This is a genomic window from Corynebacterium testudinoris, assembly GCF_001021045.1.
GTDB lineage: Bacteria > Actinomycetota > Actinomycetes > Mycobacteriales > Mycobacteriaceae > Corynebacterium > Corynebacterium testudinoris.
This window is the reverse complement of the sequence record NZ_CP011545.1, coordinates 1,373,000-1,488,342: the sequence shown is the minus strand read 5'-3', so window position 1 is coordinate 1,488,342 and position 115,343 is coordinate 1,373,000. Positions and strand designations below refer to the sequence as shown.

Sequence of the window (115,343 nt, the reverse complement as noted above, 5' to 3'; positions counted from 1 at the left end):
GCTCGCCGAGGTCAACGCGCAGCCGTCCATGAAGGGCGCCGACCTCTCCGCCGAAGTCTCCACCGGTGAGGTCTACGAGGTCCCAGCCATCGGGGACACCGCGTTCACCGTCGTCGCCTACGACCTTGGCATCAAGTCCGCCACCCCCGGCCACTTTGCCAAGCGCGGCATCCGCACCATCATCGTGCCGGCCAACACCCCGTTCGCCGAGATCCAGCAGTTTCACCCGGACGGGGTCTTCCTGTCCAACGGCCCCGGCGACCCCGCGACCGCCGATGAGATGGTGGACATCACCCGCGACGTCATCTCCGCCGGTATCCCGCTGTTCGGCATTTGCTTCGGCAACCAGATCCTCGGCCGCGCCTTCGGGTTGGACACCTACAAGCTCAAGTTCGGGCACCGCGGCATTAACGTCCCGGTCATCAACACAGTGACCTCGAAGATTGATATCACCTCCCAGAACCACGGCTTCGCGCTCAAGGCCCCGGAGGGGGAGACCTTCGACACTGACTTTGGTCCCGCCCGCGTCACGCACCTCTGCCTCAACGACCAGACCGTTGAGGGCGTTGCGCTCGTAGACGGGCGTGCCTTCTCGGTTCAGTACCACCCCGAGTCCGCCGCCGGACCCAACGACGCCAATCCGCTGTTTGACCAGTTCATTGAGCTGATGTCCGCGCACGCCAGCGCCGCAGCCAAGTAAGTACCAGGAAGAAGACTTAAGGAAAACACATGCCTAAGCGCACAGATCTCAAGCACGTCCTGGTCATTGGTTCCGGACCCATCGTCATCGGCCAGGCCTGCGAATTCGACTATTCCGGCACCCAGGCCTGCCGCGTTCTCCGCGAGGAGGGCCTGCGCGTCACCCTCATCAACTCCAACCCGGCCACGATCATGACCGACCCGGAGTTCGCCGACCACACCTACGTCGAGCCGATCCAGCCCGAGTACATCGAGAAGATTTTTGAAAAGGAAATCGAGCAGGGTCACCCCATCGATGCCGTGCTGGCTACCTTGGGCGGCCAGACTGCCCTCAACGCCGCTATTCAGCTTGATCGCCGTGGCACGTTGGACAAGTTCGGCGCGGAGCTCATCGGCGCCGACATCGACGCCATCGAACGCGGCGAGGACCGCCAGAAGTTCAAGGACATCGTCGCGTCCATCGGTGGCGAGTCCGCCCGCTCTGCCGTGTGTCACAACATGGATGAGGTGCACGCGGCCGTCGAGCAGCTCGGTTTGCCCGTCGTCGTGCGCCCCTCCTTCACCATGGGTGGCCTTGGCTCCGGCCTGGCGTACAACAACGATGACCTCGAGCGCATTGCCGGTGGCGGTCTCGCGGCATCCCCGGAAGCCAACGTCCTCATCGAGGAATCGATCCTCGGGTGGAAGGAGTTCGAGCTCGAGCTCATGCGTGACGGCGACGACAACGTCGTGGTCATTGCGTCCATTGAAAACGTTGATGCTCTCGGCGTCCACACCGGCGACTCCGTCACGGTTGCCCCGGCCCTCACCCTCACCGACCGTGAGTTCCAGAAAATGCGCGACCAGGGCATCGCCATCATCCGCGAGGTCGGCGTCGACACCGGCGGCTGCAACATCCAGTTCGCGATCAACCCTGACGATGGCCGCATCATCACCATCGAGATGAATCCGCGGGTGTCCCGTTCCTCGGCGCTGGCCTCCAAGGCGACGGGTTTCCCCATCGCGAAAATCGCCGCCAAGCTGGCCATCGGCTACACCCTCGATGAGATCACCAATGACATCACCGGGGTCACTCCGGCTGCCTTCGAGCCGACGTTGGACTACGTCATCGTCAAGGCCCCCCGCTTCGCCTTTGAGAAGTTCCCGGGTGCCGATGACACGCTGACCACCACAATGAAGTCCGTCGGTGAGGCCATGGGCATCGGCCGCAACTACATCGCTGGCCTAAACAAGGTCATGCGCTCCCTGGAGCAGAAGCAAGCCGGTTTCTGGACCAAGCCGGACGAGTACTTCGCCGGTGAGCGCGCCACGGACCTCGCCGCTGTTCTCAAGGACCTCAAGCGGCCCACCGATGGGCGGATGTACGACATCGAATTGGCGCTTCGCCTGGGAGCCAGCATCGAAGATCTCTACGCCGCCTCCGACGTTGATCCCTGGTTCCTCGCCGAGCTGCAGGCACTGGTGGACTTCCGTCAAACTCTTATCGACGCCCCGGTGCTCGACGCCGATCTCCTCCGCGAGGCGAAGGTCTTCGGCCTCTCCGATGCCCAGATCGCTGTCCTGCGCCCCGAGTTCGCTGGTGAGGAGGGAGTGCGTCGCCTGCGCTGGTCACTGGGAATCCGCCCCGTCTTCAAGACGGTGGATACCTGTGCCGCCGAGTTTGAAGCCCAAACCCCGTATCACTACTCCGCTTATGAGCTGGACCCAGACGCGGAGACCGAGGTGGAGCCGCAGACGGAAAAGGACAAGGTCATCATCTTGGGCTCGGGTCCGAACCGCATCGGCCAGGGCATCGAGTTTGACTACTCGTGTGTTCACGCCGCGCTGGAGCTCTCCCGCATCGGCTATGAGACCGTCATGGTCAACTGCAACCCGGAGACCGTGTCCACCGACTACGACACGGCTGATCGCCTGTACTTCGAGCCTCTGACGTTCGAGGACGTCATGGAGGTCTACCACGCTGAGGCCAATTCCGGCACCGTCGCCGGCGTTATCGTCCAGCTTGGCGGACAGACCCCGCTCGGGCTGGCTCAGCAGCTAGCCGACGCCGGAGTCCCCGTCGTCGGTACCACGCCCGAGGCCATCAACCTGGCCGAGGACCGCGGTGAATTCGGCGAGGTCCTCAAGGCCGCTGCCCTTCCCGCCCCAGCATTCGGTACTGCCACCTCCTTCGATGAGGCCCGCCAGGTCGCCGATGAGATCGGCTACCCCGTGCTGGTGCGTCCTTCCTATGTCCTTGGCGGTCGCGGCATGGAGATCGTCTACGACGAGGCGTCCCTGTCTGATTACATCGAGCGCGCCACCGAGCTCAATCCGGCCCACCCGGTGCTCGTCGACCGCTTCCTCGACTCGGCCATCGAAATTGACGTCGATGCCCTGTGCGATGGCGAAGATGTCTACCTCGCCGGAGTCATGGAGCACATCGAGGAAGCAGGCATCCACTCCGGTGACTCCGCCTGCGCCCTGCCGCCGATGACCTTGGGGGCGGAGGACATTGAGAAGGTTCGTCAGTCCACCATCGCGCTGGCCCACGGCATCGGAGTCAAGGGCCTGACGAACGTCCAGTTCGCGCTCAAGGACGACACCCTGTACGTCATCGAGGCCAACCCTCGGGCGTCCCGCACGGTGCCGTTTGTGTCCAAGGCGACGGGCGTGCACCTGGCGAAGGCCGCCTCCCGCATCATGCTCGGGGCCACTCTCGCGGAGCTGAAGGCGGAGGGCATGATCCCCACCGACTACGACGGAGGATCTCTTCCCCTCGAGCACCCCATTGCCGTCAAGGAAGCCGTGCTCCCGTTCAACCGGTTCCGCCGGCCCGATGGCAAGATGCTCGATACCCTGTTGTCCCCGGAGATGAAGTCCACCGGCGAGGTCATGGGCCTGGCGGACAACTTCGGCGCCGCGTATGCCAAGGCCGAGGCCGCTGCCTTCGGCGAGTTGCCCACCACCGGCAACGTCTTCGTCTCGGTGGCGAACCGCGACAAGCGCACGCTCATTTTCCCCATCCAGCGTCTGTCGTCGCTGGGGTTCACCCTCTTCGCCACCGCCGGTACGGCTGCGATGCTGCGCCGCAACGGCATCGAGTGCGAGACGGTGCTCAAGGCTTCCGATATTCGGGATGCGGGCGAGGGCAAGTCCATCGTGGATCTCATCCTGGCCGGGGACATTGACCTCATCCTCAACACCCCCGCTGGCTCGGCTGGGGCCCGGCACGATGGCTATGACATCCGCGCCGCAGCTGTCTCCGTCGGCGTGCCGCTGGTGACCACTGTTCAGGGCGTCACCGCGGCGGTGCAGGGTATCGAGGCGCTGCGGGCCGGTGACCTCGAGGTCCGCGCGCTCCAGGAGCTCGATCACACGGCGGGTAACTAATATGACCTTCGGCGAGAAGCTTCTCCACGCCGCCGCCACCCGCGGGCGACTGTGCGTCGGCATCGACCCCCACGCCGCACTGCTTCGCTCCTGGGGCTTAGGCGACGATGCGGCGGGGTTGGCCGAGTTCAGCCGCCGCTGCGTGGAGGCTTTCGCCGAGACAGCCGCAGTGGTCAAACCACAGGTCGCTTTCTACGAGCGCTTCGGCTCCGCTGGCTTCGCAGTTCTCGAGGAGACCCTCGGCGCGTTGCGGGAGGTTGGTTGCCTCGTTATTGCTGATGCCAAGCGGGGTGACATTGGCTCCACCATGGCCGGTTACGCGCAGGCGTGGCTGGGGGAGGGCTCGCCCCTGCAGACTGATGCCGTCACCGTGTCCCCCTACCTGGGAGTCGGGTCGCTTCGTCCGGTCTTTGATCTGGCGGAAGAGACCGGCCGGGGAGTGTTCGTGTTGGCGGCGACCTCGAATCCCGAGGCCGTCGACCTGCAAAACCACGTGGGTAGTGATGGGCGCACCATCGCTCAGCAGGTGGTGGATGAATGCGCCGCACTCAATGCTCGTCACGCTGGCGCCGGGAACATTGGCGTCGTTGTGGGGGCCACGTTGGCCAGTCCGCCGGACCTCTCGCGACTCAATGGGCCGGTGCTCCTGCCGGGAGTGGGCGCACAGGGAGGATCTGCCGAGGACGTGGCGAGAATCGCAACTGGCGTCACGCAGTTGGCGTTTCCGAACATCTCCCGTGCCATTCTCTCCGCCGGGCCACAGGTATCTGACCTGCGGAAAGCTGTAGTGGCGGCGGCGGAAGAATTCCCAGGTCACTGATGGTAGATACTGGGGCCGTTGTCCTGGTATTTTATGAAAAGCGACGCGTTGACGTGCCCAAATGGGCGGGTTAATCTCCACGCTGTCGGCCCGGTGCTAAACTAGTCGGAGTTCAGTGAGTTGCACGCCTGGAATTCGCAGGTAAATCGCTGAAGTCTGGTGCTGAAGTTGAGTACCAAAACTAACCAAACTATCCCCTTTTGAATCGGAGGAACCCCGTGGCCCTTCCCAAGTTGACCGATGAGCAGCGCAAGGAAGCCCTCGCTAAGGCTGCTGAGGCTCGTAAGGCTCGTGCAGAGCTGAAGGCAGAGCTCAAGCGCGGCAGCACCAACCTCAAGGAGGTTCTGGCAAAGGCTCAGACCGATGAGATCATTGGCAAGACCAAGGTCTCCGCACTGCTCGAGGCACTCCCGAAGGTCGGCAAGGTCAAGGCTAAGGAGATCATGGAGGAGCTCGAGATTGCCCAGACCCGTCGTCTGCGTGGTCTTGGTGACCGCCAGCGTCGCGCCCTGCTCGAGCGCTTCGGCTTCTCCGAGGACTAGAGCATGCCCGGCGAGAACCCCCAGGGTCGGCTGATTGTTTTGGCCGGTCCTTCCGCAGTGGGAAAGTCCACCGTGGTTCATCGCCTGCGCAGTGACGTCAAAGATCTTTACTTCAGCGTCTCCATGACTACCCGGGCACCGCGTCCCGGCGAAGTCGATGGGGTGGACTATTTTTACGTCACCGCTGATCAGTTTCAGGACAACATCGACCGTGGGCGGATGCTCGAATGGGCAGAAATCCACGGTGGCCTGCAACGCTCTGGCACTCCCGCCGAACCGGTGGAGGAAGCCCTTGCGCAAGGCCGTCCAGTTCTCGTTGAGGTTGACCTCGAGGGAGCGCGCAACGTCAAGGCTAAGAAACCCGAAGCCGAGACGGTGTTCCTCGCCCCGCCGTCGTGGGAGGTCCTGGTGGACCGCCTGACTGGGCGTGGCACGGAGCCGGACGATGTCATTGCTCGCCGTTTGGAAACCGCTCGGGAAGAGCTGGCCTGCCAGGGCGAGTTCGATCACGTAGTGGTCAATGACAACGTCGATGATGCTGTGGCTGCGATTAGTGCTATCCTGCAGGGCGCATCCCGCTAAAATCTTCACAACCCCAATGAAAAGGTGCAAGTGACCAACGTGAGCAACGAGAAGTCCACGTCCGCCGCCGCCGTGTTCGATCCGCCGGAGGGCATTACCTCCCCGCCGATCGACGTGCTGCTCGACACGGTCTCCTCCAAGTACGCCCTGGTGATCTTCGCGGCCAAGCGCGCGCGACAGATCAACAGCTACTACCAGCAGCACGACGAGGGCGTCTTTGAGTTTGTCGGACCCCTAGTGACCCCTGAGCCCGGTGAGAAGCCGCTGTCTATCGCCCTGCGCGAGATCGAGGCCGGCTTGCTCGACCACGAAGAAGGCAACTAGCCCTCAGGCGCTTCATCTGCCCCCTGACCCCGTTACGCGGGTCAGGGGGCCGTTGTCGTTTTACTCGGTAGAGTGTGCAGCATGAGCGAGCTGAATCCTCCCCGCAAGATTGTCGTCGGTGTTTCTGGTGGCATTGCCGCCTATAAGGCCTGTCACGTCATCCGGGATCTCAAGGAGGCGGGGGATGATGTCCGCGTCGTGCCCACCCCGAATGCCCTGAACTTTGTTGGCGCCGTCACCTTCGAGGCCCTCAGTGGGCATCGCGTATCGACGTCCGTGTTCGACGCCGTCGATGAAGTCCAGCACGTTCGCATCGGTCAGGAGGCGCAGGCGTTGGTCATTGCGCCGGCCACCGCCGACGTCATCGCCCGGCTCGCCGCCGGGCGAGCCGACGATCTGCTCACCTCGACGGTGTTGGTGGCCACGTGCCCCATTGTTGTGGCCCCGGCGATGCACACCGAAATGTGGCTGAATGCGGCGACCCGCGCGAACGTCGCCACGCTGAGGGAGCGCGGGATGATCGTTATGGAACCTGCCCACGGGCGTCTCACCGGCAAAGATACGGGGCCGGGACGCCTGCCGGAGCCGAACCAGATCGCCGATCTCGTGCGCCTGGCTTTGGATGGGCACGCGCCGCGATTTGATTGGTCGGGCACAAAGGTCCTCATTACGGCCGGGGGGACGCAGGAGGCGCTCGATCCGGTGCGATTTTTGGGCAATCGTTCCTCTGGCCGCCAGGGCTATGCGCTGGCGGAGGTCGCGGTGCAGCGAGGCGCGGAGGTCACGATCGTGGCTGGCGCGACCGACAAGTTGCCCGTCCCCTCCGGTGCGACGGTGATAAAGGTCGTGTCGACGCGTGACATGGCGGACGCGGTGGCCAGGCTCGCGCCGGAATCCGATGTCATCGTCATGGCCGCAGCGGTGGCGGACTTCCGGCCGGCCACGCAGGCTGGTTCGAAGCTGAAGAAGGGTGCGGATGATCAGTCCCTCGCCCGCATTGAGTTGATCGAAAACCCCGACATCCTGGCCACCACCGTGCAGCGCCGACGTGATGGACAGATTCCTGCGGGCACCGTCATCGTCGGGTTTGCCGCTGAGACCGGCGATGCCACGCATTCGGCACTGGAGCATGCTCAGGCCAAGTTGCAGCGGAAGGGCTGCGACCTCATGATGGCCAATGAGGTCGGGGAGGGCAAGGTATTCGGCGAGGCACGCAATCGCGGGTGGTTGCTGGGGGCTGATGGCTCGGTTACTGAGGTCAGCGATGCTTCGAAGCTTGCCGTCGCGGCCCACATCCTTGAGGCGGTTGACGGGGTGGGCCTGCCCAATTGACGTTGGTAGACAGCTTAGTCTACAGTGGGCAGGGCAATAAGTACTGAAACTGAAAGAAGCACTCTTTTGTCTACAGACTCCTCCACTGTCCGCTTGTTCACCAGCGAGTCCGTGACAGAAGGGCATCCCGATAAAATCTGCGATGCTATCTCGGATGCCGTGCTCGACGCACTCCTGAAGGCCGACCCGAATGCCCGCGTGGCTGTTGAGACCCTCGTGACCACCGGCCAGGTCCACGTCGTCGGCGAGGTTCGCACCACCGGTTACGTCGAGATCCCGCAGATCGTGCGCGAAACTCTCCGGGGGATCGGCTTTACGTCCTCCGACGTCGGCTTTGATGGCAACACTTGTGGTGTGAGCGTCGCGATAGGGGAGCAGTCCCCGGAGATTGGGCATGGCGTGGATAACTCGCACGAGGTCCGCCAGGGCGGATCCGTCGAGGACGATGACTACGCGGGCGCGGGCGACCAGGGCCTCATGTTTGGCTACGCCACCGATGAGACCGAAGAGTTCATGCCGCTGCCGATCGCCATGGCCCACCGCCTGGCGCGTCGCCTGACCCAGGTGCGTAAGGAGGGAATCGTCCCGCACCTGCGCCCCGACGGCAAAACCCAGGTCACCTTCGCCTATGACGCCGATGATCAGCCTGTTCGCCTGGACACCGTGGTGGTGTCCACGCAGCATGACCCGGAGGTGACCCAGGAGTGGTTGGAAGGCCAGATCCGCGAGCACGTGGTGGACTGGGTGGTCGGCGATGCCGGAATCGGGGACATGGTCGATGATGGCCTCACCCTGCTGGTGAACCCCTCGGGCTCGTTCATCCTCGGCGGGCCCATGGGCGATGCCGGTCTGACGGGGCGCAAGATCATCGTCGACACCTACGGCGGCATGGCTCGGCATGGCGGCGGTGCGTTCTCCGGCAAGGACCCGTCGAAGGTTGACCGCTCCGGTGCCTACGCCATGCGCTGGGTGGCCAAGAATATCGTCGCCGCGGGTCTGGCCAAGCGGGCCGAGGTTCAGGTGGCCTACGCCATTGGTCGCGCGAAGCCGGTCGGCCTCTACGTCGAGACCTTTGGCACCGCCCGCCCGGGGCTGAACGATGAGGACATCCAGGCGGCCGTGGAAAAGGTCTTTGACCTGCGCCCCGCTGCCATCATCCGGCAGCTGGAGCTGCTGCGCCCGATCTACCGGCAGACTGCAGCCTACGGACACTTTGGTCGTCTTGATTTGGAACTGCCGTGGGAGCGAACCGACCGGGTCGAACAGCTGCAGGCAGCCCTGTAGAATCTCCGGCTATGGCCACCCCCCGCGTCCCCGCGCAACACCAGCCGGTGGCGCGGGTTCTGCCTTTGTTGGGGCTAGCGCACCTTGACCGCCCCTTCGACTACCTCGTTGCCGCTGATGATGATGACGCCGTTCAGCCGGGAGTGCGGGTGCGAGTGCGCTTCGCCGGCCGGCTCGTCGACGCCCTCGTCCTCGATCGCCTCAGCTCCTCCGACCACGACGGCGAACTGCGCTATCTCGAAAGGTCAGTGTCCGACGATGTCGTTTATCCCCCTCGGATAGCACAGCTTATCGACGCCCTGGCCGACCGCTACGGCGGCGTCCGGTCCGACATCATTCGTTCGGCCATTCCCTCCCGCCATGCGCGGGCGGAAGAGTCCGATGTCTCCACCCCGTGGGAGGACTTAGGGGAGGCCAGCGAACCAGACCTTTCCGCCTGGTCATCCTATGAATTCGGAGAGTCCTTCGTCGACGCGGTGCTCACTGCCGGAACGGCGCGGGCAGCGTGGCAAGTAAGACCAGGCGATGACTGGGACACCACCCTCGCCGCCTTGGCGGTGAAGGTGGTCAAGGACGGCGGCGGTGCGCTGCTCATCGTGCCGGACCAGCGGGACGTCGATAAGCTTGAAGCCGCCTTAAAGGAGTTCGTGTCCGCCCGGCAGATCACGGTGCTCACCGCCGGACTTGGGCCGCAGGCGCGCTACCGGCGCTATCTGTCCGTCCTGCACGGGCAAGGCAGGCTCGTCGTAGGCACCCGCTCCGCCGCCTTCGCTCCCGTGGACAACCTCCAACTCGCGGTGGTCATGGACGATGGCGACGACAGCCTCGTCGACCCGCGCGCGCCTTATGTGCACGCCCGCGAGGTGCTGACCACTCGCAGCACCATCGAGGGCTGCTCGCTCATCATCGGCGGCTACACCCGGACCGCCGAGGCGCAATTGCTCGTCGAATCAGGATGGGCGCACAACCTCGTGGCGCCCCGCGAGGTCATTCGCGGGGGGATGCCGCTCATCCGAGCCGCCGCGGACTCAGAGTTCGAAATGATCCGCGACCCCCGTGCCGCCCAGTCGCGCATTCCCTTGCTGGCCTTCGACGCCGTCCGCCGCAGCCTCGAACGCGGCAAGCCCGCGCTCATCCAGGTCCCGCGCAAGGGATACGTGCCCACCCTGGCGTGCGGCAACTGCCGGGCGCCCGCCCGTTGCCGCACCTGCAACGGCCCCCTGGGCCTGCCTGCCGACGACGGAACCGGGGCGGGAGTGCCCACCTGTCGCTGGTGCGGACGACCCGACGCCCGCCACCGCTGCGGAACTTGCGGCTCCGTCAAACTGCGGGCCGTGGTGCTCGGAGCGGAACGCACGGCCGAGGAATTAGGGCTCGCGTTCCCCTCGGTCCGGGTCATCACCTCCGGTGGATCGAAAATCGTGACAGAGGTGGAGAACGACGCCGCACTCGTGGTGTCCACGCCCGGCGCGGAACCCTGGGGAGACTACGGGGCAGCGATCCTGCTTGACACGTGGGCTCTACTCGGCCGACAAGACCTCCGCGCCACGGAAGACACGCTGGCCACATGGGCCCTGGCCGCCTCTTTAGTGCAACCCCACGGGGAGGGCGGGGAAGTCGTCGTCATGGCTGATCCGGGCCTGCCGGTGGTGCAGTTCTTCATCCGCTGGGACATGGTCGGCGCTGCCGCGTTAGAACTTCAGCAGCGCCGGGAGGTGGGCTTCCCACCCGCGGTGCACATGGCGGCCATCGACGGCGCCAACGCCAGCCTCGACGTCTTCCGCGAGGTGGTCACCCTCCCGGACGGTGCCGAACTGCTTGGCCCCGTGGACTTACCCCCCGGTGTCACCCTGCCAGGGGAATACGACGAGCACCGCTTCGGGCCCGCCCAGCGCTTGCTCGTGCGCGCGCCCCTGGGACCACGAGCGGAGGTGGGCCGCGCACTGCGCGCGGCGATGGTCTCACGGGCGGGCCGCAAAGACGACCTGCCATTGCGGGTGCAGGTTGATCCACTGCACATTGGCTAGCCCACAATCGCTGTGGGCTTGCCGCGTGGCAGCGAGATGACTGTGGCGGTGGCCTGCGGAAAGCAGCTGACCCAGCGAGATAGGTGGGGAGAGCGCTGTCGCCGGATCTCCGGTGTCGGGGTGGGGCAGTACACTGTGGAGTCTGTACGAAGCACCAGCATAAACATCAGGCGCGATTCAAGGAGCCAGCACGCCCCATGACAGTTCGTGAGATCCGATTCTTCGGCGATCCCGTCCTCACCACCCGTTCCGAGGAAATCACCACCTTCGACCATTCCCTCGAGGTCTTGGTCGAGGACATGCTTGAGACCATGGACGCGGCCGGGGGAGTGGGCCTGGCAGCCAACCAAGTGGGAGTAGCCCGCCGCGTCTTCGTCTACGACTGCAGCCACATTGAGGATGGCCTGCGCGGCCACATCATCAACCCCGTGTGGGAACCCATCGGTGAAGAGACACAGCTGGGCACCGAAGGCTGCCTCTCCATCCCCGATATTTCCGCGGACACCGAACGTTTTGAGACAGTCCGCGTGTCCGGCCACGACATCAACGGCCACGCAATCGCGATGGTCGCCTCCGGGCTGATGTCCCGCTGCATCCAGCACGAAACCGACCACCTCGACGGGGTGCTCTTTCTTAAGCGTTTGACCCCCGAGCGGCGCAAAGCTGCGATGGCCGCCATCCGTACGTCCACCTGGTTCGACGCCTAACCCCTTAAGGAACCCATGCGCTTGATTTTCGCCGGAACCCCGGAACCCGCGGTTGTGGCTCTTCGCCGACTTCTGGACACCGATCATGAGATCGTCGCCGTGATCACCCGACCCGATGCGCGCCGGGGACGCGGACGCACCCTCCATCCGTCTCCGGTTTCTGCTCTGGCGCAGGAACACGGCATCGAGGTGCTCACGCCGACGACGTTGAAGCCCGGGACGGAGGACGGCGAGGCCCTTCGTGCGCGGCTGGCGGAGTTGGCGCCGGAGGCGATACCGGTGGTGGCCTACGGCAATCTCATCACCAAGGACCTCCTTGATGTAGCACCGCACGGGTGGGTCAACCTTCACTTTTCTCTCCTCCCGGCCTGGCGGGGCGCGGCACCTGTGCAGGCCGCCATCAACGCCGGCGATGACATCACCGGCGCGTCGACCTTCCGCATCGAGGAGGGGCTGGACACCGGGCCGGTGCTGGGAACCGTCACGGAAACGATCCGGGACACCGACACCGCCGACGACCTCCTCACCCGCCTGGCCTATTCCGGAGCCGAGCTTTTAGCGGCCACGATGGATGGCCTAGAAGCGGGCGCGATCGTGCCCCACGAGCAAGCGGGCGAGCCGACCTATGCCCACAAGATCAGCACGGAGGACGCCCGGATTAACTGGGACGCACCAGCGACAGCGGTCGATCGCCACATTCGGGCCCACACCCCGGCACCGGGAGCGTGGACTGTCCTGGGGGAGGACCGCCTCAAGGTCGGTCCAGTCACGGAAGCCCCGGACGCGGAAGCGCTGGACGCTGGCGAACTGCGGGTCATCAAAAGTGAGGTCCAGGTGGGAACCGGCTCCGGGGTCGTGACCTTGGGCCACGTCCAGCCTCCGGGGAAGAAGATGATGGATGCTGCGGCCTGGGCGCGCGGCAATGCAACAATTCACGGTCAACAGAAGGTGAGCTTTTCATGAGCGGCGGAGGTTTTCGTTCCCGGTCCAAGGGCGGCGATAAGGGTGGCGATAAGAATTCGGCCAACAAAAGTGCGGTGAGGAACCCGAAAAAGTCCCCCGCGCCGAAAAAGTCCGCTGGCCGAAACGTCCCGGGGCTGGATGCCCCGCGTCTGTTGGCGCACGAGGTATTAGGCCGGGTGCGGGCCGATGAGGCCTACGCCAACCTCATCCTGCCCAAGGCCTTGAAGCAGTGGAACATCACCGAGCGCGACGCCGCCTTCACCACCGAGATCACCTACGGCACCTTGCGCGCCCAGGGGGTCCTCGACGCGGTGATCGCTCAGTGCTCGAGCCGGCCCCTGGAACAGATCGCCCCGGAGGTACTGGATGGCCTACGGCTAGGCACCTATCAGCTGCTGTACACGCGAGTGGAGCCGCACGCGGCGGTTGACACGACCGTTCGCCTCGTCGAGGCTTCCGGCAATGGGCAGGCCAAGGGCTTTGCCAACGCCATCATGCGGACGGTGTCGCGCGCATCGGCGGAGAAGTGGATTGACAAGCTCACGCCGCCGGGTGAAATCGCCGCCGCTGCCTTCCGCAACGCGCATCCGACATGGATCGCGGAGTCCTTCTCCCGGGTCCTCGGGCTCGGCGAACTGGATGAGGCGTTGGCCGCGGATTCCCAGCGCCCTTCCGTGCATTTGGTCGCACGTCCCGGTGAGATTTCCGCCGAGGAGCTGGCCTTGATCACCGGCGGCGAGCCGGGGGACTACTCTCCCTATGCCGTCCGGCTGGAGTCGGGCGATCCGGGCGATGCGGAGCCCGTCCGTCAGGGTCTGGCCGCGGTCCAGGACGAGGGGTCACAGCTCATTGCGCGTGCCGTGGTGGAGGCGCCGGTGGAGGGCCCCGATCAGGGTCGCTGGCTCGACCTGTGCGCTGGTCCCGGCGGCAAGGCCGCCCTCATGGGGGCTTTGGCTCGCATTGATGGGGCGCACGTCGATGCGGTGGAGGTGTCGCCGCATCGGGCGACCCTCGTCAAGAAGACCGTCGGCGATCTGCCTGTCACGGTGCACGTGGCTGATGGCCGTGATCCCGGGCTGGAGCCCGGCTTCGATCGTGTGCTTGTCGACGCCCCGTGCACCGGCCTGGGCGCCCTCCGTCGCCGTCCGGAGGCCCGCTGGCGCAAGTCGGAGTCCGATATCGCCCAGCTCAGCCCGTTGCAATTCGAGCTATTGGCCTCGGCGCTCACGCTGGTTCGCCCTGGCGGCGTCGTGGTGTATTCGACCTGCTCGCCGGACCTGCGGGAGACTCGGTCGGTAGTGGATCGCGCTGTCAAGGAACTCGGCGCCGTGGAGGTGGATGCGCACGAGCTGGTGGCCCCGATGGACAACGTGGGCGATCAGGCGAGTGTGCAGATGTGGCCCCACCGCCACGGCACGGACGCGATGTTCTTCGCCGTCCTGCGCCGCGCCGACTAATTGCCAGTAAACCGCGGCGGGCGTTTCTCTGCTCGCGCGGCGCGGGATTCGGCGGCATCGGCAGACTCCCACGCAGCTCGCGCCGCCTGGGCTCGGGTGGCCGCATCGTAGGGGCGATGTGAGGTCCGGGCGAACTCGTACTTGAGGTGTCGCACAGTCAGCGGCGCTTTAGCGGCGAGGAGCTCGGCGAGGGAGATCGCTGCGGTGATGTCTCCCGCGGACGTCGCAAAGCCGGTTTCCAGCGCATCGGCGCTGGAGAGCGCCGCACCCGTGAACAACATGATGCGGGCCCGGGAGCCGCCAACCAGGTTTTCCAGAGTTGCGATGGTCCCCTCGTCGAGGGCGATGGCAACATCGACGATGGGGACGCGGAACAGCGCTGTCTCATCGACCACCCGCAGGTCGCAGGCCATAGCGAGCTGGGTGCCGGCACCAATGGCGGGGCCGTTAACCCACGCGATGACCGGGATGGGCAGTGTTTGAATGGTGCCGAGCATCCGAAGCAGCGCCTCATAGAACCCGCCCGCGTACACCCCGCCGGAAAGATCAGCCCCGGAAGAAAACACCGTCCCCTCGCCGTGGAGGATGACCACCCGCGCACCATCATCGATGGCCGATACCATCGCCTCCTCGATCGCCTCGCACATGGGAATGTTGAGGGCATTGCGGTTGCTGTGCCGGTTGAGCGTGATCGTGCGAATCAACCCTTCCGCGAGGGTGGATGTGAGAACGAGGGGGTGTGTCACTGGGGTGGGTCCTTTCGCCACGACATGCGTCAAAACCTTTCGGCCTTTAAGCATTCTGCCTGAGAATAAGCCCGCTCACACGCCGCGTACACTGTGAGCCATGGCTACCCCGATTATTGCTCCGTCCATTTTGGCTGCCGATTTCTCTCAATTGGGCGAGGAGGTGCGCGCCGTCGATAATGCGGATTGGATCCACGTTGACATCATGGATGGCCACTTTGTCCCTAATCTTTCTTTCGGCCCGGACATCACCATGACTGTCAATAACATCACTGACCAGCACTTGGACGTCCACCTCATGATTGAGAATCCGGAGGAGTGGGTGGACAAGTACATCGAGGCGGGCGCCGATTGCGTCATCTTCCACGTGGAGGCAACCCCGGACCACGTCGCCTTGGCCAAGCATCTGCGCTCGAAGGGAGTTAAGGCCGGTTTCTCCCTCAAGCCGGGCACCCCCATCGAGCCCTACCTCGCTGATCTTCGCTTTTTCGATCTGGTGTTGGTCATGAGCGTCGAGCCGGGTTTCGGCGGACAGTCCTTCATGCCGGATCAGCTGGACAAGGTGCGAACTCTGCGTGAGGCGATCGACAACAACAACCTCACCACCCTCATTGAGATCGATGGGGGAATCTCCGAGCACACCATCGCGCAGGCTGCCGAGGCGGGATGCGATGCCTATGTGGCCGGTTCCGCCATCTATGGCAAGGACGATCGGGCAGCCGCGGTGGACAACCTCCGTCGGCTCGCCACCGTCTAATGCCGCCACTGCCCGTCGAGGTGGCTCTCCGGGCCGCTCTGCAGGCCGGGGCGGCTGTGCACGGAACGACGAGCCCTAACCCGCCCGTCGGGGCCGCCATCCTCTCCGCCGATGGCCAGCTGGTCGGGGTCGGGGGCACTCAACCGGCTGGCGGCCCGCACGCCGAGGTCATGGCCCTGCGCGCGGCGGGGGACCAGGCCCGCGGGGGCATGGCTGTGGTGACGCTGGAGCCCTGCAACCACACTGGCCGCACCGGCCCTTGTTCGCAGGCGCTCGTCGAGGCGGGCGTGGCCTACGTCCGCTATCTCCATTCCGATCCCAACGCCGCCGCGTCCGGCGGGGCGGACTACTTGCGGGCCCACGGCGTGGACGTGCAGCAGTTGCCGGATGAAGCGCCGGATTTGGCGCCGTGGCTGGCGGCCGTGCGCATGTCCCGCCCGCACGTCACCTTGAAGTTCGCGCAAACCCTCGACGGGTTTACCGCCGCCGAGGATGGCTCCAGCCAGTGGATCACGGGTGAGGAAGCGCGGCGTCACGTGCATGCGGACCGGCGGCGTCGAGACGCCATCATCATCGGCACGGGCACAGCAGTGGCGGACAATCCTTCCCTGACCGCACGCCTCGATGATGGCTTGACCCACCAACCCCGCCGCGTCATCATTGGCACCCGTGACCTGCAGCGCCCCGGGTTTGAGCAGTACCCGGGCATAACGCAGGCACTGGCAGCGTTGTGGGAGACAGGCGCCCGCGACATCCTCGTCGAGGGCGGGGCATCGCTGGCCTCCAGCTTCCTCGAAGCAGGAGTCGTCGATGCCGTCCAGGCCTACCTCGCACCGACGTTGCTTGGCGACGGCCGCGGGGTCCTCGCCCGCGCCGTCGGCCCGACGTTGGCCGACGCGATAGCTTTTGACCTGGATAACGTCATCCGCTTGGGTGATGATGTCCTCTTAGAAATGACCAGAAGGGACTGAGCAGAAGTGTTCACCGGACTTGTGGAAGAAATCGGCACCGTGGCCAAGCTAGAACCCCAAGACGATGCCCTGCGGGTAACGATCGCCGCCAGCACCGTTCTGTCGGATGCCGCGCTCGGCGCCTCCATCGCCGTCAATGGGGTGTGCCTTACCGTCGCCGAGCTGGGGGACCGCACCTTTACCGCCGATGTCATGCAAGAGTCCCTCAACCGCACGAGTCTGGGCGGGCTGGGGGAAGGATCGCGGGTCAACCTCGAACGCGCCCTCGCCGCCGGGGCCCGGTTGGGCGGGCACATCATGCAGGGCCACGTGGATGGCACGGCAACGCTGCTGGACCGGACGTCCTCGGAGAACTGGGATGTCCTGCGGTTTAGCCTTCCGCCCGAACTGTCGCACTACGTGGTGGAGAAGGGCTCCATCGCCGTCAACGGCACGTCCTTGACCGTTTCGGCGGTCGGCGACGACTGGTTCGAGGTCTCCCTCATCCCGACCACCCTGGCGGAGACGACCCACGGCGAACTCGCCGCCGGCGACACCGTCAACCTCGAAGTGGATGTGCTGGCTAAGTACGTGGAGCGGATGCTCGCGGGTCGGGCCGATGGTCAATCCTCGCCTTCCCACGGCTAAGGTTGAGCAGCGTGAGTGATCAATCAGAAGACCACCGTGCCAGCATCCGACTCGACACCGTTGAGCAGGCCATTGCCGATATCGCGGCCGGTAAAGCAGTCGTGGTTGTCGACGATGAAGGGCGGGAGAATGAAGGCGATCTCATCTTCGCCGCCGAGCTGGCTACCCCCGAGCTCGTGGCGTTCATGGTGCGCTACAGCTCGGGCTACATCTGCGCCCCACTGACCGGTGAGGACTGCGATCGCCTCGACCTGCCCCCCATGGTGGCCCTCAACGAGGATGCCCGCCACACTGCCTATACGGTGACTGTCGACGCCGCGACGGGCACCACCGGCATTTCCGCCACTTCCCGCTGCGAGACCATCCGCCGACTGGCGGATCCGTCGACGGATCGCCACGACTTCACCCGGCCCGGCCACGTCGTGCCACTGCGGGCGGTCAGCGGGGGAGTCCTCGCCCGCGATGGGCACACCGAGGCCGCCGTGGACCTGGCGCGACTGGCCGGGTTGCGCCCGGCTGGCGTGCTCTGCGAGATCGTCTCTGAATCCGATCCGACGGACATGGCCCGCGGGCCCGAGCTGCGGGAATTTTCCGATGAGCACGGCCTGACGATGATCTCCATCGAGCAGCTCATTGACTATCGACGTCGCACTGAGTCCCAGGTTGAGCGCGTCGTGGAGACGCACTTGCCCACCGAATACGGTGAGTTCACCATCGTCGGCTACCGCCACCTCATCGATGGCACGGAGTTCGTCGCCCTGGTCACCGGAGACGTGCAGGCCCCGGGTGAGGTGCCTGTTCGGGTCCACTCCGAATGCCTCACCGGCGATGTTTTTGGTTCCCGTCGCTGCGATTGCGGTCCCCAGCTGCATGAATCCATGCGGATGGTCCAGGACAACGGCCGCGGAGTCATCATCTATCTGCGTGGTCACGAAGGCCGAGGCATTGGGCTCATGTCCAAGCTGCGGGCCTATCAGCTCCAGGACTTGGGCCTGGACACCGTCGACGCCAACCTCGAGCAGGGACTGCCCGCGGATGCCCGCGAGTATTCCGCCGCCGGACAGATCCTCCGCGATCTTGGCATCGATTCCGTTTCTTTGTTGACGAATAACCCCACCAAGTGTTCGGCCATGGCCGGATTCGGGGTCGATATTGTCGGACGCATCTCCGTCCCCGTCGAGCCCAACGAGGACAACATCCGCTACCTGCGCACGAAGCGCGACCGCATGGGCCACGACCTCCCGTACGTGGACGTCTGGGACAAAGCACACCCCCACGAGGAGAACTCATGAGCAAGGAAGGCCTGCCCATCGTCGACGCCCTCGACGCCACCGGCCTCAAGGTCGGCATAGTGACCGCCCGCTGGAACACTGAGATCTGTGAACAGATGCGCACCAGCGCCTTGTCCGCCGCCCGTGACGCCGGGGTGAAAGACATCACCGACGTGCACGTCATGGGGGCCTTGGAGTTGCCCGTGCTGGTCCAGGAACTGGCGCGCACCCACGACGCGGTGGTGGCCCTCGGCTGCGTCATCCGGGGCGGCACGCCGCACTTCGACTACGTCTGTGATTCCGTCACCGCTGGTCTCACCCGCATTGCCCTCGACGAATCGACGCCCATCGGCAATGGGGTGCTCACCACCAATGACCAGCAGCAGGCCCGCGATCGCGCCGGTTTTCCCGACTCCATCGAAGACAAGGGAGCGGAAGCGATGACGGCGGCGCTGGACGCGGCATTAACCCTCGCCAACCTGCGCCGCTAGACTGCTAGCCAGACTCAAGTACTTTCGCCCGGAACCAGGAAGACCCCAGACGTGGACGCCGAGAAGACCACCCGCACACCGCTCACCGACGAAGACAAGGCCCTGTATAACGCCCTTGATCCGCACGCGGTGACCACCACCAAGCCGTGGGAATTGGAGGTCCGCTCCCGCCGCCTCAAGCTCCTTGCCTGGGTCGTCGTCGCCGTCGTCATGGCCGTCCACATCTTCATGGGCGCGGTCCTGGACGTCAGTTTCACCGGGGCGACCGTCTCGTTCATCGATATGTTTGCGTTCCCCATCGTCGGCGTCGTCATCTCTATCCTCGGTTTCCTCGCCTTCACCCGTCCCCGGTTGCGCGCCAACGAAGACGGCGTGGAAGTGCGCAACATCGTGGGCACCCGCTTCTACCCCTGGGTTGTCATCTACGGGCTGTCCTTCCCCGAGGGCTCCCGCATGGCCCGTCTGGAACTGCCCGAGTTCGAATACGTTCCCATCTGGGCGATGCAAGCTGGTGATGGACCCAGCGTGGTCGCCGCCGTCAGTGACTTCCGGGAACTCGAAGCCAAGTACATGCCGCAGGACTAGCGGAAGGCTGTCGTGGCAGATCCAACAACCTACCGCCCGGCTACGGGTTCCATCCCGACCGAGCCGGGCGTATATAAATTCCGCGACGATCACGGCCGCGTCGTCTACGTCGGCAAAGCAAAAAACTTACGCTCCCGACTGTCCAACTACTTCCAGGACGTCACCGCGCTTCACCCGCGCACCCGGCAAATGGTCTTCGCGGCCTCGTCGGTGGAGTGGACGGTCGTCGCCAGCGAGGTGGAGGCCCTCCAGCTCGAGTACACGTGGATCAAGAAGTTCGATCCGCGCTTCAACGTCAAATACCGGGACGATAAGACCTACCCCATGCTGGCGATCTCCACCGGGGAGACCGTCCCGCGCGCCTTCTTCTACCGTGGCCCACGCCGCCGGGGTGTCCGCTACTTTGGCCCCTACGCCCATGCGTGGGCGGTGCGCGAAACCCTCGACCTGCTCACGCGGGTGTTCCCCATGCGGACCTGCTCCAAGGGAGTATTCAACCGCCACGAGAAGCTCGGACGCCCGTGCCTCCTGGGTTATATTGACAAGTGTGCGGCGCCGTGCGTGGGGCGAGTAAGCGTGGAAGAACACCGCGACATCGTGGACGGCTTCATCACCTTCATGGCCGGCCAGACCGCACCCGTCGTCCGGCAATTGACCCGTGACATGGAAAACGCCGCCGCCGACCTCGACTTCGAGCGGGCAGCGCGGCTGCGCGACGACCTGGGAGCCATCAATAAGGTCATGGAGCAGCAGGCAGTCGTCTTCGGCGATGGCACAGACGCCGACCTCGTGGCCTTCCACGTCGATGAGTTGGAAGCCTCCGTCCAAATCTTCCACGTCCGCAGCGGCCGCATCCGTGGGCAGCGCGGTTGGGTGGTAGAAACGGCCGAAGATTCCACCCTCCCGCAGCTCATGCGCGATTTCCTTGTGCAGTTCTACGGCGATGCCGTGGACCGGGCGCGCGTGGAAGCGGTGGAGGATGAGCGGACGGTGCGCAGGCGGGGCGTCGATAAGCTCTCTCATGCACCGGCGAAAGCCGGGGCGGTGGTGCCCCGGGAGATCCTCGTCCAGGAGCTGCCGGAAGAGTGTGCAGACGTCACGCACCTCCTGGAAGAATTGCGTGGCGCGGGAGTGGACTTGCGGGTTCCGCAGCGCGGCGACAAGCGGGCGCTGATGGAAACCGTAGAGAAGAATGCCACGGAAGCCCTGCGCCAGCACAAGCTCAAACGCGTGGGTGACCTCACCGCTCGATCCGCCGCGCTGCAGGACATCCAAGAGGCGCTGGGGCTGGAAGAAGCGCCCCTGCGCATCGAATGTACAGATATTTCCCACATCCAAGGCACGGATGTCGTCGCGTCCCTCGTTGTTTTCGAAGACGGGCTACCCCGCAAGTCTGACTACCGCCGCTACCGGGTGAAAGAAGCCGCGGGCGACGGACATTCCGACGATGTGGCCTCCATCGCCGAGATCACGCGGCGGCGATTCCTGCGACACAACCAGGACAAACGTGCCGTGCCCGACGAGACGGAGTTCCCCGACGACACGGTCGAGGAAATGAGCACCGACCAGCGGAAGTTTGCCTACCCGCCCAACCTGTTCATCGTCGATGGTGGACTGCCACAAGTCAACGCCGCGCAACAGGTCTTCGATGAGCTGGGGATCAACGATGTCGTGCTCGTCGGCCTGGCCAAGCGGCTTGAAGAACTGTGGATCCCGGGAGACGAGGAACCCGTCATCCTGCCCCGCAATTCACAGGGCCTGTTCTTGCTGCAGCAGATTCGCGATGAAGCCCACCGCTTCGCCATCACCTATCACCGCCAGCAGAGATCGAAACGCATGCGGGTCTCCGAGCTCGACGGCATCCCTGGGCTGGGGGCGACACGCCGCACCGAACTCGTGCGCCACTTTGGCTCCGTCAAGAAGCTCAAAGAAGCCAGCGTGGAGGAGATCTCGCAGGTCAAGGGATTTGGGCCCAAGCTCGCGGAGACGGTTCACGAGGGCCTGCGCCGCCCCCAATGAGCACTATAGGATGGGTCGCATGACTGATCCTGTCTCTTCCTTGTCGGCACCGCCTGTCCTCATCACCGGCATGTCGGGTGGTGGTCTGAGCTCGGCAGCTCGGGTCCTAGAAGACAAGGGCTTTTACGTGGCGCATAACCTCCCGCCCCAGCTGCTCGTGGACTTCCTAGAACTGTGCGCGCGGCAGGATTCCCCGGTGGACAAGGTCGCCGTGGTGACGGATGTGCGATCCCGGATGTTCAGCGGGGGACTGCTCGACATCCTCAGCCAGCTGGAGAAACGCGGGCTGCGCCCCACCGTGCTGTTTATGGATGCCCGCAATGACATTCTCATTCGGCGCTTCGACAGCGTCCGTCGCACCCATCCGCTGCAAGAGGGCGACACGCTCCAGGTGGGGATCGAGCGCGAACGGGCGATTACGTCGGACATCAAAGAAAACGCCGACATCGTCATCGATACCTCCAACTTGTCCGTCCACGACTTGCGGCGGGCAATCGAAGCGTCCTTCGGCACGATGGCCCAAAACCGCCAGCACGTCACCGTCGAGTCCTTCGGCTTCAAACACGGCGCCCCCCGCGACGCCGACCTCATGGTGGACGTGCGATTCTTGCCCAACCCCTATTGGGTGCCAGAACTGCGGGCCTTCCGCGGCGTGGACGCCCCCGTGTCCGACTACGTGCTGGGTCAACCTGGGGCCGAGGAGTTCATCGACAATTTCGTCAACATGTTTGACTCGATGTTGGAAGGCTACCGCCACGAGGGCAAACACTTCATCACGATTGCCGTCGGTTGTACGGGCGGGCACCATCGATCGGTCGCGGTCTCCGAAGAGATTGGCCGGCGCCTCGGTGAGCGCGAGGAGATTGACGTCAACGTCATCCACCGCGATATTGAGCGCGACTAGGGGAGCTAACGATGAAGATTACCTCGCTCGGTGGCGGCCATGGCCTGTACCAAACTCTCGTGGCAGCCAGGTTGTGCGCTGCCGACCACATCAGCGCGATCGTCACCGTCGCCGACGATGGTGGCTCTTCCGGACGCATCCGCCGCGAGTTGGGAATCATCCCGCCGGGGGACCTGCGCATGGCGCTCTCCGCGCTCGCCCGGGACGACGAGCACGGGCAAATGTGGGCCACCACGCTCCAACATCGCTTCGGAGGAAGCGGCGCATTGGCCGGCCACGCCGTGGGCAACCTGCTCATCGCGGGTTTGACCAGCGTGTTGGGGAGTGAGCAGGCGGCGCTCGATGCTGTCGCCGAGCTCACCTCCTCCCACGGCCGCGTTATTCCCATGTGTGATCAGCCGCTAGAAATCGAGGCTGATGTCGCCGGGCTTGACGACGACCCGCGGATCATGCGGACCGTCCGCGGCCAGGTGGCCGTGGCCACCACCCCCGGCACCGTCCGGCGCGTGCGGCTCATTCCAGAAAAGTCCACGGCCAGCCCGGCCGCTGTCGCGGCCATCCACGACGCCGACCTGGTGACCCTAGGCCCGGGTTCGTGGTTTTCCTCCGTCATTCCGCATCTACTGCTGCCGGGAATTGTGGATGCCCTCAACGAGACCTCCGCCCTCAAGGTCGTGGTGCTCAACCTCTCGGCCGAGCCGGGGGAGACGCAGGGATTTTCCTCCGAGCGTCACCTGCACATGCTCAGCCAGCATGCGCCGACGCTGCGGATTGACCAGATTCTGGTCGATGAAGACAGCATTACCACGACCTCGGAGCGGGGCTATGTGGAGCGGGCAGCAAGAGCCCTGGGTGCCGTTGTTGTATACGCGGACCTGCGGGAAGCCGATGAGACGGGGTCGATGACGAACCGTCACGAGCCGTCCAAGATGGGTGCGGCGATGATGGCGATGTACCAGTCACCCCGCCCCGAGCAGTAGACTTCACTCCCATTGCTCACCAGTTGTCCATTGATGTACGTGTGACGTACGTGCCGGAAGAAAGGCAGTGTCCCCGCGATGGCGTTGACGGCGAAAGTTAAAGAAGAACTCGCAACCGTGTCGGTTCCGCGCCAGTCTGAGCGCGCCGCTGAAACAGCCGCGCTCCTGCGGTTCGCTGGTGATATGCAGGTGATCACCGGAGGCCGGCTGGTCATCGAAGTCGAACTCGATTCCGCTGCGGTGGCCGAACGGCTGAGCCACACTCTGGCCGATCTCTACGGCATCGAAGTCCATGCTCACACGATCGGTCCGGGCGGTGCGTCCAAGTCGACTCGGCATCTGCTGCGCATTACCCAGGGTGCGGAGGATCTCACCCGCCGCCTCGGACTGGTGACCCGGTCCGGGCATCCAGTGATCGGGCTACCCCCGCAGGTCATCAGCGGCACCGTGGCCGACAGCGAAGCCGCCTGGCGTGGGGCATTTCTCGCGCACGGTTTCCTCACCGAACCCGGTCGTTCTTCCGCCCTCGAGGTGGAATGCCCCTGCCAGGAGGCAGCGCTGGCGCTCGTCGGGTGTGCTCGTCGATTGGGCATCACGGCGAAGACGAAGGAAACGCGCGGCTCGGACCGGGTGGTGATCCGCGATGGGGACGCCATCGGAGCGTTGCTCACCCGCATGGGTGCCCAGCAGGTTCGCCTCCAATGGGAGGAGAAGCGTCAGCGCCGGGAGAGCCGTACTCAAGGCAACCGCTTGGCCAATTTTGACGATGCCAACCTGCGGCGCTCCGCCCGGGCTGCCGTGACGGCGGCGGCACGGGTGAACCGCGCGATGCACATTCTTGGTGATGACGTGCCCGAGCATCTCGCCGAGGCCGGACAATTGCGAGTCAAGCACAGCCAGGCGTCGTTGGAGGAGCTGGGGCGCTATGCGGACCCGCAGATGACCAAGGACGCGGTAGCCGGTCGCATCCGTCGTTTGCTGTCCATGGCGGATAAGCGCGCGGAGGAACTAGGCATCCCGGATACCAGTGAAGCGATCACAGACGACCTTCTGGATGACGCCTAACCCGATTTCCGGTCGGGCGTGGCGCACACCACACGGCGGTAGGTTCACACCATTCGGGGGTAAAGAAATGGTGCTGCTCTCACTATTTCCTGCGTCGAGCTATCCGAGAAACACGCTGATCACCGAGAAGGGCACCTAGATTGTGGTGGTTTTTAGGGCAAAGCCGTGTTCTAGGCGGCCAAGGCAAAAATAGCCAAAAACAACCGGAAATCAATTGTGGGAAAAATCCTCACTGCGCGGACGCGAATTCGTCGCTAAACTGAGTGGAAGATCGGCCGTGAACGAATGTCCCACGATGGGAACCATGGCCGTATCCGGACACAGGTATTCGACACCGAGGAGAAAATTGTGACCACTCGCGTTGGCATTAACGGCTTCGGCCGCATCGGCCGTAACTTCTACCGTGCAGTGCTTGAGCGCAGCGATGACATCGAGATCGTTGCGGTCAACGACCTGACCGACAACAAGACTCTGGCAAACCTGCTGAAGTACGACTCCATCATGGGCAAGATCAAGGGCGACGTCGAATACGACGACGAGTCCATCACTGTCGGTGGCAAGCGCATCGCTGTCTCTGCAGAGCGCGACCCGAAGAACCTCGACTGGGCTGCTCATGACGTCGACATCGTCATCGAGTCCACCGGTTTCTTCACCGACGCTGAGGCTGCCAAGGCTCACCTCGAGGCCGGCGCCAAGAAGGTCATCATTTCCGCTCCGGCAAAGAATGAGGACGCCACCTTCGTCTTCGGTGTCAACCACACCGACTACGACCCGGAGAAGCACACCATCATCTCCGGCGCATCCTGCACCACCAACTGCCTGGCTCCGATGGCCAAGGTTCTGGATGAGAAGCTCGGCATCGAGCGCGGTCTCATGACCACCGTCCACGCCTACACCGGTGACCAGCGCCTGCACGACGCTCCGCACCCGGACCTGCGTCGCGCCCGCGCTGCCGCTGTCAACATCGTCCCGACCTCCACGGGTGCAGCCAAGGCTGTCTCCCTGGTCCTCCCGCAGCTCAAGGGCAAGCTGGATGGCTACGCACTCCGCGTCCCCGTCATCACCGGCTCCGCCACTGACCTCACCTTCACCGCTTCCCGCGAGACCACCGTGGATGAGGTCAACGCCATCATCAAGGAAGCTGCTGTTGGCGCCTTCGGTGACACCCTGGCCTACACCGAGGATCCGATTGTCTCCACCGACATCATCGGTGATGACCACGGTTCGATCTTCGACGCTGGCCTGACCAAGGTCATCGGCGACCAGGTCAAGGTTGTGTCCTGGTACGACAACGAGTGGGGCTACACCTGCCAGCTGCTGCGTCTGACCGAGTACGTCGCCAGCAAGCTCTAAGAAGATATAGCCGCACCCCCTGAGCAACTCAGATGTCGGGGGAGTGCGACCCCTGCGGCCCGGGGTGTGCCTCGGCACACTGCCCGGGCCGCATCTTTTTGTCTAGTACCAAAACGTCACCCCACTGACCCACCCCAAATAACCCAGGAGATTTTCATGACCGTAAAGACCCTGCAGGACCTCCTCGACGAAGGCGTCGAAGGCCGCCACATCCTCGTTCGCTCTGACTTCAACGTTCCGCTCAATGATGCCGGCGAGATCACCGACCCGGGCCGCATCACCGCATCCCTGCCCACCCTCAAGGCACTCGTTGATGGTGGCGCCAAGGTTATCGTCATGGCTCACCTGGGCCGTCCGAAGGGCGAAGTCAACCCCAAGTACTCCCTCGCCCCGGTCGCTGAGGCTCTCTCCGAGGCTCTCGGACAGTACGTCGTCCTCGCCGCCGATGTTGTCGGTGAGGACGCGCATGAGCGCGCCAACGGTCTCACCGATGGCGATGTTCTTCTGCTGGAAAACGTGCGTTTCGACGCCCGCGAGACCTCCAAGGATGAGGCTGAGCGCGGCGAGTTCGCCGACCTGCTCGTCGACCTCGCGGCCGACAATGGTGCCTTCGTGTCCGATGGTTTCGGTGTTGTCCACCGCGCACAGGCCTCCGTCTACGACGTCGCCAAGCGACTGCCCGCTTACGCCGGCACCCTCGTGGACAAGGAAATCTCTGTCCTGGAGAAGACCGCCACGTCCCCCGAACACCCCTACGTCGTCGTCCTCGGCGGTTCGAAGGTCTCGGACAAGCTCGGTGTCATTGAGGCCCTCGCTGGCAAGGCCGATCACATCATCATCGGTGGTGGCATGTGCTACACCTTCCTCGCGGGCGAAGGCTACAACGTCCAGAAGTCGCTGCTGCAGGAAGAGATGATTGATACCTGCAAGAGCCTCCTCGAGCGCTTCGGCGACAAGATCGTCCTCCCGGTGGACCTCGTCGCCGCCTCGGAGTTCTCAGCCGATGCCGAGCACAAGGTTGTCGGGCTCGACGGCATCCCGGAGGGGTGGATGTCCCTCGATATCGGCCCGGAATCCGTGAAGAAGTTCGCCGACGTGCTGGCTACCTCGAAGACCGTGTTCTGGAATGGCCCCATGGGCGTGTTTGAGATGGAGCCCTTCTCCAAGGGCACCGCTGGTGTGGCACAGGCCATCATCGACGCGACCGCCAACAATGGCTCCTTCTCTGTCGTCGGCGGTGGCGACTCCGCTGCCTCCGTCCGCGTTCTCGGCCTGGATGAGGATGGTTTCTCCCACATCTCCACCGGTGGCGGCGCCTCCCTCGAGTTCCTTGAGGGTAAGGAACTGCCCGGCGTTTCCGTCCTCGACCGCTAGTACTCACCTCTATTGAAAGGAGTGCCACCACCATGGCACGTACCCCCCTCATCGCCGGCAACTGGAAGATGAACCTCGATCACCAGCAGGCCATCGGGACCGTTCAGAAGCTCGACTTCGCCCTGCCGAAGGAGTACTACGAGAAGGTCGATGTCGCATTGACCGTGCCCTTCACCGACATTCGCTCCGTCCAGACCCTGGTGGATGCGGAGAAGATGAAGATCACCTACGGTGCCCAGGACGTCTCCCAGCACGAGTCAGGTGCCTACACCGGTGAGGTCAGCGCTCACATGCTGGCCAAGCTGGGCTGCACGTGGGTCGTCGTTGGCCACTCCGAGCGTCGTGAGTTCCACAACGAGTCAGATGAGCTCGTCGCCGCCAAGGCCGCTGCGGCCCTGAAGCACGGCATGAGCCCCATCGTCTGCGTGGGCGAGCCGCTGGAGATCCGCGAGGCCGGCACCCACGTCGACTACGTCGTGGAGCAAACCCGCGCCTCCCTCGCTGGTCTGTCTGCTGAGGACCTCACCAACACCGTCATCGCCTATGAGCCCGTGTGGGCCATCGGAACCGGCAAGGTTGCCTCCGCAGCCGACGCCCAGGAAGTGTGTGCCGCCATTCGTGGATTGGTCCGCGAGCTCGCCGGCGATGAGGTGGCCGATGGCATCCGCATCCTCTACGGCGGTTCCGTGAAGTCGGACTCGGTCGGCGAGATCGTCGGCCAGCCGGACGTCGACGGCGGTCTCGTCGGTGGCGCGTCGCTGGATGGCGAGGACTTTGCCAAGTTGGCAGCCAACGCCGCCTCGGCCGTCTAAGTTCACACCAGCACCATCACGACTACCAGGGAGATGATGCGCGTGACTGCACGCAATCACCTACAGGAAGATATTAGATACCTGGGCCGTATTCTCGGCCAGGTGATTGCGGAGCAGGAAGGCGACGAGGTTTTCAACCTGGTCGAACTAGCCCGCCAACAGGCCTTCGAGGTGGCAAAGGGAAATGCCGACCTCGAGGTCTTGGTGGAGCTGTTCCGCAATATCGAACCCACGCAAGCGACGCGCGTCATCCGTGCGTTTTCCCACTTCGCGCTCATGGCGAATCTCGCGGAGGACATCCACGATGATGTCAACCGGGAACGCCAACTCGATGCGGGAGGCCCCGCTCTCGACTCCACGTTGGACGCGACCTGGGACAAGCTCGCCTCGGCCGAGCTCGAGTCCGCCGACATCGCCCGCATCCTCGACGGGGCTCTCGTCGCACCCGTCCTCACAGCTCACCCGACGGAAACCCGCCGTCGCACCGTGTTCGACGCCCAGAAGCACATCACCGAGTTGTTGATTCAACGCAACGCTGTCCTCGAAGCCGAGCTCAATGCTCGAACTGAGGCGCGCTTGGCGTCCATCGATAACGACATTCGTCGACGCATGACCATTCTCTGGCAAACGGCACTTATCCGGGTGGCTCGCCCCCGGATTGAAGACGAAATCGAAGTTGGCCTGCGCTACTACAAGCTCTCTTTGCTCAAAGAGATCCCGGCTCTTAACCGAGCCGTCAACCAGCGGCTCAAGGCAGACTTCGGCGACGTCACCCCTGCCCGACCCATTCTTCGTCCCGGTTCGTGGATCGGCGGCGACCACGACGGTAACCCCTATGTCACCGCCGAGACCTTGGATTACGCCTCCCGCCGCGCCGCGCAGACTGTACTGAAGTACTACGCCGCCCAGCTGCATGCGTTGGAGCATGAGCTCAGCCTGTCGGACCGGATGACCGGTGTGACAGTCGAGCTCGTCGCACTGGCTAAGGAAGGCAATAACGAGGTTCCCAGCCGAGTTGATGAACCGTATCGGCGCGCCGTCCATGGCGTGCGGGGTCGGATCTTGGCCACCACGGCGACACTGGTGGGCGAGGATGCTGTCGAAGGCGTGTGGCACCGCCAATACGCGCCCTACACCTCGGCGGAGGAGTTCGACGCCGACCTTGCCACCATCGATGTGTCGCTGCGTAGTTCGCAGGACGACATCATTGCCGACGACCGCCTGGCCTCCATCCGCTCGGCCATCGCCAGCTTCGGGTTCCACCTGTATTCCATCGATTTGCGGCAGAACTCGGAGAGCTTTGAGAATGTCCTCACCGAGGTGTTTGCCACCGCGCACGTCACTGAGGACTACGCGGCCCTGTCAGAGGACGCCAAGGTCGAACTGCTGACCACGGAGCTGCGGACCCCGCGCCCATTGGTTCCCCGCGGATACCGTGGATTTAGCGAACCGACGCAACGGGAGCTGGATCTCATCGCCCAGGCGTCCGACTCCGTCGAGCGCTTCGGCGAGAAGATGGTTCCGCACCAGATCATCTCCATGGCGACGTCGGTCAGTGACATTCTCGAGCCGATGGTGCTGCTGAAAGAAGCCGGTCTCATCCGGGCCGATGGGGATACCCCAACGGGCAGCATTGACATCATCCCATTGTTCGAGACCATCGATGACCTCGAAGCTGGTGCTGATATCCTGCGCCAGCTGTGGGACTTGCCTCTCTACCGCTCCTACCTCACCCAACGCGGCGGGATTCAGGAGATCATGCTCGGCTACTCCGACTCCAACAAGGATGGCGGCTATTTCGCCGCTAACTGGGCGCTCTACGCCGCCGAATTGGAGCTGGTGGAGATTTCCCGCGAGTACGGCATCCGCTTGCGTCTTTTCCATGGCCGCGGCGGAACCGTCGGCCGCGGTGGCGGACCCTCCTATGACGCCATCCTCGCGCAGCCAAAGGGCGCTGTTGATGGTTCGGTTCGGGTGACTGAACAGGGTGAGATCATCTCCGCGAAGTACGGCAGCCCCCGAGCTGCGCGGCGCAATTTGGAAGCTTTGGTCTCGGCGACTTTGGAGGCGAGCCTCTTGCCCGTGGATGAGCTCGAAGATCGCGAGCGGGCGATTGAGATCATGACGGAGATTTCCCGCTTGAGCCGCGACAAGTACGCCTCCCTCATCCACGAGGACCCTGGCTTCATTCCCTACTTCGTGCAGTCCACCCCATTGGCGGAGATCGGGGCTCTCAACATCGGTTCCCGCCCCACGGCACGCAAGCAAACCAAGGCCGTCGATGACCTGCGTGCCATCCCTTGGGTGCTTGCCTGGTCACAGTCTCGAGTCCTGCTGCCCGGTTGGTTTGGCGTGGGCACCGCTCTGGCGGAATGGATCGGGGAGGGTGAGGGCTCGGAGGAGCGCCGAGCCGAGCTGCGCCGTCTCTACGAGACGTGGCCATTTTTCACCTCCGTGATGTCCAACATGGCACAGGTGATGAGTAAGGCAGGCATGGAATTGGCTGAGCTCTACGCCCGGCTTGTCGACGACCGCGAGATCGCCTCCCGCGTCCACGCCGTCATCGTCGAGGAATTCGAACTCACTCGCCGCATGTTCAGCGAAGTAACCGGGAGCGACGATCTCTTGGCGGATAACCCGTCATTGGCTCGCTCGGTGCGTCGCCGCTTCCCCTACCTCTTGCCGCTGAACATCATCCAATTGGAGTTGCTGCGCAGGCACCGCGCCGGCGACGAACGTGACGCCGTGTCACGGGGAATCCAGTTGACCATGAACGGGCTCGCGACGGCGCTAAGGAATTCGGGCTAAACCCTGGTGTAGACTGATCGGAAGTTTCACCCCCTCAATTGTTAAAGGATCCGCATGCTCCTCGCTCTTCAGATCATCCTCGTGCTGTCAGCCACGCTCATGACGGTGTTTGTTTTGCTGCACAAGGGTAAGGGTGGCGGCCTGTCGAGCCTGTTCGGTGGAGGCGTGCAGTCGAACCTGTCCGGTTCGACGATCGTGGAAAAGAACCTCGATCGTTACACCATCCTCATGGCCGTCATGTGGATTGCCTGCATCGTCGCACTCAACCTCATGCAGGCCTACGCTGGCTAATAGTCCGACCAAGTAAAAAAGTACCTGCTTCCCAGATGGGGAAGCAGGTACTTTTTCGTCCAGTCAGCCGGGACTACTTATTGCGGCTGAACCGTGCCTTCAGGGCGTCAATGCGCTCCTCAATCTTCTCGTGGCGCTCTTGCTTGCGCTGTTCACGCAAGGCGTCACGAGCAGCATCGGCAGCGTCAGCGACAGCCTGCTGCTGTGCCTCAATCTCAGCGACGATCTCCGCGATCGGGCGGCGAACGATGGTACCGCCGGCGTCCTTCACCACTGCGTCGAGGGCGACAGTGCTGCTTTCCACAGTCTCAGCGATGATGGCGTTACGGCCAGCGGGCACGAGGCCAGCGAACTCGGTGATGGCATCGTCCGCAGTGTCCACGCGGGCGGCATCAAAGACAGCGCCACCAGCAGCACCCACTGAGGCTCCGAGGAGCATGCCGAGTGGGCCGCCGAGAACGCCGACCAACAGGCCGAGGAGGGAACCGCCGACGATGCCTTCGCCAGTGACGGTGTCATCGCCTTCGGTGACTCGGACAGCGCCCTGGTCATCGCGCTCGACGATGGCAGATGCGGAGACTCCGAGCTGGTCGTAGGAGTTCTTCATCGTTGAGTAGAACTGGTAAGTCGAAGCATTGTCGGGCAGGACAATTGCTACTGCGTAGTCGGTCATATGTTCTCCTCTCGACCGCGGCGGGGTGCCACGGAATGGTGGAAACCTTGTAGAAACGGTATCTAAAAGGTTGTAAAGCCCAGCCTAAGTCCGCTCAATGTGTGTGTACACCCCTGGTGTCCTAGGGATGAAACCCCTAGCTGTGCGGTGGAGGCAATGAAATGGTTTGTATTGAAATTCTGTTGAAAATACACTGCCGCGGACCCCGAATCTGCCCGTCCGTGAGCTGCCGTTATGACGGCTACTGCATACTTACTCAGGCCGCATTAAGGTAAGAAAACTGCCCTGACAGACCACTACTTTTGGGGGTAGGAAAAGGTACTTCCAAAGGTCCAACGTGCCCGTCGGCGGCCGCCTACACCTCTGCGGCGTCATCTGTCAGGTACAGGACGGTCTCCAGGCGACCGTGCGCACCCGCGGCAGGCCAGTCCACCGTGGGCGAACCCGCGATGACATGGCTGGCGGCTTCGGCCTTCTCAGCGCCAGAGACAAGCAGCCAGACGCGGTCAGCGGAGGCGACGGCGGGTAGCGTGAGGGTGACTCGCTCGGCGGGAGCCTTGGGGGAGTCATCGACAGCCACCACTAGTTTCTCCTCCTCCGAAACGGCCCGGGAGTGTGGAAAGAGAGAGTTGATGTGGCCCTCGTGGCCCATGCCGAGGAGGTGAAGGTCGAAGCCCTCCGGCGCGAAGGTAGAGAGCACCTCCGTGTAGGCAGCGACTGCCGGTTCCATGGCCGAGCCGTCGAGCCCATAGCCGTGGATGTTCTCGGCAGGGATGCCCACGTGGTCCAGGAGAGCCTCGCGGGCCTGCCGCTCGTTGGATTCCTCGTGGGTCAGCTCCACGTTGCGTTCGTCGCCGAAGAAGACGTGAATGCGAGACCAATCGAGCTCATCCGACAGCGTGCGCACGCGGCGCAGCAGGCCGATGCCAGCCCCACCACCCGTGAGGATAACGCGGGCAACCCCGCGCGACGCGATGGCCTCATTGACAACGGAGACGAAGTCGTCAGAGGCAGCGGAAATGAGGGCGTCGAGGTCGTGGACGCGGCGAACGGTGACCATGAAGTGAATCCTTAAATGACGTAGTTCACGCGGGTGAGCCCCCGGAGGGCATTGGCGTAGGTGAGATCGGGATCGAGGTGGCGCAGTTCCTCGGCGAGGCAATCGGCATCCGAACGGACGACCATGGACACCAGCGATTCTGGGCTGTCAGGCATGGCGACGCGGACGGTGCGATGGTCGAGGACGTCGACAGTGAGCGGGCCGGAGGCCCGGTCGAAGCGAAGTGTTTGGATGGGGAACAGGCGGGCGTCGATAAGCGGCTCGGTGATCTCCCGAATGATGGGCACTCCGAGTCGATCGGCGAGCCAGCCAGCTGCGATGTCGACCGCCGGGGTGTCAGGCGGGCCGGTTAGGGTGACCGCCTCAACGTCTTCATGGGGATAGCGGTCGAGGGAGGAAGCGACGATGCCGCGCCAACTGGTGATCGCCGACCACACCATGTCCGAATCGCCCGGCGCATAGGTCGCGCGAAGACGCTCGAGGATGCCCACCGTCGCGCAATGCGCCGAGTTGGTGATGCGGCGCTGAGCGAGCTGACCCAAGGGATGCTCCGACGGATCCTCCGGGGCGGCGGTCGGCCACCACGTCACCACCGGGGTATCCGGGAGCAGCAGGGGAGTGACCACCGACTCCAGGTGCTGGGTGAGTTCGCCGGTGATCTGCATGATGACCATCTCCGACGCGCCCGCGTGCCCCCCGACGCGGACCTCGGCGTTGAGGTGCGGCTCACCCTCCGTGACACCGGTGAGCAACACGATGACACGCGCGGGATGCTCGTGGGACGCATCGCGGGTGACGGAGATGATGTGATCGACATCGTCGTCCATCGCGGCGACGACGATGAGGGTCAGCACTCGGCCAGTCGTCTGCGAGTTGTTCTCCCGCGCGTCCAGGAGGCTGGCGGCGATCTTCCGGGTCGTGGTATCCGGCAGGGTGATGATCATGGGGGCCTTTCCGACTTCTATCTGCGCTTGTATCAGCGATGAGGTTAGGGGCGACGCCAGGTGCGGCCAGTGCGCTCAAGCATGCGGTCGGCGCTGGCAGGACCCCACGTGCCGGACCGGTACTGCTCAGGCTGGCCTTGGGACGCCCAGTATTCGAGGATCGGATCCAGAATTGCCCAAGATAGTTCGACCTCCTCATTGGTGGGGAAGAGGCTGGACTCATCGAGCAGGGCATCGAGGATGAGGCGCTCGTAAGCCTCGGGGGATTCCTCGGTGAAGGCTTCCGCGTAGGAGAAATCCATGTTGACGTCACGGACTTCCATGGCGGACCCCGGCACCTTGGAACCGAAGCGCATGAGCACGCCCTCGTCCGGCTGGATGCGAATGACCACGGCGTTGCGCCCGAGTGAGGCGGTCTGTCGCTCAGAGAACGGCTGGTGCGGGGCCTCCTTGAACACGACGGCGATCTCCGTGACGCGACGTCCCAACCGCTTGCCGGTGCGCAGGAAGAAGGGAACCCCCGCCCAACGCCGAGAGTTGATCTGGAGGGTGCAGGCGGCATAGGTCTCGGTCGTCGAATTGACGTCGAAGCCTTCCTCCTCGCGCAGGCCGATGACCTGCTCGGATCCCTGCCAGCCGGAGGCATACTGACCGCGGGCGGTGGTTTTGCTCAGCGGATACACCGGCGAGGTGGCCCGCAGGACCTTGACCTTTTCCGCCTGGAGCTCCGTCGGGTCGAAGGTGACGGGCTCCTCCATCGCGACGAGCGCGAGAAGCTGGATCAAGTGGTTCTGGATGACGTCGCGGGCGGCGCCGATTCCGTCGTAATATCCGGCGCGACCACCCAGTCCGATGTCTTCGGCCATGGTGATCTGGACGTGGTCAACGTAGTGGGAGTTCCACAGCGGATCGAAGAGCTGGTTGGCAAAGCGCAGCGCCAAAATGTTCTGGACGGTTTCCTTGCCCAGGTAGTGGTCGATGCGGAAGACGGATTCCTCCGGGAAAACCGCGTTCACCACCTGGTTCAGCTCGCGGGCACTCGCCTCATCGTGGCCGAAGGGCTTCTCAATGATCACCCGGCGCCAGGATTCGGCCGTTGCCTCCGCGAGCCCGGAACGCTCGAGCTGGTGGCACACCGTAGAGAAGTAGTCCGGCGGTACGGATAGGTAAAACGCCCAGTTTCCGGAGGTGCCGCGCGTGCGGTCCATGTCCCGCAACGTGGCGGCCAGCTGATCAAAACCAGCATCGTCGAAGTTGCCCTCCACGAAGTGGGCGCCTTCCGCCAGGCGTTCCCACACGTGCTCGCGGAACTTGGTGCGCGCCCCGGCCTCGACGGCCTCCCGGACATAAGCCTCGAAGTCGGCTTTGCTCCACTGGCGTCGACCGAATCCCACCAGCGTGAAGCCGGCGGGCAAAAGTCCACGATTGGCAAGGTCGTACACTGCCGGAAGCAGCTTCTTGCGTGCCAGGTCACCGGTCACGCCGAAGATCACCATGCCGGAGGGCCCGGCGATCCGCGGGAGCCGCTTGTCGTGGACATCGCGCAGCGGGTTGACCCACTGCTCAGTATCGGTCGAGGCCATGAAGCATCGTCCTTTCGTGAAATTACTGCAGTTGGGTTTCCATGGAGTCGAGCAGTTCCTGCCACGCCGACACAAACTTATCGACGCCCTCCTGCTCCAGCACTGCGAACACGTCCTCCATGTCGATGCCCACGGCCGACAACTGCTCGAACACCGTCAGCGCCTCGTCGGCGGCACCGTCAAGGGTGTCGCCGTGGAGGCCGCCGAGTTCGAGAACAGCGTCGATAGTTGCTTCCGGCATGGTGTTGACGGTGTCGGGTCCGGCCAGCTCAGTCACATAGAGGGTTGCCGGGTACTCCGGGTTCTTCACCCCGGTCGAGGCCCACAGTGGACGTTGCACATTAGCACCCAGCGGCAGGCCCTCACGGCCGAGTTCCTGGAACACCGCGTAAGCACGCTGAGCATTGGCAACGCCAGCCTTGCCGCGCAACGCCAGAGCCTCGTCGGTGCCGATGGCCTCGAGGCGAGAGTCGACCTCGGAATCCAGCCGGGACACGAAGAAGGACGCAACGGAGAAGATGTCGGACACGGCGTGGCCATTCTCGGCAGCGCGCTGAATGCCCTCGCGGTAAGCGATGATGACCTGGCGGTATCGGGCCACCGAGAAGATCAAGGTCACGTTGACGGAAATGCCAGCGGCCAGGGCGTCGGTGATAGCGGGAAGGGAGCCGTCCGTAGCCGGGATCTTGATCATCACGTTGGGGCGGTCCACCTTCTTCCACAGCTCCGTTGCCTGGGCGATGGTGGCGTCACGGTCATCAGAGATGCGCGGATCCACCTCGATGGATACGCGACCGTCGCGGCCCCCGGACTTTTCAAAAATGGGGAGGAAAACGTCGCAGGCATCCCGGACATCATCAATCGACATGGCGTAGACAGCCTCGTCGACAGCGGCCCCGGCGGCCTTGAGCTCCGCGATCTGCGCGTCGTAGGCGTTGCCCTTGCTCATGGCGGCGGCGAAAATGGCGGGGTTCGTGGTCACTCCCACAACCGACTTGGTCTCAATGACCTCCTCGAGGTTCCCGGAGGTGATGCGATCGCGAGAGAGGTCATCCAGCCAGGTGGACGTACCCAGCGAGGCTAGCTCGTCAATATAAGTCATGTGTCAATCCTTTACTGAAGGTGCAGGGGACGAGTTACTTGGAAGCGGCGAGGGATTCCTTGGCGGCAGCGGCGACGGCTGCGGCGGTGATGCCGAACTCCTCGAAGAGCGTTTCGTAGGCGGCGGAAGCACCGAAGTGCTCGAGCGAGACGTTGCGGCCATGCGTTCCGGTCCAGCGGTACCACGGCTGGGCAATGCCAGCTTCAACAGAGACTCGGGCCGGGACGGCAGCCGGGAGGACAGACTCGATGTACTCGGCGTCCTGCTCGGCGAACCACTCCATACACGGCACGGACACGACGCGAGCGGCAATGCCCTCCGACTCCAAGGCGGCAGCCGCCTCAACAGCCAGCTGCACCTCAGAGCCGGTACCCAGCAGAATGACGTCCGGGGTCTCCTTGGAGCCCTCGACGAGAACGTATGCGCCACGGCGCACACCCTCAGCGGCCTTCTCCTTCGTGCCTTCCAACACGGGCACGTTCTGACGGGTCAACGCCAGGCCCTTCGGGGACTCGCGGTACTCCAGCGCGGCCGCCCATGCCTGAGCGGTCTCGTTGGCGTCGGCCGGGCGGATGACGGACAGGCCCGGGATCGCACGAAGGGCGGCCAGCGTCTCCACCGGCTGGTGGGTGGGGCCGTCTTCGCCCAAACCAATAGAGTCGTGGGTCCACACATAGTAAGCGTCACACTTCATCAACGAACCCAGGCGAACCGCCGGGCGCATGTAGTCAGAGAAGATGAGGAAGGTGCCGCCGTAGGGGCGGGTGGGGCCGTGGAGGGAGATGCCGTTGAGGATGGCTCCCATGGCGTGCTCGCGGATACCAAAGTGCAGGTTGCGGCCATAGGGCTCCGCAGACCAGGTGTCGGTGGAAATCTTCTTCGGGCCGAACGAGGGGGAGCCCTTGATCACGGTGTTGTTCGAGCCGGCGAGGTCAGCAGAACCACCCCAGAGTTCCGGCATGACGGCGCCGAGGGCCTGCAGTGCGGCCTCGGAGGCCTTGCGGGTGGCCACACCCTTGGCGTCCGCATCCCAGGTGGGCAGGGACTCGTGGAAGCCGGCCGGCAGTTCGCGGGCGGTGAGGCGGTCAAACAGTTCCTTGTTCTCCGGGTGGGCCGCTGCCCAGGCGTCGAACTTCTTCTGCCACGCAGCATGCTTCTCGGCTCCACGCTTCGCCAGCTGGCGGGTGTGAGAAATCACCTCGTCGGACACGTCGAAGTTCTTAGCCGGATCGAAGCCCAGGATCTCCTTTGTTGCGGCCACTTCGGCGTCACCCAGCGCGGCACCGTGGGAGGCGCCGGTGTTCTGCAGGTTCGGAGCCGGGTAGCCGATGATGGTGCGCAGACGGATGAAAGTCGGGCGCGAGGTGTCTGCCTTGGCGGCGACGACGGCGGATTCGATGGCGGCCACGTTCTCGCCACCCTCGATCTCGATGGTCTGCCAACCGTAAGCCTGGTAGCGAGCCACCACGTCTTCGGTGAACGCAATCTGGGTGTCGTCCTCGATGGAAATGCGGTTGTCATCCCAGAAGACGATGAGGTTGCCCAGTTCCTGGGTGCCGGCGAGCGAGCAGGCCTCAGAGGTCACGCCCTCCTGCAGGTCACCGTCGGAGGCGATGACGTAGACGAAGTGGTCGAAGGGGGACTCACCGGCCGGGGTTTCCGGGTCGAAGAGGCCGCGCTCGCGGCGCGAGGCCATTGCCATGCCGACGGCCGATGCCAGGCCCTGGCCCAGCGGGCCGGTGGTGATCTCGACGCCGCGGGTGTGGTGGACCTCGGGGTGGCCCGGGGTCAGCGAACCCCAGGAGCGAAGGGCCTTGATGTCATCGAGCTCGAGCCCGAAGCCGCCCAGGTACAGCTGGATGTACTGGGTGAGGGAGGTGTGCCCACACGACAGGACGAAGCGATCGCGGCCGACCCACTCGGTGTCATTGGGGTCGTGGTTGATCACGCGCTGGTAGAGCGTGTACGCCAGGGGAGCGAGAGACATCGCGGTGCCCGGGTGACCGGATCCCACGTTCTGGACTGCATCAGCCGCCAGGACGCGGACGGTGTCGACCGCTCGGGTGTCGATCTCGGCCCAATCGGCGGGGTAACGGCGCTCGGTCAGAGCCTGCAGTTCGGGTGACAGGGTCACGGGGGAGTCCTCACTTCAGTAGATATTGGGTCAGAAGACACCGCCAACGTGACTGTCGGAGAAACGGTCCCGGCCGTGGTCGGGAGCGGTTTAGCCACCCGGCAGCACCGTCGGAGGTGTAGTTCACCGTCTACTTTAGTGCTCATCGACACTTCCATGTGATCAGATGTCCGCAATGCCAGGTGGCTCGAAGCTATGAGCGCCCTGATTCTCGCCCGCGATCGATCAACCGTTAGTATGACAGGGGCGCACGCGCCCCGAACCTCTCGCCGAGCCTGCCTAAGGTAGCGTCGGCGGGAACTTTTCGAGTCTCAGGTACGACAAGTCTGGAGGACGAGTCCGTGCCAGAGAAGAGTCGTCGAAAAGTCGTCGAAAACCATGTTGTTGGAGGAATCTCACTTGGAGACAATCAAGGCCTACATTGCGCTGACGAAGCCGAGGGTCATTGAACTACTCCTCGTTGCTACGATTCCGGCGATGCTGCAGGCCGAGCGCGGCGAGAATAATATCCTGCTCATCCTCCTCACCGTCGTCGGTGGCTGGATGGGTGCGGCGGCCGCCAATACCTTCAATATGGTCGAAGATTCAGACATCGATCAGAAGATGGGGCGCACGCGTGCTCGTCCCTTGGTGCGGAAGAAAGTTTCCAACCGTGAGGCGTCGATCTTCGCCTGGGCGCTGCTCATAACCTCGGTGTTGTGGCTTGGTCTGCTGTGTAACTCCTGGTTGGCTGCGCTGTTTATCGTGCTCACCAACTGGTTCTACGTCTTCGTTTACACCAAGTGGCTCAAGCGCCGGACCTGGCAAAACGTCATCTGGGGTGGGGCGGCAGGGTGCATGCCCGTCCTCGTTGGCTGGGCCGTGATCACCGATAACCTGCCGGACGGCGTCCCCCATCAGTGGTGGCAGGCGATTGTCCTCTTCATGATCATTTTCTTCTGGACTCCGCCGCATACGTGGGCGCTGGCCATGAAGTACAAGGATGATTACCAAAAGGCCGGGGTGCCCATGCTCCCGGTCGTGCGCGAGCCCGTCGAGGTCACCCGCCAAATCGTGTGGTACACGTGGGCCACCGTGATTACCACGTTGCTGCTGGTTCCGGCGGCTTCCTGGATCTACCTCATTGGTGCCCTCGCCGGCGGCGCCTACTTCCTCGTCATGGCGCACGTCCTGCACAACGGCGTGGTCAAGGGCGCCAACGTTAAGCCGCTCAAGTTGTTCATCCTCTCGAACAACTACCTCGCGCTCGTCTTTGTCGCCCTCTCCATCGACGCCGTCCTGGGGTGGCAAACCATCGGCGAGATGCTCGGCTGGACCACCACCTTCTTCTAATCCCTGCGCGTTAGTCCTGCACCTGGAGCACGATTGATCCGGTGGTCTTGCGGGCGTGGAGATCCCGGTGGGCTTGGGCTGCCTCGGCCAGCGGGTAGGAGCTGGACACGCGGAACTTCAGGGTGCCGTCCACCACGGCCTGGGTGACCGCCTGGGCCCGCATCCGGAACTCTCCCTCACCGGCAGTCCACGCACCGATGGAGGGGCGAGTGAGGAAGATGGAGCCGTGGGTGTTTAGCAGCTGCGGATCGAAGGGTTCTACCAGACCTGAGGCGGCGCCGAACAGGCACACGGTTCCGCGGGGGCGGACAGCTTCGAGCGACTCGAGGAAGGTGTCCTTGCCGACGCCGTCGTAGACCACATCCACGCCAACTCCATCATTGCGGCGGCGAACCACCTCGGCGAGGTTGTCGGAGTAGCGGAAGACCTCGGTCGCTCCTGCTTCCAGCGCCAGCTTCTCTTTCTCATCAGAGGAGACGACGGAGAACACGCGCGCTCCCTTGGCGGCCGCCATTTGGGTGACTAGCAGGCCGACGCCGCCGGCACCCGCGGTGATGAGGCAGGAGTCGCCCTCCTTGAGGTCGTAGACGCCGTTGGTGAGGTACTGGGCGGTAATGCCCTGGAGGAGCATGGAGGCGGCGACGTCGGGGCTCACGCCTTCGGGCACCGCGACGAGGCGATCACGTGGCACGCACACCTGCTCGGCGTAGGACCCAAAGGCGTCACACCACGCCACGACGGTGCCTTCGGCGATCTCGCCGCGGGGGTCGTAGGCCACCCGGCCGGTGCCCTCCAAGCCGGGGACGAAGGGGAGTGCGGCGTGGTAGACGCCTTCCCGGTAGTACGTGTCGATGTAGTTGACGCCTGCCACCTGGACGTCGACAAGCACCTCGTCCTCGGAGGGGACGGGTGCATCGATGTCGCGCAGGTGTAGGACCTCTGGTCCGCCGGTCTGGGTTATCTGGATTGCCTTCATGGCATCCAGGCTAGCGACCTCTAGAGAGAAACGGGTGCGTTTTCCGGCTCAGAGCCGATTCGGCGTCGGCCGTGGGCGTAGAGGAACGCGGAGAAAGCGACCACAACGGAGGACATCGCGATGTGAGCCGGGATGGTCCAGCGCGGGATGCCCAGGTTGAATTGAATGATGCCGATGGCCCATTGGACCATGATCATCGCGACAAGTACCCACGCGGTGCGCTTGGCGGCCACCGATGCTTTGCCGGAATACAGCAGCCACACGATGATCAACGTCGCCGCGAGATAGACGTACATCGACGCAGCGTGGATGTAGGCCATGAGCTCAATGTCGACGTCGAGGCGGCCTTCCATGCCCGCCCCGGCATCACCGGAGTGGACGCCCGCGCCCGTCACCATCGTGCCGGTGACGAGGACAAGGCTGAGGCACACCGCGGAGACAACGGTGAAGACCCGGATGATCGGGGAGAACAAGCGGACGGGCGCGGCGTCATCGGGCTCGGCTAGTCGCATGTACAACAGGGCGGCAATCCACACCAACACCATCGACGGCAGGAAGTGAATGGCCACCGCCCACCACTTGAGCTCCAGGTGGACGGAAATTCCGCCGATGACAGCTTGGAGGACGATGCCCAACCCGGAGATCACGGAGTAGACGATGATCTCGCGGCGCCGCTTCGCCCGGAGCACCGCCACGAACACCGCGATGGCGATCGCCGCGAGGACGAAAGTAAGCAGGCGGTTACCGAACTCGATCGCCTGGTGCAGCGCCGGTGCAGCACCTTGGACGGGGACGAGAGAACCCTCGTGGCAGTTGGGCCACGTATTACAGCCCAAGCCAGAACCAGTCACGCGGACGATCGAACCGGTGACAGTGATCGCCCCCTGCGATACGAGCAAAATCATGGCCAGGATTCGCTGGAGCTTGAGCGAAGGGACCATTGGTTCTTTGATAACGGGGGTCGAAGCTATCTGAGTCACGGCGTCCACCCTACCTGTTCGCGCAGCTGGGGGGCTAATTCTGCGGGCCTGTCGGACGTGGCGTATCCCACGTATGAACTAGGCGGAGAAGCGGAACCATTTGACGGCGACAGCCGACGCAGCCGCGGCCCAGCCAACGAGGACGAGGATCTCGCGCCAGGGGAAAGCGCCATCGAAAGCAAGGGTGAGGCCCGAAGCAAGCGCCACGGAGGGAATGAGGGTGTACCAGCCTGCGTCGTGCAACCCCTGGGAATAAAGGACCCAACCGACAATGCCGACGAGGATCACCCAGATGAGGTTGGCCAGCGCGAGGACGAGCTCGGAGCCGAAGGTGCCACCCATGAGCAGGCCGAGCGACGTGAAGGCGGCGACTCCGGCAAAAAGCACCACGAGACCGAGCAGCGCCCCGGTGAGGTCGGTGCGCCAGCCGAGCACGAAGGCGGTGCCGGCGAGCAGGACGGTCTGGAGCACGGCCATGACCGCGACAGCAATCACTTTGCCAGCGATGATGATGCTGGCCGAGACACCCGACGCCCCCGTTCGTTTGAGCGCCCCGTAGCGACGGTCAAAAGCCAGCGCAATGGCCTGCCCGGTGAAACCGGAGCTGGTTGTCGCGATGGCGAGCATCATCGGCAGAATCTCGGACACGCCGGTGTCCTCGCCCAGCAGGGGGATGCTGCCCGCGATGATGAGCATGCCGAGGGGAATGATGATGCTGAGCAGCTGTTGTTCGCCGTGGCGCAGGAACAGGATGGTTTCCATCCGTCCCTGCGCCTTGATCATTGCGCTTGTCGACGCCCGCCTGGGGGCAGGCACGAAGGTCCCAGGAGCAAAGCGGGAGGCATTGGTGGTGTCAGACATGTCAGCTCCTCAGGCTTCGGCCGGTGATGTCGAGGAAGACTTCCTCTAGGTTGCGATGATCGACGTCGAGACGGCGAATAAGCACGTTCTGCTTGGCCGCTTCGGCGGCCACCACGGACAGCATCTCCGGGGTGGGGACGCCGAGGACGCGGTAGTTGAGGGGACGGACGGCGTCGATAGTCAAGCCGCCAACGGCGGTGACATCGAAGGGGCGATCGGTCTCAAATTTCATGCGCGTCGCCCCGGCGCCGGCGGTGAGCTCAGCGGGGGAACCCTCGGCGACAATGCAGCCGCGGTCAATGATGACGATGTGATCAGCCAACGATTCGGCCTCATCCATGAGGTGTGTGGTCAAGATGACGGTCACCCCATCGGCCCGCAAGGCGCCAATGAGCTCCCACACGGCGAGGCGGGACTGGGTGTCCAACCCAGCGGTGGGCTCGTCGAGGAATACCAACTCGGGCCGACCGATGAGCGCCAGTGCCAGCGAGAGGCGTTGTTGCTGTCCGCCGGAGAGCCGCCGGTAGGTGGTGGTGCGAACCCCGCCCAGGCCTAGGATCTCGATGAGCCACTCCGGATCGTGCGGGTTCTCGTTGTAGGCCGCGGCCAGGCGCAACATCTCGGCGACGCGGATGCCCGAATAGGAGCCACCGCCTTGCAACATGATGCCGATGCGCTGGCGGACCTCGTCCGGGTGGCGGGTCGGATCAATGCCTAACACCCTGATTTCGCCGGACGTGGGAGAGGTGAAGCCTTCGCACATTTCGATGGTCGTGGTCTTGCCGGCACCATTGGGTCCCAACAGCGCGAGAACCTCCCCGCGGCGAGCGTTAAACGACAGCCCCTGGACTGCGGTGGTGGAGCCAAAAGTTTTGACCACGTCCCTGAGCTCTAAGGCCACCGGAGCCGTCTCCTTCGCCGAAGATCCATCAAAAGTTGCAGACACGGTGTATCAGTGTATGCCAAGCACTCCGCGGCGCCTCAACAGCCACCACCCGGCCGCAACAACAGCCGCGAACACCAGCACAGCACCCACATAGATGCTCAACACCGTCATGGGAGGAAGCGACAACCCACGGGGGAGAACGAAGACGCTAAAGGTGGCGGAATAGGCCATGACAGCGAAGCGGAAGAAGGAGCGGTTTGCCCATGCGGCCAGCGGCAAGATAGCCCACAGCATGTACCAGGGGTGAACGACGGGGAAGAGAATGACGAGCACGAAGGTGGCCACCCCGAGGCCGCCGACGGGATGGATCGTTCCCCGGAAGGTAGCGAAAAGCAGCCGGATGAGGAAGCTGGCGGCGACCACGATGCCAATGGCTTGGGAGACCCGGATCACCATCGCGGAATGGTCCCCGAGGCCCAGCAGCATGCCGAAGAAGCTCGAGGTGACCCCGATGGTGGTCGAAAGCGACATCCAACTGCGGATGGTGGCGGCTCCGCCTTGCCCGGTGACCCACCCCAGGCCGATGCCGGTGGAGAGGGTGACCACCGCGATCGTCGATAAGAGAAGGGCGACCTGGATGGCCCCGGCCACCACGACCGCAGCCACCGGATTGCGCCCGGCACGCAGGAAATAGCGTGCCAGGTTCATGCCGACGAAACCCAAGGCGAGGAAGCCCGTCACCTTCACCATGCCGGCGCACGCGATGAGGGCGGCGGACGCAGCGATAAACGCAGCGGCCTTTCCTCGATTCACCTTTTCGCCGTTGCGCCCATCAAGCATGTCCACGCCGCGCAGGCCCACGTGCAGGCCGACGAGCATGAGGCTGAGCAGCAGGGCCTCATTATGAATGCCGCCGATGAGGTGAAGAATCGTTAGCGGATTGAGCACGCCCAGCCACACCGCGGCGACAGGGCTCACCCCGCAGCGCGTGGCCAGGCGGCTGATCGCCCAGCCGGCGGCGACGAGGCCGATGAGCGAGAGAAGGCGATGGGAAAAGACCCCCAGGATGATGGAATCCGACGTCACCTGACTGATGGCGGAGGAAATCCACAGCGCAACCGGCCCATAGGGTGAGGGCGAATGCGACCAAATGAAGGGCACCGAACGGGCGAGGGGATCCTCGGGCCCGAGCAAGTCCACCGGGCCCGCCGAATAGGGATCCATGCCCCGGGCAACGATCGACCCTTGCGCCAAATACGAGTAAATGTCTTGGGTAAAGAGGGGAGCGGTAAACAGCAGTGGGAGGACCCAAGCGGCGAAGGTGCGCTTGAGCGCGGACATGGTCACCGTGGGTTGGCGGCCCGTGCTGCGGGATACGCCGACGAACGGCGCCATGAGCAGCCAGGCGAGGACCAACAGGCCAACGCCGACCATGACCATCACCGATGAGGTTTGCAACAACCGCGACAGAAGAAAGCCACCGGGGAAGGAGGAATAAGGATTATCCACCACCGGCAGTGCGCCCGCCCCGAGCGCGCCCATGCCGATGAGCAACGTTCCGGCCGTGCCGACGATGCGCAGGACCTGGAAGCGCGAGATTTCGCGAACGCTGAGCCGACCACCAGATGGGGTCGGCGCGGCATCGAGGTGCAGGGTCGCCGAACGGGAACCCGCGGTACCTAAGCGGGGGAGATTCGAGGCAAGATCGTCAAAAATGGCCGGGCGTCTGCGTTCCACAGGGATCATCCTAGCGGCCCGGCGAGACATTCTGAGTAGGCATCGACGACGGCCCTTAAGCGCCACGCCAACTTAGTCATACCTAAGAAGACCACGAGGTAGGCGCCTATTGGGCCCAAGTTGGACAAGGGGAATGAATTAAGGAACACTTGTGTTGTCGAATACATGCGGGACTGGGTAACTAGCCCGTTTATGTCAGACGAAGAAGACAATGAAGCATGAAGGTGACTGCGATGGCTGAGATCGAGGACGGCGACACCCGCCGCCAGATCACGCATACGTTGTTGAAACATGCGCCCATCACTGCCTCCGACCTTGCGAACCGCCTGAACATGTCCGCGGCGGGAATTCGTCGCCACCTCGATATTTTGGAAGCAGATGGCTTCATCGAGATCGATACCCGGCGGAGCGGTCGCTCCGCGACGAGAGGCCGGCCGGCCAAGGCCTTCCGGCTCACCGACCGAGGACATCTCCAATTCGGGCATTCCTACGATCAATTGGCTGCCGATGCCATCGAGACCCTGCGGGCCACCGGTGGAGAAGAAGCAGTCAGAGACTTTGCTCGTCGCCGGATCGAGCGCATCGTCGAGGGAGTCACTCCCGCCGGCGATACGCCCGAATCGGTCGAGCGCACAGTGGAGGAACTGGCCGAGGCTTTTGATCGCCACGGCTACGCCGCCACCGTGCGGCAGGCTGGTCCCGGTATCCAGATTTGCCACCACCATTGTCCGGTGGCAAGCGTTGCAGCGGACCACCCGGAACTCTGCGAGGCGGAGCATGAGACAATTTCTCATTTGGTAGGCGTTCACGTCCAACCCTTGGCTACCGTCGCTGGTGGGCACGGTATTTGTACAACGAACATCCCCTTAACACCCGTGCAACACACCCCCGACATTCTCACCCCAGAAGAAAGGAGCGGATCATGACCCAGGCAACACAAAACCCCGGAGTCGATACCCCGATGAATGATGATCAGATCATCGAGTCGATCGGTCCGTACAACTACGGCTGGCACGATTCTGACGCGGCTGGCGCTTCCGCCCGCCGTGGCCTGAATGAAGACGTTGTCCGCGACATCTCCTCTAAGAAGGACGAGCCGCAGTGGATGCTTGATCAGCGCCTCAAGGCTTTGAGCATTTTTGATCGCAAGCCGATGCCCACCTGGGGTGCAGATCTGTCGGATATTAACTTTGACACGATTAAGTACTTCGTCCGGTCCACCGAAGGACAGGCTCAGTCCTGGGAGGATCTGCCCGAGGACATTAAGAACACCTATGACCGGTTGGGCATCCCGGAGGCGGAGAAGCAGCGCCTCGTCGCTGGTGTCGCCGCGCAGTACGAGTCGGAGGTCGTTTACCACCAGATCCGCGAGGACCTGGAGGAAAAGGGCGTTATCTTCCTCGACACCGATTCCGCTCTCAAGGAGCAGCCGGAGCTGTTCCAGGAGTACTTCGGCACCGTCATCCCGGCCGGTGACAACAAGTTCTCCGCCCTAAACACCGCCGTGTGGTCGGGTGGCTCCTTTATTTACGTGCCCAAGGGTGTCCACGTGGACATTCCGCTGCAGGCATACTTCCGTATTAACACGGAGAACATGGGCCAGTTTGAGCGCACGCTCATCATCGTCGACGAGGATGCCTACGTGCACTACGTCGAGGGTTGTACCGCCCCGATTTACAAGTCCGATTCGCTGCACTCCGCGGTCGTGGAAATTGTGGTGAAAAAGGGTGGCCGTTGCCGCTACACCACGATCCAGAACTGGTCGAACAACGTCTACAACCTGGTGACCAAGCGCGCCAAGGCTGAAGAGGGCGCGACCATGGAATGGGTCGACGGCAACATCGGTTCCAAGGTCACCATGAAGTACCCGGCCGTCTGGATGACCGGCCCCTACGCCAAGGGCGAGGTCCTGTCCGTCGCTTTTGCCGGTGAAGGTCAGTTCCAGGACACCGGTGCCAAGATGACGCATATGGCTCCGTACACCTCCTCCAACGTGGTGTCGAAGTCGGTGGCCCGTGGTGGCGGCCGTTCCGCTTACCGTGGCCTGGTGCAGATCAATGCCAATGCTCACCACTCGACGTCGAACATCGAATGCGATGCCTTGCTGGTGGACAACATTTCCCGCTCGGATACGTACCCCTATAACGACATCCGCAATGACCACGTGACCCTCGGGCACGAGGCGACGGTGTCCCGCGTCTCCGATGAGCAGCTGTTTTACCTGATGTCTCGCGGCATCGCGCAAGAGGAAGCCATGGCGATGATCGTGCGTGGATTCGTTGAGCCCATCGCCAAGGAGCTGCCGATGGAGTACGCCCTGGAGCTCAACCGACTGATCGAACTGCAGATGGAAGGGTCGGTGGGTTAGACCGATGCAAGCAAGCACAATCGAGACTGAAGCGGTCCGCAACGCGACCCCGCACAACAACAAGGGTGATTTGTTCACCTCGTTTAACGTCGATGATTTCCCCATCCCGGGCGGTCGCGACGAGGTGTGGCGGTTTATTGCTTTGCGACGCATCCGTGGCCTCCACAACGGCACCTTCGCCGAGTCGGTAGAGCAGGACGTGCGTGTCGACGCCCCTGCGGGCGTCACCGTCGAGACGCTCACTCCGGGCGATGCGCGCCTCGGGCGCGCTGGCGCGCCCGTCGATCGCGTGGCCGCGCAGGCGTGGACGTCCATGGCCTCTGCCCAGTACGTCGGCTTTCCGAAGGATTCCGTCACCACTGAGCCTGTCTCCATCACCATCACTGGTCGCGGCGAGGGAGTGACCTCTTTCGGCGCCACCGTCATTGAGGTTGAGGCCGGGGCCCAGGCCACCGTTTCTCTCAACTACCGTGGCTCCGGCACTCACGCGGACAACATTGAAATGATCGTGGGTGACAACGCCAACCTCACAGTCATCGTCGATGCCGATTGGGACAACGACGCCGTGCACCTGTCCGGGCAGATCGCCGAGCTTGGTCGGGATGCCGTGCTGCGCCACAACGTCGCCACCTTCGGCGGCGAGATCGTCCGCATCGTGCCCCGGGTCAAGTTCACTGCCCCCGGCGCCGATGCAGAGATGCTGGGAGTCTACTTCGCCGACGACGGCCAGTACTTTGAGAACCGCCTCCTCGTGGATCACTCGGTCCCGAATTGCCGTTCCAACGTCATGTACAAGGGCGCCCTGCAGGCCGATCCGACCTCCGACAAGCCCGAAGCCCGCACCTGCTGGGTCGGTGACGTGCTCATCCGCGCCGACGCCCAAGGCACTGACACCTACGAGGTCAACCGCAACCTGTTGCTGACCGAGGGTGCGCGGGCCGACGCGATCCCGAACCTGGAGATTGAAACCGGCGAGATCGCCGGCGCCGGACACGCCGCCACCGTCGGACGCTTCGACGATGATCAGGTTTTCTACCTCATGGCTCGTGGCATCCCCGAGTCCCAGGCCCGCCGCCTCATCATCCGAGGCTTCTTCTCCGAGGTCATCAACCGCATTCCGGTTGAGTCGATCCGCGAAGATCTCGAAGCGCGCGTCGCCTCTGAGCTTGAGTCCGTCCACGCCTAAGACACATTTGACACACGTAGAACTGAAAGAGACTGCCACGATGTCCACTCTGGAAATCAAAAACCTTCACGCCCAGGTGCTGCCCTCGGATGATTCCTCCGAGCCGAAGCCCATCCTCAAGGGTGTCAACCTGACCATCAACTCGGGCGAGACCCACGCTGTCATGGGCCCCAACGGCTCCGGCAAGTCCACCCTGGCCTACACCATTGCTGGTCACCCGCGCTATGAAATCACCGAGGGCGAGGTACTGCTCGATGGCGTGAACATCCTCGACCTCGAGGTCGACGAGCGTGCCCGTGCTGGCCTGTTCCTGGCCATGCAGTACCCGACGGAAATCCCGGGCGTGTCTTCCTCCAACTTCATGCGCACCGCCGTGTCGGCTGTTCGCGGCGAGGCCCCCAAGCTGCGTGAATGGGTCAAGGAGCTCAACACCGCCCGCGACTTCCTTCACATTGACAAGTCCTTCGGCGAGCGCTCCGTCAACGAGGGTTTCTCCGGTGGTGAGAAGAAGCGCCACGAGGTGCTGCAGCTGGACCTGCTCAAGCCCAAGTTCGCCATCATGGATGAGACGGACTCCGGTCTCGACGTTGATGCCCTGCGCATCGTCTCCGATGGCATCAACCGCTACCAGGAGGAGACCAACGGCGGCATCCTCATGATCACGCACTACAAGCGCATTCTTAACTATGTTCAGCCCGACTTCGTGCACGTTTTCGCTGACGGCAAGATTGTTGCAACCGGTGGGTCCGAGTTCGCCGACAAGCTTGAGGCCGGCGGCTACGACCAGTTCCTGCAATGAGCAACCACCTCGACGTCGAGAAGCTGCGTTCGCAGTTTCCCATCCTGCAGCGGACGGTCCGCGATGGACGTCCGCTGGTCTACCTGGACTCCGGTGCGACGTCGCAACGCCCGGAGAGGGTGTGGAAGGCCGAAGAGCACTTCGTCATGCACACCAACGCTCCGGTTCACCGTGGCGCCTACCAGCTAGCGGAAGAGGCGACGGACGCCTACGAGTCGGCCCGCGAGAAGATCGCAGCCTTCGTCGGCGCGGATGGCCACGAGATTGCGTTTGTGAAAAACGCGACCGAGGGCCTCAACCTCGTGTCCTATGTGCTTGGCGACGACCGTGCGGGTCAATGGCGGATCACCGCCGACGACACCGTCGTGGTCACCGAGTTGGAGCATCATGCCAACCTGGTGCCCTGGCAAGAGTTGTGCCGCCGGACCGGCGCCACCCTCAAGTGGTACTCAATGACCGATGATGGTCGGATCGACCTCGATTCCCTCGAGCTCGACGACACCGTCAAGGTGGTGGCGTTTACCCATCAGTCAAACGTCACCGGTGCGGTGGCCGATGTCGCCGAGATCGTCCGTCGGGCCAAAGCCGTCGGCGCGCTCACCGTGCTTGATGCCTGCCAGTCGGTTCCGCACATGCCCGTGGATTTCCACGCCCTCGACGTTGACTTCGCGGCCTTCTCTGGGCACAAGATGTGTGGGCCGACCGGCGTAGGAGTCGTTTACGCCAAGGCTCCGCTCCTCGACGAACTGCCGCCTTTCCTCACCGGCGGCTCGATGATCGAGGTCGTCCACATGGATCACTCCACCTACGCCCCCGCCCCCCAGCGATTCGAGGCCGGAACCCAGATGACCAGCCAGGTCGTCGCCCTGGGCGAAGCAGTTGACTTCCTCACCGAGGTGGGAATGGACAACATTCACGCCCACGAACAGGAGCTCACCGCCTACGCCTTGGAACGTCTTAAGACGGTTCCCGGACTGAGGATCGCTGGCCCCCTGACCACCGAGAATCGCGGTGGGGCAGTGTCCTTCGACGTGGAGGGCATCCACCCCCACGACCTCGGCCAGGTACTCGATGACCAAGGGGTGTGCATCCGCGTCGGGCATCACTGCGCGTGGCCAGCTCACCGCGCTCTCTCGGCGCAATCCACCGCCCGCGCCAGCTTCTACCTGTACAACACGCGTGAAGAGATCGACGCCCTCGTGGACGCCATCAACCATGCTCGAGACTTCTTCGGAGTGAGCTAAATGAACTTGGAATCGATGTACCAGGAGGTGATCCTGGACCACTACAAAAACCCGCAACACGCCGGCCTGCGTGAGCCATATGAGGCCGAGGTTCACCACGTCAACCCCTCCTGCGGCGACGAGCTGACCCTGAGGGTTCACCTCTCTGAGGATGGGACGAACGTCGAAGACGTCTCCTACCACGCTCAGGGCTGCTCGATTTCCCAGGCCTCCACCTCGGTCATGGCCGAAGAGGTCATCGGCCTTCCGATCGATGAGGCGATGGCAAAGCTCGCCGAGTTTGAAAAGATGATCACCTCCCGCGGCACTGACACCGGCGACGAGGAGATCATCGGCGACGGCATTGCCTTCTCCGGGGTCGCCAAGTACCCAGCCCGCGTGAAATGTGCCTTGTTGGGTTGGAAAGCCTTCCAGGCCGCCACCGCTGACGCCCTCAATGAAAGGGGTTAAGAAATGTCCGAAGATAACACCAATTCCGCCTCGAACTTCGATGGCGCCCGTGAGCGCCCAGAGCAAACCCCCGAGCAGGAAGCGCTCACCTTCGACGTCGAGGAGTACATGCGCGACGTCATCGACCCAGAGCTGGGCATCAACGTCGTCGACCTCGGCCTGGTCTATGACATCTGGATCGAAGAGGAAGGCGAGGAGAAGACAGCAGTAGTCAACATGACCCTGACCTCCCCAGCTTGCCCGTTGACCGATGTTATCGAGGACCAGACGCAGTCCGCAGTGGTGGGCAACGGGATCGTCGATAAGCTTGAACTGAACTGGGTATGGATGCCGCCGTGGGGCGCCCACATGATCACCGAGGACGGCCGCGAGCAACTCCGCGCACTCGGTTTTGCGGTGTAATCCGATTCTAGAACGCCGACCTGACACTCCCGTTGGAAAATGCCAACGGGGCATGGGCCAGTTTGACCGGGTTGTTAGAGTGGTTCCTTGTGATTGTCACTAATGACCTTGAAGTGCGCGTTGGCGCCCGTACCCTGCTGACCGCCCCCGGACAGCACCTGCGGGTCCAGCCCGGCGACCGTATTGGTCTCGTCGGGCGCAATGGTGCGGGCAAGACGACGTCGATGCGCATCTTGGCGGGGGAGACCCAGCCGTACGGTGGCACCGTCGTTTCTTCCGGGTCGATTGGCTATCTTCCGCAGGATTCCCGCGAGGGCAACATCGACCAGACCGCTCGTGACCGAGTGCTCTCAGCCCGTGGGCTCGACCAGATCCGCAGCTCCATGGAACGCCAGCAAGAAGTCATGGAGACGACGACGGATGACCGCAAGCGTGATGCCGCGATCCGCAAATATTCTCGCCTCGAGGAGCAGTACCACACGCTCGGCGGCTACGAGGCGGACTCCGAGGCTGCACAGATCTGCGTGAACCTGGGGCTCCCCGAGCGCATCCTTGACCAGCCGCTCAAGACCTTGTCCGGCGGCCAGCGCCGTCGTGTGGAGCTCGCCCAGATCCTTTTCGCCGCGACCAACGGTTCGGGTAAGTCACAGACCACCTTGCTTCTTGACGAGCCCACCAACCACCTCGACGCCGATTCCATCACCTGGCTGCGCGGATTCCTGTCCAAGCACGAGGGTGGCCTCATCATGATCTCCCACGATGTTGAGCTTCTCGACGCCGTCTGCAACAAGATCTGGTTCCTCGACGCCGTCCGTGCCGAAGCCGATGTCTACAACATGGGCTTTTCCAAGTACAAGGACGCTCGCGCGCTCGACGAAGCACGTCGCCGCCGCGAACGCGCCAATGCAGAGAAGAAGGCATCGGCACTACATAAGCAGGCCGCCAAGCTTGGCGCCAAAGCCACAAAGGCTGCCGCCGCTAAGCAGATGCTCGCCCGCGCCGAGCGCATGGTCGATTCGCTTGACGACGTCCGCGTCGCCGATCGCGTCGCCCACATCTCCTTCCCGGAGCCCGCTCCCTGCGGCAAAACCCCGCTCTTCGCCAAGGGCCTGACCAAAATGTACGGCTCTCTCGAAGTCTTTGCGGGCGTCGACTTGGCCATCGATAAGGGCTCGCGCGTCGTCGTCCTTGGCTTCAACGGCGCCGGAAAAACGACCCTGCTCAAGCTCCTGGCCGGGGTGGAAAGGACCGACGGCGAGGGCGGCATCGTCTCCGGGCACGGCCTCAAGATCGGCTACTTCGCCCAGGAACACGACACGATCGATCCAGAGAAATCCGTCTGGCAAAACACTATCGACGCCTGCCCCGAGGCAGGTGAGCAGGACCTGCGAGGTCTGCTCGGCGCCTTCATGTTCTCCGGCCCCCAGCTCGACCAGCCGGCCGGCACCCTCTCCGGTGGTGAAAAGACGCGCCTCGCCTTGGCTGCCTTGGTGTCCTCCCGGTCCAATGTTTTGCTTCTCGACGAGCCCACCAACAACCTGGATCCCCAGTCCCGCGAACAGGTCCTCGATGCCCTGCGCACCTACACCGGCGCCGTCGTCCTGGTCACCCACGACCCCGGGGCCGTCAAGGCCCTGGAACCGGAACGCGTCATCGTCCTTCCCGATGGTGATGAGGACCTCTGGTCGGATGAATACATGGAAATCGTCGAGCTAGCGTAAGGATTTGCAGAAAAACCCCAGTTCACACTGACCTGAGAGGCCTATCCCCGTCGCCCGATCCCTCAAAAATCCCGCACGCCTCGACCGCCCCGAAAATAGCAGCCCGAGATACCTCATCATCCGACGGCCAACATGGAAATCGTCGAGCTAGCTTAGCTCTTCACGGCATAGTGCTCTAGCGATCGACTTGATCCGACGCATGATCGAGTCTGGTCCTCACTCCGGGTGGCTAGAATGGTGGTGGTTCAGGTTCTGGTTCTGGTGGGGGCGGTGGTCTTTCCCAGTCGAGCTCTTCGCGTTTTTGGGCTTGAGACTGCGACCTGATCCTCGCCCTACGTTTGGCTATCCGCTGGGACACGGTCTGCATCCACCGGCGCTCACTTGCCGCTAGTGGCCGTCTCCTTCTGACTCGGTCCACGTGCCATCAGCAAACATGAAATACTTCCGCCTCGTGATGGGGTCCATGACGTAGAAGACCCGACGATCCGTTTTCATCGCATGATGTCTGACACATAATGCTGCGAGGTTGGCTGCCGTGGTGGGCCCACCATCAGCGTGATTAATCCGGTGATCCATCTGTGCTTTATGGGCTGGCGCATCACACCCGCCCATCGCACAGGTCCCATCCAATCCAACTACGAGGGAGCGGATATCAGCGGGGGTGGCATACGCTGAGGAGACTTTCGTCCCGATCGCATCCATTTCAACCTGACTGTCCGCCCGGTCGAGGAGGTGCTGGGTTTTAGAGCGGGGCAGGTATCCTAGTCCGCTGACCCACGCAGGAGCGTTCGGGATATCACAGGCTTGGTAGAGATTGATCGTGACGGTGGTAGTGCCGTCTCCTTTGATCAGTGCTACTAGTGCTTGGGCCTGACTGATCCCGTGGGTGGTGGCGTAGTTGCGGACTCGTTGGTCAATCTCGTGGGCGGTGAGGTCATCAACATCAGCTCTGATCATCCCTCTACCGTCGGTGAAGGTGATGGAGAGGCTATCGGCTGGGGCTGGGGCAGGATCGTCGGCGGAGATGGATTCGTCGAGCATGATGATGATCGCGTTGAGGCGTTTTTTGATTGCTCCTACGGTGGGGAGGGCTTGGTTGGTTCGGGTGGGGGTGAGGAATTCTGCGAGTTCGGTGTCGATGAGGTCGAGGTGTTTGTCGATGGTGGTGTCTGCTTTGCATAGGACACTGTCGATGGCTTTTAGGCGGGGGAGATCGAGGTGGTAGTAGTGTTCCTGGATGTCTTTGAGGGCGGGGAGTTCCTGCAGTCGTTGGTGGGCGCTAATTGCGGACATGAGGTAGCCATCGCCGCGGCCTAATGACCGGCGTAGTCGAGCAAGGACGAGGTCGATGTCGTCGTTGCTATCGGGGAGGATGGATTGCCAGAGGTGGTGGTCGTCTCGTCGTAGTTGTGTTCCCCGGCGGGCTATGGGGTCGTGGGGTGAGCTGACGGTGTAGTAGTACTTCAGACGGTCTAGATAGCGTTGGAGTGCTGCTTCTATGGGTGAGTGGTAGGTGTTGGTGGTGGTCACGGGTGCTCACCCCCCTTGTGGTGTCGCTTGCGTGTTCTAACCACAATGTTAGAACAGACCAGCGAACCCCGCAAGAGGGAGAGCCGACTTTCTCAAAAGTTTTTCCGCCAGGAGGTCGCGCCCATTCAAATTTATGCCGACCGGGTTTTCATTGCCCTACGCGTATTTCAGGCCAATGGTGGGCATATGAAGCTGTTAGTGGTGGCCCCTTACTGTGGGTTCACAGTTTAGCGGGCGTAGCGGCGGGCGAAGTTCAGGAGGATCCGGTCGTCGATGGTGAGGTTGACGCCGCGGGTGGTGTCGAGGATGTCCTGGAGTTCTTGAGGCTCATAGTATCCGGCGTTGGCGTAGATACGGAGGCGTTGTTCGAAGGCGTCGGGGGCCAATTCGGGGTGGAACTGGGTGGCGTAGATGTTGTCTTGCACGCGGAACATTTGGGTGGGGCAGTCGGCGCCGGTGGCAAGGAGATCGGCAACCTCCGGGAGTAGCGTGATGGCTTCTTTGTGTCCGACGATGGAGGCGAACCGCTGGGGCAGACCTTCGAGGAGCCGGTCTTCTTTGACGAGGGTGATGTCGACGACCTTGGGCTTTTCGCCGTAGGTGTCGTCGATGGTGGCTCCGATGGCAGTACCGATGGACCCGACTCCGTAGCAGGCGCCGAAGAGGGGAAAGTCTCGATCGAGGACCTCATCGAGCATGAGGGCGATGTCGGATTCGACGCGACGCTGAAGGTCGGACTTGTGCTGGTCTGAGGAGTTGAAGGGGCTGCCGCCCAGGATGATGCCTGAGTAGTCGCGGAGGTCGAGCCTGCCGAGGGGGCGTTCTTCCAGGCGGATTTGGATGATGCCGTCGCTAGCTAGCCCCATTTTGCTGCGGAAACTGACGAATTCTGCTGCGGCTGCCTCGTCCTCGGGACGGGTGCTCAGCAGCACAAATGGCTTGCGCGGGGTGATGAGCGAGTCGACCATACCAAGCAGTCTAGAGTGGTGGGTCTCAAACTCCGATTCCGGGGGCCTTGCTGGGGGAATCTGCGTCGTGGTGATGCCGTATGAACTTGTCTATTTCGACGGCGCAGAACACGATAATTCCGGGCACGAGCGGGATTGCCCACCCGCGCCACCCCAGCGAGGTGGTGTCGAATGCGGCCTGCATGAAGGGCAGGTAGACGAAGGCGGCTTGGAGTACGAGCATGATGACCACGCACAGCCACGAGACGGGGTTGGTGGTAAACAGTTCGCGTCGGAGGGCGGAGACGCGGGAGAAGCGCGCGGTGAAGAGGTAGAAGATCTGGCTGATCACGAGGGTGTTCACGGCGACTGTTCGGGCCATGTCCAGGTCCATGCCGCGGTTGTAGAAGTAATTGAATACGGCGATGGCTGATCCGCCGATGAGGACGGATACGTAGACGATGCGGATGGTGGATTCGGAATCGAGCAGGCTGGCCCGGGGGTCTCGGGGCGGGCGATCCATGATTCCGGGTTCGGCCGGTTCGAAGGACAGTGCCAGCGACAAGGTGACGGCGGTGATGAGGTTGACCCAGAGGACTTGGAGTGCGGTGATGGGCAGCGTCATTCCGACGAGCATGGCGATGAGGATAACCAGTCCCTGTGCGCCGTTGGTGGGCAGCATGAAGATGATCGCCTTTTTGAGGTTGTCGTAAATCGTGCGTCCCATCTTCATGGCGGAGGCGATGGTGGCGAAGTTGTCGTCGGCCAGGACGATGTCGGCTGCGTCCTTCGTTGCTTCGGTGCCCTTGATTCCCATGGCGATTCCGACGTCGGCTTGTTTGAGGGAGGGGGCATCGTTGACGCCGTCGCCGGTCATGGCTACGACCTCGCCGTTGGCCTGCAGTGCTCGGACGAGTCGGAGTTTGTGCTCTGGGGAGGTTCGCGCGTAGACGTCGTGATCGCGCACGATGTTCCGCAGTTGCTCGTCGGTGGCCTGTTCGAGCTCGGCGCCGGTGATGGCGCGGGCGTCGATAAGCCCGATGTCGCGGGCGATGGCGGTGGCGGTGGAGGCGTGGTCCCCGGTGATCATGCGGACCCGGACGCCGGCGCGCTGGACGGTGCCGACGGCGGCGATGACTTCGTCGCGGGGTGGATCAATGATGCCGTAGAGTCCGAGGAAGATGAACCCGCCGGCATCGATGTCGTCGGTGCTGAGGGCGTCGGTGTCTGCCTGCCGCCAGGCGGCGGCGAGGACGCGGAGACCGCGGCTACCGAGGTCGTCGATACGCTTTTCCCACCATTGTCGGTCCAGTGGCTCCGTGCCGCCATCCGGGCCGGATTGCCGGTCACAACGGTCGAGGAGTCGATCCGGGGCGCCCTTGAGGTGAATGATGTGGCCATCGTCGAGGGTGGCCATGTACTTGACATCAGAATCGAAAGGAACCGTCGCCACCGGCGCCGTGTCGCGGGCTATGCCCGCCTTCAACGCGAAGGTGAGTATGCCGCCATCAGTCGGCTCACCGGTGAGCGCCCAGGTACCGTCGTCGTGCTTATCGACGCTCGCCTCGTTCGCATACGCCGCCACCTCCGCCATTCGCCGCAGGTCAGGATGCTCCTTCAACGTGGCAGGAGTGTCCGTGCCAGCCAGCAGGATCTCTCCGATGGGGGCGTATCCGGTGCCGGTGATGTCGTATTCGCCTTGGCGGCTGAGGACCGAGCGGACCGTCATCTCGTTGCGGGTGAGCGTGCCCGTCTTATCCGTACAGATGGCGGTGACCGACCCGAGTGTTTCCACGGAATTCAGGCGCCGGGTGATCGCGTTGCGCGCAGCCATCTTCTGCACTCCCAGCGCCAGGGTGATTGCCATGACCGCTGGCAGGCCCTCAGGGATAGCGGCGACGGCGAAACCAATCGCGGAGATGATCGCCTCGGACCAGTCGGTGCGGTAAATGAGCACCGACACGACAACCATGAGAACGGCGAGGATCACGGCGCCGATGGCCAAGACCGAAGAGAATCGGCTCATGGACCGGGTGAGCGGGGTCTCCACCTGCTCCACGTTCCCGAGGAGGGACGTGATGTGTCCGATTTGGGTGTCTGCCCCGGTGGCCGTGACCACGCCCAAGCCGGAACCGGCGGCGACCGTGGTGCCGGAGAAAGCCATCGATGTGCGGTCACCCAGCTGCGCGTCCTCTGCCACGGGATCGGTGTTCTTGCTGGACGGTACTGATTCCCCGGTGAGGGCCGATTCCTCAATGCGGAGGCTGTTGGCATCGACCAGCCGCACATCCGCCGGCACCTTATCCCCAGGACGCAGGCGGATGACATCGCCGGGGACGAGTTCCACCGAATCGATCGTTTGCCACTGCCCGCCGCGAATGACCTCCGAACTGGGGGAGAGCATGTCACGGATCGCGGCGAGGGCGTTGGCGGCCTTGCCCTCCTGGAAGAAGCCGACGAGGGCATTGATAAGGACGACAGCCACGATGACGATCGTGTCCGGGACGTGCCCTAGGAAAGCCGTGAACACCGCCGCCCCGATGAGGACGTAGATCATCGGGTCGTGGAATTGGCGTAGCAGGCGTTGCCAGGTTGTCTCCTGTGCGGCAACCGGCAAGGCGTTCTCGCCGTAGCGTTCCACGGCGGCACTGAGTTCGTCAGGATTCAATCCCTCTGGGCGGGTGCCGAATTCGGTGAAGACGTCAGGGGCCGGGAGTGCGTGGGGAGCAGTCATAACGATTCCCACCGTACTCCCGGCGGAAACTAGTTGCGCATGCCATGAACCGGCGCGGGGATGAACCCACCCCGGCGAATGAACTCGGCGTTGCCCACCTGATTGACGGGGATCACTGGCGCGTATCCCAGCAAACCGCCGAAGCTGACCTCGTCACCAGGCTTCGTCCCAGGGACGGGAATGACGCGGACCGCGGTGGTCTTATGATTCATGACACCGATGGCGGCCTCGTCGGCGATCATGCCCGAAATGGTCTCAGCAGAGGTATCACCGGGGATGGCGATCATGTCGAAGCCCACCGAACAGATCGCCGTCATGGCCTCGAGCTTGTCCATGGAGATGGACCCCGCGCGGACGGCGTCGATCATGCCCTTATCCTCCGAGACGGGGATGAAGGACCCGGACAAACCGCCGACCCGGGAGCAGGCCATCATGCCGCCCTTCTTCACGGCATCATTGAGCAGTGCCAACGCGGCGGTCGTGCCGTGGGTTCCCACCTGATCCAAGCCCATATGCTCGAGGATGTGGGCGACCGAATCGCCCTGCTCCGCCGTCGGTGCGAGAGACAAATCGACGATACCGAAGGGGACCCCGAGTCGCTCCGAGGCCATGTTGCCGACCAGCTGGCCGGCGCGGGTGATCTTGAACGCGGCCTTCTTGATCTCCTCCGCCACCTGATCCAGGCTGGCACCGGAGAGATTGCCCAGTGCTCGATCGACGACACCGGGGCCAGAGACACCGACGGAGACGACGCAATCCGGCTCCTCGACACCGTGATATGCCCCAGCCATGAAGGGATTGTCACCGACGGAATTAGCGAAAACGACGAGCTTAGCGCAGGCGATCGCAGAACGATCCTTCGTCAGCTCGGCGGCTTCCTTGATGACCTGGCCCATGGTGGCCACGGCATTCATGTTGATGCCGGCCCGGGAGGTCGCGATATTGACCGAGGAACACACAACATCGGTCTCCGAGAGCGCCTCAGGGATGGAGCGGATGAGGGCCTCTTCCGAGGTGGTCGCGCCTTTGGCCACGAGGGCGGAGTACCCGCCAATGAAGTTGACGCCGACCTCGCGGCCAGCTTTGTCCAGCGCGCGGGCCACATCCGCCGGATTGCCCTGCACCCCGGCGGTGATGAGGGACACCGGCGTGACAGAAATACGCTTATTGACGATCGGGATGCCCAGCTCCTGCTCAATGCCTTCGCACACCTCGACGAGGCGGGAAGCTTGAGTGGTCACGTGATCGTAGACGGCCTGGCAGGTTTCCTCCATGGTGGAACGCGCGCAGGTCAGCAGGGAGATCCCCATGGTGACGGTACGAATATCGAGGCGGTAATCCTCGATCATCTCGATGGTATCGAGGATGTTGTGGGAGTTGAGGTGAAAGCTCATGGGGTGCCTAGATCTCGTTGACTGCGGTGAACAAGGCTTCAGCCTGGATACGGATGACCAAGCCCTGGGCCTGGCCGACCGCCTCCATCTGCCGGTCGATCGTGGCGATGTCGGTGTGATTCTCATCGAATTCCACGCGCAGGATCATCGTGAAGTACTTGTCCATGATCGTTTGAGAAACGTCGAGGATATTGACTTCCTGGGCAGCCAGTTCGGAGGTGACGGCGGCGATGATTCCGGTGTGATCGGCGCCCGTGACAGTCATGATGGCAAACATGGACCCATCCTAAACCGACGGGCCTACAATCGGTCTCATGAGTACCAGCAGCAAGAAGTTCGCGGAGCTGTCCACCCGAGCCCAGGTCGGGATTGTCATCGGAGCACTCGTGGAAATCACCGCCAAGGTAGGCACCTGGGTGGACCTTTCCCGGCGCCCCGCCGATCAGGTCCGTGGACCAAAATGGGCGTGGGTGGCCGCATCCTTCATCAACGGATTCGGCCCGGCGGCCTATTGGTCATTCGGACGCAAGTGAGCTCCGTGACCTACCCTGATCACTTGCACTTGGCGACGTTAGCGCTCGCCGAGGGCTCGTCAGCTGGCATCGACGATTCTTGGCACCTGACCGACCACAGCGCAGTGCTGGGGATGGGGGAGGAGGTGTTTGCGGCGGCGTCGATACGCATGCTGACCTGGCGGGCGCATGCCCACGCCGGAGTGACCGTCCACCAAGAAGGCCGCCTCGTGCGGCTGAGCTTTGGACCCACGCTGTCGCCGTGCCTCATCCTCCATGAGGAACGCACCCCCACCCGGACAGCCCTCGTCTACGGCACGCTTCCCGGACACATCGAACGTGGGGAAGAGGCCTTCATAGTGGAGATGGCGGAAGACGGCACGGTGCGTGGCCGGTGCGTGGCCTTTTCCCAGCATTCCTGGTGGCTTGCCCGCCTCGGAGCGCCAATAGCGCGAGCCGTGCAGCGATGGGTGACAGCCCGCTATGTTGACGGCATGCGCCCCTGACAATACGTAGGGTGGGGCCATGACACACTCGGCACAGAAAATCTTGCTCATCGGCGGACACGGCCGCGTGGCCCAGCTAGCCACCTCCCGACTCGTCTCCGCTGGACTCGACGTCACCTCGCTGATCCGCAAACCGGAACAGGTCTCCGACATCGAAGCCCTCGGGGCGACGCCACTCGTCCGTGACCTCACAGCCCTCAGCGTCGATGACTGGGCAGACATCCTCGGCGACTACGACATCGCCGTGTGGTCAGCCGGCAACGGCGGACGCGGCGGCGAGGCTGACACCTACGCCATCGACCGGGACGGAGCACTGGCCTGCATCGACGCCCTGGAACAGTTGGCCAACCCACCGAAGTTCCTCATGGTCTCCTACCTTGGTTCCCTCGACCACGGCATTGACCCCGAAGACTCCTTCTACCCCTACGCCGATTCCAAGGAGACCGTGGACCGCCGACTTCTCGCCTCCGAGCTCGATTACGTCATCCTCGCACCAGCCACGTTGACCATGGAGGAAGCCGGGGGAGTAGACATCGTGGCCAACCAACCAACGGGAAGCTACACCACGTCCAGGGCGCTTGTCGCCGATGTCATTACTGCTTTGGCACAGCGACCGAAATTGCCCGAAGAAAAGATCGTCGCGTTCGTCGACGGCTCCGGGACACTAGCTCAGTTCGCTGAGTTGCCCCCGCAGTAGCGGACAAAATTCTCCACCAGTCGATTCGACCAGGTGGTGTCGATCTCCGGCAGGGTGGCCACGATGGCGTCGTAGTCTTCGGGTGAGAAATACCCGTAGTCATAAAAGAAATCCATGCGAGCTTTCATGGCCACCGCATCCATATCGGAGTGGAACTGGGTCGCCCAGACGTGGTCGCCAAAGCGGATGAACTGCACGGGGCACGTAGGCCCGGTGGCCAAAGTGACCACGCCCGGGCCCACCTCCTCCACGTTCTCCGTATGGCCGGTCAGCGACGTAAAAGTCTGCGGTAGCCCCTGGGTGAGGGGATCCTTCTGGCCCTCACTGGTCAGCTCCACGATGGTCGATCCAGTCTTCTCGGCGTGCCCGTGACCAATCCGGCCACCCAGCTCATGGACCAGCCAACTGGTGCCGTAGCAGACGAAAAAAGCGGGAATGCCAGCATCAATGATCGTGCGCAGCTGCGCGTGCACGTGATGCTGCCACTCACCCCATTGCTCGTTGGTGATGTTGAGCGAACTCCCGCCGATGAGGACGCCGTCGAACCCGCTCAAGTCCCCGATGGCGGCCTCCGGGGAATCAAGAACCACCAGGGGCATATCTTCCGGTTGCATCCTCGTCGCCTCGAGGAAATCGCGGTGCTCAGCTGCCGCAACAAGGGCACTGGTCACGCCGGACCGGAGGGAGACGAGGAGAACTCTAGGCATAGGGGATCATTCTATACGCGCGGATTCTGTCGCACCCCGCCGGACGGTACCTTCGACGAGGTTCAAGACTTCCTCGAGCCCATCCGTCGAACGACCCGAGGCCAAGCGCGCAATGAAACCGTCGAGGACGGTCTCGAGATACGTGTGCAACACGTCCGGAGAAACATCCGTGCGCATGCGGCCATCGGCTGCCAACCGGGACAGACGCTCTTGGACTGCTTCATCCAGCACCGCCTGATGATCAAGCCACCGCGCGCGGAATGCGGCGTCGGTGCGCAGCATCTTGGTGATTTCCAGCCGGGTAGCCAGCCAATCATGCCGCTCGGGGTGGTGCAGCATATCCCGCATCACCTCGACGAGGCCCTCCTCAGCCACGACCTCGGCCTGACGAGCAGCATCTTCCCGGGCCAACGCGAGGAAAAGATTCTCCTTGTCACCGAAGTGGTGGAAGATGGCCCCGCGAGATTTACCCGTGGCCTTTTCCAACAGCCGCACGGTGGCACCTTCGTACCCGTGCTCGGCGAAGCAACGTCGTGCGCCCTCCAAGATCTCGGTACGGCGACGCGTCAATTCGACGTCACTGACGATGGGCATGCGATGGATCTCCTTTAGGCGAACACACAGCTAATAGGAAGAGGGGGCCACACGCTCTCCCGGCCAGTTAGAAACTACCGGGGAGGTGCAACCCCCTCACAGGGCAGCAAGATTGCCCGCTACGAGATGACCCTAGTTGTTGGCCATCTGACGCAGGACGAACTGCAGGATGCCGCCGTTGCGGTAGTAGTCAGCCTCACCAGGGGTGTCGATGCGGACGACTGCGTCGAAGGACACCACATCGCCGTTCTCCTTGGTGGCGGTGACCTTAACCGTCTCCGGGGTCACACCGTTGTTGAGCTCCTCGATGCCTTCGATGTCGAAGGTCTCGGTGCCATCCAGCCCCAGGGACTCGTGGGACTGGCCAGCGGGGAACTGCAGCGGGATAACGCCCATGCCGATGAGGTTCGAGCGGTGAATACGCTCGAAGGACTCGGTGATGACGGCCTTGACACCCAGCAAGTTGGTGCCCTTGGCAGCCCAGTCACGGGAAGAACCGGTGCCGTACTCCTTGCCGCCGAGGACGACCAGCGGGATACCGGCTGCCTCGTAGTTAACGGCGGCGTCATAAATAAACGCCTGCGGGCCACCCTCGAGGGTGAAGTCGCGGGTGTAGCCACCCGTGACGTCGACCAGCTGGTTGGCCAGGCGGATGTTGGCAAAGGTACCGCGGACCATGACCTCGTGGTTACCACGACGGGAACCGAGCGAGTTGTAGTCCTGACGCTCAACGCCCTTGGAATCCAGGTACAGAGCAGCCGGGGTGCCGGGCTTGATCGAGGAAGCAGGGGAGATGTGGTCGGTGGTGACCGAGTCGCCGAGCTTCGCCAGGACGCGGGCGCCCTTGATGTCGGTGACCGGCTGAGCTTCGGCGGGCATGCCGTCGAAGTAAGGAGCCTTGCGGATGTAGGTGGAATCCTCATCCCACTCGAAGGTCTTACCGGTCGGGATATCCAGGTCCTGCCACTGCTGATCGCCCTTGAACACATCGGCGTAGTCAGCTTCGTAGAGCTCGCGGGAGATAGCTCCCTCGATGGTGGACTCGATCTCCTCGGTGGAGGGCCAGATGTCCTTGAGGAAGACATCGTTGCCATCCTGATCCTGACCCAGCGGATCAGTCTCAAAGTCGAAGTCCATGGTGCCGGCGATGGCGTAGGCGATGACCAGCGGCGGGGAGGCCAGGTAGTTCATCTTCACGTCGGGGGAGATACGACCCTCGAAGTTACGGTTGCCGGACAGGACTGCGGTGGCAGCCAAGTCGTGCTCGTTGATGGCGGCGGACACCTCGGCCGGAAGCGGGCCGGAGTTACCGATGCAGGAGGTACAACCGAAACCGGAAAGGTAGAAGCCGAGGGCTTCCAGGTCCTTCCACAGATCGGCGCGCTTGAAGTAGCCATCGACGACCTGGGAGCCCGGGGCACAAATGGTCTTGATCCAGGGCTTCGACTTCAGGCCCAGCTCGTTGGCCTTACGGGCCAGCAGGCCAGCGGCGACGAGCACCGACGGGTTGGAGGTGTTGGTGCACGAAGTGATGGAGGCGATGGCCACCATGCCGTGGTCGAGGGTGTACTCGCCACCCTGCGGGGACTCCACAATGACCGGGCTCGATGCGCGGCCTTCCGCGGAGGCTGCAGCGGACTCGCCGTGGCCCGGGAAGGACTGGTTGTAGGAGTCGCCCTCCACCTTGGTGGCGCGGACGGCTTCCTTGGTCTCACCATCGGAGTAGGTCGGCAGGTCCTTGCGGAACGCAGACTTAGAGTTCGACAGGAGGATGCGGTCCTGCGGGCGCTTCGGGCCAGCGATGGAGGGCACCACGGTGGACAGATCCAGCTCGAGGTACTCGGAGTACTCTGCCTCCGGAGCATCCATTTCGAGCCACATGCCCTGGGCTTTGGCGTAAGCCTCGACGCGGGCGATGTCCTCGGCGGAGCGGCCGGTGAGCTCGAGGTACTTGATGGTCTCCTCGTCGATCGGGAACATGGCACAGGTGGAGCCGAACTCCGGGGACATGTTGCCGATGGTGGCGCGGTTAGCCAGCGGGACGGACTTAACGCCGTTGCCGTAGAACTCGACGAACTTCTGAACCACACCGTGTGCGCGGAGCATTTCGGTGATGGTGAGCACGACGTCGGTAGCAGTGACGCCGGCCGGGATTTCGCCGTTGAGCTTGAAGCCCACGACGCGGGGGATGAGCATGGAGACAGGCTGGCCCAGCATGGCTGCCTCTGCCTCGATACCGCCGACGCCCCAGCCAAGGATGCCCAAACCATTCTCCATGGTGGTGTGGGAGTCCGTGCCGATGCAGCTATCCGGGTACGCGACACCGTCGTTGTCGAAGACCACGCGGGACAAGTACTCGATGTTGACCTGGTGCACGATGCCGGTTCCGGGGGGAACGACGCGGAAGTTGGAGAAGTTCTCCGCACCCCAACGCAGGAACTGGTAGCGCTCCTCGTTGCGCTGGTACTCAATCGCGACGTTCTTATCAATCGCGTCAGAGGTACCGAATGCCTCAACGATGACCGAGTGGTCAATGACCATCTCGGCCGGGTTCAGCGGGTTGACCTTATCCGGGTCGCCGCCGAGGGTCTTCACGGCCTCGCGCATGGTGGCAAGGTCGACGACACAAGCAACACCGGTGAAGTCCTGCATGAGCACACGGGCCGGGGTGAACTGGATCTCGATGGAAGGCTCAGCCTTCGGATCCCAGTTGGCAATTGCCTCGATGTGCTCGGTGGTGATGTTGGCGCCGTCTTCGGTGCGCAGCAGATTCTCACCGAGAACCTTGAGGGAGTAAGGCAGTTTCTCCATACCTGGCACGGCATCGAGGGCGAAGTAGTCATAAGACTTGTCGCCGACCTCGAGGGTGCGCTTGGCGTTGAAGGAGTTCTTGCTTTCGGTCACAGGGAGCTCCATTTCCTCTTCATTGAACTGGATGTTCATTACCTTCTGCGGCTCTCCCCGGTGAGGGGCAAGCGGTAGTGGCTGAACGCGGTGGTCCACCCTTAAGTCTAGGGCGCGGGATCACCGACTGCCGATATTCTAACAGTACGGTCGTCCCGTTTATGACATTTCCCCTCGCCGTTCGGCGAGCCACCACCCCCGCCGTACCCCTAGCAGATAGAACTAACGGGGTAAAGGGGCCACAGGTCACGAGGTGTCATGTCCGAAAAGCCCACCTAAAGCAGTCAATGAGGAGTGCCGCGATGATCCCTGCCGACGTTGACATGGACGATCTCGCCCGCCAACTCAACGAGGACTCGGTGGCGTTTGCCGGACTGAATGCCCCCCAGATGGAGGTGGACCTCCAGCCGGCACTCCTGGAAGCGACCACTCGCGCTGCGGACGGGGATGCCGGCTCGGTGGGAGTGGTGGTCTTTGACTGGACTCCCGGGCAGGCGGCGGACCTCCGTGACGTTGCCCAGGACCTCATGGCTGCCACCGGGTTAGACACTGTCCTCGTGCGTGCTCCCGGGGGAGGTGCTGCGGTGAGCGATATCCATTCGCGGTCTGTGGTGGAGTCTGCCCAGGCGACGTTCCTGGCCAATTGGGACTACGTCGGTGCTACCCATGGTTTTGTCGACGATCTGGCAAGTTCCGGGCCTAATTGGATTGCCGTCGCTGTGGCGGTAGTGGCGTTCCTGGCCATCGTGTGTGCCGTTACTGCACTGTCCGTCCGCTCGGCACTGCGCGCACGCCTTACCTAAACGTCAAGCGCGTAGACCTGACTCGCCGCCGGGCGTGAAGAATGTCCAGTTTCTGGATAGGTGCGGCAGGACACGCCGCCCGGCTTACAATTGTGACTAACGTCACATCACCGTTATGTTCCCGTAATGGTGCAGGTCAGATAAAGCTTGGGGGTCATGGTGCCAAGCTTTACTTATGTGAAAGTTGATAAAGGTTGTGTCACAAGCTGCCTGCGTGAACTATGGTGCAGATATCGGCTCACGAGTCGATGGACATCTCTACCAAATCAGGAGCCACGGCTTGACAGCCGTCAAGGTCGACGCACGGGCATGTGGGGAAGCACGCCAAGAGCGACGAGGTAACAGAAGCGGTGGGTGAGGTCTAGATACTCGTGCGCCTCAATCGAGAGATGAACAAGTATCACCCACCCCACTCTCGAGTCAGGCTGTCACGCTTGACCTCGGGGGTCCGTGAGGAGTTTTCGTGGCCACCGCCCTCCGTCGTTCCCGCGCGCACATGCGCACGGTCTTAGCCGTCGCGCTCAGCGCGGCCACCTTGAGCAGTTTCACTCCCGCATTGGCACAGCCCGTTAACCCAGACGACGCCACCATCACCCGCGCGCAAGAAGCCGTGGGGGCTGGTGAAGCGTCAGTTTCCGAACTGGTGGGCACCCTGGCCTCAACCCAGTCAGAGTTGGACGGCCTCGAGTTGGAGCTCGGTGCCCTCCGAGAAGCTGTGAACAAGGCCCTCGTCGATTTGCACGATGCCCAGGCCTCCGCCGAACAGGCTCGCCAAGGTGTCATCGCCGCCCGCGCCGAACTAGAGGGCACGCAAAAGGCGTTGGAAGAGGCCCAGGCTGCCCTGGATGAAACGTCTCGCGCTGCCTACCGCCGCTCGACCACGCCGACGGCGATTGCCACCCTTGCGGGTGAGGAGGCGTCGACCAACTCTCTCGATCGCCAGACCTTCCTGCGCACCAATGCGGAAAAGCAGCGCGAAAAGGTTGAGGAATTGGACCGGCTTCGAACGGAGCAGGCCAACAAGGAGTCCCAGCTGCGTGCTGTCCGAAACTTGGCAGAGCAGCGTGAGGCCGCCGCCAAGGACCGGGAAGCCACCGCACGGGCAGCAATCGATGACAACTCGCGTCAGATCAGCGAGCGCACGGCGGAGCGCGACCGCCTCACCGCGACTCGCGATGAGGCCCAGAATCAGCTAAACGCCGCCCGCAACGACGCCGCCACTGTTAATTCCCAACGCCAGGACTACGAGGAGTATCGCGAGGCGGAGGCCGCCCGCAAGCGATCCGAGGATGAAGCAGCCCGTGCGGCAGCCGCCCGCGCCGAAGCAGATGCAGCGGCTCAGGCTGCGGCAGATGAGGCTGCTCGTCAGCGTGCAGCCGCCGAAGCCGCTCAATCCCAGGAGGCTCTCGACGCCGCTTCGCGGGCAGAGGCGGCAGCGGCCGAGGCAGCACAGGCGCAGCAGCAGGCTGCCGCCCAGGAACAGCAAGCTCAGTCCGTCACTGACCTCGCGGCGACGGCAGCTGCGGCGGCCGCGGCAGCGTTGATCGCTCAGTCGCAGCCAGATCACTCCAATCTCACCAATCCGTACCCCGCGGTCAGTGATGAGACTGCTGCCCCCGGCCCGATCGCGGCTGTCCAAGGACCCGAATCCGAGACTGTTCCGCAGACTCCGGACATCACCTCCGTTCCCGGCATCAGCACGGTCGATGATGTCTCCTCAGCCGTCAGCGATTCCCTCGGAGGCGCGCTCACCGGAGATCGCGCGGCCACCATTGAGGCCGTCATTGCTCGCGCCGAGTCCCAACTTGGCCAGCCCTACGCGTGGGGTGGTGGCAATGCGACCGGACCGACGCGCGGAATCCGGGATGGTGGAGTAGCGGATGCGAACGGTGACTTCAACAAGATCGGTTTCGACTGCTCTGGTCTTACCCTTTACGCTTTCGCCGGCGCTGGCATCGCCCTCCCGCACTACACGGGCTACCAGTACAACCATGGAACGAAGGTCAGTCCTAGCGAGATGCAGCGCGGCGACCTCATCTTCTACGGTCCGGGCGGCAACCAGCACGTGGCTATCTATCTTGGCGACGGCATGATGATCGAGGCCCCGAACTCTGGCTCCTACGTGCAGAAGTCCCCGGTCCGCTGGTCCGGAATGACGGAGTATGCGGTTCGCCTGGTGTAAACGTGGTTATCAACCGATTGGTTGATACGCTGGGGCGCATGCCTGAAGACACATCCTTTGATGCCCTCCTCGTCCTTTCTTTCGGTGGCCCCGAGTCGGACGAGGAGGTCGTTCCTTTTTTGGAGAACGTCACCCGCGGACGCGGCATCCCTCGTGAGCGTCTCGCCCAGGTGGGGGAGCATTACTTCCACTTCGGTGGCAAGAGCCCGCTCAATGATCTGAACAGGGAGATCATCGCCAATCTGGAGGCTGAGATCGCCCAGCGTGGCCTCAATTTGCCGGTCTATTTTGGCAACCGCAATTGGCACCCGTTTGGCAAGGAAACGGCGGAGCAGATGGCTCGTGATGGTGTTCGCCGGGCGCTTGTTTTTGCCACCAGTGCGTGGGGTGGGTACTCCGCGTGTTTGCAGTACAACGAGGACATTCGGGGCATCCGGGAGCACTTGGCCGACAAGGAACTCCCGGTCATCGACTTCACCAAACTTCGCCAGTTTTATGACCATCCGGCCTTCGTCGGCGAGATGGCCAGTGCGGTCCGCGAAGCCTACGATCGCATCCCGGAGGATCGTCTGGGCACCACCCGCATGCTCTTTACTGCGCATTCCGTTCCCACTGCCGCCGATAAGGCTGCCGGAGGAGAGTCGAATCCGCACCTGTATTCCCGCCAGGTGGCAGAAGCCTCGCGCCTGATCGCCGAGGCAGCGGGGGTTGCGGACTACGACCTCGTGTGGCAGTCCCGTTCTGGTAATCCGCGGACTCCGTGGTTGGAGCCGGATATCGTCGATCACACCACTGAGCTCGCTGGTCAAGGGACGACGGCCGTGGTCGTCTGCCCGGTCGGATTCATTTCGGACCACATGGAAGTGGTCTGGGATCTCGATACCGAGCTGGCCAATGCTGCCGAAGAGCTCGACGTTGTCGTGGAACGCACCCGCACGGTCGGCCCCACGGATACTTTCACCCACATGGTGCTCGATCTCGTGGCGGAAGTGATGAACGATGCCCCGCCGATCGGCCTTGGCAACGTCACTGTGTCGGGGTGCACGACCAACGGCGAGCCCTGCCGGCCGGGGTGCTGTCAGCTCAGCCGACCAAATTCGCCCACGGCATAGGCCACGCCGGCCATGCGCGCTTGGCGGATGTGTCGCCACAGTCCGAGTAGTTGCGGGTCCAGGCGGTGATCATTCATTCGAGTGGTTACCGTCTCAATGATGGCGGCGACATTGTCGGCTCTGGCAAACAGCCGTGCGGCGCGCGGTGGTACGGATTCGGGTAACCCTGGCGTGTCATAGAAGTCCGCGAGCGTCCCCACCGTCAGGCGAGGCGAACGAAGTGCGTCGGTGCGGTAGCCGGAGGTTTCGATGAGCCGAGTCGCCTCGTCGGTCGCCTGGGTGAGAAGGTGATCCGCCTCGCCGGGGCTCAGCCACGCTGGCGCGGGCAACGGCTGATCCTCCGTGAACCACTCCCAGTGTCCCGAGGAGTCAGGGACAAGAACGTGCGAGGTCAACGGGTCGCGATCCCGTACCACGATGGCGTTTCCTGTGCTTTTCGACGCCGCCGTGGCCGACGCACTACCCGCCCGCAGGGCGGGTGCGTCGCCCGGGCCCGACAACACCAACCGCAACAGCGGTTCCCCCGGTGCCACGTCCCGGGTGACGCGGCGAAGATCCCGGAGGGCGTCGATAAGCTCCTGTGAACCCAAGTCATTGAGCGCATCGATGAGGTGATCTGTCGAGGTCAACCCGTACAGCCACGCGCCGAGCCACACTGAGGTATTTTGCAGCGGCGACCAGACTTGCGAGCGGATATCCATGGCGGGGCAGTCTAGCCGATAGACTATCCCGCCATGAGCTTCAGTGATCCTTATGGTGGTGACATTTACTCCGGGCATCGACGCAACCAGCCGCGTTCCTACCCGTCCATTCCCGCCAAGCCTGGCCTGGTCGTGGAAATTAGGGGCGAGGATTTCGTCGGTGCCGTCGTCGGTTGGGAACGCACCTACGACGGAGAGTTCGTGCGCCTCGAGGATCGCCGTGGTATCCAACGACTGTTTCAGTTGACCCCCGGCGGGTTCCTCTATGAGGGGCAGCCGGTCTCGTTGACCCGCTACTTGCCGCCGAAGGACACCACTCCTCGGCACTCCAACTCCGGATCGCGGCGGGTGGAAAACGTGCAGGCCAAGGTCGCGGCCCCCTCGCGGATATGGGTGGAGGGCATTCATGATGCGGCGATCGTGGAGAAGGTGTGGGGCCACGACCTGCGCGTCGAAGGTGTCGTCGTCGAATATTTGGAAGGGCTGGACAACCTTGAAGCGCGGCTAGCTGAGTTCGGTCCCGGCCCTGGGCGGCGGGTCGGCGTCCTGGCCGATCACCTGGTCACCGGCTCCAAGGAGTCCCGGCTCACGGAATCGGTGGGGGAGCACGTGCTGGTTACCGGCCATCCGTTCATCGACATTTGGGCAGCGGTCAAGCCCGAGCGACTGCGCCTGACGGCCTGGCCCGACGTGCCCTACGGCGAGGACTGGAAAACTGGCGTATGCCGCCGGGTCGGATGGTCAGATCCCCAGGAAGGATGGCGCCGAGTGTCGTCGGCGGTGACCTCTTTCCGCGACCTCGATTCCACGCTCATTGGCGCGGTGGAGCGGCTCGTCGACTTCGTCACCACACCCGAGTTGAGCAAGTCCGACCTCATGTAGGTGCTCTCCGGTACCTTGGTCCTCGTGGGAGCAATAGTCTGGTTTATAGCATCGCTGGTACTAGCCGGCCTCGAATTGGCGGTCGGTGAATTCACCCTGCTCATGTTGGCCGGTGGCGCGCTGGTCGGCGGAGGTGTGGCCCTCACGGGCGCCCCGCTGTGGGCATCCGTCCTCGCGTTCGCCATCACCTCCATCGGGCTGTTGATGTTTCTGCGGCCTTTCCTCAAGCGCCGACTGCTTAAGCCCCAGGTGCTTGATACCTCCTTCAATGCGCTCGTCGGTTCCACCGCGCAGGTTATTGACTCGGTGGAGGAGCACGGGGGTCAGATCCGGCTCGATGGATCGGTGTGGTCCGCGCGTTCTTTGGATCCCTCACACACGTTCGCCGAAGGGGAACGTGTCACCGTCATCAGTATTGATGGCACTACCGCCGTTGTTTGGAAGGAAGATTAATTCGTGTTTGAACTCATATTTCTCGCAGTTCTCCTCATATTCATCGCCATTATCGTCATCAAATCCATTGCGCTTATTCCACAGGGTGAGGCCGCTGTTATTGAACGCCTGGGTAGCTACACCCGCACGGTTTCCGGCGGGCTAACGTTCCTTTTCCCGTTCATTGATCGAGTTCGTACCCGGATTGATACCCGTGAGCGCGTGGTTTCTTTCCCACCGCAGGCCGTTATTACCCAGGACAACCTGACGGTGGCCATCGATATCGTGGTCACGTTCCAGATCAATGATCCGGCGAAGGCCATCTACGGCGTTGACAACTACATCGTCGGCGTCGAGCAGATTTCCGTGGCAACGCTGCGTGACGTGGTCGGTGGCATGACCTTGGAGGAGACGCTCACCTCGCGCGACACGATCAACCGCCGTCTGCGCGGCGAGCTCGATGCCGCCACCGCCAAGTGGGGCCTGCGCATTAGCCGAGTTGAGCTCAAGGCCATTGACCCGCCGCCCTCCATCCAGCAGTCGATGGAGATGCAGATGAAGGCGGATCGTGAAAAGCGCGCCATGATTCTCACCGCAGAAGGTCGCCGCGAGTCCGACATCAAGACAGCCGAGGGTGAGAAGCAGGCCCGCATCCTCTCCGCCGAGGGTGACAAGCACGCCGCCATTCTCTCCGCTGAGGCTGAGCGCCAAGCCATGATCCTCCGCGCCGAGGGCGAACGCGCCTCACGTTACCTCCAGGCACAGGGTGAGGCCCGCGCAATCCAGAAGGTTAATGCCGCCATCAAGTCCTCGAAGCTCACGCCGGAGGTCTTGGCCTACCAGTACCTGGAAAAGCTTCCTCAGCTGGCCGAGGGCAAGGCCTCCACCATGTGGATGATTCCCTCTCAGTTCGGCGATTCCCTCGAACAGTTCGCCCGCACCTTTGCCAACAAGGACGACGAGGGCGTGTTCCGCTACGAACCCGCCCACGTTGACGATGAGACCCGCGAGATGGCCGAAGCCGAGAACACCGACGATTGGTTCTCTACGGCCTCTGATCCGGAGATCGCCGCCGCCGTGGCCGCGGCCAACGCCGTGGCTAATAAGCCGGTGGACCCGGAACTGCATGAGCTCAAGGGCCGCGCCAAGAAGTCAGATGGCCCCGCGGAGATCGAGTCCTCCATCCCGAGCCCCGAGGTCCCGCAGTTCGACTTCACCCGCCCGGAGGGCGAGGAAGCCTAGTTCTCCGCCTGGCTAAGCAGATTGACCGCCAGCTGCCAGCCGGCGGTTTCTGCCTGCCACCCCGCCGCCTGAAGGCGCTGCGACATCGCCTGTTTGGAGATGCCCAGCACTTCGGCGGCTTCGTTTTGGTTCAAGCCGGATCGCACCAATGACGTGGCCTCACGGCCCTCAATGGTTCGTTTCGACAACACATGCCCCAACAGGGCAAAGGTCGCAGCGATGTCATCCGCCAGCGTCCCCGACGCCTGCTGCTTCACGTACACCATTCCGGCGCGGGCGGTCCTGCTTATCGACGCCGTCGCCTCCCGCCTCGCCCCCTCCGTAGCGGGGGCGAGCCCCACTCCGATGGCCCAATTGCCATCGGAGAGCAGGGCCATGATGGTGTCGCACACCGCGCGCGGGGAGTCGACCACGGCGCGGATATCTTCGACGCCGAGCAACTCGAACTCGCCGACTCCGTCCAGAGTGGACAGTGCCTCGGCTGACCTTTTCACCAGGTCAGCTCGGCGGACCTCCCGACCCCGGTAGCGAGCGTGCACCGCAAACATGGGTGTGTGGCCTCCCTTGTGATCCTTAAATTTCTCTTAAGATCGAGTCTACGTCACAGGCTTGACCGGGAGGCGATGGTCTACGGCGAGTCCAAGGAAACCTATACCAGCCAGCGTAAGGGTGATAATCACCATGAGCGGGTCAACATGGCCAGTGAGAGCATCCCCCAACACCACGGTCACCACTGTCCCAGGCAGGGAACCCACAAAGGTCGCGATAGTGAACGCCCACAGCGGCACACTCGTCAACGCTGCCGCGTAGTTGAGCACCGAGAATGGCACGCCCGCGATCATGCGCAACGAGGTGACAGCGAGCCAGCCCCGTTGTTCGAGCCGACGATTGATCGTGGCCACCGCCGGGTGGTTCAACCGGGGACGCATCCACTCGCCGAGGAGACGACGAACAATGACCAGCGATAGGGCGGCAGCAGCCGTAGTAGCACTAATAGCCAGCAAAATCCCCAGCAACGGCCCATAGAGGACACCACTGGCCAGGGTCAGCAGCGTACGCGGGACAGGGAATTGGGTGACCGCCACGTACGCCAGCCAAAACAGGACCATAAAGACGGGACCCGCCGCCGTGGCCCACTCGCGCAACGTGCCAATCGATGGAATATCGATGAGGGCGGTGATGGCAATGAAGGCCAGAACCCCCGCCGTGACGACAAGTCGGCGAGACCATGACCATGCGCGGACTGCATCCACGGCGTCATGGACGACGCCGCCGACGAATTGCCCGAATCGATTCACGAGGCCTGAGTCTACTGCGCACCGAGCCTCCGGCAGCGAATCCCGCGCCCCTTTCCTGCACCACGTAGCTATGCTTGGACATGGATTAAGTACTCAGTTAGTTCTAAGGAGAGAACATGGCAGACCTACGCACCGATCACGGCCCCCACCCCTACGTGCTGGACATCGAGGATGTGACCAAGGAGAACGAAGCATTCCGCGACACCCTATGGACCGGCAAGTTCCTCCAGATGACCGTGATGGCCATCCCTGCCGGCGGAGAAATCGGCGCCGAGATCCACGATGACCACGACCAGTTCCTGCGCCTCGAGGCTGGCAAGGGCCACATCATGATCGGTGACTCCCCGGACAACCTCGACGTCGACCAGATCGTGGAAGACGATTTCGCCGTCTTCGTCCCGGCCGGCAAGTGGCACAACATGGTCAATGAGGGCGAAGAGACCATCAAGCTCTACTCCATCTACGCCGCTCCCGATCACGTCCCCGGTACTCACCACGAGACCAAGGAAGACGCGGACAACGATCCGAACGAACAGCACTAATTAGTTATGCCTCAGGGCGCTTACGTCTCATTCTTGGGGATTGACGGCATCGGCAAGACGACGCTGGCCCGAGCATTCCGAGACAAGCTCCTCGGTTTAGGGGTAAACGTCAAAGAGGTGTCATGGCGTTCCACAAACGGGGAGGGCGGGCAATCCTGGCCCCATGACGCTCTCCAAGAGCTCTGGGTAGATACCTTCCGGCTGCTCTTCGGTGGATCGACCCTTTCCGGTCAGCCACTGGCCCTCCCACGTGACTTCGCCACGTGGGACAGCGAGGAGTGGGAAGACAAGCTGGGGGAGATGCCCCTCACCAGCGCACATCGCAGCGGTCCCGTGGCAGCGGCGCTGGCAGAATTGTCCGGCAACCTCGTGCTCACCGACGCCGTCATCCGCCCGCTCGTAGACTCTGGCACGGTGGTCATCCAAGAGACCTTCCCCTACAAGCACGTGCTCAAAGAGATACTCGTGGCTCGACAGATTTCCGACGAGCCCCGCTTCATCTCAATCTGCGGCCTACTCGAAACCCTCATCCTGGAAGTATTCGGCAGTGCGCATATGCAACCTGACCTTGGCATCTTCGTCGACGGAGACCCCACCCTGGCCCACGCCTGGCGGTTGAACGAAACGGGTAAGCTGGGACTCCTGGAAGATTTCGGCGCGGCCGGGGATCGGGGCAGGGAAAGCTATCTCCAGTTGCAAGAGAAATCTGCCGCTTACTTCTCCACCGCAGCGAAGTCCTGGGGATGGGAGGCACACGTCGTGGATAACTCCGGACTCGACGCAAACCTCACGAGGGGACTCGACCTACTCATGACCTCCCCAACGATCAGTCGGATTCTCAACTGACCGATCAGCAACGCTCGTCGATGCGAAGGTCCTCCACCAGCAGGTCACCCTCACGTTCGGAATGCTCCTGGGATTCCAGACCCCAACCAACGACGAAGCGGATCTACCTCGCGGTTTTGATGTCCACCTCTAAGTTACGGAGAAGTTGCAAGGTGAACAGTTTCTTTTCTCCTGTCCCAGCCGCATTGATAGGTGCGGTGACTACCGCGGTGGGAACATTGGAGGAGGAGTGCTCCCAGAGCATGCAAATAGGTTGACCATGTGGGTGACATCCAATTGAGAAGGCAATGCCGTCTCCTTTAGTTGCAGGTCTTTAGCCCACTGCCGTGCCTTCCTGCGGGATGGAAAGAGGCCCTGCCTAGTAACTATTTCTACGATCCCACGCCCTCTACGAACTAGAGGAAGAAAAGCTCTATCATCCCAACCTGATCGACCAGATTCGACCCCAGTGAACCCGCACAAAAAAGGTCATGTCTCGCGACATCGTAGGAACGATGTCGCAAGACATGACACGGTGCCCGAGGGGGTGTCTGATTCCGTGACATCGTTCCGCATGTCTCATGGCATCGTTCCGCCCACCACGAACACGCAGTGGGGACGGGTCTCAGAAGGAGCCAAGGAAACGTCAAGGCCAGCCGCTAGCAGCCTCACAGCTCGGATCAGCAGGTTCCTTGGCATCAGCGAAGATCAGCCAGGCTCAGGAGGCCGCCAGTGGTGGCTTTGAAGACTGGGGCACCCGAGAAGTCGCAAGCATCAGTGGAGAAGAAGCTCCGCTACTCCCACCGAATCGACCAGATTCGACCCAGGTGAACCCGCACAAAAAAGTCATGCCCCGAGCCATAGTAGGAACTATGTCTCGAGACATGACATGGTCAGCGGTTCGCGATAGCTGGTCACGTCGTTGATTTCCCACCGGATTCCACCGACGTAGTGTCCAGAGTCCACCGCATTTCCGCAGCCGCCTGAACTGGCCTAAGACCTGCACCTATACTCCCCCTGATCTCGAGCAGACGCCGATAAACCTCTACGCATCTTCGTCTGTCGGGCCCACGATCTTCTCGTCCGATCGTCATACAGTGAGTTCGTCACATAGAAGCTCCGAAAGTCCACCGCATTTCCTACACGGCACACAATTCCCCGGCCACACCATTGGCGCAACCGGGGAAGTGTGTTCGGGCTCGGTCAGGTACGTGGAGGGGTCCTCATCGGCGGACGTCCGAGATCTCGTTCCAAGCTTCTCATGCGCGTTCTTATCGACGGCTCCTTTTTCTCACGGGAATAGAAACTGTCCTGGATCGCCAGGTTCGTCGCCGCCACCCACAACCCGATCAGCACACAGATCATCGGTTCGCGTCGCGGAGACCATTTCAGATCCTGAATACCGGACTCGTGCGGCGACTTCAGGCGAGAAAACTGCCGTTCCGTGGCCGCCCGCGCGGCCTCGAAGTAAAAGGCATGCTCCCACGACCCCGGCACCAGACCCCACTGGGCGAGCTTCCACTGACGCTCCGAATACGTCATCGTCAGCAGGGAGTTGCTGCAGCAGCGGTATTGATCTGCCGACCATTCCGGTTTCACCAGGGGCTTTCCCGCAGCCACCCGCAAGGACTCAGGTTTAAGTGGGCACCTGACCCGGCCTTGTACTGCGGGGCAGACCAATTTAATCTTCACCTGCTCTTTCACACGGTCATTGGTAACCCGGGGGCGTCCTGCTGTTTCCCTAGTGACCTTAGGACGGGTGTTGGTGCCCATCATCAGGGGAAATAACCGCTGGAGCACCCGATCTTGTGATTCCAGCGTCTCTGCCCCCTCCCCCAGGTCAGCTACGCGCCAGATCAGCTTGCGCTCGCCGATGATATTCCGGGCAGCGGGGCAATAAAACACCCCGCTGATTTGGATTGGTCCAGCCGGCACCCCGTGAACGACGTGTTCTGCACTCTCGCTGGGAAGGACAGTGGCGCGGTTTTTGGGATACCGCACCACTGGCGCATAGCCGTGCTCAAGGGCAAGCGTCGAGAAACCGATCTTGGTGTTGTAGCCCATATCCACAGTCAGGTTGGGTTGTCGACAATTCCCGTGCGAGGTTTTCCGCTGGTCAAAGCCGTTCTCCTTATGGTGGACGAGCGTCTTTGCCAGCCCTGCCAGGTAGCCGGAGGTAGGTTGGTGCGCTGCCACGGCCGTGATCACCGGGGCAATGGCCTGTAGGTCATCGCCGTGTCCGACGCGGCTTAAGGCGGTGATGCCGATGCCGAACCCTCGCCGAGCGTCACCATTTCCGGCTGGAATATCGGCGTTGACAGCGCCGTAGCGGCCGTCGCGGACGTAATAGCTGGCCAGGTACACCGCTGAGCGTCGTTTATCGTCATGGTTGCCCATCCCGGCGCTGGGTCCGGCGACATCGACGATGGTTTCATCGGCGACGACATCCCCGGCGGCCCCCTTCGGGTTCTTCTCGTCGATCGAGCCTGCCACCAGCGCATTCATGACCACGTCGCGGCGGCGCTCAGCAAGCAAGACCGCCTGGAGCATGCCCTCTGTGCGCGCCGCCACCTGGGCTCGGTGCTCGCGGTTCTTCACCCGTCGGGCAGGTAGATCAAACCCGGTGTCCAGCGGGTGCAACCGCCGGGTTAACCACGCATGGAAGGATTTGTAGTGGATGATCTCCCGGTTCTTGTCCATGCCAAGGCGTGCTCGTTGTCGTCGGGTCAGCGAGTTGAGCACCCGACAGATCTCCGCGATCGAGGCAGTACCGCCGATACGGAAGATCGCCAGACCAACGACAAGAACCGCGAGAATCGTCACCCTCGGACCTAGCGAGCTGCGCCCGCCAGTACCACGGTGATCCTCGTAGTAGGAGTCGATGAGCTCGGCGGCACCGGAGCGCACGATGACCGTGGTGCAGGTGTCCAGGATGGCCTCATCGAAGATGTAACCGGGTGGTTGCTGAGAGACACTCATGGTTTCTCCTCCAGCATCATCTCGGCGAGTTCCTCGGTGGTGTAGGTCCTCAAATAGGTGACATGATCAGCGATGGCCCGGAAAAGACCGGGCCCGCACAAACCGGCCAGTGCTGCGGCTGGAATCCGGGTATGGACCATGTCCAGCAACCAGCGGTTACGCAGTTGATGGATCACCGCGCCCTTATAACCGCGTGTGCGTAGCTCCGCGAAGGTGTTGGCGACAGCCCCGACCGGTGGACGCCCGCCTTCGGCCGTGGGGAAGAAGTAGCCGGTGCCCACCTCGCGGGCTCGTGCCATCATGCGTTGCTGACGCGCGGGACAGGTCACCGGCACCCGCCGGTTCAGTGTGCCGCGCCGGCGCACAGCGATGATCACCACGCTGCGCCCATCGACCAGGGTGATTTCCGAGAAGTCTTTGCCTTTCAAGTCCCGGATCTCCTCGCTGCGCAGGCCTGCCGCGGTCGACAGATCCAGGATGTAGGTCAGCCTCCGGCCCAACCCACCACCGATAGCGGCGGCCGCGGCGTAGAAGTACTTGACCTCGTCGGCCGTGACGGCCTTCAACGCGCGGGCACGCTTCGCCGTCGGTGCATAGGGCTTCGGATACTCCCGCGGATACAACACCCTTCCGGCCTGGTAGAGCAGAGAGCGATAGATACGGGCACTGGTCGGGCTCAGTGACTCTGAGGTCAGCCAATTGTCGACGATTTCTCTGGGCAGGGCGCGAGCCTCGTTGATGTGCCCCCAATACAGTCCCTCGGTGAACAGGTAGTTGGCGAGAAACTTGACGGCGTCCTCATCCTGTTTCGGGGTGCGAAAATCCGTGCACACCCAGACAGTCGCCGCTCGGACGATCGCGTCGCGGGCTAAGTCGCTGTCGGGCTGTTTGATCGAGAATTTCAGCATGGCGCGGTATCTGTCGAGGTCAGCGATGTTCTTGTGCGGGACGACGTTGCCGGCAGAGGTTTTCTTCTCCAGCTCCTCAACTAGCCTCTTACGCTCGGCGTCCGGATCCTCGGGTGGTTCCGCGGCGGCCATTTTCGTGAAACGCCCCATTACAATCCCCTCCCCTCGAACGGGTGGGCGATTGGGGGGTTGCTGATGTGGTGCGGGCATGTCAGAATAGACATGTGTCCTCCTGAAGTGCTTCTTAGGCGTTTGAGTGAGGGTTGTGATTCAGGTTCTGCTAGGAATCTGAATCGTCAGCGGGGCCGGATTTGTCGAGAATCCGGTCCCGATTTCATGTGCCATTATCGGGCCGATAATTATTCTTGTGTCGCGATGGTCTCCTCTATCACTTTTGTCACTTGGTTTCCGTGGTTGCACTGAGGCGACGCTCAACAATTTTGGTCAGGGGGACTCCGGTTTCGTTCGACTCCACCATTAGCCCTCGCATCAGCGTTGCCGGGATCTTGACATCCAGGCGCACCGTGCTGTCGACGGGGACGACACGCTTCGTCCCTCTGCCGTACAGGGCGGCCGGGATTTCGATCAGTTCAGCCATGGTTGTCTCCTCGTCTCCGGTGACAGTCGAATCACATCGCTGTAAGTCGGCTGTCACCGATTACGGTAGGGCCCTCCCTCCTCAGGCGCAAGGGTCAATTTCGCGGTTGCTACCCCATGACCTGCTACTTTGTAGTCTTGTAGTGTTGTAGTGCGCGACTACATGGGGGTCAATGTACGTCGCCCTTAACGTGCTGTACTGCGGGAAAGCGCTATCTGTATAGAGCCGACCGGTACAGTTTCCCGGTCACGACCTTCGTCGTTCGGGGAACTCAGGCTTGCAGGACCTACCGTCTATTCAAGTCAATCCGATCACGTGCACCACCCAAATGGGTCGAGGATGATGTCAAGCTCGTTCAGAAACGGGCCGTTCCTCCACCCACTGCCGGCGGTAAATACGGCCTCCCCCTGAGCTCTCGGCAAGCTCAAACGCCTCGGCACGAGTAGCGCACGACTCAGAGAAGGTACCCCAAGATCGATCGAAAACGATCCAATCGACGTAGCAACTGAGATTTGGTTCAGGATAGTTACTCATCATGAAGAGAACCCTTGGCTTAGCCTGGATCCGCCGATGGTCTTTCGGTGATCGGTTGATTTCGGCTGCGGGCACCACCAAGATTTTCGGGCAGGAATGATCCCCAGATCACGTCGTCGTCTGGTTGTTCCACGAATTGGTAGGTCGGCTCGGGCCGGAGGGTTTCGGCTCAGGTGGTCAGGAAGAAACAACAGCCGGTGGCGAGTGACCGTGCTCGAACAGCTTCCGCCACTGCGGCTCCCATTTCCAGCCCTGCGGTAGGTGCAGGACCAACCGTCGTGCCCTACGAGCAATGCGGGCCGCCACCATGACGATCCGACGCCGGATCGTCGCAGTCGTAGCCCTGGCCAGTGCCCCGGCCGCGATGGTCCCGGCAGCCCTGGTGAGGTTGAAGGCCATGACCGCCACCACCAACCACGCCGCGTTCGCGGTGAACACACCTGAAGGCATATGCGCCAGCGCACTGTTCTTCAGATCGGCGTTGACCTGCTCGATGACCGCATGCTGCCGGTGGGTCTTGTCCGCGGCCACGGTACCCAGCAGGTCTGGGTCGGCGGTGGTGAATACCGCGTGGAAGCGGTGCAGATCAAACAGGCCCGGCTGATCGATATTCTTCTTGTTCAACTCCGGGATCCGGCGCACCACCAGCCGACCGGGAACCTGATCAGCTGCCTTCTTCGACGCAAACGCGATGAAGGGGACTTCCGCGACTTCCGCTGAGGAGATCCAGGTCTGGGTGTCCTCATCAAAGAGCGCGTCGGTGTACTCAATTGTTTCCCAGGACGTGTCCGGGATCGTGGCAATCGCGTTCTGGATGTTGGGCGTCATCCGCGCGGTGATGGACACATCAGCACCGGCGGTGAGTGCTGCGTGGATGCTGGGCCGGCCGTAGAAAGCGGAGTCCGCGCGTACGAGGATTTTCTGCTGGGCCATGGCGGGTAGGCGTCGGGTGGTGGTGATGGCATCGGCAATCAACCGGCCTGCCCCACGCGCCGAACCACAGGACCCTCGGCGCAGGCGCTGGGCTACGACCACCGGGGCAGACTCTGTCGTGGTGACCGTCGCCAGCAGAGCATTGAGCCCACGAACACCGGAGTAGCCGAAGCCGGCGCCTTGTTTCTGGTGGCCGTGGACTTCGATGATGGTGTCGTCGACATCGACGAAGACATACCCGCTGGTGGCAGCTGGGGGTGCGGGTACCAGGCCCGGTGACTGGTCAGCCAGGTTGATCAGGAAGCGGGAGGCCACGGCATCCAACTGGCGCACGTGCCCGAAGGTGAAGGCCCGGAGGAAGGATCCCAGGGTCGACGGCGCGTAGATCCGGGTAAAGAGTCGGTTCATGCCGCCGTGGCGCAACAGGTCCATGTCGTCAATCGAGTCGGCACCGGCGACCATGCCGGCGACCAGGGAGGTGATCTTCGCCCCGGCGTTGGCACCCTTGTCGCCTGCGATACTCATCCTGTGCTGTGCCAGGGTCGACAGGCCAGCAGTGTCGGCCAGGCGCATGGCTGGGACCAAGCCGGCGGCCGACACGAGGTTGGGGTCATCGAATGAAATAGAGAGTGCCGCGGGAGTGTGAGATAGTTGCACCTGAGAGATGCCCTCCTGGATGGGGAATATAGACCTTCGACAAGTCGTATTATCCCAGTTCAGAAGGGTATTTCTCTTTTTCCCACGCCGCTACCCCAAAATCACATCGGTGGATCCAGGCTTAGGCGACTGTAGTACTAGAGAACTGCCCGACCCCGCACGTTGCCCCTACTCCACTCGGATAGGAGATAATGATGATCGGTAGGTGTTGACATTTTCGTTAAGAATGAGGAGCCCGCAGATGGCATTCGTTCGAACTAATACAAGTCGAGCAAACTACGAGACCCCTGGCGAACTGTATCGGGATCTTCCCCGCCGGCCCGGGGCTGTTCCCGGTCTCTGGGCTCATCAGTCCGAGATGCTTAAGACCTTCACGTCTTCAGCCAATGAACCGGATGTGGCCTTAGAGCTCCCGACAGGTACTGGCAAGACCTTGGCGGGACTGCTCATTGCTGAATGGACGCGACGAAAGAGGCGTGCGCGAGTAATTTACGCATGCCCGACTCAGCAGTTAGCACACCAAGTTGCTGCTGCCGCATACCGTGAAGGCATAAACACATCCTTGCTCGTCGGACGACATGCTGACTGGCCTTCAACAGAACACGCCGCGTATGAAGCCGCCGAGGCGATCGCCGTCACTACCTACAGCAGTATCTTCAATAGCAATCCTCAGCTAGCAGACGCTGATCTAATTCTTTTCGACGACGCGCACGCTGGGGAACAGTATGTAGGCGAGGCTTATAGTGTCGGCTTGAACCGATGGGAGGCTACCGCAGAGTACACGGCGGTTCTAGACGTGATTGCCCCAGCTCTTGATGGAGTTTTCCTCGAGCGTCTACGTAGCAATCAGCCTGATCCTGGTATCGGCAAAGACGTCCAGATGGTTGTGCCCCTGCGCCAACCCGACATGGTCGCCAAGCTGGACAGCGTCCTCAACTCTTTTTCCGCACCCCACAGCTACCGCTTTTCGATGATTCGCGCAGGCCTGGCTTCCTGCCTCGTCTATGTGGCTTATTCCGGTATCCTCATTCGACCGTATATTCCTCCGACTCACCAGAACCATCTGTTTTCCGACGCCAGGCAACGTGTCTATTTGTCAGCCACGTTGGGCGAAGACGGCGAGTTAGAGCGAGCCTTCGGACGCATGAGCATTCTCCGTCTCCAGCAACCTGACGAAAGTACTGCTCCTCGCTATGGGCGACGCTTTTTCGTTTTTCCCGAGCTCGTCGAGGATGTCGATGCGACCGAGCTGAGTCGTTCGATTGTTCAAGCTGCCGGTAAAGCACTTGTCCTTGCTCCGCGTACTGACACCGCAATGGGTACCGCCCGAGCGCTCGCTCAGCCAGGTTGGCCGGTGTTGGGACTTGATCATGTGGCGGACAGCATTGCGCCGTTTGCCGAACTTGATCACGGCATTTGCGGTCTCGCAGCCCGATATGACGGCCTCGACCTCCCAGGGGATTCCTGCCGTCTCGTCGGGCTTGACGGAGTCCCAGACCAGGACAACCTGCAAGAGCGGTTTCTTCAATCTCGTGCGCGCGCGGGTGCTGCGCTTGCCTCTCGCGTGCGGACGCGAGTCATACAGGGTGCAGGTCGGTGTACACGCGGTCCTGAAGACACCGCCATCGTACTTGTATTGGGATCCGATCTATCGCGCTACCTTACTCGGCCAGAGGTCACTGACGCGCTAGACTCCGAACTACAGGCGGAAATCCGTTTCGGTCGCGAGAACTCGCAGGGTGCCGAGGACGTGTTAAGCAATATCGATGCCTTCCTGCATCAAGATACCGACGAAACATGGCGGACTGAAGCAGAACCAGCTCTGAGTGAGTATCGGCGTGAAATGGCTCAGCGAGCCCCCGACGGAACCGATGCGGTGCTGTTGCAAACTTCAGGCGGAGAGCCGTGACGACCCAGTCTTCATCCTCTGATGCTCGCTGCGGGTCGGCGTTCTCAGGCAGCCTCGAACCCCCGGCTGACGATCACCGCATCCGGATTCGGTTGCCCGTAGGCAAACATCGCGCCCTGGCCTTTCCGTAATGAGTGCATCGCTTCCATCCCTTTCAACGTCCGGTACGCCGAGGTCCGGTTTTTGAACGCCCCCTTCGGTCCGAGGATCCGTTTCAGCCGCCCATGATCTCCTTCAATGACGTTATTGAGGTATTTCACCTGCCGGTGTTCCACGGTCTGCGGACAGATTCCCTCTGACTTCAACTCGGCGATTGCCCTGGCCAGGGAGGGTGCTTTATCGGTGTTGATCACCCGCGGGAACCCGGTTATCGTGTTCGACCTCAGGGTCTTGGCCAGGAAACGCTTCGCTGCGGCGACGTTACGCTTTGGGGACAGGTAAAAATCCAGGGTATGCCCGCCCGCGGTGATGGCCCGATAGAGGTAGCACCACTTTCCCCCGACCCGGATATAGGTCTCGTCCACCCGCCAGGACCGGGCCCGCCAATCCGGGACTTGTCGGTACCACCGGGTCTGCTTGTCCAGCTCAGGAGCATATTTCTGGACCCAGCGGTAGATGGTGCTGTGATCGACCGGTACGCCGCGTTCGGTCATCATTTCTTCCAGATCGCGGTAGCTGAGCCCGTAGCGGCAGTACCACCGGACCGCCCACAGGATGATTTCACGGGGGAAATGACGACCGGAGAAGATGCCCATGGCTGTGATTATTTCACGCAGGTCTTCCTGTCGCCCGAACTTTGCAACAGCACCTTCGACTTGTCGTGCCCGGGGCCATGACCCTTCCCGAGAGGGCAAGGGGGTAGTCGTCAATACCGAGGCATTCTGAAAAGTAACGGACACTTCAGGCAGGTACTGAAAACGAGATGCCCGAAGGCCTTAACGCGGCCCCTAAGCCCGCATGCTCGCTGCGTTGCCACACGCAGTAGCGCACAGGCCACAAACAGGCTGTCATTTCCCCCGGACGAGGCCATTTCCTTTGGCACGGGAGAGAAACACGGCCGTTATTTCTCCAAGGTTATTGAACACGAGAGTGAAATCTTTGAGCAGCTTCTCTCGCTTCACCTTGTCGGCGAAGTCATTTAATAGTTTCATTACCGTTCCTCCAAAGCAGGATGTGCAAGATATGACAGGACAATATTCCTGCTAGACCCCACCTTGCCACAAAGCTACAACAGTAGCAAGCACTACTTGTAACAGCTTCGTTCGTCCGTGTAGGGTGGGTGCCATGAGCAATAGGAAATGGCTGGAAGCTGAGCCAAAAGAAACTTGGCTGGTAGCTAACGATGATGAGCCTGGCCGGAAGTGGTTTGGCCGGACGATTCAGACCACCCGACAAGATCGAGGACTTTCTGTCGCCGAACTAGCTTCCCGAGTGGACTTAGCAGACGGGACAATAAGGGCGATTGAGCGTGGCGGCCGAGCACCTTCGGAGGCTTCGGGGCTCCGGATTTTAACGGAGCTCTTCACCAAGGATGAATGGTCAAAAAATCACTTTGGCCCGAGTCTTCATGCGGTAAAAGACCCAATAACTAAAGCCCCTGCAGTCGTTGAGTTTGGCGCAAAAGTTCAGGGAGATAATGGAAGTTGGTCGAGGGACCGCACTATACAAGGGGGCACAAGCGATAAAGATGATGAAATTCTGCATAAGGTAGAGAAATACCTGTCGGAAAACCCTGAAAAGTGGCAGAAATTCAGGGGCACCTTGACAGGCTTCGGTGAATTTATAAATACGTACGCCACACACCTCAAAGAACCAATTAATGATGCGAACCTAGGTAAGGCCACTCGGAGACTGCCGACAATAACCAACTTGCAGGCGGATCATTTGGATAAGTTATTGTGGCTTTGGGGTCGGATCAACGCAGGTACAGCGAGTGTTGAGGTGATTGACGAAGTGAAGAAAATCGAAAAAATCCTTGCCTCCTTCCTTTCTGAGGATGAGCTCGAGGAGCTCTCGGAAGCGGAGGACTAGCGGATTCCAGGGGTCGTGGCAACGGCACCCTGAAACTTATTAGCGAGGAAGAATACGAGGCAGGACTCTAGGAAGAGTGCGCCTCGTTGTAGGCCTCGATTATGTGCTTGGGGATAGTGCCCCGATCAGACACCTCAATGTTCTGCTCCTGCGCCCATTGACGGATCCGGCGGGAGTTCAAACGCTTCGCCCCACCCGTAGCTCGGGTGCGTGACTTCCGTGCCGCCGGGGCGGGTTGGGCAGCCTTAACGTAGGGGGCGAGCAGCTCCAGGAATCGGGTGGCGTTGTCCTCGGAGAGGTCCATGATGTAATCGGAGCCGTCGACACTGAATCGGACGGTGTGTACCTGGTCATCGGTCAGGGGGGTGCCGTCGATGTCGTCAAAGTACTGGGTAATTTCGCGGCGTGCCACGGGGTGCTCCTCGGGTAGAAGGTGTTTCTCGGTGACGTATTCGTCAGGAAACTCCACTGCTGTGTGGGGTTGGGGCACGAGTGTACAGTTTCCAGCCCCTTGAACGGGTGCTGTGGAAAACAGAAATGTCTGCGTACTTGCTATCGCTTCGCGTGCAGCGCATGAAGGATGGTAATTCCACGAATTTAGCCCATAATGTGAGTTTGCAGCAGCCCCGTGGAAGATAACGCCCACGACCTTAGGACGTGGGAAAAGCCTTGACCCACAGCTCCAAGTCTTTCCAATCGGAGGGAAAGCCCATGGACTCGATTCCGATATGCTCAGTGGCAGGGAATTGCTCGACAAGTTCGACCAACTGCCGCGGCCAGGAGGTGTCCGGCTCAATATTGTAGAGCAGGTAGGCCATGATGGCGACGGTATTGTAAAGCCCGAATCCGCCTTTCGAAGAACCAGGTTCCTTGAGATGATCTAACAGTGCAATAGTGTCGGCCTTGGGGCGTTTCGGGGCGTGGATGAGTTTGCGGTTGAACAACCGGGCATGATGGGCGGAGAAATTACGTACGTCATTAATGCTGGCTAGCCAGCTGCGGAAATGCTTTTTCGTAGGCACCCCGTAGCCCTTGGCCAGTTCGGTAGCGAGCTCTCGTTGAAAACCGCCATAGAGGACCGAGAGCTGGCCGAGTTCAAGCAGCTCCGTCAATGCCCAAATCGGTAATTGTCCGTCGTATACGTCCTCAAAGTGTTGGACGAACAGTTCGTGGGAGCGTCGATGACTCTCCTGGGCCCTGGCAACCCACTCACCATGCTTGTACCGGCGTACGAAATTTTCCTCAAAGGTGGAACTGTCAAGATGGGCGAACGGTGACTTCTTGCCCAGGGTGTAGCCGATACGCATGCGCACCGAAATCTCGATCCGCTCGACGGCATCAAGCATCAGCAACCGGAGGCGGCGATCGTAATCAATGAGGGCCATCACCTGGTCGAGGGTTGTGCCGGGCTCATACGAGCTCAACAAGGTGACCTTGGTCGTGCCGTCGCCCTTGGTCTCAACCGTTTTCTGGCGGAAAGGGTGCAGGTATCCAGTCAAGCGGTAATAGCCCACCCTGGTAAGCGCGTCGATAGCCTGGGCGGTGTCGCCGACCTCGAGATTCCGGCTTGCTAGCTTCTGGACCTGTTCTTCCACGCTGAGCCAGGGTTTTTGATACTGAACCATTAGGAGTCTCCGCAAAAATGAAAATCAGCCCGAGCCACCGAGGTGGCGAGCGGGCTGATCATGATGGACTGAGTATAACATTTTTGCGCCATAAGGAAAAACCTCTTGTGACCGTTAAACGGTAATTCGGCAGGCAGAGAGGAAATCAGCCAGGCTTCAAACCGTCCGCCACCTGGCAAGATAGCTACCGAGGTGACTGTGGCAAGATCAAACGTGTGGCTACTCTGAATGGAAACGGTGTCCTTTCTCCCCTCGCGATCTTGGCAACCTCCCTGCACGCGCAGCCCGGGATGTACGCGGTATTACTGGGGTCGGGGGTTTCCACGGGGGCGGGGATACCTACTGGCTGGGGCATCATTAAAGAACTGGTGGGAAGAGTAGCCGCAGCCTCCAACCCAGCCGATCCCACCGCAGCAGACGCTGCCCGAGAAGACCCCGAGAAGTGGTGGAAAGACCATGGTGAAGGAGAGCTCGGGTACGCCACCCTTCTTGAGCAGCTCGCCCCCACCTCAGCAGCCCGCCAAGGCCTACTCCAGGAGTTCTTCGAGCCAAGCTCGGATGAAAAAGACCAGGGACTCAAACAACCGAGCCCAGCTCATCGAGCCGTTGCCCAGTTGGTGAAAGACGGTTACGTCCGGGTGGTGGTGACGACTAACTTTGATCGTCTCACTGAAACCGCTCTCCAAGAGATCGGTATTTCTCCTCGGGTTATCGCTCATCCCGATGCGGTCAAAGGCATGGCGCCGCTCGCTCATAGCCAGGCCACCGTGATCAAGCTTCACGGGGACTACCTGGATCTAGGAAGCAGAAACACTCCCGAAGAGCTCGAGGATTACCCTGAAGAGTGGACAAGGCTGCTTGACCAGGTCTTTGATGAATACGGTCTGGTGATCTCGGGATGGTCCGCAGACTGGGACACTGCCCTGGTCTCGTGCTTGGAAAAAGCCCCCAACCGCCGGTACCCGCTGTACTGGGATAACCGCAGCAATAGAGGCGACAACGCCCGACGTCTGCTAGAGGCAAGAAGCGGAACTATTATCCCTGCAAATGACGCCAACTCCCTCTTCGGAGAGCTATACGAAAACGTGCAGGCTCTAGAACGTTTGGCACATCCTCCCTTGTCCACGGCCATGGCTGTTGCCCGATTGAAGCGTTATCTCCCAGACCCCGTGCATCGGATTGACCTGTACGACCTGGTGATGCAGGCAACGGACGATGTCATCCAGAAAATCGAAGATCAACCTACGAGCGGGGATGTCTCCTTCGAACTCCTCCAAAAAGTCTACGAAGATCACTTCAGGGCAATGGACCAGCTCGCAGCGCTGTTGATCACGGGTATTTGGCACGATGATCAAGGGGAGCACGATCAGCTGTGGATTGATGTGCTCCAGCGACTGGTTACTGCCGGTACCACGTCCCTGGAGAGGTACCAAGAAGTGTTAGCAGGTAGCCGGTTGGTCCCTGCCTTCATCGCCCTAGCGGCCGTCGGTGTTACTACCGGCCTGCGCGGCCGTGACGGTCTTTTCATTCGCGCCGCCACTGAGGTCGAGGGTTCCGACCAGCCTCGATCTCTGGAGCCCCTGCCCGCCTCCCAGCTCCTCCACTACTCGAGCTTCACTAATGAACGGCTCATCAAAGGTTTTCCTAGGTGGGACGGCGCTCAGTACATCTACCCCGTCAGCCGCTTGTTCAAGGAAGTCATGGAGGATTACTTCGCCGACGTGGTCCCCCTTAAAGAAAGTTTCACCAGTGTCTATCATGAATTCGAGTATCGGTTCGGGCTGCTCCAGGAGTTGACCCGCCCGGGGGACAGCACCTGGGTCAGGGCTCTAACTGGGGAATATCTCTTCGATATTTCTCGAACGCAAGAGGGGGTTCGACAAGGAGAAGTGGATTTTCGTCGCCGGCTCACCCGTCACAGTCCGGATGTCTGGGAGAAACTTCTACCGGAAGAGACAAGCCTTGATCAGGCTCTGGTGAAACACCGGGACGAAGTACTAGTTCACTATCAACGTTGGCGATAGTCAATGAAAGCAGGCCTGACTTACTGGCTTCTCTGACAACTTCCCGGTAACACAATTTTAGAAGTAAGTTGTTTCCTCCCCCTCCTCCGGCAGGCAGGTTTCCTCAGGCTGCGGAACGTTGTCATTCCAAAGACCCGCACTGTTCTCTACGGGTCTGCTGCACGATCAGGTGACAGTGGTTAGTCACGCAGCCTGATCGGCTGGTGTGGTCATGATTGTCTCGAACTCGATCGGGGTCAAGCGGCCTAGGCGGTCCTGTCTGCGGCGTCGGTGGTAGGTCCTCTCGATCCAGGTAACGATGGCGATCCGGAGCTCTTCTCGGCTGGCCCATGCGCGGCGGTCGAGGACGTTCTTCTGCAGGAGTGCGAAGAAGCTCTCCATGGCTGCGTTGTCCCCGCACGCACCGACGCGGCCCATGGATCCGGTCATGTCGTGAATGCCCAGAGCGCGCACGAATTTCCGGCTACGGAACTGAGACCCGCGGTCGGTGTGGACCACGCAGCCGGCCACGTCGCCGCGGCGGGCGACCGCGTTGTTGAGGGCAGCCACGGCTAGGCGGGACTTCATCCGCGAATCGATCGAGTACCCCACGATCCGGTTGGAGTAGACATCCTTGAACGCACAGAGGTAGAGCTTGCCCTCATTGGTCCAGTGCTCGGTGATATCGCCGATCCACAATTCGTTCGCGCCATCGGCCTTGAACTCGTGCCGGGTTCTGCCCTCCTCATCGGTGACGGCGCAGAGGTCATCGTGGACCGGTGGACCGGGCTTCTTACCGTTCTTGCCGCGTTTCTTCCCGAACACCGACCACCAGCGGTTGTCTGAGCAGATCCGCCACGCAGTGCGCGCTGCCATCGGTTGACCGAGATCGCGGGCCTCATCCACCAAATAGCGGTAGCCGAACTCGGGATCATCCCGGTGGGCGTCGAACAGGGCATTGGCACGGTAAGCCTCATTCAGCTCTGCATCGGTGATCGGGTCCGCCAGCCACCGGTAGTAGGGCTGGCGAGCAAGATTGAGCACCCGACACGTCACCGTGACGGGGACACCGTCCACGGCCAACTCACGAACGAGCGGGTACATCATTTTCCCGGCAGATTGGCCTGCGAGAGATACGCCGCGGCACGGCGGAGGACCTCGTTCTCCTGCTCCAAGAGACGGATCCTCTTCTTGGCGTCGCGCAGTTCAGCCGACTGAACCTGAGTCGAGCCCAACACTTCACCGTCCTCGAGGTCAGCCTTCTTCAGCCACGAGTACAGGGTAGTGAAGTGGACCCCGAAGTCCTTGGCGATCTGGGAGAGCTCGACACCGGGCTCACGATTCCGTGCGACACGGACAACGTCATCGCGGAACTCTTTGGGATAGGGCTTGGTCACGGTGTACATCCTTCCAGCCCAACCATCTGATTAGGCTGCTCGGTTGTCACCTGATCGTGCAGCAGACCCTGGTGACCGGTCGCTGTCGACTCCGTTGACCCGCTATTACGCCGAGGCGGGCACCCCGTAGGGGAGCAAAAGTAGTCACGTCTCGCTCGGCTTGTTTCTGCGGTTCTCAGCCTACTGCGCGGGGGCGCGTCCTGCCCAATGTCATCGAACGAAGCGCGCCCCCCGAGTCCGGGTTCGGTCAGTTGCTATGTGCTCCTTCGTGCTGTCGTCTTGGGAGCCGTATCAGGGCTATTGAGCCAACGGCGAGGAAGAGGACTGCGCCGAAAGTCATCGTCGCGGCGAAGCCTGTTCGCTGTACCCCGAACCCGGCCAGGAGCGGCCCGAGCGCCAGCCCACCTGCGTAGGCGAAGTTGTAGAGCGCGAACGATCCGCCGAGGGTCGGTGGGCTCGACCGGAACCCCTGCTCGCTGATGAGCGTGGTCGCCGGGGCCAGCAACAGCGCCGAGGAGACGCCGAGAAGCCCCATACCGACGCAGGTCTGCCACAGTTCACCGGCCCAGCCGATGACCAGCAGAGAAGCGGCGGCAGCGGCAACACCGGAACCGATGAGGACCCTCGGCGATGCCGTGGCAACGTACTTCCCGACAATGGGATTGGCGATGATCGCCGCGAGCGAGGCGAGCCCGAAGAGCAGGCCAATGATGAGCGACCCGGCCCCGAGATGCACGGGCAGCACGGGTTCGATGGCGGAGAGCGCACCCGCGCCGATAGCGATGGCGAGGACGATAGAGAACGAGCCAGGCACCCGTAGCACCGCGAGCGGGCCTGCGGTGTCGTCGGTGACCCGTGGAGAGCCTTTGACGAGGACGATGCGCAGCACCCCGTCAGCCAAGGCGATTCCGGTGGCGAGCAGGAACGGGGAGGCGGTGCCGAGGTGTTCGACCATGAACCCGGCAAGTGGCGGGCCGAGCAGCACGCCGAGTGTGAGGCTGGAGATGGCGATCCCCATCGCCTGACCACGCTTCTCGAAGCTCGTCGTTGCTGCGATCAGGGAGAGCGCGGCAACCCAGGACATGCCGCCTGCGATGCCCTGTGCCAAGCGAGCGACAAGGAGTAACCAGTAGGGGCCACCGGTGGCGAACAACAGGGTTGCAGCGGCAAGCCCGACCAGGCCGATCAGGAGCGGGGTCTTCGGGCCGTGCCGGTCGACGATGCGCCCGGCGAACAGCGTCGCGACGATCATCGCGACCGCGTAGGAGGCGAAGAGGATGCCGGTGGCGGCTGGCCCCTGCTCGACCACGGCGGGGAGCAATGGGAGCACGGGCACGGCCAGGCCGTGCACGAGCATGTCGGTGAACATCGCGGCCGAGCCGACAATGAGTGCGCGGGCCGGGGTGGTGCCTCGAATATGCGAGGCCGGGTCGTGTGTCGTCATGAGGTGACGAGTCCTTTCTAGGTGAGCAACCCCCTTGCCAGTGCCGTCATAGCGGCGCTCAATTCGTCGGGTTGCGGAAGATCATCGGGTCGGGTCACCGCAGTCACGGTGAGCCCTTGTAAGAACACCAGCGCCAAGCCCGCGACCGTCTCAGAGTCGGCCTCGCCCGTGCTGGGGAGGGTGGCAGCGATCTGATCGCGCCAGGCATCGAGAGCGGCGTTCTTCTCCGAGCGGTCAGTGAGCGCTTGCGGGGCGACGAGCACGGTGCTCGCAGCCAGGGCACGGAACAGGGCGTCATCTCGCAGCAGCGTCACGAACTCCGTCAACAGCGCTGAGAGTGTCGCCTCGCCGTTGTGGACGAAGAGGTGGTTGCCGTACTCGGCCCAGCCCCACGTGAGCGCTTCCTCCAGCAGCACGGCCTTGGAACGGAAGTGGTGGTGCAACGCTCCGCGGGTGAGACCTGCACGTTCAGCGACATGCTCGAACGTTGCCCCCCTCCACCCCTTCTCTTTGAAGGCCATCAACGCCGCCTCAAGCAACGCCAGACGCGTACGCTCCGCGTCCTCAGCAGTCCGTCTCATACATACAGGCTAACACGTATGATTACCTTCGCATCGATTCATAGTCCACGCCGCGTTTCTACAGCCCGCGTGTCGGCCCCTCATGTCGCGGGGCGTTGCGATGGGGATCGTGCTCGAACGGGTCGGTGAGCGGTGCTGTTGCAAACTTCAGGCGGAGAGCCGTGACGACTTCTCCCATGCCTGGCGGAAACGCATCAACACCTGGAAAGTCGAAGTGGCCGGCCATACCGAAAAATCCGCTGCCCAACAACTTTGGTCCGACCTGTTCCGCTGCTTCGGCATCATTCCCGAACGCATCGACCTCTTCGAAAGAGACGCTGTTCGCGCCACCACAGGAAACACTGGCTATATCGACCTGTTCTGGTCCGGCATCGTCCTCGGTGAAGCCAAGTCTCTCGGGCGAGACCTCGAGAAGGCACACCAACAGCACCCAACTTTGCAACAGCACCTTCGAACGAATTGTTTGGCTCTTACACTATAATAAAGGTACTTCCCGGACCCGGAATTGATGAACCGCGATGAGAAAACGGAGTTTCGCCATGCTTGGATCGAATCGCTACAACCGTCGTCAGCTCCTGCAGGTGCTCGGCCTCGGGGCCGGAGCAACCGCCACCGCCGTAGTCAGCAGCGCCTGCTCCACCGAATCCCCGAAAATGACTGCCGGCACCGGTGACGCGGTCATTGACGGAATCAACAACTTCGAGGACGCTACCTACCCGGATGACCGGGACCTCTACGAGAACCTGGCCGAGTCGCAGTCGCCGCACACCCTCGTTGTAACGTGCTCGGACTCCCGCATCGACACCGAGACCCTGCTCTCCGCACAACCAGGCGATCTGTTCCATCTACGCAACATCGCCAACATCATCCCCCACGCCGACAATCCCGACCCGGGCGCGCTCGCCCCGGTGGAGTACGCGGTAGTCCACCTCGGGGTGTCCGCCATCGCAGTGATCGCTCACTCCAACTGTGGCGGGATGGCGGCACTCCAGCACCTCGGCGATTACAGGACTGAGCTGCCGGCCACCCACGATTGGCTCATCAGATCCGAGGACGTGCTCGCGAGCATGGGCGGCGATCATGCCGCCGAGGACTTCTCCCGCAGGCTCGAACAGGCCAACGCCGCGGCACAGATCGAGAACCTGATGTCGCACAGCTACATCGCCGATCGGGTCAACGCCGGAGAGCTCGTGCTCGAGAGCTACCACTATGACATCGGCAAGGGCGACGTCACCAGGTTCGATCAGGAAAAGGACGCTTTCGTTGATGTCTGACGACGGGTGTTCCTGACCTGCTGAGCTGCGGGCCCCGCTTCCGACGGGGGTGCGGCTCTTCCTGTTCGTGCGCGACGTTACGCCGACGGGCAGTCCGACCCACAGCTGACGGGTGCTGTTGCAAAGTTGGGGCAGTAGAAAGACCTGCGTGAAATAATCACAGCCATGGGCATCTTCTCCGGTCGTCATTTCCCCCGTGAAATCATCCTGTGGGCGGTGCGGTGGTACTGCCGCTACGGGGTGAGCTACCGCGATCTGGAAGAAATGATGACTTCAGCGCGGCGTACCGGTCGATCACAGCACCATCTACCGCTGGGTCCAGAAATATGCTCCTGAGCTGGACAAGCAGACCCGGTGGTACCGACAAGTCCCGGATTGGCAGGCCCGGTCCTGGCGGGTGGACGAGACCTATATCCGGGTCGGGGGAAAGTGGTGCTACCTCTATCGGGCCATCACCGCGGGCGGGCATACCCTGGATTTTTACCTGTCCCCAAAGCGTAACGTCGCCGCAGCGAAGCGTTTCCTGGCCAAGACCCTGAGGTCGAACACGATAACCGGGTTCCCGCGGGTGATCAACACCGATAAAGCACCCTCCCTGGCCAGGGCAATCGCCGAGTTGAAGTCAGAGGGAATCTGTCCGCAGACCGTGGAACACCGGCAGGTGAAATACCTCAATAACGTCATTGAAGGAGATCATGGGCGGCTGAAACGGATCCTCGGACCGAAGGGGGCGTTCAAAAACCGGACCTCGGCGTACCGGACGTTGAAAGGGATGGAAGCGATGCACTCATTACGGAAAGGCCAGGGCGCGATGTTTGCCTACGGGCAACCGAATCCGGATGCGGTGATCGTCAGCCGGGTGTTCGAGGCTGCCTGAGAACGCCGACCCGCAGCGAGCATCAGAGGATGAAGACTGGGTCGTCACGGCTCTCCGCCTGAAGTTTGCAACAGCACCCTCGGGACGACAGCACAGGGCTCAAGGGTGCGGTACCTATCCCGTCGATACCTTCATCCCCGCTGCCACCGATATGGGTGAGCTCAAGGCCATAGCGGCGCAGCAGATAGAGCACGAACTTCTCGAACCCTTCCGGGGTGAGGCGGTGGAGACGATCCAAGAGCTGGACCTTCCAGACGGCACCGGAATCATCGTCTTCGGCATCAGTCTCTGCGAGAACCTCTGCTGACGGCTCCTCTTCGTCGACTTCGCTGACATCAGGAGTCGCCGCCTTTTCTGCCTTCTTCCTGCGCTGCTGACGGGAGTACTCCCGGTCGAGATCACGGATCCGACGAAGGGCCTCCTCTTCTTGTAAACCGAGCAGTTCCTCACCCAGGTCGGTGGTCAGGTACATCCCCGTCGATGGCTGCTCGAGAGCTCCGATGAGCTTGGCTGTAGACCTTCCCCACGCGATGCGGTCGGTCAGAACCGACTTTTCCGGCCTGTTCGGATACGTCATCTGAAGAAGACGCTCAGCATCCGGATAGTGCTCCAGGACCTGGTCGGTGATCTCCCTGGCCTTGGCTGATCCACCCAGCTCAACTACTGCTCGAATCACCGGAACCACCAACTGCTGGTGGGTCGGCATGCCTTGCTGGGTAAACGACATCGCACTATATTCTACGGCCATAACTTCCATCATCCCAGGTGTCGATCGGGAATCCGCAGGGGGACTCCACCCTATCCGCCGTAAGGAATTACCGTCCCTGACGTAGGCAGCAACCCACCGAGCTGACTACTCCCGTCTCAGTGTGGGATGCGGCCTTCTTCGACGCACACGGGGCACTGAGGTATCAGTGGAAATAGGTCCTAGATTCCCAGTGCTTTCGCCTTGGCCTGCGCGAACTCATCGTCGTTGAAGATCCCTGCGGCAGGAAGCTCAGCTAGCTTCTCGACCTGGGCAATCAGGTCAGCAGCAGGTTCCACCGGAGCAGCAGTTGGCGCAGGAAGCGTGGTCCCGTTCATGGCCTGACGGAGCAGGTTCGCCAGCTCCGTCCCCCGGCCATGCGGCAGTGCAGTGATCTCCAGATCACTGCCGGACACCGTCATCTTCACAGTTTCCCCGGTCATCTTCTTTCCCGTCGACAGGGACGTGATGGAGGAGGGAGTGATCTCCTTCATGTCACTGCCCATGAGTTTGCGGTCCTTGATGATCACGCGAAGGTTGGTCAGCACGATGATGCCGAGGTTGTTGTCCACATTTCCGGGGGTCGGGCCCAGTCTCTATTGCTCACGCTTTCCGACGGGCTGTGATGTGTCACGCATAATCGGTTCTGCGCGGCAAAGAACTCGCTACCGGGGTCGGGCCCATCAGTACCATTAAATACATGACGACCAGAAGTAGTTTTCTGGATACCCGTCAGCCACCCGAGAGGAAGAACACGATGCCTACAGGTCCTAGCCACTATGTAATCCGGCGTGAGAACGGTCCGGGGTCACAATACGACGAACCTTGCCGGTGCATGATCGGTCGCGACCACGATCCTGACGGATACAGCATTTCGGAAATCAACTTTGAACGGTGGGATGAAGAAGAAGGGCGCTACAGTGCTGATCCGGACTGCCCGGCATGCGACGGAACCGGCGCCTGTGCGCTCTGCGGCGACGACTAAATACGGACCGCACGTCACGTTCGGCCTTGCTCGGTAGTGCCGGCTTCGTCACCCCAGCCCGTCTGGCGGAGCAGATGGCCACGCGAGACCCGTGTAGTGAAGCGAGCGATACCGGGGTTGTCCATGACCATGGCGATCGATGTCCGCTCGTCCACGATTGACTTGACCGCCGTAGCTTCCCTTTCGATAGTGCCACCGTGGTGCTGTGACGTTCGGGACCTGACCCCCGTTTGGTAGACACCTTGAAACCAGCAGGATGCTGGGAAAGGCAATCTGGTCCTTCCGGATTTAGAGTGCGTTGATCCTGGTGTGCAGCTGTCCGGAGTGGATCAAGGACCGCAATATGTAGTGGTCGAGGTTCCTGAACCCCGTGATGCTACTTTCCGGAAGTCGGGCCCTTGTGCCCGGCACTTCTAACATTGTCAGCTTAGTGCCCATCGATTACTGACCGGATGGTGTAATAAAGAGGACAATGATGATTAGCCCGAGTAAAGGAAGAGGAATCAATCATGGGTAGATTTCCAGACGTAGACTGGTTCTGCGATCGTTGTAATGAACACCTAAATTCTCAGGTGGGGTTTGATGACAACAAATACACGTGGAAATGCCAACACTGTGGCCATAAGAATAGCATCTCGAGAGATAATATTTTTAATTCTCCCGAAGACTATTTCGGAGGGGCCGATCCAATCAATTATTGAGTGAACGGGTGCTGTTGCAAACTTCAGGCGGAGAGCCGTGACGACCCAGTCTTCATCCTCTGATGCTCGCTGCGGGTCGGCGTTCTCAGGCAGCCTCGAACACCCGGCTGACGATCACCGCATCCGGGTTCGGTTGCCCGTAGGCAAACATCGCGCCCTGGCCTTTCCGTAATGAGTGCATCGCTTCCATCCCTTTCAACGTCCGGTACGCCGAGGTCCGGTTTTTGAACGCCCCCTTCGGTCCGAGGATCCGTTTCAGCCGCCCATGATCTCCTTCAATGACGTTATTGAGGTATTTCACCTGCCGGTGTTCCACGGTCTGCGGGCAGATTCCCTCTGACTTCAACTCGGCGATTGCCCTGGCCAGGGAGGGTGCTTTATCGGTGTTGATCACCCGCGGGAACCCGGTTATCGTGTTCGACCTCAGGGTCTTGGCCAGGAAACGCTTCGCTGCGGCGACGTTACGCTTTGGGGACAGGTAAAAATCCAGGGTATGCCCGCCCGCGGTGATGGCCCGATAGAGGTAGCACCACTTTCCCCCGACCCGGATATAGGTCTCGTCCACCCGCCAGGACCGGGCCTGCCAATCCGGGACTTGTCGGTACCACCGGGTCTGCTTGTCCAGCTCAGGAGCATATTTCTGGACCCAGCGGTAGATGGTGCTGTGATCGACCGGTACGCCGCGTTCGGTCATCATTTCTTCCAGATCGCGGTAGCTGAGCCCGTAGCGGCAGTACCACCGGACCGCCCACAGGATGATGTCACGGGGGAAATGACGACCGGAGAAGATGCCCATGGCTGTGATTATTTCACGCAGGTCTTCCTGTCGCCCGAACTTTGCAACAGCACCGGAGTGCCCAAGCCAGAGCCAGACAGATTCAACGTCTACGACGCGATACGGGATGATCTGGTGGCACGAGGAATGGATCGCGAACGTATCCGCTTCATTCATGACTGGGACGACCGTCGCCTTCAGCTGTTTGACGACTGCAACAACGGTCAGGTGGACGTCCTGATCGGCAACACCGAGAAACTGGGCACCGGGGCGAATATCCAGGCACGTTGTGTCGGCATCCACCACGCTGATGTCCCCTGGAGGCCGGCAGACCTCGAACAGCGCCTTGGACGAGGGCTACGCCAAGGCAACCAGAACGGAGACTTGTTCGAGGCGGTCTACATCGGCTCTGGCACGCATGACGCTTTCTCCTGGGGCACGGTCAGCCGCAAGGCGAAATTCATCGAGCAGTTCTACCGAGCAGACCAGGAGCTGCGCGACATGGAGCCACTGGAGGGAAGCGGAGACGCGATGGCGCATCACAAAGCCATCGCCACCGGAAACCCCGCGTTCGTTCGCCAGATGGAACTGCAGCGAGCTGTAGCCGACCTCGAATCAGGCGAAATGGAACACGAAGCGATGAGAACTTCCAATGCTCGCGAGCTCGCGAACGCCAAGATGATGCTCCCGCAGCAGCAGGCCCTGGCCGCTCGGCTCAACGCTCTGACTCCGCAGGCTCAGGAATGGGTCGATGCTGAGGTCGAGCAGCGCACTTGGACTATCGCCGGCTCCACCTACCGCAAACGCACGGATGCCACGGCCGCTCTCACTGCTGCACTGGCTCAAATCGCCCGCGACCGGCAGATCGAGCCTGTGCCGGTCGCCAACATCGGTGGCGTGGAGATGAAGGCGAGGTATTCCTACGAGCACTCCGCCCTGATTCTCTCCACTCCCACCGGGACCCACCCGGACGGCGTGGCCGAAAATATCGTCCGCGACGATCTCCACCGCACCGAGGAAGAAGAAAAGACCCTCTCCCAGAAGCGCTCCGGAGTCCTCGCGCGCCTGGAAGGAGGCGTCAGCTCAATCATCACCCGTGCTCAGTGGGCGGGAGCCGATCTCGAGAAGATTCGGAGCACTATCGACACTCTGGAGAACCAGCCTGCCGCCAGCCCTTACCCCCGGCTCCAGGAGCTGTCCGACGCGCGCCAGGAGCTAGCGGCCGTCAACCAGCAGATTGCGCACTTCAACTCCTCAGCTGCTGAGCGGCAAGCGCAGGCAGCCTATGAGGCACGGCTCGCGGCGAAGGGCCGCGTCCCCGGGTTCAGTCTCGCGCTCAACCCTACGACCTACATGGTTGAGGAGGGGATTGAGGCCCACCCGAGCTCACCTCAGCCAAGCACTGTCGATGAGCACGGATGGATTGTCGATGAGTCGTCCAAACAGCACACTCAAGGCCGGTCGCTGCTCAACCTCGTGGATCCAGCCCTGCCAGGGGAGAAGGCAAACGCCCGGAGTGGCTCTCTGGACTTCACGCATGCTCACGAATGGGAGACGGTAAGTAGTGATCATTACTCACCGGACATGTAAGCAGATCAAGAAACTTGGAGGAGCAACACTATGTACTTTGTTCAGATGGTGCTGTCCCCACCACGAGCTATCCTGCTGCGCAAACCCTAAGTCCTCCCTGTCGTGCTGCGCTCCTCTCGCAGGTCACCGATGCCGCAGTGCCATCCGGCGACCTGGGGGAGGAATCGACGTAGGTTACTCGTGTGCTCGGTCGCCTTCGTCTTTCGCGGCGACGATCATGTGCGCGAGTGCCTGAAGGAAGGTGTCCAGGTTGTCCGGATCGGCGGTGATCGCCTCGTACACCTCGGTGGACTGTCGGGCTGCGGCGATGATCGCCCCGAAGCCCTTGTTCTTGAAAGCCTCAGTGCCCGCCACCTGGGAGGGATCATTCTCCCTCGCCAGGGCCTGGACGGTGGTGTCTTCCACGAGGATGCCGTAGCTGGCACGGATGGCCGAGCGGGTGGCTTCGTTGGAGCCTGCGAGGCCTACGGCCGCCAGGATCTGGTTGACCTGGTCGACCGCTTCATCGAAGGCGGCCTGCACCGGCGAGTTGTCACCGACCGGGCGTCCATCAAAGCCGGGCAACTCCAGATTGCCGTCAATGTCCTGGGCGGCCAGACCCAGGTCTTTGGCGTCGTCGACCGGTTCGACGGCGACGCCGACGAGTTCAATGCCGACGGTGTAGTCGTCATCGTCGTCCTGGCGCTCGAGGTTGAGGTTTTTCGACAGCACGGCGGCGACGATGGCGCGTTTATGCAGGAGCGCGTCCTGGAAGTCGACGATCTGGCTGAGGAACTCCCAGGCGTGGGCGTACTTGATGAGGTTGGTCCGGAAGGACTTGCCGGTCTCGTAGGCCTCCTTGTCCAGCTTCTGGCGGGCATCACGCATGTGGGTGTTCCACCGGGCCCTGATCGGGGAGACCAGTCCCTGCAGGGTCTCGGCATCCGCGCGGGCAATGTAGGCATCGGCCAGGGTGTCGAGCTCCTCGGGGGTGTAGAACGCCGCGGCGTCGAGGAGGTCCCCGAGATCAGCCAGGGCGTTGGCGGGGATGTCATCTTCGATGTGCGCGTCCTGGTAGTACGGGGTGAAGGACTCCAGGATGGTCTGCGGATCGTTGATGAAGTCGACCACCATCGGTTTCGGTTTGTCCGGGAACACCCGGTTGAGCCGGGAGAGGGTCTGCACGGCCTGCACGCCGGAGAGTTTCCGGTCGACATACATCGCACACAGGCGTGGTTCGTCGAAGCCGGTCTGGAACTTGTTCGCCACGATGAGCACCTTGGCGTCATCGTTTTCCCGGAAGGACATGGCGGTATCACGTACCCCGTTCATCGAGGCCTCGGTGATCTCCACCGCGTCTTCGCCCTGGCCGTAGGTCAGTGAACCGGAAAACGCCACCAGGGTGGTCATATCGTCATAGCCGCGTTTGGCGATGTACTCGTTCATCTTGTGCGACCACGTTGCCGCCGACATCCGGTCCGGTGCGACCACCATGGCCCTGGCGGTGCCATGGAGGTAGTGCATGACGTTGCGGCGGAAGTGCTCGACGGTGACCTCGACTTTCTGCGCGATCGAGGTCGGGTGGATCCGCACGAAGCGCACCATGTCGGAGACGGCTTCGCCGAAGTTCACCGTCTCCTCCCGGCCCAGATCATCGCGGATGCGGGCGAACATCGCGTAGGTGGAGTAGTTGGCCAGCACGTCGAGGATGAAGCCTTCCTCGATGGCCTGACTCATCTGATAGGTGTCAAACGCCACCCGCTTGTCGGGATTGTCCGGGTCGGGAGTGCCGTAGGCGGCCAGGGTCTTCGCCTTCGGAGTGGCCGTGAGCGCAATGAAGCTCAAGTTCGGGGAGTTGGCTACGGCCTTGTCCATGGCCAGGAGCACGTCGTCGGCGGAGATATCCTCATCGTCGGGGACATCAACATCGACGAGGATCTCACGTAGCTGGGTGGCGGCCTCGCCGTGCTGGGAGGAATGCGCCTCGTCCATGATCACGCAGTAGTTGCGCCCGGCCAGGGCCGGGGATTGTTCCATCCTCTTCGCCAGGGCAGGGAAAGTCTGGATGGTGCAGGAGATGATATGCCCCCCGCGCGTGAGTGCTGCTTCCAGGGTCTTGGACTTGGAGCCGAGTTCGTTGTCGACGTTGACGACCAGGCCCTCGGAGGCCCGGAGCAGGTCGAGGCCTTCTTTGATGTTGTCATCGAGCACGGTGCGGTCGGTGACCACGATGACCGAATCAAACACCGGATGACCAGAGGCGTTGATGAAGCGTCCGGCTCGGTGCGCCATCCAGGCGATTGTTTTGGTTTTGCCGGACCCGGCGGAGTGCTGGATGAGGTAGCGCCCGCCGGCCCCTCGGGCGGCGATGTCGTCGATGACTTTTTCGGTGGCGCGGAGCTGGTGGTAGCGCGGGAAAATCAGCCGGCCCTTGTTGCCCTTGGATGAGGGCTCCCATAGGGCGTAGTCGCGCAGGATGCGTAGGAACAGCTCCGGTTCGAAGACCTCCTCCCACAGGTACGAGGTGTCAGAACCGTGCGGGTTGACGGGGTTGCCGGCATGCCCGTCGTGGCCCTTGTTGAAGGGGAGGAAGAAGGTTGTCAGCCCGTCCAGGGCGGTGGTCATCCAGGCTTCCTGGTTGGATACCGCGAAGTGCACCAGCGCGCGGCCAGGTTTGAGGAGTGGGCGGTTCTTGGTCGGTTGGCGGTCGACCTTGTACTGCTTGACGGCGTCGCGCACAGCCTGGGTGTTGTCGGTCTTGAGCTCCAGGGTGGCTACCGGGATGCCGTTGACGGTGAGCACCAGATCCAGGGTGTCGGTACCGGTGGCATCGAACGGGACCTGGCGCAGCACACGCAGACGGTTGTGGGACGCGTCTTCAATCGCCCCGGTGTACAGGGGGTTTTCCGGGTAGAAGGCCACCATGGACCCGAAGGTGGCCTTCATCTGGCCCCGCTGGGAGTGCGAGAAACCACCCCGTAGGGTGCCGAGCAGACCGTGCTGGACCTTCTTCGTCCGGCCGTTGAGGATCGGTGCCTTATCCAGCATCTCTACGAGGCGGTCGAGGAGTTTCGCGACGTAGACGCCACGCTGCACCCCGGTCAGCGCCTCGGGCACCGCCTTGAGGAACTCCTCGGGGTACTGGGTCTGCAGCCAATGAACCACGTCCGGGACGAAGAGCGCGCGGGCTTTGTCCCAGCCGGCGTTGGTGGTGCCGGTGTCGTGGATCCACCCGTGGGAGGCGAGATGGCCGACGATGGTGTCCTCGAAGGCCTTTTCCATCGTGGACTGGATACCCATGATCAGACCTGCTTTCGGCCGGTGACGGCCTCAGTGATGAGGACGGAGCGACGCTTCAGGAGCAGGTTGCGAAGTTTGTTTGACTCGGCGATGAGACTATTTGTAGTCAACGTATCTTCGTGAATCTTTTGAGAAACTTCCTTCTGCTTATGAATCTCGCAAATAGGAATCCGGAAGCGAGCCAGTTTTTCTGCAGTGAAATGAGGCAATGTGGCGGTGTCTACTGAAACTCCAATAGAGCCGTTAAGAAGTGCACGATTTAACATCAAATGGACAAATCTTCCGTCAGCTTGGGAGGGGTTAACTCGAACTCGATTAATGGAGTTCTGAAATCCCCATTCTTCTAAGTCCGACTCGAGGTAAGCGCTTCGTCCGAAGCCTGCTCCACCCTCAACAACAACCACGTCGCCTGCAAGCAAATCCAGACGCTGCAGTTCGCTTTCGGAGAACCACATCTTCTTTTCTGTCACAGCGAGATCAAGTCTGCCACCGGGCTGCACATGCGCCGCTCGGAGATACTGCCGTTCTACGCCACCAGCTTCGGGCGCTTTTGGCGATACCATTTTCCCCAATGTGACATCGGCCAGCACCCCCACTGGGCACATTCGATATTCCATATCGCTTAGAACGGATTCGATTCGTGCCAATTTTCGCTTTTTCATCAGCTCAACGTACTTTTCCAAGTCAGCCACCGCAGCGTCTATCTCGGCAGTCTCCCGATCCAGGTATTGAGCGATGCGATGCTGCTCGTGCAGAGGAGGGAGCGGAATCTTCGTTCTCTCGAATCTCGATCCACCGAGCAGCTCTGCTCCGTAAATGTTGGTCTGAGAGTATAGGGGGAGAAATACCGGGAAGCAGTAGTAAGCATAGTTTATGTTCAATTCTTTGCCAGGAACAAAAGCTGCAATGGCTTCATTGGTATACAGATTTCTCCCCGCTATGGCGACATTCCCAAGCGAAAGTTTAAAGGAGAAAAGCAGAGACCCCTTTGGCGCGGGGCGCTCGTCTGGAAACTTGTTAATCGCATGAAGTGACAATCCCCGCTGCGTTTCCGAAAGAACTCTTCTCCCGTCGAGGTCGGAGATGTTTGCCCACGGGTAATCATCGCCGTAATAGCTCTCATTTCCCGAAGGAGGAGTGAACCCAGTTGCGTATTTGGTCGCGTGGAGGAGAGGGACTACCTTCCAATCATCTGGAATGTTTGCGAAGTGCGTCGCCTTACGAACGTCAAGTTCCCTCATTCTTTCACTTCCTGGAAGCGTGCACGGATCGATTCGAGCACAGTCTCGATCTCGGCATCGAGCTCTTCCAACGTTGGCATTTCCTCCGGCTTGTAGAACAGCCTCGTCATGGGAATCTCGTAGCCGATCTTGGCTTCGGTCATGTCCCACACTAGGTCGGGCGCGAAGGGCAGCACCTCCCGGGCCATGTGCTCGTCGACGTCCTCGGTCAGTGGGATGCGCTCGGTGATCTTAGACGCTTTGTCAATGACTTTGTTGCCCTTGTGATCGATAGCTTCCGGGGCACTATCGTCCTCGACGGCCACGGTCGTCATGATGTGGGCGAGTAGACCGATACTCATCTTTAGTCCGGCCGCCTTGGCTTCCTTCTTCAGGTGTGCCGGAAGGTCGTTCCAGACGACACCGTCGCAGGAGCGCACCACTGCTTCATGGCCAGTCAGCGCCTGCTTGTGGTCGATGGCCGCAGCCACGGTCTCCTCGGTGATGAGCGTCGCATATCGCATTACCCGGTACATGGGCACATCCTGGAAGCCCAGTTCCTCCGGGGTGACCACCTTGGAGTACTCCGGATCGGCGTCCTCGAAGGCGTTGTAGAGCCCGAGGATGAACTCGCGGTCCTGATCGGAGAACTCACGCCGCTTGTTACCCATACTTCTGCGCATGGCGGACCAGACGCCAGTGGCGTCGATCAGCTGGATCTTGCCGTCACGCTTGTCTTCCTTGTTCTTATCCAGGATCCACACGTAGGTGGCGATGCCGGTGTTATAGAACATCGCTGTCGGCAGGGCGATGATCGCGTCGATGAGGTTGCCGTTGATCAGCCAGTTGCGGATCTGATCTGGACCGGACTCCGGACCTCCGGTAAATAGCGGCGAGCCATTGGTGACCACGCCGGCTCGACCACCCTTGGTGGTGCCGTGTTCCTTCTCCTTGAGCTTGTGGACCACATGGCTCAGGAACAGCATCTGACCGTCGGACACCGGCGGTAGACCATGGCTGAACCGCGAGCCTTCGATCTTGGCTTCCCGTTCGACGGCGTCCTTAGACCTCTTCCAGTCAGTCCCGTAGGGCGGGTTGGAGAGGACGTAGTCGTACAACTCGCCCTCGTAGCGGTCGTTGGCCAGGGTGTCACCGTCGCGGATCGCGTCCGGGGAGAGGCCGGACACGATGAGGTCGGACTTGCCCAGGGCCAGGGACTCGGACATCATCTCCTGGCCGTAGACAGACACCTGGATCTTCGGGTTGAGTTCCTCCATGGCCCGCTTGGCCACCAGCAGCATGCCGCCGGTACCGGCCGCCGGGTCATAGACGGTACGCGCTGGCGCCTGACCGTAGAGACCGTCATCGTCGCTAGACAGCAGCACATCGACCATCAGGCGGATGGTGTCGCGCGGGGTGTAGAACTCACCGGCGACTTGCCCGTTCTCGCTGAAGCTGCGGTACATGAGATTCTCGAAGAGATCGGCCATGGCGTTTTCACCAAGAGCCTCATCGGATAGATCGATGCCCGCGAAGTGCCTGACGACACCCCACAGGACGTTGTTCTCCTCCAGCTTGGTCAGCAGCTCGGGGAACTTGAACGCCGTCCACACATCGCGGACATTGTCAGAGAAAGCGTCTAGGTAGGTGAGCATGCCCTGCTTGACGTGGTCGTCGCTGCCGCCGATCAGCCCCATGGACAGCTCGGAGGTGTTGTAGAACGACAGACCATGGTCCGACCGGATCAGCGGCCCCCACATGGCCTCCGGGAACTTGGTGTGCTTGATCGTCTGCAGCACATCAGCTTTCGTTGGCTCGAGCAGGCATTCCAGGCGACGCAGAACGGTGAAGGGGAGGATGTAGTCGCCGTAGGACTGGCGGGGGACCACCCCTCGCAAGTACGTGTCCGCTGTCTGCCAGACCGCCTGATAGAGCGAAGCTGATGAAGCCATGTCTCATTTCCCCTTTTCCACTTCAATACAAACCTGCAGATGACAGTACTGGGCCGCCGCCCGATTGAGAACGTCCGGCCTCACCATCCGTATGGGAGACCATGCCTTCTTGGCCGGACAATTCCGGGACGAAGTAGCCGGGACGAAGTAGAAAGCATGATCGAAAGAGGGATGGACTCCTACTTGCAGCAGCACCTCGTGCTCGCCCTTCGTACATCTGTGGTTAGGTAAGGAATATGGACAAGCAGGATAAGAAGCAGACACCTCTGCGGCTGCTTACGTCGTTCCCGAACAAGGACTACAGCAGATTGGTAGTGAGATATCCCTACCAAACAGACGACGAGTACGCGCATGCCTATCACTTCTCGGCCCAGCGACTCGCAAGGACGTTCAGCGGCAAGCCAATCGATGATTGTCTGCTGCTGCCATTCTTGACGCTCTACCGCCAGGCGTTCGAACTCCAACTGAAGAACACCATCCGCTCTCTTGTCTTGCTCAGAATTCGATACAGGGAGGGGCGAACTCCAGAGCTTCTAGAAGCGCGGTCGGAAGAGCATTTCAAGAAGAAATTGGGCCACAACCTGTACCGGCTCTTAAACGAAGCGAAGAAACACTTCGATGCACTGGAGCTGCCGGAGGCGTTCCCGAAGTCGATCGAGGGAATGCTTACCAAGCTTCACGAGGCCGATGGTGCAGGGACCGCGTTTCGGTACGCAGGATTGCTCCCTGCATCTCAGGAAAACGCTGACTTCCCTGAACTGGCTGCAATGCTCAACCGGGAGTTTGAGTTGCTGTGCCTCGTCACAAACTATGCCGAGGAATTCTATGGTCCGGTACCCACTTTCGATGAAATCGTGGGCGATATTTAATAGCTTGAATTCATCGAGGTGATGTGGGGGACGGTTGCCTAGTTCGGCGGAGGGTCGTGAAGATTCAGTTTCTCATTCCCTGATGGCCGCTGTGTGCCGGCGTTGTCAGAGCGTCTCGAAGAACCGGGTGACGATCACTGCATCCGGATTCGGGTGCCCGTAGGCGAACATCGTCTCCTGCCCCTTTCATGAGTCGAGCACATTGCCTCCATCGGTGCTGTTGCAAAGTGGGGGCGGGATGGCGAGGGCCGTGGAATGATCACGGTCATGGGTATCTTCTCGGGTCGTCATTTCCCTCGCGAGGTCATCCTGTGGGCGGTGCGGTGGTACTGCTGCTACGGGGTGAGCTACCGCGATCTGGAGGAAATGATGACCGAGCGCGGCGTGCCGGTCGATCACAGCACCATCTACCGCTGGGTCCAGAAATATGCCCCCGAGCTGGACAAGCAAACCCGCTGGCACCGGCAGGTACCCGATTGGCAGGCCCGGTCCTGGCGGGTGGATGAGACCTATATCCGGGTCGGGGGGAAGTGGTGCTACCTCTATCGGGCGATCACCGCCGGCGGCCAGACCCTGGACTTCTACCTTTCCCCCAAACGCAACGTCGCGGCGGCCAAGCGTTTCCTGGCGAAAACGCTGCGGTCGAATACCGCAGCCGGGTACCCGCGGGTGATCAGCACCGACAAAGCCCCCTCACTGGCCAAGGCGATTGTCGAGCTGACGTCGGAGGGAATCTGCCCGCCAACCGTGGAACACCGGCAGGTGAAATACCTCAACAACGTCATCGAAGGCGATCATGGCCGGTTGAAACGAATCCTGGGGCCAAAGGGCGCGTTTAAAAATAGGACATCGGCGTATCGGACGTTGAAGGGGATGGAGGCGATGCACTCACTACGGAAAGGCCAGGGCACGATGTTTGCCTACGGGCACCCGAACCCGGATGCCGTGATCGTCAGCCGAGTTTTCGAGGCTGCCTGAGAACGCCGGCACGCCGCGAGCCTCAGAGGATAAAAGACGGGACTGTCACAGCTCTCCATCCGAAGCTTGCAACAGCACCGAAATTTCTCACTCCTCCCACCCAATCAACCCCTGTTTAATTGCTCTCCTCCACGCCAGACCAGAACCTGCGGGCAAGATTCCCCCAAAGCCCATTCCGCAACCAGCCGATCCCAGAAACAAAAGAAACCGGAGGTCACAAACCCTTTCGAGTTTGTGACCTCCGGTCCATGCGGTTCGAGGACCGCTCATGGTGCCCGAGGGGGGACTTGAACCCCCACGTCCGTTAGTAGGACACTAGCACCTCAAGCTAGCGCGTCTGCCATTCCGCCACCCGGGCTGGGTGTTTTTCAATTTTCATGCTCACCCTCTCGGCTGGGCACTCGCATTACTGTAGCCGCAACTTTATGGTGGACACAAATCCGCATGTCACGGGTAGTTACAGGGGTGTAACTGCTACTCTTTTGAATCACTATGAAGCGTACGTACTCTCCCCTGAAGCGGATGGCCACGTGGTCGTGGTTTGTCCCTGCTCAGGTGCCCTCTGATGACCCGGTCGTGGCTCCTGAGAAGTGGACTTCGCGGCGCCAGGGTGCCGTCGAGATGTTGAAGTTGCATGGCCGTGCGGTTGCGGTCGTGATTGCTTGTGTCTTGTTGGCGCAGGTCCAGATGATCCTTGTTTCGGTGATGGTTTCTGAAGGCTCGCAGGCGACGTTCGAGGAGCGGTCGGTGACAATCGCGGTGTTGACGATTGTCGCGGTGGCGGGTTTAAGTTTCTTCGGTTGGATAGCGGAGGGTACGAGCGATGCGCTGACGGATTTGGCGGCGTCTCGGACGGTGAACTCGGTGCGGATGTCGTTGACGTCTCGGCTGGTGGGGGCGATTCCTACGTCGCTGACGCCGGGCCAGGTGCTGAACACGGTGGATGCTGATTCTTATCAGATGGGCGAGTTGAAGCAGTTAACCAACTGGCCGGTGATGATGTCGTCCTATCTCGTGGGTACGGCAATTGCGGTTGGGTTTTTGCAGCCGTGGTTGGGGGTGCTGACGTTGTTGGCGGGTGTGTTGACGGCGGTGGCAACGCTGGCGACGGCTCGACCTTTGGCACGGGTGGCAGCGAGGCGTCGAGAAGCGGAGGGACATGCAATGTCCCTGGCAACGGACCTGGCGCAGGGGTCGCGGGTGGTGAAGGGCTTGGGCGCGGTGGATGCGTCGACGGAGCGCTTTGAGGTGGCTACGGGTAAGGCGCTGCGGGTCATGCTCGTCGAGGCGCGGCTGACGGGGTGGTTGACGTTGGTGCGGCAGTTGGTGCCGACGGCGTCGATAATCGGGATTCTGGTGGCGGCGATGCTCATGGCTCGAGATGGGATGATGAGCCCGGCAGGGTTGGTCACGGCGTCGTTGCTGGTGCCGCCGGCATTGATGTTCCTGGGCTACTCGTTGAGTTTCGCGGTGGATTATTGGTCTCGAGGCCTAGTGTCCGCCCAGCGTATTCGTGATTTGGTGGGCGATTTGGAGGTTCCGCAAGCACCGCAGAATTCGAGTCAGCCTCTTCCGGCTAAGGGACTCACGGTGTGGTCGGCGACGTCGGCGGCGGGAGTTGAGAAGATCCGCACCCGCCTCGATGAGTTGGAGCACCTGGGCAGCGCGGACGTCATCGTGGCTCCGCACACGGTGGCCGTGTTTGAAGGCTCATTGGCCGACAATATCGATGCCCTGGGTACGAGCTCACCGGACAAGGTGCAGGCTGCTCTCACGGCCGCGGCTTGCGGCGACATCATTACTCGCCTCGGTGGGATGGATGGGGGAACGCTGCCGGATTCGCCGATCGGCGAGGCGGGCCTCAACCTGTCCGGTGGACAGAGACAACGCGTGGCGCTGGCGCGTTGGCTGGTCCGCGACCCGGATGTGTTGGTGTTGGATGAACCAACGACGGGCTTGGACGCGGTGACGCTGGATACGGTGGCGCAAAGTGTGTCCCGTCTGCGGCGGGAACGGTCGACGGTAGTGGTGACGACCTCGGCTGCATGGATTGCGGTCGCTGATTCGGTGGAGGATTTCGGATGACAACCTGGCAATTGAGCGACCGGGAGGATGCGCTCGCGCCGGCGAGCTTGCGGCAGTCCCTCGCGATGGTGCGGACGCTGCCATCCAGCCCGCGGTGGACGTGGTACCTCGGGACGGGCGTCATCGTCGGCCTGACGGTGGGGGCGATGGCCGCTTCGGCCTCCTTACTCGGTCGGACGGTCGATCTTCTCGATGAGCCGATGAGCAGTTTCCTCTGGCTGCTGATCGCCGTGGGCGTGGCCATGTTGGTGGAGACGGCTGGCCGGGCGGTCACCGGCTGGTTTCTCCTCGCGCGCACCCGCATGTTGTCGGTGGACCTGCGCCGGGCCGCCTTGTCATCGGTGTTGCGGGCGCCGGTGCCGGACGTCCTGGAACTGGGCACGGGCACGGTGATCACGCGGCTAACTCATGATATCGACACGGTCGTGCGGGTTGCGTCGACCGTGGGAGTGCGTTTGGTGCTCACCGTTTTCATGTTCCCCGTCACCCTCATTGCGTTGCTGATCATCCGCTGGGAGTTTATTTTCCCGTTGGCGCTCATGGTGGTCGTGATCATCCCCCTGCTGAAGTCGATCCTGCCGCGCATGCCCCAGGCCGCGAACATCGTGTCCACCGCGGAGGCCCGCCGCAATGCAGTGCTGTTGGATACGGTGCGCAGCTTGCCGACGCTGCGAGCCCTCCGCTTGGGTTCCTGGTCCCTCGACCGCACGCGCCAGGCTTCCTGGGCTGCGGTCCAAGCCCAGGCTGATCGCGCTCCACTCTTCGTGCGTCTGTTGGGCTACGGCAACATCGCCTACGTCACCTTGTTGGCTGGCACGTTGGGGATCGCTTTGTGGCTGGTCACCACCGAACAGATCAGCCTCGGCGCGGCCACAGCAGCGGTAGTCCTCGTCGTCCGCCTCGAAGGGCACGTTTTCAACGTTCTCTTCTTCGCCGGCGAAATCCAGGAGGCCAGCACGTCCCTCGGCAGGGCTGTCGCCCTGGTCAACTTAGTGCGTGACGACGAACGCGTGTCCCCAGCCGATCTCACCTCCGCGCCGACAATCACGATTGACAAGCTCGGTTTTTCTTACCCGGGTGGCGCGGCCATCCTCCCCGATATTTCTGTCACTTTGCCCGCCGGTTCCACGACCGCCCTGGTTGGGGCTTCTGGCGCGGGGAAGTCCACGCTGGCCGGTCTCATCGCGGGTCTGCAGCGCCCTAACACGGGTCGCATCATCATTGATGGGATCGACACCGCTGAAGTCGATGATGCCTGGACCACCCGGCAGGTCACCCTTCTCACCCAGGACGTCCACCTGTTTAGCGGTCCTCTGCGGGAGGACCTGCGCATGGCTTCCGCCGACGCCAGCGATGAGCAGCTCCTGGAAGCCTTGGCCGCCACGGGACTGAAGCCTGGATCGGCCGCGTGGGCTCGGAACTTGCCCGCTGGGCTGGATACTCCGGTTGGCGCCGGGGCGGAGCCACTTCCGCCGGAGGCGGCCCAACAGGTGGCGTTGGCCCGCATTATTTTGCGGGATCCGCCGGTGCTCATCATGGACGAAGCCACGTCGGAAGCAGGCAGCGATGATGCGCGGGCACTGGAAGAGGCCGCCAGCGCCGCGGCCCGCGGGAGGACCAGCCTCATCGTTGCCCACCGGTTGGATCAGGCCGTGAAAGCCGATCGGATTCTCGTCATGGACTTGGGGCGGATTGTGGAAAGCGGTACTCACGCCGAGCTGGTTGCCGCGGGAGGGCGCTACGCCGAGCTGTACTCCCGCTGGGAGGGTCACAACGGCGGCGACATGTGATCTCGGGTACAAAAGAAGGTATGAGTACCTACGCCGATGATCCCCGTTTCCCCGGACCCGACCCCTACGCACCGCTGAAGGATCTGCCCTCCTTCACTCTCACCTCCACCGATTTTCAGGACGGAGACGAGCTAGGGGAGTCCCTGCGGGCCCCCGCGAGCATCTCCCCGCAGCTGTCGTGGTCGGATCTGCCGGAAGGCACGAAGTCGATTGCCATCACCTGCTTCGACCCGGATGCTCCCACCGGGTCGGGATACTGGCACTGGGCGGTGTTCAACATCCCCGTCTCCGTCACCGAGTTGGCCTCAGGTGCCGGTTCCAGTTCGGATCTGGGAATTGAGGGAGTGGTCACCCTCGCCGGCGATAGCGGAGAAAAGGCCTACTACGGTCCCTACCCTCCGGAAGGCCATGGGCCGCACCGATACCTGTTTGCGGTGCATGCCGTGGACGTCGACAAGCTTGACATCGATCCGGACTCCACCGCAACGGTGCTGGGCTTCAATCTGTACTTCCATTCGCTCGGCCGGTCCATTGTTTGGGGTTGGTCTGAAACCACGTAGGCGACCAAGTAGGCTCTACAGGCTATGAGCACAAAGCAGAATCAGCCTGAGCCCGTCTTCCGAGTCCCGCTGGCACTTCGAGTCGGCGGAGCCTTCATGGCCTTGGCGCTGGCACTGCTGGTCTTCACCGTCATCGCCGTGTTCAGCGACGGCTGGGGTCAGCCCTATGACGTCACCGGGCGCATGCTCGTCCTGTTGCTCGCTGCGGCGATCCTCGGGGCGTTTGCCACGATTCGAAAGGATCAAGCGTCGGGGCGTTCGCAGATTATCGCCCTCATCGTGGCAGTGGCCTTGGTGGTGGTGGCCCGCTTCATCCCCAACGAGTCGATCTACCGGATGCCGCAATACCTGCTCGCCATGTACGCCGTGTTTGCGCTGTTCTGCGCGCTGATCATCCGGAGATCGCTCATCCCAAAGGACTAGCTGCTACTGCTCAGACAAGATCGATGAGCGCCATTCCAAGCCGGAGCCAATGGCCTCAGTGATGTTGCTGAGACCATGAGCGTGGATCTGAGCCGCGATGCCGCGGTGGATGTTGCGGATCCAGTCGGGGCCGCCGTAGATCAACCCGGTGTAGCCCTGCAGAAGGGTCGCCCCGGCGGCGATCCGCTCCCAGGCCTGCTCGGGAGTAGTGATGCCGCCGACGGAAATGAGCACCAGTTGATCCCCGACGCGGGAGTAGAGGCGCTGGAGGACTTCTAACGAACGGGCCGCGACGGGCGGGCCCGAGATGCCGCCCGCTCCTAGGGCCTCGACCTTGGCGGCCGGAGTAACCAGGTTCTCCCGGGAAATGGTGGTGTTCGTTGCCACGATGCCCGCCAATCCCAGCTCGAGGGCCAAATCGGCCACGGCGTCGACGTCCTCGTCGCTGAGGTCCGGAGCGATCTTGACCAACACCGGGGCAGAGGTCGACTCCTGAACTGCCGCCAAAATGGGGCGCAGTGACTCCACGGCCTGCAGGTCACGCAGGCCGGGGGTGTTCGGGGAGGAGACGTTGACCACGAGGTAGTCGGCCAAGTTTCCCAGGAGGGTGGCCGAGCGACGGTAGTCATCGACAGATTCTTCCACCGGCACCACCTTGGTCTTGCCGATGTTGATACCGATGACGTCGTCGTAGCGGCGGCGCCGGAGATTCTGGGCTACCTCGGCCGCACCGGCATTGTTGAAGCCCATGCGGTTGAGGATCGCGTGATCGTCTCGGAGACGGAACAGGCGGGGCGTGGGGTTGCCTGCCTGCGGAGAGGCGGTGACGGTGCCGAGCTCGGAGTAGCCAAAGCCGACGGCCGTCCACGCATCGGCGGACGTGGCGTTTTTATCAAAACCCGCCGCCAGCCCGAGAGGTCGGGGAATGGTGCGGCCGAAAACCTCTTGGGCGAGGACCGGATCATGGACGGGGACGACTTTGCCCAAGACGCGGTTGGCCGGTCCCACCGACTGCAGGACGGAAAGTCCATTGTTGATGAGGCCGTGGATCCGCTCCGGGCGGAGGGTGAACATGGCCTTGAGGGCCACCTGGTAAGCAGAGGTACGCAAGGACACTTAGGCTCCTTCGAGGTCGTCGATGATCTGCAGACCGTCGCCGGACGCAGAAGCGACGACGACGGTGCCGGTGGGCAAGACGACAAGGTGGTGGGCATTGGCAATCGTGGACAGGGAGATCTCTTCCTCCGGGACACCCTGGGCGATGGAGAACCCGGTGAGGGTGTTCGTGGCGGTGGAGGTGATCAAGGCCAGGTCGCGGCCCGAATCCCAGGCCACGCCCCAGGGGCTGTCATCAACCGGGTGCGTTTGGTGGAGTCGGATGACGTCGGTAGCCGTGTAGATGGCGATCTGGTCACCCATCGTGTCGGAGGCGACGACGAGGCCGTCCTCCCCGCCGGCGATCTGGCCCAGGCCGACGCCGACGCGCAGCGTGCCGC

Annotated in this window: 100 protein-coding genes, 1 tRNA gene and 3 pseudogenes (2 of these 104 running past the window's edge); 61 read left to right on the top strand and 43 right to left on the bottom strand. The window is 62.1% G+C overall.

Annotated elements, in window-relative coordinates; all coding sequences use genetic code 11:
* The 12 genes from carA to CTEST_RS07090 all read left to right on the top strand — a co-directional run.
* Positions 1–700: the 3' portion of a glutamine-hydrolyzing carbamoyl-phosphate synthase small subunit gene (gene carA / locus CTEST_RS07145; RefSeq protein WP_083985703.1), read on the top strand. It extends 494 nt beyond the left edge of the window; the window shows 700 of its 1,194 coding nt (coding positions 495–1,194); its start codon lies off the left edge, out of view; it ends in the stop codon at positions 698–700.
* A 29-nt stretch (positions 701–729) separates the two neighbouring features.
* A complete protein-coding gene (gene carB / locus CTEST_RS07140) occupies positions 730–4,071 on the top strand; it encodes a carbamoyl-phosphate synthase large subunit (protein WP_047253159.1) in 3,342 nt (1,113 codons plus the stop codon).
* Between the two features lies 1 nt (position 4,072).
* A complete protein-coding gene (gene pyrF, locus CTEST_RS07135) occupies positions 4,073–4,891 on the top strand; it encodes an orotidine-5'-phosphate decarboxylase (protein ID WP_047253158.1) in 819 nt (272 codons plus the stop codon).
* 218 nt (positions 4,892–5,109) lie between these two features.
* Positions 5,110–5,433, top strand: a complete 324-nt coding sequence (mihF, locus tag CTEST_RS07130; protein WP_047253157.1) for an integration host factor, actinobacterial type — start codon at positions 5,110–5,112, stop codon at positions 5,431–5,433.
* Positions 5,434–5,436: 3 nt separating this feature from the next.
* Positions 5,437–6,015: a guanylate kinase gene (gene gmk, locus CTEST_RS07125; RefSeq protein WP_047253156.1), complete on the top strand. Its 579-nt coding sequence runs from the start codon at positions 5,437–5,439 to the stop codon at positions 6,013–6,015.
* A 30-nt stretch (positions 6,016–6,045) separates the two neighbouring features.
* Positions 6,046–6,339, top strand: a complete 294-nt coding sequence (gene rpoZ / locus CTEST_RS07120; protein WP_047253155.1) for a DNA-directed RNA polymerase subunit omega — start codon at positions 6,046–6,048, stop codon at positions 6,337–6,339.
* A gap of 81 nt (positions 6,340–6,420) precedes the next feature.
* Positions 6,421–7,671: a bifunctional phosphopantothenoylcysteine decarboxylase/phosphopantothenate--cysteine ligase CoaBC gene (gene coaBC, locus CTEST_RS07115; RefSeq protein ID WP_047253154.1), complete on the top strand. Its 1,251-nt coding sequence runs from the start codon at positions 6,421–6,423 to the stop codon at positions 7,669–7,671.
* A 66-nt stretch (positions 7,672–7,737) separates the two neighbouring features.
* Positions 7,738–8,955: a methionine adenosyltransferase gene (gene metK / locus CTEST_RS07110; RefSeq protein WP_047253153.1), complete on the top strand. Its 1,218-nt coding sequence runs from the start codon at positions 7,738–7,740 to the stop codon at positions 8,953–8,955.
* An 11-nt stretch (positions 8,956–8,966) separates the two neighbouring features.
* Positions 8,967–10,982 carry a primosomal protein N' gene (locus tag CTEST_RS07105; RefSeq protein WP_047253152.1) on the top strand — a complete coding sequence of 672 codons (2,016 nt, stop codon included), beginning with the start codon at positions 8,967–8,969 and terminating at the stop codon, positions 10,980–10,982.
* Between the two features lie 197 nt (positions 10,983–11,179).
* Complete coding sequence (def, locus tag CTEST_RS07100; protein WP_047253151.1) at positions 11,180–11,689, top strand: peptide deformylase; 510 nt, start codon at positions 11,180–11,182, stop codon at positions 11,687–11,689.
* Between the two features lie 15 nt (positions 11,690–11,704).
* Positions 11,705–12,652, top strand: a complete 948-nt coding sequence (gene fmt, locus CTEST_RS07095; protein WP_047253150.1) for a methionyl-tRNA formyltransferase — start codon at positions 11,705–11,707, stop codon at positions 12,650–12,652.
* Positions 12,649–14,109, top strand: a complete 1,461-nt coding sequence (locus CTEST_RS07090) for an RsmB/NOP family class I SAM-dependent RNA methyltransferase (RefSeq protein ID WP_047253149.1) — start codon at positions 12,649–12,651, stop codon at positions 14,107–14,109. The genes fmt and CTEST_RS07090 overlap by 4 nt, the downstream gene beginning before the upstream one ends.
* Here CTEST_RS07090 and CTEST_RS07085 read toward each other — a convergent pair.
* A complete protein-coding gene (locus tag CTEST_RS07085) occupies positions 14,106–14,855 on the bottom strand; it encodes an enoyl-CoA hydratase (RefSeq protein WP_047253148.1) in 750 nt (249 codons plus the stop codon). The genes CTEST_RS07090 and CTEST_RS07085 overlap by 4 nt on opposite strands.
* Before the next feature lie 100 nt (positions 14,856–14,955).
* Between CTEST_RS07085 and rpe the strand changes: the two genes are divergently transcribed.
* The 15 genes from rpe to secG all read left to right on the top strand — a co-directional run bounded on the left by rpe (position 14,956) and on the right by secG (position 31,163).
* Positions 14,956–15,612, top strand: a complete 657-nt coding sequence (rpe, locus tag CTEST_RS07080; protein ID WP_047253147.1) for a ribulose-phosphate 3-epimerase — start codon at positions 14,956–14,958, stop codon at positions 15,610–15,612.
* Positions 15,612–16,583, top strand: a complete 972-nt coding sequence (ribD, locus tag CTEST_RS07075; protein ID WP_047253146.1) for a bifunctional diaminohydroxyphosphoribosylaminopyrimidine deaminase/5-amino-6-(5-phosphoribosylamino)uracil reductase RibD — start codon at positions 15,612–15,614, stop codon at positions 16,581–16,583. Before rpe ends, ribD begins: the two co-directional genes overlap by 1 nt.
* 6 nt (positions 16,584–16,589) lie before the next feature.
* Positions 16,590–17,210 (top strand): riboflavin synthase, encoded by a 621-nt coding sequence (locus tag CTEST_RS07070; RefSeq protein WP_047253145.1) that lies wholly within the window; start codon positions 16,590–16,592, stop codon positions 17,208–17,210.
* Positions 17,211–17,221: 11 nt separating this feature from the next.
* On the top strand, positions 17,222–18,502 hold the full coding sequence (locus tag CTEST_RS07065; RefSeq protein ID WP_047253144.1) for a bifunctional 3,4-dihydroxy-2-butanone-4-phosphate synthase/GTP cyclohydrolase II: 1,281 nt from the start codon (positions 17,222–17,224) through the stop codon (positions 18,500–18,502).
* The gene (gene ribH, locus CTEST_RS07060; RefSeq protein WP_047253143.1) at positions 18,499–18,972 is read left to right on the top strand and encodes a 6,7-dimethyl-8-ribityllumazine synthase; all 474 of its coding nucleotides are present in this window, start codon (positions 18,499–18,501) and stop codon (positions 18,970–18,972) included. The genes CTEST_RS07065 and ribH overlap by 4 nt, the downstream gene beginning before the upstream one ends.
* Before the next feature lie 102 nt (positions 18,973–19,074).
* Positions 19,075–19,557: a PH domain-containing protein gene (locus CTEST_RS07055; protein ID WP_236686166.1), complete on the top strand. Its 483-nt coding sequence runs from the start codon at positions 19,075–19,077 to the stop codon at positions 19,555–19,557.
* Positions 19,558–19,569: 12 nt separating this feature from the next.
* Entirely contained in the window at positions 19,570–21,576 is a 2,007-nt protein-coding gene (gene uvrC / locus CTEST_RS07050; protein WP_047253141.1) for an excinuclease ABC subunit UvrC, read from the top strand.
* A gap of 19 nt (positions 21,577–21,595) precedes the next feature.
* Complete coding sequence (rapZ, locus tag CTEST_RS07045; protein ID WP_047254291.1) at positions 21,596–22,480, top strand: RNase adapter RapZ; 885 nt, start codon at positions 21,596–21,598, stop codon at positions 22,478–22,480.
* Positions 22,481–22,491: 11 nt separating this feature from the next.
* Positions 22,492–23,460, top strand: coding sequence for a gluconeogenesis factor YvcK family protein (locus CTEST_RS07040; protein ID WP_047253140.1), 969 nt, complete (start codon positions 22,492–22,494; stop codon positions 23,458–23,460).
* Between the two features lie 78 nt (positions 23,461–23,538).
* Positions 23,539–24,525 carry a DNA-binding protein WhiA gene (gene whiA / locus CTEST_RS07035; protein WP_047253139.1) on the top strand — a complete coding sequence of 329 codons (987 nt, stop codon included), beginning with the start codon at positions 23,539–23,541 and terminating at the stop codon, positions 24,523–24,525.
* A gap of 348 nt (positions 24,526–24,873) precedes the next feature.
* Positions 24,874–25,878, top strand: a complete 1,005-nt coding sequence (gene gap / locus CTEST_RS07030; protein WP_047253138.1) for a type I glyceraldehyde-3-phosphate dehydrogenase — start codon at positions 24,874–24,876, stop codon at positions 25,876–25,878.
* A 156-nt stretch (positions 25,879–26,034) separates the two neighbouring features.
* Positions 26,035–27,252 carry a phosphoglycerate kinase gene (gene pgk / locus CTEST_RS07025; protein ID WP_047253137.1) on the top strand — a complete coding sequence of 406 codons (1,218 nt, stop codon included), beginning with the start codon at positions 26,035–26,037 and terminating at the stop codon, positions 27,250–27,252.
* 32 nt (positions 27,253–27,284) lie between these two features.
* Positions 27,285–28,064: a triose-phosphate isomerase gene (tpiA, locus tag CTEST_RS07020; RefSeq protein ID WP_047253136.1), complete on the top strand. Its 780-nt coding sequence runs from the start codon at positions 27,285–27,287 to the stop codon at positions 28,062–28,064.
* A 42-nt stretch (positions 28,065–28,106) separates the two neighbouring features.
* The gene (gene ppc / locus CTEST_RS07015) at positions 28,107–30,872 is read left to right on the top strand and encodes a phosphoenolpyruvate carboxylase (RefSeq protein ID WP_236686055.1); all 2,766 of its coding nucleotides are present in this window, start codon (positions 28,107–28,109) and stop codon (positions 30,870–30,872) included.
* A 54-nt stretch (positions 30,873–30,926) separates the two neighbouring features.
* Positions 30,927–31,163 carry a preprotein translocase subunit SecG gene (secG, locus tag CTEST_RS07010; RefSeq protein ID WP_047253134.1) on the top strand — a complete coding sequence of 79 codons (237 nt, stop codon included), beginning with the start codon at positions 30,927–30,929 and terminating at the stop codon, positions 31,161–31,163.
* Positions 31,164–31,236: 73 nt separating this feature from the next.
* Here secG and CTEST_RS07005 read toward each other — a convergent pair whose 3' ends face one another.
* The 6 genes from CTEST_RS07005 to tkt form a co-directional block, all read right to left on the bottom strand.
* The gene (locus tag CTEST_RS07005) at positions 31,237–31,836 is read right to left on the bottom strand and encodes a DUF1269 domain-containing protein (RefSeq protein ID WP_047253133.1); all 600 of its coding nucleotides are present in this window, start codon (positions 31,834–31,836) and stop codon (positions 31,237–31,239) included.
* 355 nt (positions 31,837–32,191) lie between these two features.
* The gene (pgl, locus tag CTEST_RS07000; protein ID WP_047253132.1) at positions 32,192–32,896 is read right to left on the bottom strand and encodes a 6-phosphogluconolactonase; all 705 of its coding nucleotides are present in this window, start codon (positions 32,894–32,896) and stop codon (positions 32,192–32,194) included.
* An 11-nt stretch (positions 32,897–32,907) separates the two neighbouring features.
* Positions 32,908–33,840, bottom strand: coding sequence for a glucose-6-phosphate dehydrogenase assembly protein OpcA (locus CTEST_RS06995; RefSeq protein ID WP_047253131.1), 933 nt, complete (start codon positions 33,838–33,840; stop codon positions 32,908–32,910).
* A 44-nt stretch (positions 33,841–33,884) separates the two neighbouring features.
* Positions 33,885–35,423, bottom strand: coding sequence for a glucose-6-phosphate dehydrogenase (gene zwf / locus CTEST_RS06990; RefSeq protein ID WP_047253130.1), 1,539 nt, complete (start codon positions 35,421–35,423; stop codon positions 33,885–33,887).
* A gap of 22 nt (positions 35,424–35,445) precedes the next feature.
* Positions 35,446–36,525 (bottom strand): transaldolase, encoded by a 1,080-nt coding sequence (gene tal / locus CTEST_RS06985; RefSeq protein WP_047253129.1) that lies wholly within the window; start codon positions 36,523–36,525, stop codon positions 35,446–35,448.
* A 34-nt stretch (positions 36,526–36,559) separates the two neighbouring features.
* Complete coding sequence (gene tkt, locus CTEST_RS06980; protein ID WP_047253128.1) at positions 36,560–38,659, bottom strand: transketolase; 2,100 nt, start codon at positions 38,657–38,659, stop codon at positions 36,560–36,562.
* Between the two features lie 375 nt (positions 38,660–39,034).
* On the opposite strand from tkt, the pseudogene CTEST_RS06975 reads away from it, so the two are divergent.
* Positions 39,035–39,991 (top strand): annotated as a pseudogene (locus CTEST_RS06975) (heme o synthase); the annotation flags it as partial.
* A gap of 10 nt (positions 39,992–40,001) precedes the next feature.
* On the opposite strand, the gene CTEST_RS06970 reads toward CTEST_RS06975, so the two are convergent.
* The 5 genes from CTEST_RS06970 to mptB all read right to left on the bottom strand — a co-directional run bounded on the left by CTEST_RS06970 (position 40,002) and on the right by mptB (position 45,440).
* Positions 40,002–40,967, bottom strand: coding sequence for a quinone oxidoreductase family protein (locus CTEST_RS06970; protein ID WP_047253127.1), 966 nt, complete (start codon positions 40,965–40,967; stop codon positions 40,002–40,004).
* A gap of 20 nt (positions 40,968–40,987) precedes the next feature.
* Positions 40,988–41,908 (bottom strand): COX15/CtaA family protein, encoded by a 921-nt coding sequence (locus CTEST_RS06965; protein WP_047253126.1) that lies wholly within the window; start codon positions 41,906–41,908, stop codon positions 40,988–40,990.
* Positions 41,909–42,025: 117 nt separating this feature from the next.
* A complete protein-coding gene (locus CTEST_RS06960) occupies positions 42,026–42,808 on the bottom strand; it encodes an ABC transporter permease (protein WP_047253125.1) in 783 nt (260 codons plus the stop codon).
* A 1-nt stretch (position 42,809) separates the two neighbouring features.
* Positions 42,810–43,754, bottom strand: coding sequence for an ABC transporter ATP-binding protein (locus CTEST_RS06955; RefSeq protein ID WP_083985483.1), 945 nt, complete (start codon positions 43,752–43,754; stop codon positions 42,810–42,812).
* A gap of 6 nt (positions 43,755–43,760) precedes the next feature.
* On the bottom strand, positions 43,761–45,440 hold the full coding sequence (gene mptB, locus CTEST_RS06950; protein WP_047253123.1) for a polyprenol phosphomannose-dependent alpha 1,6 mannosyltransferase MptB: 1,680 nt from the start codon (positions 45,438–45,440) through the stop codon (positions 43,761–43,763).
* 224 nt (positions 45,441–45,664) lie between these two features.
* On the opposite strand from mptB, the gene CTEST_RS06945 reads away from it, so the two are divergent.
* The 8 genes from CTEST_RS06945 (at position 45,665) to CTEST_RS06910 (ending at position 53,601) form a co-directional block, all read left to right on the top strand.
* On the top strand, positions 45,665–46,357 hold the full coding sequence (locus CTEST_RS06945) for a helix-turn-helix transcriptional regulator (RefSeq protein ID WP_236686054.1): 693 nt from the start codon (positions 45,665–45,667) through the stop codon (positions 46,355–46,357).
* Complete coding sequence (gene sufB / locus CTEST_RS06940) at positions 46,354–47,799, top strand: Fe-S cluster assembly protein SufB (protein WP_047253121.1); 1,446 nt, start codon at positions 46,354–46,356, stop codon at positions 47,797–47,799. Before CTEST_RS06945 ends, sufB begins: the two co-directional genes overlap by 4 nt.
* 4 nt (positions 47,800–47,803) lie before the next feature.
* On the top strand, positions 47,804–48,985 hold the full coding sequence (gene sufD, locus CTEST_RS06935) for a Fe-S cluster assembly protein SufD (RefSeq protein WP_047253120.1): 1,182 nt from the start codon (positions 47,804–47,806) through the stop codon (positions 48,983–48,985).
* 40 nt (positions 48,986–49,025) lie between these two features.
* The gene (sufC, locus tag CTEST_RS06930; protein WP_047253119.1) at positions 49,026–49,784 is read left to right on the top strand and encodes a Fe-S cluster assembly ATPase SufC; all 759 of its coding nucleotides are present in this window, start codon (positions 49,026–49,028) and stop codon (positions 49,782–49,784) included.
* Positions 49,781–51,028, top strand: coding sequence for a cysteine desulfurase (locus CTEST_RS06925; protein WP_047253118.1), 1,248 nt, complete (start codon positions 49,781–49,783; stop codon positions 51,026–51,028). The genes sufC and CTEST_RS06925 overlap by 4 nt, the downstream gene beginning before the upstream one ends.
* Positions 51,029–51,478 carry a Fe-S cluster assembly sulfur transfer protein SufU gene (gene sufU, locus CTEST_RS06920; protein WP_047253117.1) on the top strand — a complete coding sequence of 150 codons (450 nt, stop codon included), beginning with the start codon at positions 51,029–51,031 and terminating at the stop codon, positions 51,476–51,478.
* Positions 51,479–51,481: 3 nt separating this feature from the next.
* The gene (locus tag CTEST_RS06915) at positions 51,482–51,880 is read left to right on the top strand and encodes a metal-sulfur cluster assembly factor (RefSeq protein ID WP_047253116.1); all 399 of its coding nucleotides are present in this window, start codon (positions 51,482–51,484) and stop codon (positions 51,878–51,880) included.
* 89 nt (positions 51,881–51,969) lie between these two features.
* Entirely contained in the window at positions 51,970–53,601 is a 1,632-nt protein-coding gene (locus CTEST_RS06910; protein ID WP_047253115.1) for an ABC-F family ATP-binding cassette domain-containing protein, read from the top strand.
* A 387-nt stretch (positions 53,602–53,988) separates the two neighbouring features.
* On the opposite strand, the gene CTEST_RS06905 is transcribed toward CTEST_RS06910, so the two are convergent.
* The 5 genes from CTEST_RS06905 to CTEST_RS06885 form a co-directional block, all read right to left on the bottom strand.
* On the bottom strand, positions 53,989–55,131 hold the full coding sequence (locus tag CTEST_RS06905) for an HNH endonuclease signature motif containing protein (RefSeq protein ID WP_052844322.1): 1,143 nt from the start codon (positions 55,129–55,131) through the stop codon (positions 53,989–53,991).
* 227 nt (positions 55,132–55,358) lie between these two features.
* A complete protein-coding gene (locus CTEST_RS06900) occupies positions 55,359–56,099 on the bottom strand; it encodes a glutamine amidotransferase (protein WP_047253114.1) in 741 nt (246 codons plus the stop codon).
* Positions 56,100–56,124: 25 nt separating this feature from the next.
* Positions 56,125–58,812 carry a cation-transporting P-type ATPase gene (locus CTEST_RS06895; protein ID WP_047253113.1) on the bottom strand — a complete coding sequence of 896 codons (2,688 nt, stop codon included), beginning with the start codon at positions 58,810–58,812 and terminating at the stop codon, positions 56,125–56,127.
* A 29-nt stretch (positions 58,813–58,841) separates the two neighbouring features.
* Positions 58,842–60,206, bottom strand: coding sequence for a PFL family protein (locus CTEST_RS06890; RefSeq protein ID WP_047253112.1), 1,365 nt, complete (start codon positions 60,204–60,206; stop codon positions 58,842–58,844).
* Positions 60,207–60,213: 7 nt separating this feature from the next.
* The gene (locus tag CTEST_RS06885; protein ID WP_047253111.1) at positions 60,214–60,483 is read right to left on the bottom strand and encodes an ACT domain-containing protein; all 270 of its coding nucleotides are present in this window, start codon (positions 60,481–60,483) and stop codon (positions 60,214–60,216) included.
* Between the two features lie 37 nt (positions 60,484–60,520).
* Here CTEST_RS06885 and CTEST_RS06880 point away from each other — a divergent pair, with 37 nt between their 5' ends.
* The 3 genes from CTEST_RS06880 to CTEST_RS06870 are packed head-to-tail and all read left to right on the top strand — an operon-like array spanning position 60,521 to position 61,921.
* A complete protein-coding gene (locus tag CTEST_RS06880; RefSeq protein ID WP_047253110.1) occupies positions 60,521–60,739 on the top strand; it encodes a PLDc N-terminal domain-containing protein in 219 nt (72 codons plus the stop codon).
* A 5-nt stretch (positions 60,740–60,744) separates the two neighbouring features.
* Positions 60,745–61,224, top strand: coding sequence for a DUF1990 domain-containing protein (locus CTEST_RS06875; protein ID WP_047253109.1), 480 nt, complete (start codon positions 60,745–60,747; stop codon positions 61,222–61,224).
* Positions 61,225–61,243: 19 nt separating this feature from the next.
* The gene (locus CTEST_RS06870) at positions 61,244–61,921 is read left to right on the top strand and encodes an NAD(P)-binding oxidoreductase (RefSeq protein ID WP_047253108.1); all 678 of its coding nucleotides are present in this window, start codon (positions 61,244–61,246) and stop codon (positions 61,919–61,921) included.
* Here the strand turns inward: CTEST_RS06870 and CTEST_RS06865 are convergent.
* The 3 genes from CTEST_RS06865 to acnA all read right to left on the bottom strand — a co-directional run bounded on the left by CTEST_RS06865 (position 61,894) and on the right by acnA (position 66,126).
* Positions 61,894–62,628 (bottom strand): glutamine amidotransferase, encoded by a 735-nt coding sequence (locus CTEST_RS06865; RefSeq protein ID WP_047253107.1) that lies wholly within the window; start codon positions 62,626–62,628, stop codon positions 61,894–61,896. The two genes, CTEST_RS06870 and CTEST_RS06865, sit on opposite strands and share 28 nt — an antisense overlap.
* Positions 62,629–62,634: 6 nt before the next feature.
* The gene (locus CTEST_RS06860; RefSeq protein WP_047253106.1) at positions 62,635–63,222 is read right to left on the bottom strand and encodes a TetR/AcrR family transcriptional regulator; all 588 of its coding nucleotides are present in this window, start codon (positions 63,220–63,222) and stop codon (positions 62,635–62,637) included.
* A 132-nt stretch (positions 63,223–63,354) separates the two neighbouring features.
* A complete protein-coding gene (gene acnA, locus CTEST_RS06855; protein ID WP_221709755.1) occupies positions 63,355–66,126 on the bottom strand; it encodes an aconitate hydratase AcnA in 2,772 nt (923 codons plus the stop codon).
* Positions 66,127–66,428: 302 nt separating this feature from the next.
* Between acnA and CTEST_RS06850 the strand changes: the two genes are divergently transcribed.
* From CTEST_RS06850 to CTEST_RS06840, 3 genes are all read left to right on the top strand, one after another.
* Positions 66,429–66,929, top strand: coding sequence for an Rv1476 family membrane protein (locus CTEST_RS06850; protein WP_047253105.1), 501 nt, complete (start codon positions 66,429–66,431; stop codon positions 66,927–66,929).
* A gap of 496 nt (positions 66,930–67,425) precedes the next feature.
* Positions 67,426–69,111 (top strand): DIP1281 family NlpC/P60 protein, encoded by a 1,686-nt coding sequence (locus CTEST_RS06845; protein ID WP_047254288.1) that lies wholly within the window; start codon positions 67,426–67,428, stop codon positions 69,109–69,111.
* A gap of 38 nt (positions 69,112–69,149) precedes the next feature.
* Positions 69,150–70,223, top strand: a complete 1,074-nt coding sequence (locus CTEST_RS06840) for a ferrochelatase (protein WP_047254287.1) — start codon at positions 69,150–69,152, stop codon at positions 70,221–70,223.
* On the opposite strand, the gene CTEST_RS06835 is transcribed toward CTEST_RS06840, so the two are convergent.
* A complete protein-coding gene (locus CTEST_RS06835) occupies positions 70,190–70,924 on the bottom strand; it encodes a hypothetical protein (protein WP_047253104.1) in 735 nt (244 codons plus the stop codon). The genes CTEST_RS06840 and CTEST_RS06835 overlap by 34 nt on opposite strands.
* A 33-nt stretch (positions 70,925–70,957) precedes the next feature.
* On the opposite strand from CTEST_RS06835, the gene CTEST_RS06830 reads away from it, so the two are divergent.
* The 3 genes from CTEST_RS06830 to CTEST_RS06820 are packed head-to-tail and all read left to right on the top strand — an operon-like array spanning position 70,958 to position 73,480.
* Positions 70,958–71,806: a DUF3097 domain-containing protein gene (locus CTEST_RS06830; protein WP_047253103.1), complete on the top strand. Its 849-nt coding sequence runs from the start codon at positions 70,958–70,960 to the stop codon at positions 71,804–71,806.
* Positions 71,807–71,830: 24 nt separating this feature from the next.
* Positions 71,831–72,259, top strand: a complete 429-nt coding sequence (locus CTEST_RS06825) for an NfeD family protein (protein WP_047254286.1) — start codon at positions 71,831–71,833, stop codon at positions 72,257–72,259.
* 3 nt (positions 72,260–72,262) lie between these two features.
* Positions 72,263–73,480: an SPFH domain-containing protein gene (locus tag CTEST_RS06820; protein WP_047253102.1), complete on the top strand. Its 1,218-nt coding sequence runs from the start codon at positions 72,263–72,265 to the stop codon at positions 73,478–73,480.
* On the opposite strand, the gene CTEST_RS06815 is transcribed toward CTEST_RS06820, so the two are convergent.
* Together CTEST_RS06815 and CTEST_RS06810 are read right to left on the bottom strand one after the other, a co-directional pair.
* Positions 73,477–74,028, bottom strand: a complete 552-nt coding sequence (locus CTEST_RS06815) for a hypothetical protein (protein ID WP_047253101.1) — start codon at positions 74,026–74,028, stop codon at positions 73,477–73,479. The two genes, CTEST_RS06820 and CTEST_RS06815, sit on opposite strands and share 4 nt — an antisense overlap.
* Positions 74,029–74,076: 48 nt before the next feature.
* On the bottom strand, positions 74,077–74,778 hold the full coding sequence (locus tag CTEST_RS06810; RefSeq protein WP_047253100.1) for a TVP38/TMEM64 family protein: 702 nt from the start codon (positions 74,776–74,778) through the stop codon (positions 74,077–74,079).
* Between the two features lie 116 nt (positions 74,779–74,894).
* Between CTEST_RS06810 and CTEST_RS06805 the strand changes: the two genes are divergently transcribed.
* Together CTEST_RS06805 and CTEST_RS06800 are read left to right on the top strand one after the other, a co-directional pair.
* Positions 74,895–75,320 carry a cupin domain-containing protein gene (locus CTEST_RS06805; protein ID WP_047253099.1) on the top strand — a complete coding sequence of 142 codons (426 nt, stop codon included), beginning with the start codon at positions 74,895–74,897 and terminating at the stop codon, positions 75,318–75,320.
* A 6-nt stretch (positions 75,321–75,326) separates the two neighbouring features.
* Positions 75,327–76,166: a hypothetical protein gene (locus tag CTEST_RS06800; protein WP_047253098.1), complete on the top strand. Its 840-nt coding sequence runs from the start codon at positions 75,327–75,329 to the stop codon at positions 76,164–76,166.
* 1,182 nt (positions 76,167–77,348) lie between these two features.
* Here CTEST_RS06800 and CTEST_RS06795 read toward each other — a convergent pair.
* From CTEST_RS06795 to CTEST_RS06780, 4 genes are all read right to left on the bottom strand, one after another.
* Positions 77,349–79,124 (bottom strand): hypothetical protein, encoded by a 1,776-nt coding sequence (locus tag CTEST_RS06795; protein WP_052844321.1) that lies wholly within the window; start codon positions 79,122–79,124, stop codon positions 77,349–77,351.
* Complete coding sequence (locus CTEST_RS06790) at positions 79,121–80,182, bottom strand: site-specific integrase (RefSeq protein ID WP_047253097.1); 1,062 nt, start codon at positions 80,180–80,182, stop codon at positions 79,121–79,123. The genes CTEST_RS06795 and CTEST_RS06790 overlap by 4 nt, the downstream gene beginning before the upstream one ends.
* A gap of 247 nt (positions 80,183–80,429) precedes the next feature.
* A complete protein-coding gene (locus tag CTEST_RS06785) occupies positions 80,430–80,630 on the bottom strand; it encodes a hypothetical protein (protein WP_047253096.1) in 201 nt (66 codons plus the stop codon).
* 711 nt (positions 80,631–81,341) lie between these two features.
* Positions 81,342–82,754, bottom strand: coding sequence for an IS1380-like element ISCli1 family transposase (locus CTEST_RS06780; RefSeq protein ID WP_083985432.1), 1,413 nt, complete (start codon positions 82,752–82,754; stop codon positions 81,342–81,344).
* Positions 82,755–82,995: 241 nt separating this feature from the next.
* On the opposite strand from CTEST_RS06780, the gene CTEST_RS06775 reads away from it, so the two are divergent.
* The gene (locus CTEST_RS06775) at positions 82,996–84,663 is read left to right on the top strand and encodes a DEAD/DEAH box helicase (RefSeq protein ID WP_236686053.1); all 1,668 of its coding nucleotides are present in this window, start codon (positions 82,996–82,998) and stop codon (positions 84,661–84,663) included.
* Positions 84,664–84,707: 44 nt separating this feature from the next.
* Here the strand turns inward: CTEST_RS06775 and CTEST_RS06770 are convergent, their stop codons facing one another.
* A complete protein-coding gene (locus CTEST_RS06770; RefSeq protein ID WP_047253095.1) occupies positions 84,708–85,418 on the bottom strand; it encodes an IS6-like element ISCef5 family transposase in 711 nt (236 codons plus the stop codon).
* Between the two features lie 529 nt (positions 85,419–85,947).
* On the opposite strand from CTEST_RS06770, the gene CTEST_RS06765 reads away from it, so the two are divergent.
* Complete coding sequence (locus tag CTEST_RS06765; protein ID WP_144413240.1) at positions 85,948–86,694, top strand: helix-turn-helix domain-containing protein; 747 nt, start codon at positions 85,948–85,950, stop codon at positions 86,692–86,694.
* A gap of 67 nt (positions 86,695–86,761) precedes the next feature.
* Here CTEST_RS06765 and CTEST_RS06760 read toward each other — a convergent pair whose 3' ends face one another.
* Together CTEST_RS06760 and CTEST_RS06755 are read right to left on the bottom strand one after the other, a co-directional pair.
* Positions 86,762–87,106, bottom strand: coding sequence for a histone-like nucleoid-structuring protein Lsr2 (locus CTEST_RS06760; protein WP_047254283.1), 345 nt, complete (start codon positions 87,104–87,106; stop codon positions 86,762–86,764).
* 238 nt (positions 87,107–87,344) lie between these two features.
* Positions 87,345–88,289: an Abi family protein gene (locus tag CTEST_RS06755; protein ID WP_236686052.1), complete on the bottom strand. Its 945-nt coding sequence runs from the start codon at positions 88,287–88,289 to the stop codon at positions 87,345–87,347.
* A gap of 245 nt (positions 88,290–88,534) precedes the next feature.
* On the opposite strand from CTEST_RS06755, the gene CTEST_RS06750 reads away from it, so the two are divergent.
* A complete protein-coding gene (locus CTEST_RS06750; protein WP_052844320.1) occupies positions 88,535–90,343 on the top strand; it encodes an SIR2 family protein in 1,809 nt (602 codons plus the stop codon).
* 183 nt (positions 90,344–90,526) lie between these two features.
* On the opposite strand, the gene CTEST_RS06745 is transcribed toward CTEST_RS06750, so the two are convergent.
* From CTEST_RS06745 to CTEST_RS06730, 3 genes are all read right to left on the bottom strand, one after another.
* A protein-coding gene (locus tag CTEST_RS06745) for an IS3 family transposase (protein WP_407919233.1) occupies positions 90,527–91,719 on the bottom strand; the annotation gives its coding sequence in 2 pieces (ribosomal slippage) (positions 90,527–91,432 and positions 91,435–91,719; 1,191 coding nt in all).
* Between the two features lie 247 nt (positions 91,720–91,966).
* Positions 91,967–93,163, bottom strand: coding sequence for an MFS transporter (locus tag CTEST_RS06735; protein WP_047253092.1), 1,197 nt, complete (start codon positions 93,161–93,163; stop codon positions 91,967–91,969).
* A gap of 17 nt (positions 93,164–93,180) precedes the next feature.
* Positions 93,181–93,744 (bottom strand): TetR/AcrR family transcriptional regulator, encoded by a 564-nt coding sequence (locus CTEST_RS06730; RefSeq protein ID WP_047253091.1) that lies wholly within the window; start codon positions 93,742–93,744, stop codon positions 93,181–93,183.
* A 100-nt stretch (positions 93,745–93,844) separates the two neighbouring features.
* Between CTEST_RS06730 and CTEST_RS13365 the strand changes: the two genes are divergently transcribed.
* From CTEST_RS13365 to CTEST_RS06715, 3 genes and pseudogenes are all read left to right on the top strand, one after another.
* Entirely contained in the window at positions 93,845–94,225 is a 381-nt protein-coding gene (locus CTEST_RS13365; protein WP_236686051.1) for a type IIL restriction-modification enzyme MmeI, read from the top strand.
* Positions 94,226–94,283: 58 nt separating this feature from the next.
* Complete coding sequence (locus CTEST_RS06720; RefSeq protein ID WP_047253089.1) at positions 94,284–95,018, top strand: carbonic anhydrase; 735 nt, start codon at positions 94,284–94,286, stop codon at positions 95,016–95,018.
* Between the two features lie 165 nt (positions 95,019–95,183).
* Positions 95,184–95,895: pseudogene (locus CTEST_RS06715) on the top strand (IS6-like element ISCef5 family transposase).
* A gap of 22 nt (positions 95,896–95,917) precedes the next feature.
* Here CTEST_RS06715 and CTEST_RS06710 read toward each other — a convergent pair.
* Entirely contained in the window at positions 95,918–96,622 is a 705-nt protein-coding gene (locus tag CTEST_RS06710; protein ID WP_236686050.1) for a restriction endonuclease, read from the bottom strand.
* A 200-nt stretch (positions 96,623–96,822) separates the two neighbouring features.
* Positions 96,823–97,212, bottom strand: coding sequence for a PH domain-containing protein (locus CTEST_RS06705; RefSeq protein ID WP_047253088.1), 390 nt, complete (start codon positions 97,210–97,212; stop codon positions 96,823–96,825).
* 263 nt (positions 97,213–97,475) lie between these two features.
* Here CTEST_RS06705 and CTEST_RS13675 point away from each other — a divergent pair, with 263 nt between their 5' ends.
* Complete coding sequence (locus tag CTEST_RS13675; protein WP_158408153.1) at positions 97,476–97,625, top strand: hypothetical protein; 150 nt, start codon at positions 97,476–97,478, stop codon at positions 97,623–97,625.
* Positions 97,626–98,411: 786 nt separating this feature from the next.
* On the opposite strand, the gene CTEST_RS06700 is transcribed toward CTEST_RS13675, so the two are convergent.
* On the bottom strand, positions 98,412–99,122 hold the full coding sequence (locus tag CTEST_RS06700) for an IS6-like element ISCef5 family transposase (RefSeq protein ID WP_047253087.1): 711 nt from the start codon (positions 99,120–99,122) through the stop codon (positions 98,412–98,414).
* On the opposite strand from CTEST_RS06700, the gene CTEST_RS06695 reads away from it, so the two are divergent.
* On the top strand, positions 99,099–100,691 hold the full coding sequence (locus CTEST_RS06695; protein WP_144413239.1) for a helicase-related protein: 1,593 nt from the start codon (positions 99,099–99,101) through the stop codon (positions 100,689–100,691). The genes CTEST_RS06700 and CTEST_RS06695 overlap by 24 nt on opposite strands.
* Positions 100,692–100,865: 174 nt before the next feature.
* Here the strand turns inward: CTEST_RS06695 and CTEST_RS06690 are convergent, their stop codons facing one another.
* Genes CTEST_RS06690 through CTEST_RS06680 form a run of 3 tightly spaced genes read right to left on the bottom strand, consistent with a single transcriptional unit; the run spans position 100,866 to position 107,142 of the window.
* The gene (locus tag CTEST_RS06690; protein ID WP_047254280.1) at positions 100,866–103,952 is read right to left on the bottom strand and encodes a type I restriction endonuclease subunit R; all 3,087 of its coding nucleotides are present in this window, start codon (positions 103,950–103,952) and stop codon (positions 100,866–100,868) included.
* A 20-nt stretch (positions 103,953–103,972) separates the two neighbouring features.
* Positions 103,973–105,211: a restriction endonuclease subunit S gene (locus CTEST_RS06685; RefSeq protein WP_047253085.1), complete on the bottom strand. Its 1,239-nt coding sequence runs from the start codon at positions 105,209–105,211 to the stop codon at positions 103,973–103,975.
* The gene (locus CTEST_RS06680; protein ID WP_047253084.1) at positions 105,208–107,142 is read right to left on the bottom strand and encodes a type I restriction-modification system subunit M; all 1,935 of its coding nucleotides are present in this window, start codon (positions 107,140–107,142) and stop codon (positions 105,208–105,210) included. Before CTEST_RS06680 ends, CTEST_RS06685 begins: the two co-directional genes overlap by 4 nt.
* 236 nt (positions 107,143–107,378) lie before the next feature.
* Here CTEST_RS06680 and CTEST_RS06675 point away from each other — a divergent pair, with 236 nt between their 5' ends.
* Positions 107,379–108,011, top strand: a complete 633-nt coding sequence (locus CTEST_RS06675) for a hypothetical protein (RefSeq protein WP_047253083.1) — start codon at positions 107,379–107,381, stop codon at positions 108,009–108,011.
* Positions 108,012–108,116: 105 nt separating this feature from the next.
* Here CTEST_RS06675 and CTEST_RS13545 read toward each other — a convergent pair.
* Positions 108,117–108,197, bottom strand: a pseudogene (locus tag CTEST_RS13545) (IS6 family transposase); the annotation flags it as partial.
* 81 nt (positions 108,198–108,278) lie between these two features.
* On the opposite strand from CTEST_RS13545, the gene CTEST_RS06670 reads away from it, so the two are divergent.
* Positions 108,279–108,989: an IS6 family transposase gene (locus CTEST_RS06670; RefSeq protein WP_047253082.1), complete on the top strand. Its 711-nt coding sequence runs from the start codon at positions 108,279–108,281 to the stop codon at positions 108,987–108,989.
* A gap of 269 nt (positions 108,990–109,258) precedes the next feature.
* Here the strand turns inward: CTEST_RS06670 and CTEST_RS06665 are convergent.
* Positions 109,259–109,347 (bottom strand) — tRNA-Leu (locus CTEST_RS06665).
* A gap of 164 nt (positions 109,348–109,511) precedes the next feature.
* Between CTEST_RS06665 and CTEST_RS06660 the strand changes: the two genes are divergently transcribed.
* The 4 genes from CTEST_RS06660 to CTEST_RS06645 are packed head-to-tail and all read left to right on the top strand — an operon-like array spanning position 109,512 to position 113,847.
* On the top strand, positions 109,512–111,074 hold the full coding sequence (locus CTEST_RS06660; protein WP_047254279.1) for an ABC transporter transmembrane domain-containing protein: 1,563 nt from the start codon (positions 109,512–109,514) through the stop codon (positions 111,072–111,074).
* Positions 111,071–112,864 (top strand): ABC transporter ATP-binding protein, encoded by a 1,794-nt coding sequence (locus CTEST_RS06655; RefSeq protein ID WP_047253081.1) that lies wholly within the window; start codon positions 111,071–111,073, stop codon positions 112,862–112,864. The genes CTEST_RS06660 and CTEST_RS06655 overlap by 4 nt, the downstream gene beginning before the upstream one ends.
* Before the next feature lie 20 nt (positions 112,865–112,884).
* A complete protein-coding gene (locus tag CTEST_RS06650; RefSeq protein ID WP_047253080.1) occupies positions 112,885–113,424 on the top strand; it encodes a YbhB/YbcL family Raf kinase inhibitor-like protein in 540 nt (179 codons plus the stop codon).
* Positions 113,425–113,448: 24 nt separating this feature from the next.
* Entirely contained in the window at positions 113,449–113,847 is a 399-nt protein-coding gene (locus CTEST_RS06645; protein ID WP_047253079.1) for a hypothetical protein, read from the top strand.
* Between the two features lie 3 nt (positions 113,848–113,850).
* On the opposite strand, the gene CTEST_RS06640 is transcribed toward CTEST_RS06645, so the two are convergent.
* Entirely contained in the window at positions 113,851–114,963 is a 1,113-nt protein-coding gene (locus CTEST_RS06640; RefSeq protein WP_083985473.1) for a quinone-dependent dihydroorotate dehydrogenase, read from the bottom strand.
* A protein-coding gene (locus tag CTEST_RS06635; RefSeq protein ID WP_201774801.1) for a YncE family protein crosses the window boundary here: on the bottom strand, positions 114,964–115,343 show its 3' portion. 649 nt of this gene lie beyond the right edge of the window; only the last 380 of its 1,029 coding nucleotides appear in the window; the start codon falls outside the window, past its right edge; it ends in the stop codon at positions 114,964–114,966.

Coding starts and splice junctions, on each gene's coding strand:
- carB (WP_047253159.1), top strand. CDS start 730: ATGCCTAAGCGCACAGATCTCAAGCACGTCCTGGTCATTGGTTCCGGA.
- pyrF (WP_047253158.1), top strand. CDS start 4,073: ATGACCTTCGGCGAGAAGCTTCTCCACGCCGCCGCCACCCGCGGGCGA.
- gmk (WP_047253156.1), top strand. CDS start 5,437: ATGCCCGGCGAGAACCCCCAGGGTCGGCTGATTGTTTTGGCCGGTCCT.
- coaBC (WP_047253154.1), top strand. CDS start 6,421: ATGAGCGAGCTGAATCCTCCCCGCAAGATTGTCGTCGGTGTTTCTGGT.
- CTEST_RS07105 (WP_047253152.1), top strand. CDS start 8,967: ATGGCCACCCCCCGCGTCCCCGCGCAACACCAGCCGGTGGCGCGGGTT.
- def (WP_047253151.1), top strand. CDS start 11,180: ATGACAGTTCGTGAGATCCGATTCTTCGGCGATCCCGTCCTCACCACC.
- fmt (WP_047253150.1), top strand. CDS start 11,705: ATGCGCTTGATTTTCGCCGGAACCCCGGAACCCGCGGTTGTGGCTCTT.
- CTEST_RS07090 (WP_047253149.1), top strand. CDS start 12,649: ATGAGCGGCGGAGGTTTTCGTTCCCGGTCCAAGGGCGGCGATAAGGGT.
- rpe (WP_047253147.1), top strand. CDS start 14,956: ATGGCTACCCCGATTATTGCTCCGTCCATTTTGGCTGCCGATTTCTCT.
- ribD (WP_047253146.1), top strand. CDS start 15,612: ATGCCGCCACTGCCCGTCGAGGTGGCTCTCCGGGCCGCTCTGCAGGCC.
- ribH (WP_047253143.1), top strand. CDS start 18,499: ATGAGCAAGGAAGGCCTGCCCATCGTCGACGCCCTCGACGCCACCGGC.
- rapZ (WP_047254291.1), top strand. CDS start 21,596: ATGACTGATCCTGTCTCTTCCTTGTCGGCACCGCCTGTCCTCATCACC.
- CTEST_RS07040 (WP_047253140.1), top strand. CDS start 22,492: ATGAAGATTACCTCGCTCGGTGGCGGCCATGGCCTGTACCAAACTCTC.
- whiA (WP_047253139.1), top strand. CDS start 23,539: ATGGCGTTGACGGCGAAAGTTAAAGAAGAACTCGCAACCGTGTCGGTT.
- pgk (WP_047253137.1), top strand. CDS start 26,035: ATGACCGTAAAGACCCTGCAGGACCTCCTCGACGAAGGCGTCGAAGGC.
- tpiA (WP_047253136.1), top strand. CDS start 27,285: ATGGCACGTACCCCCCTCATCGCCGGCAACTGGAAGATGAACCTCGAT.
- secG (WP_047253134.1), top strand. CDS start 30,927: ATGCTCCTCGCTCTTCAGATCATCCTCGTGCTGTCAGCCACGCTCATG.
- CTEST_RS07005 (WP_047253133.1), bottom strand. CDS start 31,836: ATGACCGACTACGCAGTAGCAATTGTCCTGCCCGACAATGCTTCGACT.
- pgl (WP_047253132.1), bottom strand. CDS start 32,896: ATGGTCACCGTTCGCCGCGTCCACGACCTCGACGCCCTCATTTCCGCT.
- CTEST_RS06995 (WP_047253131.1), bottom strand. CDS start 33,840: ATGATCATCACCCTGCCGGATACCACGACCCGGAAGATCGCCGCCAGC.
- zwf (WP_047253130.1), bottom strand. CDS start 35,423: ATGGCCTCGACCGATACTGAGCAGTGGGTCAACCCGCTGCGCGATGTC.
- tal (WP_047253129.1), bottom strand. CDS start 36,525: ATGACTTATATTGACGAGCTAGCCTCGCTGGGTACGTCCACCTGGCTG.
- CTEST_RS06970 (WP_047253127.1), bottom strand. CDS start 40,967: ATGAAGGCAATCCAGATAACCCAGACCGGCGGACCAGAGGTCCTACAC.
- CTEST_RS06965 (WP_047253126.1), bottom strand. CDS start 41,908: ATGGTCCCTTCGCTCAAGCTCCAGCGAATCCTGGCCATGATTTTGCTC.
- CTEST_RS06960 (WP_047253125.1), bottom strand. CDS start 42,808: ATGTCTGACACCACCAATGCCTCCCGCTTTGCTCCTGGGACCTTCGTG.
- mptB (WP_047253123.1), bottom strand. CDS start 45,440: ATGATCCCTGTGGAACGCAGACGCCCGGCCATTTTTGACGATCTTGCC.
- CTEST_RS06945 (WP_236686054.1), top strand. CDS start 45,665: ATGGCTGAGATCGAGGACGGCGACACCCGCCGCCAGATCACGCATACG.
- sufB (WP_047253121.1), top strand. CDS start 46,354: ATGACCCAGGCAACACAAAACCCCGGAGTCGATACCCCGATGAATGAT.
- sufD (WP_047253120.1), top strand. CDS start 47,804: ATGCAAGCAAGCACAATCGAGACTGAAGCGGTCCGCAACGCGACCCCG.
- sufC (WP_047253119.1), top strand. CDS start 49,026: ATGTCCACTCTGGAAATCAAAAACCTTCACGCCCAGGTGCTGCCCTCG.
- CTEST_RS06925 (WP_047253118.1), top strand. CDS start 49,781: ATGAGCAACCACCTCGACGTCGAGAAGCTGCGTTCGCAGTTTCCCATC.
- sufU (WP_047253117.1), top strand. CDS start 51,029: ATGAACTTGGAATCGATGTACCAGGAGGTGATCCTGGACCACTACAAA.
- CTEST_RS06915 (WP_047253116.1), top strand. CDS start 51,482: ATGTCCGAAGATAACACCAATTCCGCCTCGAACTTCGATGGCGCCCGT.
- CTEST_RS06900 (WP_047253114.1), bottom strand. CDS start 56,099: ATGGTCGACTCGCTCATCACCCCGCGCAAGCCATTTGTGCTGCTGAGC.
- CTEST_RS06895 (WP_047253113.1), bottom strand. CDS start 58,812: ATGACTGCTCCCCACGCACTCCCGGCCCCTGACGTCTTCACCGAATTC.
- CTEST_RS06890 (WP_047253112.1), bottom strand. CDS start 60,206: ATGAGCTTTCACCTCAACTCCCACAACATCCTCGATACCATCGAGATG.
- CTEST_RS06885 (WP_047253111.1), bottom strand. CDS start 60,483: ATGTTTGCCATCATGACTGTCACGGGCGCCGATCACACCGGAATCATC.
- CTEST_RS06880 (WP_047253110.1), top strand. CDS start 60,521: ATGAGTACCAGCAGCAAGAAGTTCGCGGAGCTGTCCACCCGAGCCCAG.
- CTEST_RS06870 (WP_047253108.1), top strand. CDS start 61,244: ATGACACACTCGGCACAGAAAATCTTGCTCATCGGCGGACACGGCCGC.
- CTEST_RS06865 (WP_047253107.1), bottom strand. CDS start 62,628: ATGCCTAGAGTTCTCCTCGTCTCCCTCCGGTCCGGCGTGACCAGTGCC.
- CTEST_RS06860 (WP_047253106.1), bottom strand. CDS start 63,222: ATGCCCATCGTCAGTGACGTCGAATTGACGCGTCGCCGTACCGAGATC.
- CTEST_RS06850 (WP_047253105.1), top strand. CDS start 66,429: ATGATCCCTGCCGACGTTGACATGGACGATCTCGCCCGCCAACTCAAC.
- CTEST_RS06845 (WP_047254288.1), top strand. CDS start 67,426: ATGCGCACGGTCTTAGCCGTCGCGCTCAGCGCGGCCACCTTGAGCAGT.
- CTEST_RS06840 (WP_047254287.1), top strand. CDS start 69,150: ATGCCTGAAGACACATCCTTTGATGCCCTCCTCGTCCTTTCTTTCGGT.
- CTEST_RS06835 (WP_047253104.1), bottom strand. CDS start 70,924: ATGGATATCCGCTCGCAAGTCTGGTCGCCGCTGCAAAATACCTCAGTG.
- CTEST_RS06830 (WP_047253103.1), top strand. CDS start 70,958: ATGAGCTTCAGTGATCCTTATGGTGGTGACATTTACTCCGGGCATCGA.
- CTEST_RS06815 (WP_047253101.1), bottom strand. CDS start 74,028: ATGTTTGCGGTGCACGCTCGCTACCGGGGTCGGGAGGTCCGCCGAGCT.
- CTEST_RS06805 (WP_047253099.1), top strand. CDS start 74,895: ATGGCAGACCTACGCACCGATCACGGCCCCCACCCCTACGTGCTGGAC.
- CTEST_RS06800 (WP_047253098.1), top strand. CDS start 75,327: ATGCCTCAGGGCGCTTACGTCTCATTCTTGGGGATTGACGGCATCGGC.
- CTEST_RS06795 (WP_052844321.1), bottom strand. CDS start 79,124: ATGAGTGTCTCTCAGCAACCACCCGGTTACATCTTCGATGAGGCCATC.
- CTEST_RS06790 (WP_047253097.1), bottom strand. CDS start 80,182: ATGGGGCGTTTCACGAAAATGGCCGCCGCGGAACCACCCGAGGATCCG.
- CTEST_RS06785 (WP_047253096.1), bottom strand. CDS start 80,630: ATGGCTGAACTGATCGAAATCCCGGCCGCCCTGTACGGCAGAGGGACG.
- CTEST_RS06775 (WP_236686053.1), top strand. CDS start 82,996: ATGGCATTCGTTCGAACTAATACAAGTCGAGCAAACTACGAGACCCCT.
- CTEST_RS06770 (WP_047253095.1), bottom strand. CDS start 85,418: ATGGGCATCTTCTCCGGTCGTCATTTCCCCCGTGAAATCATCCTGTGG.
- CTEST_RS06765 (WP_144413240.1), top strand. CDS start 85,948: ATGAGCAATAGGAAATGGCTGGAAGCTGAGCCAAAAGAAACTTGGCTG.
- CTEST_RS06735 (WP_047253092.1), bottom strand. CDS start 93,163: ATGACGACACACGACCCGGCCTCGCATATTCGAGGCACCACCCCGGCC.
- CTEST_RS06730 (WP_047253091.1), bottom strand. CDS start 93,744: ATGAGACGGACTGCTGAGGACGCGGAGCGTACGCGTCTGGCGTTGCTT.
- CTEST_RS13365 (WP_236686051.1), top strand. CDS start 93,845: ATGGGGATCGTGCTCGAACGGGTCGGTGAGCGGTGCTGTTGCAAACTT.
- CTEST_RS06720 (WP_047253089.1), top strand. CDS start 94,284: ATGCTTGGATCGAATCGCTACAACCGTCGTCAGCTCCTGCAGGTGCTC.
- CTEST_RS06710 (WP_236686050.1), bottom strand. CDS start 96,622: ATGTCGTTTACCCAGCAAGGCATGCCGACCCACCAGCAGTTGGTGGTT.
- CTEST_RS13675 (WP_158408153.1), top strand. CDS start 97,476: ATGATCGGTCGCGACCACGATCCTGACGGATACAGCATTTCGGAAATC.
- CTEST_RS06695 (WP_144413239.1), top strand. CDS start 99,099: ATGACGACCGGAGAAGATGCCCATGGCTGTGATTATTTCACGCAGGTC.
- CTEST_RS06700 (WP_047253087.1), bottom strand. CDS start 99,122: ATGGGCATCTTCTCCGGTCGTCATTTCCCCCGTGACATCATCCTGTGG.
- CTEST_RS06690 (WP_047254280.1), bottom strand. CDS start 103,952: ATGGAAAAGGCCTTCGAGGACACCATCGTCGGCCATCTCGCCTCCCAC.
- CTEST_RS06685 (WP_047253085.1), bottom strand. CDS start 105,211: ATGAGGGAACTTGACGTTCGTAAGGCGACGCACTTCGCAAACATTCCA.
- CTEST_RS06680 (WP_047253084.1), bottom strand. CDS start 107,142: ATGGCTTCATCAGCTTCGCTCTATCAGGCGGTCTGGCAGACAGCGGAC.
- CTEST_RS06675 (WP_047253083.1), top strand. CDS start 107,379: ATGGACAAGCAGGATAAGAAGCAGACACCTCTGCGGCTGCTTACGTCG.
- CTEST_RS06670 (WP_047253082.1), top strand. CDS start 108,279: ATGGGTATCTTCTCGGGTCGTCATTTCCCTCGCGAGGTCATCCTGTGG.
- CTEST_RS06660 (WP_047254279.1), top strand. CDS start 109,512: ATGGCCACGTGGTCGTGGTTTGTCCCTGCTCAGGTGCCCTCTGATGAC.
- CTEST_RS06655 (WP_047253081.1), top strand. CDS start 111,071: ATGACAACCTGGCAATTGAGCGACCGGGAGGATGCGCTCGCGCCGGCG.
- CTEST_RS06650 (WP_047253080.1), top strand. CDS start 112,885: ATGAGTACCTACGCCGATGATCCCCGTTTCCCCGGACCCGACCCCTAC.
- CTEST_RS06645 (WP_047253079.1), top strand. CDS start 113,449: ATGAGCACAAAGCAGAATCAGCCTGAGCCCGTCTTCCGAGTCCCGCTG.